Origin of the sequence: Agrococcus sp. KRD186, from assembly GCF_017168255.1 — a bacterium.
Taxonomy (GTDB): Bacteria; Actinomycetota; Actinomycetes; order Actinomycetales; family Microbacteriaceae; genus Agrococcus.
Genome location: NZ_JABFAP010000001.1, coordinates 123,049 through 205,512, shown reverse-complemented (window position 1 = coordinate 205,512; position 82,464 = coordinate 123,049). Strand labels below are relative to the sequence as shown.

The 82,464-nt window shown below is 71.7% G+C and carries 80 protein-coding genes (1 of these 80 only partly in view); 26 read left to right on the top strand and 54 right to left on the bottom strand.

Features of this window, described 5'->3' with window-relative positions:
• Positions 1-29: 29 nt before the first annotated feature.
• Positions 30-2,381: a helicase-related protein gene (locus J1M46_RS01030; protein WP_206446139.1), complete on the bottom strand. Its 2,352-nt coding sequence runs from the start codon at positions 2,379-2,381 to the stop codon at positions 30-32.
• 101 nt (positions 2,382-2,482) lie between these two features.
• On the opposite strand from J1M46_RS01030, the gene rsmD reads away from it, so the two are divergent.
• On the top strand, positions 2,483-3,055 hold the full coding sequence (gene rsmD, locus J1M46_RS01025; RefSeq protein WP_206446138.1) for a 16S rRNA (guanine(966)-N(2))-methyltransferase RsmD: 573 nt from the start codon (positions 2,483-2,485) through the stop codon (positions 3,053-3,055).
• Positions 3,056-3,504: 449 nt separating this feature from the next.
• Here the strand turns inward: rsmD and thiL are convergent, their stop codons facing one another.
• Entirely contained in the window at positions 3,505-4,551 is a 1,047-nt protein-coding gene (gene thiL, locus J1M46_RS01020; protein WP_206446137.1) for a thiamine-phosphate kinase, read from the bottom strand.
• A 71-nt stretch (positions 4,552-4,622) separates the two neighbouring features.
• On the opposite strand from thiL, the gene J1M46_RS01015 reads away from it, so the two are divergent.
• Positions 4,623-5,096, top strand: a complete 474-nt coding sequence (locus J1M46_RS01015; protein WP_206446136.1) for a DUF3515 family protein — start codon at positions 4,623-4,625, stop codon at positions 5,094-5,096.
• Between the two features lie 61 nt (positions 5,097-5,157).
• Here J1M46_RS01015 and J1M46_RS01010 read toward each other — a convergent pair whose 3' ends face one another.
• A complete protein-coding gene (locus tag J1M46_RS01010) occupies positions 5,158-5,520 on the bottom strand; it encodes an SseB family protein (RefSeq protein ID WP_206446135.1) in 363 nt (120 codons plus the stop codon).
• Between the two features lie 101 nt (positions 5,521-5,621).
• Here J1M46_RS01010 and J1M46_RS01005 point away from each other — a divergent pair, with 101 nt between their 5' ends.
• The 4 genes from J1M46_RS01005 to J1M46_RS00990 all read left to right on the top strand — a co-directional run bounded on the left by J1M46_RS01005 (position 5,622) and on the right by J1M46_RS00990 (position 9,847).
• The gene (locus J1M46_RS01005; protein WP_206446134.1) at positions 5,622-6,260 is read left to right on the top strand and encodes an exonuclease domain-containing protein; all 639 of its coding nucleotides are present in this window, start codon (positions 5,622-5,624) and stop codon (positions 6,258-6,260) included.
• 330 nt (positions 6,261-6,590) lie between these two features.
• On the top strand, positions 6,591-7,907 hold the full coding sequence (locus J1M46_RS01000) for a quaternary amine ABC transporter ATP-binding protein (RefSeq protein ID WP_342384214.1): 1,317 nt from the start codon (positions 6,591-6,593) through the stop codon (positions 7,905-7,907).
• Positions 7,897-8,856: an ABC transporter permease gene (locus J1M46_RS00995; protein WP_206446133.1), complete on the top strand. Its 960-nt coding sequence runs from the start codon at positions 7,897-7,899 to the stop codon at positions 8,854-8,856. The genes J1M46_RS01000 and J1M46_RS00995 overlap by 11 nt, the downstream gene beginning before the upstream one ends.
• Before the next feature lie 67 nt (positions 8,857-8,923).
• Positions 8,924-9,847, top strand: a complete 924-nt coding sequence (locus tag J1M46_RS00990; protein ID WP_206446132.1) for a glycine betaine ABC transporter substrate-binding protein — start codon at positions 8,924-8,926, stop codon at positions 9,845-9,847.
• A 474-nt stretch (positions 9,848-10,321) separates the two neighbouring features.
• Here the strand turns inward: J1M46_RS00990 and J1M46_RS00985 are convergent, their stop codons facing one another.
• The 13 genes from J1M46_RS00985 to J1M46_RS00925 form a co-directional block, all read right to left on the bottom strand.
• Positions 10,322-11,377 carry an alpha/beta hydrolase gene (locus J1M46_RS00985; RefSeq protein ID WP_206446131.1) on the bottom strand — a complete coding sequence of 352 codons (1,056 nt, stop codon included), beginning with the start codon at positions 11,375-11,377 and terminating at the stop codon, positions 10,322-10,324.
• Positions 11,374-12,003, bottom strand: a complete 630-nt coding sequence (locus J1M46_RS00980; RefSeq protein WP_206446130.1) for a CoA transferase subunit B — start codon at positions 12,001-12,003, stop codon at positions 11,374-11,376. The genes J1M46_RS00985 and J1M46_RS00980 overlap by 4 nt, the downstream gene beginning before the upstream one ends.
• Position 12,004: 1 nt before the next feature.
• Positions 12,005-12,790, bottom strand: a complete 786-nt coding sequence (locus J1M46_RS00975) for a CoA transferase subunit A (protein WP_206446129.1) — start codon at positions 12,788-12,790, stop codon at positions 12,005-12,007.
• Positions 12,790-13,704: an alpha/beta hydrolase gene (locus tag J1M46_RS00970; RefSeq protein ID WP_241248967.1), complete on the bottom strand. Its 915-nt coding sequence runs from the start codon at positions 13,702-13,704 to the stop codon at positions 12,790-12,792. The genes J1M46_RS00975 and J1M46_RS00970 overlap by 1 nt, the downstream gene beginning before the upstream one ends.
• On the bottom strand, positions 13,701-14,447 hold the full coding sequence (locus J1M46_RS00965) for a 3-hydroxybutyrate dehydrogenase (RefSeq protein WP_206446127.1): 747 nt from the start codon (positions 14,445-14,447) through the stop codon (positions 13,701-13,703). The genes J1M46_RS00970 and J1M46_RS00965 overlap by 4 nt, the downstream gene beginning before the upstream one ends.
• Complete coding sequence (locus J1M46_RS00960) at positions 14,444-15,133, bottom strand: TetR/AcrR family transcriptional regulator (RefSeq protein WP_206446126.1); 690 nt, start codon at positions 15,131-15,133, stop codon at positions 14,444-14,446. Before J1M46_RS00960 ends, J1M46_RS00965 begins: the two co-directional genes overlap by 4 nt.
• Positions 15,130-16,731 (bottom strand): class I adenylate-forming enzyme family protein, encoded by a 1,602-nt coding sequence (locus J1M46_RS00955; RefSeq protein ID WP_206446125.1) that lies wholly within the window; start codon positions 16,729-16,731, stop codon positions 15,130-15,132. Before J1M46_RS00955 ends, J1M46_RS00960 begins: the two co-directional genes overlap by 4 nt.
• Positions 16,732-16,735: 4 nt before the next feature.
• Positions 16,736-17,845: a branched-chain amino acid ABC transporter permease gene (locus J1M46_RS00950; protein ID WP_206446124.1), complete on the bottom strand. Its 1,110-nt coding sequence runs from the start codon at positions 17,843-17,845 to the stop codon at positions 16,736-16,738.
• 9 nt (positions 17,846-17,854) lie between these two features.
• On the bottom strand, positions 17,855-18,730 hold the full coding sequence (locus tag J1M46_RS00945; RefSeq protein WP_206446123.1) for an ABC transporter permease subunit: 876 nt from the start codon (positions 18,728-18,730) through the stop codon (positions 17,855-17,857).
• Positions 18,727-19,434, bottom strand: a complete 708-nt coding sequence (locus tag J1M46_RS00940) for an ABC transporter ATP-binding protein (protein ID WP_206446122.1) — start codon at positions 19,432-19,434, stop codon at positions 18,727-18,729. The genes J1M46_RS00945 and J1M46_RS00940 overlap by 4 nt, the downstream gene beginning before the upstream one ends.
• Positions 19,431-20,186, bottom strand: coding sequence for an ABC transporter ATP-binding protein (locus J1M46_RS00935; protein WP_206446121.1), 756 nt, complete (start codon positions 20,184-20,186; stop codon positions 19,431-19,433). The genes J1M46_RS00940 and J1M46_RS00935 overlap by 4 nt, the downstream gene beginning before the upstream one ends.
• Positions 20,186-21,400: a substrate-binding domain-containing protein gene (locus tag J1M46_RS00930; protein ID WP_206446120.1), complete on the bottom strand. Its 1,215-nt coding sequence runs from the start codon at positions 21,398-21,400 to the stop codon at positions 20,186-20,188. The genes J1M46_RS00935 and J1M46_RS00930 overlap by 1 nt, the downstream gene beginning before the upstream one ends.
• A gap of 206 nt (positions 21,401-21,606) precedes the next feature.
• Complete coding sequence (locus J1M46_RS00925; protein WP_206446119.1) at positions 21,607-22,233, bottom strand: hypothetical protein; 627 nt, start codon at positions 22,231-22,233, stop codon at positions 21,607-21,609.
• Positions 22,234-22,395: 162 nt separating this feature from the next.
• Between J1M46_RS00925 and J1M46_RS00920 the strand changes: the two genes are divergently transcribed.
• The gene (locus J1M46_RS00920; protein WP_206446118.1) at positions 22,396-23,523 is read left to right on the top strand and encodes a DUF1611 domain-containing protein; all 1,128 of its coding nucleotides are present in this window, start codon (positions 22,396-22,398) and stop codon (positions 23,521-23,523) included.
• On the top strand, positions 23,520-25,391 hold the full coding sequence (locus tag J1M46_RS00915) for an ABC transporter ATP-binding protein (RefSeq protein WP_206446117.1): 1,872 nt from the start codon (positions 23,520-23,522) through the stop codon (positions 25,389-25,391). Before J1M46_RS00920 ends, J1M46_RS00915 begins: the two co-directional genes overlap by 4 nt.
• Here J1M46_RS00915 and J1M46_RS00910 read toward each other — a convergent pair.
• From J1M46_RS00910 to J1M46_RS00835, 16 genes are all read right to left on the bottom strand, one after another.
• Positions 25,277-25,666 carry a PIN domain-containing protein gene (locus tag J1M46_RS00910; RefSeq protein WP_206446116.1) on the bottom strand — a complete coding sequence of 130 codons (390 nt, stop codon included), beginning with the start codon at positions 25,664-25,666 and terminating at the stop codon, positions 25,277-25,279. The genes J1M46_RS00915 and J1M46_RS00910 overlap by 115 nt on opposite strands.
• Entirely contained in the window at positions 25,667-25,891 is a 225-nt protein-coding gene (locus J1M46_RS00905; RefSeq protein ID WP_206446115.1) for a type II toxin-antitoxin system Phd/YefM family antitoxin, read from the bottom strand.
• A 44-nt stretch (positions 25,892-25,935) separates the two neighbouring features.
• Complete coding sequence (locus J1M46_RS00900) at positions 25,936-27,144, bottom strand: heparan-alpha-glucosaminide N-acetyltransferase domain-containing protein (RefSeq protein WP_206446114.1); 1,209 nt, start codon at positions 27,142-27,144, stop codon at positions 25,936-25,938.
• 97 nt (positions 27,145-27,241) lie between these two features.
• Positions 27,242-28,195 (bottom strand): class II fructose-bisphosphatase, encoded by a 954-nt coding sequence (gene glpX, locus J1M46_RS00895; protein ID WP_206448505.1) that lies wholly within the window; start codon positions 28,193-28,195, stop codon positions 27,242-27,244.
• 170 nt (positions 28,196-28,365) lie between these two features.
• Positions 28,366-28,974 (bottom strand): DAK2 domain-containing protein, encoded by a 609-nt coding sequence (locus J1M46_RS00890; protein ID WP_206446113.1) that lies wholly within the window; start codon positions 28,972-28,974, stop codon positions 28,366-28,368.
• A 171-nt stretch (positions 28,975-29,145) separates the two neighbouring features.
• On the bottom strand, positions 29,146-30,660 hold the full coding sequence (locus tag J1M46_RS00885; RefSeq protein WP_206446112.1) for a tripartite tricarboxylate transporter permease: 1,515 nt from the start codon (positions 30,658-30,660) through the stop codon (positions 29,146-29,148).
• Entirely contained in the window at positions 30,660-31,211 is a 552-nt protein-coding gene (locus J1M46_RS00880; RefSeq protein WP_206446111.1) for a tripartite tricarboxylate transporter TctB family protein, read from the bottom strand. Before J1M46_RS00880 ends, J1M46_RS00885 begins: the two co-directional genes overlap by 1 nt.
• The gene (locus J1M46_RS00875) at positions 31,208-32,188 is read right to left on the bottom strand and encodes a tripartite tricarboxylate transporter substrate binding protein (protein WP_206446110.1); all 981 of its coding nucleotides are present in this window, start codon (positions 32,186-32,188) and stop codon (positions 31,208-31,210) included. Before J1M46_RS00875 ends, J1M46_RS00880 begins: the two co-directional genes overlap by 4 nt.
• A gap of 43 nt (positions 32,189-32,231) precedes the next feature.
• On the bottom strand, positions 32,232-33,242 hold the full coding sequence (locus tag J1M46_RS00870) for a 4-hydroxythreonine-4-phosphate dehydrogenase PdxA (protein WP_206446109.1): 1,011 nt from the start codon (positions 33,240-33,242) through the stop codon (positions 32,232-32,234).
• Positions 33,243-33,261: 19 nt separating this feature from the next.
• A complete protein-coding gene (locus J1M46_RS00865; protein WP_206446108.1) occupies positions 33,262-34,218 on the bottom strand; it encodes a sugar phosphate isomerase/epimerase family protein in 957 nt (318 codons plus the stop codon).
• Positions 34,219-34,365: 147 nt separating this feature from the next.
• Complete coding sequence (locus tag J1M46_RS00860; RefSeq protein ID WP_206446107.1) at positions 34,366-35,085, bottom strand: GntR family transcriptional regulator; 720 nt, start codon at positions 35,083-35,085, stop codon at positions 34,366-34,368.
• On the bottom strand, positions 35,082-35,855 hold the full coding sequence (locus tag J1M46_RS00855; protein ID WP_206446106.1) for a triose-phosphate isomerase family protein: 774 nt from the start codon (positions 35,853-35,855) through the stop codon (positions 35,082-35,084). The genes J1M46_RS00860 and J1M46_RS00855 overlap by 4 nt, the downstream gene beginning before the upstream one ends.
• Positions 35,856-35,862: 7 nt before the next feature.
• Positions 35,863-36,318 (bottom strand): ribose-5-phosphate isomerase, encoded by a 456-nt coding sequence (locus tag J1M46_RS00850; protein WP_206446101.1) that lies wholly within the window; start codon positions 36,316-36,318, stop codon positions 35,863-35,865.
• Between the two features lie 2 nt (positions 36,319-36,320).
• A complete protein-coding gene (locus J1M46_RS00845) occupies positions 36,321-38,063 on the bottom strand; it encodes a dihydroxyacetone kinase family protein (protein WP_206446099.1) in 1,743 nt (580 codons plus the stop codon).
• A 107-nt stretch (positions 38,064-38,170) separates the two neighbouring features.
• Positions 38,171-38,551, bottom strand: coding sequence for a PIN domain-containing protein (locus tag J1M46_RS00840; protein WP_206446097.1), 381 nt, complete (start codon positions 38,549-38,551; stop codon positions 38,171-38,173).
• Complete coding sequence (locus J1M46_RS00835) at positions 38,548-38,790, bottom strand: FitA-like ribbon-helix-helix domain-containing protein (RefSeq protein WP_206446095.1); 243 nt, start codon at positions 38,788-38,790, stop codon at positions 38,548-38,550. The genes J1M46_RS00840 and J1M46_RS00835 overlap by 4 nt, the downstream gene beginning before the upstream one ends.
• A 165-nt stretch (positions 38,791-38,955) precedes the next feature.
• On the opposite strand from J1M46_RS00835, the gene fbaA reads away from it, so the two are divergent.
• Positions 38,956-39,996 (top strand): class II fructose-bisphosphate aldolase, encoded by a 1,041-nt coding sequence (gene fbaA, locus J1M46_RS00830; RefSeq protein WP_206446093.1) that lies wholly within the window; start codon positions 38,956-38,958, stop codon positions 39,994-39,996.
• A gap of 75 nt (positions 39,997-40,071) precedes the next feature.
• Here the strand turns inward: fbaA and J1M46_RS00825 are convergent, their stop codons facing one another.
• A complete protein-coding gene (locus tag J1M46_RS00825; protein WP_206446091.1) occupies positions 40,072-40,401 on the bottom strand; it encodes a hypothetical protein in 330 nt (109 codons plus the stop codon).
• Positions 40,402-40,538: 137 nt separating this feature from the next.
• On the opposite strand from J1M46_RS00825, the gene J1M46_RS00820 reads away from it, so the two are divergent.
• Both J1M46_RS00820 and J1M46_RS00815 read left to right on the top strand, forming a co-directional pair.
• Positions 40,539-41,132 (top strand): RNA polymerase sigma factor, encoded by a 594-nt coding sequence (locus tag J1M46_RS00820; RefSeq protein WP_342384213.1) that lies wholly within the window; start codon positions 40,539-40,541, stop codon positions 41,130-41,132.
• Positions 41,098-42,120 carry a hypothetical protein gene (locus tag J1M46_RS00815; protein WP_206446089.1) on the top strand — a complete coding sequence of 341 codons (1,023 nt, stop codon included), beginning with the start codon at positions 41,098-41,100 and terminating at the stop codon, positions 42,118-42,120. The genes J1M46_RS00820 and J1M46_RS00815 overlap by 35 nt, the downstream gene beginning before the upstream one ends.
• A gap of 42 nt (positions 42,121-42,162) precedes the next feature.
• Here the strand turns inward: J1M46_RS00815 and J1M46_RS00810 are convergent, their stop codons facing one another.
• Complete coding sequence (locus J1M46_RS00810) at positions 42,163-43,170, bottom strand: 4-hydroxy-3-methylbut-2-enyl diphosphate reductase (RefSeq protein WP_446698585.1); 1,008 nt, start codon at positions 43,168-43,170, stop codon at positions 42,163-42,165.
• Between the two features lie 126 nt (positions 43,171-43,296).
• Here J1M46_RS00810 and xseA point away from each other — a divergent pair, with 126 nt between their 5' ends.
• The 7 genes from xseA (at position 43,297) to J1M46_RS00775 (ending at position 48,090) form a co-directional block, all read left to right on the top strand.
• The gene (xseA, locus tag J1M46_RS00805) at positions 43,297-44,520 is read left to right on the top strand and encodes an exodeoxyribonuclease VII large subunit (protein WP_206446077.1); all 1,224 of its coding nucleotides are present in this window, start codon (positions 43,297-43,299) and stop codon (positions 44,518-44,520) included.
• A gap of 63 nt (positions 44,521-44,583) precedes the next feature.
• A complete protein-coding gene (locus tag J1M46_RS00800) occupies positions 44,584-44,877 on the top strand; it encodes a FitA-like ribbon-helix-helix domain-containing protein (RefSeq protein ID WP_206446075.1) in 294 nt (97 codons plus the stop codon).
• On the top strand, positions 44,867-45,259 hold the full coding sequence (locus J1M46_RS15565; protein ID WP_206446073.1) for a type II toxin-antitoxin system VapC family toxin: 393 nt from the start codon (positions 44,867-44,869) through the stop codon (positions 45,257-45,259). The genes J1M46_RS00800 and J1M46_RS15565 overlap by 11 nt, the downstream gene beginning before the upstream one ends.
• 84 nt (positions 45,260-45,343) lie before the next feature.
• Positions 45,344-45,607, top strand: coding sequence for an exodeoxyribonuclease VII small subunit (locus tag J1M46_RS00790; RefSeq protein ID WP_206446071.1), 264 nt, complete (start codon positions 45,344-45,346; stop codon positions 45,605-45,607).
• Positions 45,604-46,239, top strand: coding sequence for a DUF4245 domain-containing protein (locus J1M46_RS00785; protein ID WP_206446069.1), 636 nt, complete (start codon positions 45,604-45,606; stop codon positions 46,237-46,239). The genes J1M46_RS00790 and J1M46_RS00785 overlap by 4 nt, the downstream gene beginning before the upstream one ends.
• A gap of 33 nt (positions 46,240-46,272) precedes the next feature.
• On the top strand, positions 46,273-47,691 hold the full coding sequence (locus J1M46_RS00780; protein ID WP_206446067.1) for an aspartate ammonia-lyase: 1,419 nt from the start codon (positions 46,273-46,275) through the stop codon (positions 47,689-47,691).
• 123 nt (positions 47,692-47,814) lie between these two features.
• Positions 47,815-48,090, top strand: a complete 276-nt coding sequence (locus tag J1M46_RS00775; protein WP_446698530.1) for a type II toxin-antitoxin system Phd/YefM family antitoxin — start codon at positions 47,815-47,817, stop codon at positions 48,088-48,090.
• A gap of 424 nt (positions 48,091-48,514) precedes the next feature.
• Here the strand turns inward: J1M46_RS00775 and J1M46_RS00770 are convergent, their stop codons facing one another.
• From J1M46_RS00770 to J1M46_RS00750, 5 genes are read right to left on the bottom strand one after another with little or no spacing between them, the layout of a single operon-like run.
• Entirely contained in the window at positions 48,515-50,083 is a 1,569-nt protein-coding gene (locus J1M46_RS00770; protein WP_206446063.1) for an amidohydrolase, read from the bottom strand.
• Between the two features lie 45 nt (positions 50,084-50,128).
• Entirely contained in the window at positions 50,129-51,151 is a 1,023-nt protein-coding gene (locus tag J1M46_RS00765) for a C-terminal binding protein (RefSeq protein ID WP_342384212.1), read from the bottom strand.
• Positions 51,152-51,189: 38 nt separating this feature from the next.
• Positions 51,190-52,803, bottom strand: a complete 1,614-nt coding sequence (locus J1M46_RS00760; RefSeq protein WP_206446054.1) for a thiamine pyrophosphate-binding protein — start codon at positions 52,801-52,803, stop codon at positions 51,190-51,192.
• Positions 52,803-54,488, bottom strand: a complete 1,686-nt coding sequence (locus J1M46_RS00755; protein WP_206446052.1) for an amidohydrolase — start codon at positions 54,486-54,488, stop codon at positions 52,803-52,805. The genes J1M46_RS00760 and J1M46_RS00755 overlap by 1 nt, the downstream gene beginning before the upstream one ends.
• Before the next feature lies 1 nt (position 54,489).
• Positions 54,490-55,839, bottom strand: a complete 1,350-nt coding sequence (locus tag J1M46_RS00750; RefSeq protein WP_206446050.1) for an MFS transporter — start codon at positions 55,837-55,839, stop codon at positions 54,490-54,492.
• Positions 55,840-56,094: 255 nt separating this feature from the next.
• Between J1M46_RS00750 and J1M46_RS00745 the strand changes: the two genes are divergently transcribed.
• The 6 genes from J1M46_RS00745 to J1M46_RS00720 all read left to right on the top strand — a co-directional run bounded on the left by J1M46_RS00745 (position 56,095) and on the right by J1M46_RS00720 (position 62,471).
• Positions 56,095-57,033: an AsnC family transcriptional regulator gene (locus J1M46_RS00745; RefSeq protein ID WP_206446048.1), complete on the top strand. Its 939-nt coding sequence runs from the start codon at positions 56,095-56,097 to the stop codon at positions 57,031-57,033.
• 63 nt (positions 57,034-57,096) lie between these two features.
• Positions 57,097-58,086, top strand: a complete 990-nt coding sequence (speB, locus tag J1M46_RS00740; protein ID WP_206446046.1) for an agmatinase — start codon at positions 57,097-57,099, stop codon at positions 58,084-58,086.
• The gene (locus tag J1M46_RS00735; RefSeq protein WP_206446044.1) at positions 58,083-59,282 is read left to right on the top strand and encodes an aminotransferase class I/II-fold pyridoxal phosphate-dependent enzyme; all 1,200 of its coding nucleotides are present in this window, start codon (positions 58,083-58,085) and stop codon (positions 59,280-59,282) included. Before speB ends, J1M46_RS00735 begins: the two co-directional genes overlap by 4 nt.
• Before the next feature lie 23 nt (positions 59,283-59,305).
• Entirely contained in the window at positions 59,306-61,513 is a 2,208-nt protein-coding gene (locus J1M46_RS00730; protein WP_206446042.1) for a prolyl oligopeptidase family serine peptidase, read from the top strand.
• Positions 61,510-61,989, top strand: coding sequence for a tetratricopeptide repeat protein (locus J1M46_RS00725; protein WP_342384211.1), 480 nt, complete (start codon positions 61,510-61,512; stop codon positions 61,987-61,989). Before J1M46_RS00730 ends, J1M46_RS00725 begins: the two co-directional genes overlap by 4 nt.
• Positions 61,986-62,471: a tetratricopeptide repeat protein gene (locus tag J1M46_RS00720; protein WP_342384210.1), complete on the top strand. Its 486-nt coding sequence runs from the start codon at positions 61,986-61,988 to the stop codon at positions 62,469-62,471. The genes J1M46_RS00725 and J1M46_RS00720 overlap by 4 nt, the downstream gene beginning before the upstream one ends.
• Positions 62,472-62,499: 28 nt before the next feature.
• On the opposite strand, the gene J1M46_RS00715 is transcribed toward J1M46_RS00720, so the two are convergent.
• The 11 genes from J1M46_RS00715 to uppS all read right to left on the bottom strand — a co-directional run bounded on the left by J1M46_RS00715 (position 62,500) and on the right by uppS (position 74,522).
• Positions 62,500-63,561, bottom strand: coding sequence for a hypothetical protein (locus J1M46_RS00715; RefSeq protein WP_206446041.1), 1,062 nt, complete (start codon positions 63,559-63,561; stop codon positions 62,500-62,502).
• A gap of 102 nt (positions 63,562-63,663) precedes the next feature.
• Positions 63,664-64,323, bottom strand: a complete 660-nt coding sequence (locus J1M46_RS00710) for a methionine ABC transporter permease (RefSeq protein WP_206446040.1) — start codon at positions 64,321-64,323, stop codon at positions 63,664-63,666.
• Positions 64,320-65,369 (bottom strand): methionine ABC transporter ATP-binding protein, encoded by a 1,050-nt coding sequence (locus J1M46_RS00705; RefSeq protein ID WP_206446039.1) that lies wholly within the window; start codon positions 65,367-65,369, stop codon positions 64,320-64,322. Before J1M46_RS00705 ends, J1M46_RS00710 begins: the two co-directional genes overlap by 4 nt.
• 75 nt (positions 65,370-65,444) lie before the next feature.
• Complete coding sequence (locus tag J1M46_RS00700; protein ID WP_206446032.1) at positions 65,445-66,350, bottom strand: MetQ/NlpA family ABC transporter substrate-binding protein; 906 nt, start codon at positions 66,348-66,350, stop codon at positions 65,445-65,447.
• Between the two features lie 235 nt (positions 66,351-66,585).
• Positions 66,586-67,155, bottom strand: coding sequence for a prepilin peptidase (locus J1M46_RS00695; protein WP_206446030.1), 570 nt, complete (start codon positions 67,153-67,155; stop codon positions 66,586-66,588).
• 58 nt (positions 67,156-67,213) lie between these two features.
• The gene (locus tag J1M46_RS00690; RefSeq protein WP_206446028.1) at positions 67,214-67,426 is read right to left on the bottom strand and encodes a hypothetical protein; all 213 of its coding nucleotides are present in this window, start codon (positions 67,424-67,426) and stop codon (positions 67,214-67,216) included.
• A 48-nt stretch (positions 67,427-67,474) separates the two neighbouring features.
• Positions 67,475-68,626, bottom strand: coding sequence for a winged helix DNA-binding domain-containing protein (locus J1M46_RS00685; protein WP_206446026.1), 1,152 nt, complete (start codon positions 68,624-68,626; stop codon positions 67,475-67,477).
• Positions 68,627-68,820: 194 nt separating this feature from the next.
• Complete coding sequence (locus tag J1M46_RS00680; RefSeq protein WP_342384209.1) at positions 68,821-70,158, bottom strand: PhoH family protein; 1,338 nt, start codon at positions 70,156-70,158, stop codon at positions 68,821-68,823.
• Between the two features lie 200 nt (positions 70,159-70,358).
• Positions 70,359-71,294: a formate dehydrogenase accessory sulfurtransferase FdhD gene (gene fdhD / locus J1M46_RS00675; protein ID WP_206446024.1), complete on the bottom strand. Its 936-nt coding sequence runs from the start codon at positions 71,292-71,294 to the stop codon at positions 70,359-70,361.
• A 1-nt stretch (position 71,295) separates the two neighbouring features.
• Complete coding sequence (locus J1M46_RS00670) at positions 71,296-73,674, bottom strand: FdhF/YdeP family oxidoreductase (protein WP_206446023.1); 2,379 nt, start codon at positions 73,672-73,674, stop codon at positions 71,296-71,298.
• A 71-nt stretch (positions 73,675-73,745) separates the two neighbouring features.
• Positions 73,746-74,522, bottom strand: a complete 777-nt coding sequence (gene uppS, locus J1M46_RS00665) for a polyprenyl diphosphate synthase (protein ID WP_206446014.1) — start codon at positions 74,520-74,522, stop codon at positions 73,746-73,748.
• Between the two features lie 71 nt (positions 74,523-74,593).
• On the opposite strand from uppS, the gene trhA reads away from it, so the two are divergent.
• Positions 74,594-75,310, top strand: coding sequence for a PAQR family membrane homeostasis protein TrhA (gene trhA, locus J1M46_RS00660; protein ID WP_206446013.1), 717 nt, complete (start codon positions 74,594-74,596; stop codon positions 75,308-75,310).
• 10 nt (positions 75,311-75,320) lie between these two features.
• Here trhA and J1M46_RS00655 read toward each other — a convergent pair whose 3' ends face one another.
• Positions 75,321-77,312 (bottom strand): BCCT family transporter, encoded by a 1,992-nt coding sequence (locus J1M46_RS00655; protein ID WP_206446001.1) that lies wholly within the window; start codon positions 77,310-77,312, stop codon positions 75,321-75,323.
• A gap of 100 nt (positions 77,313-77,412) precedes the next feature.
• On the opposite strand from J1M46_RS00655, the gene J1M46_RS00650 reads away from it, so the two are divergent.
• On the top strand, positions 77,413-78,510 hold the full coding sequence (locus J1M46_RS00650; RefSeq protein WP_206445999.1) for a trypsin-like serine peptidase: 1,098 nt from the start codon (positions 77,413-77,415) through the stop codon (positions 78,508-78,510).
• A gap of 6 nt (positions 78,511-78,516) precedes the next feature.
• Here J1M46_RS00650 and secA read toward each other — a convergent pair whose 3' ends face one another.
• From secA to J1M46_RS00635, 3 genes are all read right to left on the bottom strand, one after another.
• Positions 78,517-81,324 carry a preprotein translocase subunit SecA gene (secA, locus tag J1M46_RS00645; RefSeq protein WP_206445997.1) on the bottom strand — a complete coding sequence of 936 codons (2,808 nt, stop codon included), beginning with the start codon at positions 81,322-81,324 and terminating at the stop codon, positions 78,517-78,519.
• Positions 81,325-81,469: 145 nt separating this feature from the next.
• Complete coding sequence (gene hpf, locus J1M46_RS00640) at positions 81,470-82,147, bottom strand: ribosome hibernation-promoting factor, HPF/YfiA family (RefSeq protein ID WP_206445987.1); 678 nt, start codon at positions 82,145-82,147, stop codon at positions 81,470-81,472.
• Positions 82,148-82,241: 94 nt separating this feature from the next.
• A protein-coding gene (locus J1M46_RS00635; RefSeq protein ID WP_206445979.1) for a ComF family protein crosses the window boundary here: on the bottom strand, positions 82,242-82,464 show its final stretch. It continues 419 nt past the right edge of the window; 223 of the gene's 642 nt are visible here — the last part of the coding sequence; its start codon lies beyond the right edge, outside the window; the stop codon is at positions 82,242-82,244.

The following is an 82,464-nucleotide window of genomic DNA, read 5'->3' as shown; positions in this document are numbered from 1 at the left end:
GGCGGAGGGCGAGGGCGAGAGCGTGGCGGCTACGCGGTGACCAGGGCCGCGCGGGCGTCGGGGTCGAGGCGGCCGTGCACCGCCAGGCGCAGCGCCCGGTGGCGCTCGAGCCTCGGGTCGTCGTCGAGCACCTGGCGCGCGGCCGCGCGGGCGGCGTCGATGATCGCGCCGTCGCGGGCGACCCGCAGCACCTTCAGGCCGCTGCGGCTGCCCGACTGCACGAGGCCGAGCACATCGCCCTCGCCGCGCTGCTCGAGGTCGACCTCCGCCAGCGCGAAGCCGTCGAGCGTGCCGGCGACCGCGTCGAGCCGCGCGCGGGCATCGCTCAGCTCGTCGACGGAGGTGACCAGCATGCACAGCCCCGCGTGCTCGCCGCGGCCGACGCGGCCGCGCAGCTGGTGCAGCTGCGAGACGCCGAAGCGGTCTGCCGAGAGCACCGCCATCATGGTGGCGTTCGGCACGTCCACGCCCACCTCGATGACGGTGGTCGCCACCAGCACGTCGATCTCGCGGTCGCGGAACGCGCGCATCGTGCGGTCCTTGTCGTCGGTCGTCATGCCGCCGTGCAGCGGCGCGATGCGGTGGCCGGCGATCGCCGATTGCCGCCGCAGCTGCTCGAGGGTGGTGGTCACGTCGTCGACCGGCGCCGACGACGCGGCGTCGGCCGACGCATCCGCCCCCGTGCCGCCGGTCGCAGCGGACTCGGCACCGCCGGTCGCGCCCGCACCCGCGCCGCCGGCCGCGCCCGCACCCGCGCCGCCGGCCGCGCCCGCACCCGCACGGCCAGTCGCGCCCGCACCCGCACCGCCGGCCGCGCCCGCACCCGTGGCGCCCGTGGCGTGCACGTCGATGCCCTCGAGCGTGCCGGGCGAGATGGCGGGGCAGACGACGAAGGCCTGGCGGCCGGCCTCGACCTCCTCGTGCATGCGCTGCCAGAGGCGGCCGAAGACCTGCGGCTGCGCGGCGCGGTCGACGACGAAGGTCTGGATGGGGCTGCGGCCGGCCGGCAGCGAGCGGATCGTCGAGACGTCGAGGTCGCCGAAGGCGGTCATCGCGATGGTGCGCGGGATGGGCGTGGCGGTCAGCACCAGCGTGTGCGGGTGGAGGCCCTTCGCGCGCAGCGCCTCGCGCTGGGCGACGCCGAAGCGGTGCTGCTCGTCGATGATCACGAGCGCGAGCTCGGCGAAGGTGGTCTTCTCGCTCAGCAGCGCATGCGTGCCGACGACGATGCGCGCCTGGCCGGCCGCGATGCGCAGCATGGCCCTCTTGCGCTCGCCGGCGGGCATCTGGCCGGTGAGCAGGGTCGGCTGCAGCTCGGCGGCGAGGTCGGGCCCGAGCGAGCGGGTGATGGAGCGCAGGTGCTGCATCGCGAGCACCTCGGTGGGCGCCAGCAGCGCCGCCTGCCCACCCGACTCGGCGACCGTGAGCATGGCGCGGGTGGCGACGACCGTCTTGCCCGAGCCCACCTCGCCCTGCACGAGCCGGTGCATGGCGGTGCCGCTGGCGAGATCGGCGGCGATCGCCTCGCCCGCTGCCTGCTGGTCGTCGGTGAGCTGCCACGGCAGGGCGGCGTCGAAGCGCTGCAGGAGAGGGCCCGGATGCCTCGGCGCGGTCGGGAGGGTGTCGAACCAGTCGCGGGTGGCCAGCAGGTAGGTCTGCAGCAGGAACGCCTCCTGCCAGGCGAGCGTGTGGCGGGCGCGGTAGGCGTCCTGCTCGCTCTGCGGCGCGTGCGCCATGCGCAGCGCCTCGGTGAGCGGCATGAGCTTGTGCTCGAGCCGCGTCTCTGCCGGCACCGGGTCGTCGACCTCGCCGAGCGCATCGAGGCCCTGCGCGACGAGCTTCTGGATCTTCGTGGTGGCGAGGCCGGAGGTGGCGGGATAGATGGGCACGGGCTGGTTCGCCCACTGCTCGGCGTCGACGCCGGCCTCCTCGTCGAAGAGCTCGAAGTCGGGGTGCGCCAGCTGCCGGCGATCCTTGTAGATGCCGACCGTGCCCGAGAACAGCGCCGTCACGCCCTGATGCAGCTGCTCGCCGCGGAACGCCTGGTTGAAGAACGCCAGATCGAGGCTCGAGGCGCCATCGGTGATCGTGATGGTGGTGAGGGTGCGCGGCCGGCCCTTCGCGTCGCGCTGCAGCACCCGCGTCTCGACCGTGCGCACCTTCGCGACCACGGTGACGTGCTCGCCGGGCACCAGGCTCGCCAACTCGGTCAGCTCGCCGCGCTTGGCGTAGCGGCGCGGCAGGTGCCACACCAGGTCGCCGAGGGTGGTCATGCCGAAGGCGCGCTCGAGCTTGCCGGAGGCGGCCTTGCCCAGCACGCGCTCGAGCGGCCGCTCGAAGCCGTCGGGCAGCGCCGTGCCGCTCGCATCCTTCTTCGCCACGCTCTCAGGGTAGGGCGCGCGGCTGACGCGCGTCGCGCATCCACCCCCGTCCTGTGCACGACTGGGAGCCGCGCGTCGGCGGCATGCGCGAAGATGTCGCCATGACGCGCATCATCGGAGGCCTCGCTGGCGGCGCCCGCCTGCACGTGCCCGTGCGGGGCACGCGGCCGACCTCGGAGCGGGTGCGCGAGGCGATCTTCAGCGCGCTCGACGCCCGCAGCCTGTGCGACGGGGCGCGGGTGCTCGACCTGTTCGCCGGATCGGGCGCGCTCGGGCTCGAGGCGGCCAGCCGCGGTGCCGAGTCGGTGGTGCTGGTCGAGCGCGATCGGGCGGCGGCGAAGGTGGCGATCCGCAACGCGGAGACGGTCGCGAAGGCGGGCGCGACGCGGGCGCTGGTCGAGCAGGTGGCCGTGACGCCGTTCCTGCAGCGGTCGGGGCGCAGCTTCGATCTGGTGTTCATCGATCCGCCGTACGACCAGCCCGACGGCGAGCTCACGGCGGTGCTGATCGACCTGGCGCCGCTGCTGTCGCACCCGGCGACCGTCGTCGTCGAGCGGGCGCGGCGGGCGGGGCCGCTCGAGCCGCCGGGCGATCTCGAGGTGGAGCGCACGCGCGACTACGGCGACACGACGCTGCACTACCTGACGACCACGGGCGCCTTCGCCGACCACTGAGTCGCGGGGATGTGGCTCGGGCCGCCGGGGTTGCCTGGTTCCCGGGCCGCGGAGGCCGCCGGGGTTGCCGAGGAGCGGTACTACTTGGTCGCAATTCCCGGACGGAAGCGACCATACCGTACCGGTCGCGGGCGAGCGCGAAGAGCGCGGCGCCGGGTGAGCGCGAAGAGCGCGGCGCCGGGTGTGCGCGCGGCGCGCGGCGAGCGCGAAGAGCGCGGCGCCGGGTGTGCGCGCGGCGCGCGGCGAGCGCGAAGAGCGCGGCGCCGGGTGTGCGCGCGGCGCGCGGCGAGCGCGAAGCGCGCGGCGCCGGGTGTGCGCGGCGCGGCGCAAAGAGAGAGCACGGCGCGGCGCCCGCGGGGGCGCGCCGCGGGCGGCGTCAGGCGGATGTCCGAGGCCCGAGACGGACCTCGGCGCTGGGGTCGCGGCGGAGACCCGGAAGGGTCTCCGCTTCAGCGCTCCACCGCGCGGTACGGGTCCCAGCCGCGCGGCTCCAGCGGCGCGGCATCGAGGGTGACGCCGGGCTGCTCGCCGTCGGCCAGCGCCTCGACGCGGCCGAGCCGGTGCACGGCGTGGCCGGCGAGCTCGACGGGCGGCCGGGCGCCCTGCGGCAGCGTGAACAGCAGCGCGTGATCCTCGCCGCCGTGCAGCGCCGCCTCGAGCGGAGCGCCCATCGCGAGCGCCTCCGCCGCTGCGGCCTCCACGCCGGAGCGCTCGAGCGCGATGCGCACTCCGGATGCGCGGGCCACCCTGGCGGCGTCGAGCGCGAGACCGTCGGAGACGTCGAGCATCGCCGTCGCGCCCAGGTCGGCCAGCAGCGTACCCGCCGCGATCGGCGTGACCGGCGCGAGCTGCGCGGCGACGGCGCGGCCGTGCGCTCCGGCACGGAGCCGCTCGGCGGCAGCGGCGAAGGGCATCGCCGCCTCGTCCTGGGCCTGCGCGAAGAGGTGACGCAACCCCGTCGCGGCCAGGCCGAGACCGCCTGCGCACCACACCGCATCCGTCGTCTTCGCACCCGAGCGCAGCACCGGCGAGCGGCCCTCGAGATCGCCGAAGGCGGTGACGGCGATGGTCGCGTGGGGCGCCGTGCCCAGGTCGCCGCCGACCACGCCGCAGCCGGGGGCCATGGCCGCGATGGCGTCGGCGAGGCCGCGCGCGAAGGCCTCGAGCGCCGACACGCGCGTCGAGGGCGCGACCGCGAGCGCCACCACGAGCGAGGTGGGGCGGGCGCCCATCGCGGCGACGTCGATGAGGTTGGTGGCGACGGCCTTCCAGCCCAGGTCGTGCCAGCTCGACCAGCCGAGCCGGAAGTCGGCGCCCTCGAGCATCGTGTCGGTGGTGACGACGAAGCGGCCGTCCGGTGCGCGCACCACCGCGGCGTCGTCGCCCGGGCCGATGTCGGTGACGTCGCCGGCCGGCAGCAGCGGCAGGAAGCGGCGCAGCGCTTCGAGCTCGCCGGCCTCGTGCAGCGTCGGATCCTGGGGCGCGGCGTCGTCCATGGGGCAACGGTAGCCGCATCGCCGGCCCGCGGTCGGCCGAAGCAGCGCGATCGCGTCGGTAGGCTCGAGGGGTGCGTCTGCTCCCCCTCGCCGCCGCGGCCATCGCGCTGCTGGCCCTCAGCGGCTGCGCCCGCCCCATCTCGCTGCCGCCCGCCGAGGAGGCGAGCGACCCCGGCTGCGCCGAGGTGATGGTGAGGCTGCCCCCGCAGATCGGCGACGACAGCCTGCCGGTGCCGCTCGAGCAGCGCGACACGACCAGCCAGGGCTCCTCCGCGTGGGGCGATCCGAGTGCGATCGCGCTGCGCTGCGGCGTGCCCGTGCCCGCGCCCTCGACCGAGCGCTGCATCAGCATCGAGCTGACCTCCGATGGCACCGTCGACTGGCTCGAGGTCGCGCAGGAGGAGAACGTCTGGACCTTCGTCTCCTACGGCCGCTCCCCCGCGACCGAGGTGGTCGTCGACACCAGCGTCGTCACCGCTGCGACCGCGCTCGAGGCCGTCTCGAAGGCGGTCGACCGCACCGAGCTCGTCGGCGCCTGCACCTGAGATCACCCGCGCGCCGCGGCTGAGCTGCCTCTCGACCTTGGCGCCGCACGAGTCGAGCGCCCTACGCCTCCGGCTGCGCCGCGTCGCCGGCGATGACCTCCGGCAGGAACACCCGGCCGTCGTCGTGACCGGGGTCGAGCACGATCGCGTGCCCCGCCGGGATGCCCGCCGCGAGCTCGGCACCGGTGAGCTTCAGGTGGCTGCGCGTGCGCGTCGCGAAGCCGCCGATGCGCGTGGCGGCCGTGAACGCGACCACCAGCTGCATGTCCTTGTGCGGCAGCACCAGGAACTTGCCCGAGCCCGGGTCGCGCGGGTTCTCGACCACCGCCGGCACCACCAGCTCTGCCTCGCGCACGATCGCCCACGCCGCGGCGTGGTCGGCGGGGTCGATCTCGTGCAGGGCCTCGAGTGTGGGGTTTGCCATGCCCCCAATGCTGGCAGACGCGGCGCTGGGCTCGCAGACGACGGCGAGCGGATGCCCGGGGCCGGTCAGCCGTGTGGGCGGGCTCTGTGAAGATGGTCACCATGGCACTCGACTTCACCGCGATCGATTTCGAGACCGCCAACGGCAACGCCGCCTCCGCGTGCGCGGTGGGGATGGTGAAGGTGCGCGACGGGATGGTCGTCGACCGCTTCTCGACACTCATCCGGCCGACCGCGCCGTACGACGAGTTCTGGGAGTGGAACGTCAAGATCCACGGCATCCAGGCGCACCAGGTGCTCGGCGCCCCGGACTGGGCCGAGACCCAGCAGCGCATCCTCGACTTCGGCGGCGACGATGTCTACGTCGCGCACAACGCCGGCTTCGACAAGGGCGTCATGCGCGCGGCGGCCAAGGCGGCGCGCCTGCCGGTGCCCGACATGCGCTGGACGGATTCGCTGCGCATCGCACGCAAGACCTTCGTGCTCGAGTCGTACCGGCTGCCGGTGGCGGCGCTGGCGGCGGGCTTCGACGACTTCCAGCACCATGATGCGGCCGGCGATGCGGAGGCGTGCGCGGCCATCATCATCGGTGCCGCGAGGCGCCACGAGTGCGACGATCTCGACGCGCTCGTGCAGCGCTGCCTCTCGGCCGTGCACGAGATCGGCGAGCGCCACGAGCAGATGCAGGAGCTCGAGTCGCGCCGCCGGGCGGCGCAGCGCGAACGGCCCTGGTGGCAGTGATCCCGGCGCGATTGTGCCCCAGGCCATAACGAAAGCGTTACAATCGCAGCGTTCACCACGCGCAGTATCCGCGTGATTCCGCGGATGCTCGGGGATCTCGGTCGCGGCAATCCAAATCGCAGGTTGTGGCTATGGGTACCCTTGACGAGGCGTTCAGCAGATACGGCTGGCCGTCCCCACTAGGACGCGACCGTCGACGGACCCGTCGGCGAGCGTATGGTGCCGCTTCGCGAGCGAGGTGACTCGTGCGAGAACGGTAGACGAACGACCGCATGCGCGGCTGCACCCGTCCACGACTGAGAGCCCCTGACCGGGGCGACAGGAGCGAACGTGAGCGAACCCAGCGCGAACGGCGATCAGCCCATCGGCGATGACATCGTCGTACGGGTCGAGCACCTCACCAAGGTGTTCGGCCGGCGCGGACGAGAGGCGGCCGAGCGGCTGGCGCAGGGCGCCACCCGCGATGAGGTGGCCAAGCTCGGCACCGCCGCGGTGATCGACGCCTCCTTCGAGGTCAAGCGCGGCGAGATCTTCGTCGTCATGGGCCTCTCCGGCTCGGGCAAGTCGACGCTCATCCGCATGCTGAACGGCCTGCTCGACGCCACGGCCGGCTCGGTCGACATCCAGGGCGAGCAGGTCACCGGCATCGAGCCGAAGCGGCTGCGCGCGGTGCGACGCTCGCAGGTGTCGATGGTGTTCCAGCACTTCGCCCTGCTCCCCCACCGCACGGTGCTCGACAACGTCGCGTACGGCCTCGAGATCCAGGGGGTCGAGCGCTCGAAGCGCCTCGAGCTCGCGCGCACCGTGGTCGAGCGCGTCGGCCTCTCCGGCTGGGAGCACCGACTGCCGAGCGAGCTCTCCGGCGGCATGCAGCAGCGCGTCGGCATCGCCCGCGCGCTCTGCGCCGACACCCCCGTGCTGCTCATGGATGAAGCCTTCAGCGCACTCGACCCGCTCATCCGCCGTGAGATGCAGGAGCAGCTGGTCGAGCTGCAGGCCGAGCTCGGCAAGACCATCGTCTTCATCACGCACGACCTCAACGAGGCGATGTTCCTCGGCGACCGCATCGCGGTCATGCGCGACGGTCGCATCGTGCAGATCGGCACACCCGAGGACATCCTCACCGACCCGGCCAACGACTACGTGGCCCAGTTCGTGCAGGACGTCGACCGCACCCGCGTGCTCACCGCGGCGAGCGTGATGGAGCCTCCCGCCGCAGCCGTGCCGGTCACGATGGGCCCGCGAGGTGCGCTGAAGACCATGCGCGACATGCAGATCTCCGGCCTGCTCGTCACCGGGCCTGGCCGCATCGTGCTCGGCGCCGTCAAGGATCGCGAGGTGCTCCGCGCGATCCAGAAGGGCGAGCACGACCTCGGCAAGCTCGTCGACGCGAGCGTGCCGACGGTCAGCCCCGGCACGAGCCTCGCGGATCTGCCGGAGCTCGCGATCTCGAGCGGTCTGCCGATCGCGGTGGTCGGCGACGACGACCGGCTGCTCGGCATCGTGCCGCGCGTGCTGCTGCTCGCCGCGCTCGGCAACGTCTCCACCGACACGGCCGAGTTCAGCATCGTCGACATCCCGCCCGCGATGGATCCCCAGCTCGTGACGCAGACCCTCGACGACACGGAGGTGTCCGATGTTCGATGACCTCCGACTTCCCCTCGGCGACTGGGTCGAGGCCGGTGTCGACTGGATCACGGCCAACCTGGCCATCCTGTTCGACCTCGTCAAATCGATCATCACCGGCATCTACGACGCCATCGAGTACGTCCTGGTCGAGCCGCCCGAGCTGGTGCTCATCCTCGTGCTCGCGGCGATCGCCTTCGTCGTGCGCGGCTGGAAGATGGCGGTCGGCACGATCGTCGGGCTGTTCGTGATCGTGCTCGTGAACCAGTGGGACAACGCGATGGCGACGCTCGCGCTGACGATCGTGGCCGCGTTCTTCGCGCTGCTGCTGGCGATCCCGCTCGGCATCTGGGCCGCGCGCAACGACACGGTCTCGACGATCGTGCGGCCGGTGCTCGACTTCTTGCAGACGATGCCCGCGTTCGTCTACCTGATCCCCGCGATCATCCTGTTCAACGTCGGCGTGGTGCCCGGCATCATCGCCACCATCGCCTTCGCGATGGCCCCTGGCGTGCGGCTGACAGAGCTCGGCATCCGCGGCGTGAACCGCGAGATCGTCGAGGCGGGCACCGCGTTCGGCGCCTCGCCCGGACGCATCCTGCGGCAGATCCAGCTGCCGCTCGCGCTGCCGACGATCATGACCGGCGTCAACCAGATCATCATGCTGTCGCTGTCGATGGTCGTCATCGCCGCCATGGTAGGGGCGGGTGGCCTCGGCCAGCCGATCGTGCAGTCGCTGCAGCGCATCGACATCGGGCTGGGCTCCGAGGCTGGCCTGTCGGTCGTGATCCTGGCGATCTTCCTCGACCGCGTCACGAACGCCCTCGGCAGCCTGCAGGACCACAGCCCCGTCGCGAAGCTGCGAGCCCGCCGATCCAGCGCTGACGCGCCGCGGCCGGCCGGAGCCGAACGCGGCATGGTCGCCCCGGCGCCCGCAGAGACCGAAGCAGCCGCCACCGGGGGCCGCTGAGACTGACGCGCCTGCCCCAGCGGTCGCGTCTGAGACACACGATACGAAACGAGAGAGGACACACACCATGAACAAGCGAATCATCCGCGGTACGGCGATCGCCGCCGTCGGCGCGCTGGCGCTCGCCGGCTGCTCGGCAGCCGGTGACGACCCGGAGGCCCCCGAGGGCGGCGCGGCCGAGCAGCAGACCGAGGTCACGATCGGCGTCTTCAACGGCTGGCCCGAGGGCGAGGCCGCCTCCTTCCTGTGGGAGGCCATCCTCGAGGAGAAGGGCTATGACGTCGAGCTCGAGTACGCCGACGCGGGCCCCGTCTTCGCCGGTGTCGCCAGCGGCGACTACGACCTCGCGCTCGACGGCTGGCTGCCGACCACGCACGCCTCGTACATGGAGGAGTTCGGCGACGACCTGGTCGACCTCGGCTCCTGGAACGACGACGCCGTGCTCACGTTCGCGGTCAACGAGGACGCCCCGATCACCTCGATCGACGAGCTCGCCGAGAACGCTGACGCATTCGGCAACCGCATCGTCGGTATCGAGCCGGGCGCGGGCCTCACCGCTGCCACGCAGGACGCGGTCATCCCGACCTACGGCCTCGACGGCATGGAGTACATCACCTCCTCGACGCCCGCGATGCTCGCTGAGCTCAGCTCGGCGATCGACGCCGGCGAGAACATCGTCGTGACGCTGTGGCGCCCGCACTGGGCCTATGACGAGTTCCCCATCCGCGACCTCGAGGACCCCGAGGGCACGCTCGGCACCGCCGAGGAGATCCACACGATCGCCCGCACCGGCATCGAGGAGGACTTCCCGCAGGTCTCCGAGGCGCTGAGGAACTTCCGGATGGACTCGGAGCTGCTCTTCTCGCTCGAGAACGCGATGTTCAACAGCGACGCCGAGGCCAGCGACTACCCCGAGGTCGTCGCCACCTGGATCGGCGAGAACCAGGAGTACGTCGACGGCCTGGCCGAGGGCATCGACCCCGTCGAGTAGGCACGACGCATCGCTCTGGGCCCCGTACGCAGCAATGCGTGCGGGGCCCTTTCGCGCGACATCCCCGGCGCTGCGCTGGACCCCGTCGAGATCCGAGGACCCGTTGCGGCGGATGCGGAAGCAGCGCTGGACCCGTTGCGGACTGCAGGTCCCGTTCGGACGGGTCCTGCGATCCGCAAGAGGTCCGGGAGAGATGAGTGCTCCCGCTGTCGCGCGGTCCAGCGGGATCGTGCCCGCGGTCGGCCTTGTTGGCCCGCCGCCCAGCGGCGCGGGGCGTCCCAGCGGCGCGGGGCGTCCCAGCGGCGCGGGCCGCCCAGCGGCGCGGGCCGCCCAGCGGCGCGGGGCGTGCCAGCGGCGCGGGCCGCCCAGCGGCGCGGGGCGTCCCAGCGGCGCGGGGCGTGCCAGCGGCGCGGGGCGTGCCAGCGGCGCGGGGCGTGCCGGCGGCGCGGGGCGACCGGCCCGGGATGGCGGTGCCTACGACCGCTCAGCGGCCTCTGCGTGCGCGAGCAGCAGCTGCTGGAAGCGAGCCGGGTCCTCCAGGTGCGGCGAGTGGCCGGCGTGCTCGAAGACGACCTCCTCGTAGGCGCCGCCGTTCGCCGCGTACTGCTCGAGCACCGCGCGCGTCTGCGCGATCATCTGCTGCGGCGGCGCGGCCTCCTCCCCCGGCCAGCCGGGCACGATGCCGTGCTTGCCGAGCGTGTGGAAGTCGAAGAACGACTCGTCGCCGACGATCGCGTCGTGCGCGCCGCGCACCCAGAGGATCGCCGGCTTCTCCGCCGCGTCGACGATGCCCGTCAGGTCGAGGTGCTTCGCCGACATCGTGTTGAGGATGCCGCGGTCGCCGGCGGCGAAGCCGGGCCACGAATCGGAGGCGACCCCGTCGCCGGGGTGGTTGTCCTCGCCGGTCTTCGTCGACAGCATCGACTCGACCCAGAGGTCCTCGTGCTCGTCGCTGAACCCCGGCGCGACGTAGCTCGCGCGGTAGACCGAGCGCGGGCTGGTCTGCTCGCCCGCCGAGGTGTCGCCGGCGGCGAGCCGCGCGACGAAGTCGGCGTTGGCTCCCCCGCCGCCCGTGCCCGCCGCATCCGGCGTGCAGAGCGAGCCGTCGAGCCGGGTGCCGAAGCCCTGCGGTGGCACCGGCGCCTGCAGGGTCAGCGAGCGCACCAGGTCGGGCCGGTCGAGCAGCAGCTGCATCACGACGCCGCCGCCCATCGACCAGCCGACCACGTGCGCACCCGCGACACCCAAGGCATCCAGCACCGCCGCGACGTCGTCCGAGAAGTCGCGCAGCCCTCGCGTGGCGTCGACCGGCAGCGTCTCGCTGTCGCCGAAGCCGCGCAGGTCGATCGCGATCGTCGGCCGCGGCAGCGCCAGCATCAGCGGCTGCCAGAACAGCGACGACGACACGTTGCCGTGGATCAGCACGACCGGGGCGCCGGTGGCGCCCTCGGGCGTGCGTCGCAGGACGGATGCGGTGAGGCGGTCGGTCTGGACGACCTGCGCCTCGATGCCGTCCAGGATCGTCGTCATGCCAGGATCTCTGGCTCGGTCTTCTCGCGCACTTCCTCGAGCGTGACGCCCGGCGCGAGCTCGACGAGCTTCAGGCCCTCGGGCGTGACGTCGAGCACGGCCAGGTCGGTGACGATGCGGTCGACGACAGCCTTGCCGGTCAGCGGCAGCGAGCAGGCGTTCACGATCTTCGCCGAGCCGTCCTTCGCGACGTGCTCCATCAGCACGATCACGTGGCGGGCGCCGTGCACGAGGTCCATCGCGCCGCCGGGGCCCTTCACCATCTTGCCGGGGATCATCCAGTTGGCGATGTCGCCGCCGGCCGAGACCTGCATGGCGCCCAGGATGGCGGCATCGATCTTGCCGCCGCGGATCATCGCGAACGACGTGGCCGAGTCGAAGAACGACGTGCCCGGCAGCGTCGTGACGGTCTCCTTGCCGGCGTTGATGAGATCCGGGTCGACGTTCGCCTCGGTCGGGTAGGGACCGACACCGAGGATGCCGTTCTCACTCTGCAGCACGACGGTCACGTCTGCAGGCACGTAGTTCGGCACCAGCGTGGGCAGCCCGATGCCGAGGTTGACGTACATGCCGTCCTCGAGCTCCAGCGCTGCGCGGGCGGCCATCTCATTGCGGGTCAGTGCCATCTCAGCTCTCCTCGCTCGTGGATTCCTCAGACACCGTGCGGCGCTCGATGCGCTTCTCGATGTCGCTGCCGACCTCGATGATCCGGTGCACGAACACGCCCGGCAGGTGCACCGCATCCGGGTCGATCTCGCCCGGCTCGACGAGCTCCTCCACCTGCGCGATGCAGATGCGGCCGGCCATCGCCGCGGGCGGCGAGAACTGCCGGGCGGCCTTGTTGAAGACCAGGTTGCCGTGGCGGTCGCCGCGCAGCGCGTGCACGAGCGAGAAGTCGGTGGTGATGGCCTCCTCGAGCACGAACTCCTTCGGCTCGCCGTCGACGTCGAAGGTCGCGGTGGGCTTCGGGGCCGAGCCCTTCGCGACGGTGCCGTCGGCGTTGTAGCGCTGGGGCAGGCCTCCCTCCTGCACCTGCGTGCCGACGCCGGCGCGGGTGTAGAAGGCGCCGATGCCCGAGCCGCCGGCGCGCAGCTTCTCGGCCAGCGTGCCCTGCGGCGTCAGTTCGAGCTCGAGCTCGCCCGTCAGGTAGCGGCGCTCGAACTCCTTGTTCTCGCCCACGTAGGAGGAGGTCATCTTGTCGATCTGGCCGCCGCGCAGCAGCAGGCCGAGGCCCCAGTCGTCGACGCCGCAGTTGTTCGAGACCACCTTGAGGCCGGTCACGCCGAGCGCCTCGATCGCCTTGATGAGCGCCATCGGGTTGCCAGAGAGGCCGAAGCCTCCGACGGCGATGGTCGCGCCGTCCGGGATGTCTGCGACCGCCTCCGCTGCGGACGCATACGTCTTGTCGATCATCAGCGTGTCTCCTTCTGCACTGCGTGGGCCCGTGGGGCGTCGGTGGCGCGCGCGACCGCTTCGGCCACCGCATCCACCCCCGCACCCATCAGGATCGTGTAGTGGTTCGTGTGCTCGACGTCGGTGACGGAGAGCGCAGGCAGCTGGGACGTCCACGTCGCCAGCCACTGATCATCGTAGAGGCCCGGGGTCTCGTCGAAGAGGCCGCGCGGGCTGCGCAGCAGCTCCGCCGGCTGCTCGAGCGCCAGCAGCGCCTCGGCGTAGCCGTCGCGGCCGTCGAGCTCGACGAGGTTCGCGATCACCGCTTCCGGGTTCGCGGAGGGTCGCAGCACGCCGTCGACGAGCGTCAGGTCGTAGTCGACGTACTCCTCGATCGCCGAGCCCCAGTAGGGGCCGAAGGCCGGGTGCCGGCACCAGAAGTCGCGGTAGGCGGCCGGCGACTCGAAGGTCATCCGCAGCCGCTCGATGGCCGGGCCCAGCACGTCCTCCGGCGCCAGCTCGCTGCCGGCGGGCGCGGGCCGCAGCGGCAGGCCGCCGTCGACCAGCACGAGCGATTCGACCAGCTGGGGGTGCGCGCGGGCGAGGCGCACCGCCACGTAGGCGCCCATCGAGTGGCCGACGACGACCGCCCGCGCGATGCCGGCGGCGCGCATGGCCGCCGCGACGTCCTCCGCGTGCTGCGCGAGGCCGTAGGGGCCGGGCAGCGCCCGGGAGCCGCCGCGGCCGCGCAGGTCGAGCCCGAGCACGGGCGAGTCCAGGCGAGCCGCAAGCGGCGCGAACGACCGGTGGTTGGCCGTGATCCCGTGGATGGCGACGACGGGCGTGCCCGACGCATCCGCTCGCCACAGGGTGCCGACGAGCTCGCCGCCGTCGACGGGCAGTCGCAGCGGCGTCTCGTTCGCTGAGCTGGTCATCGGGCGCTCCATCCGCCGTCCATGACGTACGAGGTGCCGGTGACCATGCCGGCGTGCGGGCCGGCGAGCCAGGTCGCGAGCGAGGCGACCTCCTCGGGCTCGACCAGGCGCTTGATGGCCGCCTCGGTGAGCATGACCTTCTCGAGCACCTCGCTCTCGGGGATGCCGTGGGTGGCCGCCTGGTCGGCGATCTGCGCCTCCACCAGCGCGGTCTTCACATAGCCGGGGTTGATGCAGTTGGAGGTGACGCCATGCTCGGCGCCCTCGAGCGCCGTCACCTTCGAGAGGCCCTCGAGGCCGTGCTTGGCGGCGACGTAGGCGGACTTGAAGGCGGATGCGCGCAGGCCGTGCACGCTCGAGAGGTTGATGACGCGCCCGAAGCCGCGCTCGTACATGCCCGGCAGCGCCGCGCGGATGAGCAGGAACGGCGCCTCGAGCATGAGTGTGTGGATGCGGCGCCACATCTCGGGCTCGTACTGGTCGATGGGCGCGACGCGCTGGATGCCGGCATTGTTCACCAGGATGTCGGCGCGCAGCTCGAGCGACTCGAGCGCCGCGGTGTCGAGGAAGTCGACCTCCCACGCCTCGCCGCCGAGCTCGCTCGCGAGCGCCTGCGCGGCGGCACCGTCGCGGTCGGCGATGACCACCTCGGCGCCCTCCGCGGCGAACGAGCGGGCGATCGCCGCGCCGATGCCGGCGGCGCCGCCGGTGATGACAGCCCTGCGTCCTGCGAGCGTGCTCATGCGTCCTCCTTGGTCAGTGTCGCGGTGGCGACGTCGTCGGTCGCCGGGTCGGCGACGGTGTGGTGCGGGGGGACGGTGCCGAGCGCGCGCTGCACGAAGGCGACCATCTCGTCGAACACGGGCTCTGGCACGGTGGTGGCGCCGGTGCCGTAGGGCCCGTCCTCCCCCGTCGGCCAGAGCACGTAGCGCATGCCGATCATCTCGCCGACGCCCATCAGCGCCCAGGCCGCGACCTCGGGGTCGATGTCGGCGATCTCGCCGGCGGCCTTCGCGCGGGTGAGGCCCTCGATGTAGCCCTCGACGATGCGCTCGTAGTGGTTGCGCATGGCGCCCGGCGCCACGTGCTCGGCCTCGCGCACGACGCGGTAGAGCGCCGGGTGCTCGGCGGTGAAGGCGAAGAAGCCGCGGAAGCCCTCGCGCTCGGCCTCCGCGCGGTTGGAGCCGCGCGCCGCGCCGTCGCTCATGGCCGCGCGCACGCGCCGGTTGAGATCCTCGACGAGCTGCTCGAACAGGTCGAGCTTCGACGCGAAGTACAGGTAGAAGGTGCCCTGGGCGACCCGCGCGCGCTCGGTGATGCGCGAGATCGACGCGGCCTGGTAGCCCTGCTCGGCGAAGACCTCCTCGGCGGCCGCCAGCAGCTTCGCCTTGGTCAGCTCGCCGCGCTTCGTCCTCGGCTCGGCAGTCATGCGTCGGCCCTCTCCTGCGTGTAGGCGGCCGTCAGCGCACGGCGCAACGGCTTGCCGCTGGTCGTGCGCGGGATGGCGTCGACCACGATGTACTGCTTGGGGTGCTTGAAGTCGGCGAGGCGGCCGTCGAGGTGCTCGGCCAGCGCCGCCTCGTCGACGGGCTCGGCCAGCACCAGCCAGGCGACCAGCTCCTCGCCCCAGCGCTCGCTCGGCACGCCCGCGACGGCGACGTCGGCCACGCCCGGGTGCTCGAGCAGCGCCAGCTCGACCTCGATCGGCGCGATCGATTCGCTGCCCGATCGCACGATGTCCTTCACGCGGTCGACGATGCGGATGCGTCCGGCCGCGTCGCGCGCGACCAGGTCACCGGTGCGCAGCCACGGCCCGTGATGCGTGGCGGCGGTCGCCTCGGGGTCGCGGAAGTACCCCTGGAAGACCGCCGGCCCGCGCACCAGCAGCTCGCCGGTGCCGGGCCCGTGCTCGACCCCGCCGTCGATGAGCAGCGCGAGGTCGACGTGCGGGTAGGCGCGGCCGACGGTGCCGGCGTCCGACTCGTCGCGGCAGAGGGTGACGTTGGGCGCGGCCTCGGTGAGGCCGTAGCCCTGCTGCACGCGCACGCCCTGCTGCGCCAGCTGCTCGGCCGCGCGCGGGTCGAGCATGCCGCCGCCGACGATGGCGGTGCGGATGCTGGTGAGGTCGCGCGCGACGAAGTCGGGGTGCTGGATGAGCGCCCGGTAGGTGGTGGGCACGCCCATGGTGGCGGTCACGCGGTGCCGCTCGACCAGCGCGAGCGCACGGCCGGCGTCGAAGGTGCGCTCGAGCACGACGCGCGCCCCCACCCACCAGGCCAGCAGCGGCTGGATGTTCCAGCCCGCCACGTGGTGCTGCGGCAGCACCTGCAGCACGACGTCGTCGGGCGTGAGCGGCGTGGCGCGCGAGAGCGCCAGGTTGTTCCAGGCGCAGTTCGCGTGGCTGAGCACGACCGCCTTCGGCGCGCTCGTGGTGCCGGAGGTGAAGAGCATGAGCAGGCCATCGTCGTCGGCCGGCACGCCGTGACCGAGGTGGGCCGACGCATCCGGCACCTGTGCCTCGACGCCCGCGGCACCGAGGGTGGTGGTGCGGATGCGGTGCTCGCCCAGGCGCGTCAGCGCGGCCTCGGCGACGGGCAGGTGGTCGTCCTCGACCAGCAGCAGCGAGGGGTCGGCGATGGCCAGCTGGGCGGCGAGCTCGCCTGCCGTGAGCCGCCACGACAGCGGCACGAGCATCGCGCCGGCCTTCGCGCAGGCGAACAGCAGCACGACCTGGTCGGCGGTCGAGCCGGTGATGGTCGCGATGCGGGCGCCGCGGCCGTGACCGGCCTCGCCGAGCGCGTGCGCGAGCGCGCTGGCGCGCGCCTCGAGCTCGCCGTAGGAGACGGTGACGCCGCGGTCGACGATCGCTGGCCGAGCCGGGTCGATCGCGGCGCGGTCGGCGCTCCAGCGGCCCAGGGTGAGCGCGCCCGGGGTCAGCACGCCCGGTGTCAGCGCACCGGGGGTGAGCGCACCGGGGTTCTGCCCGCCGGGGGTGGGCCCGCCCGGCGTCGTCGCTTCGGCTGCCATCGCCCTAGGCTTCCACGTCCTGCAGCGCCTCGGGCTGTGCGGCGTCCTGCTTGCCGCCGCGCCGCCTCGTGATGCGGTGGCTGAGGCCGACGATGCCGCCGGGGGCGAACATCACCACGAGCACGAAGAGCATGCCGAGGATGAACAGCGGCTCGGAGAGCGGGATGCGCAGCACGTCGGGCAGGTCGTGGATCCAGGCGGCGGAGGCCAGGTCGGCCAGCCGCTGGTCGAGGATCGTGTAGACGATGCCGCCGACGATCGCCCCCCAGCGGTAGCCGACGCCGCCGAGCACGACGATCACGAGCAGCGTGAGCGTGAAGTCGGCCGTCGAGATGCGGGGCGTGGCGCCCGACTGCAGCAGCATGAAGCCCATGCCGGCGACGGAGCCGAGCACCGCTGCGGCGACGAACACGAACAGGCGCACCTGGTAGGGCCGCAGGCCCAGCACCGTCACGCGCAGCTCGTTCTCGCGCGAGGCGGCGACCACGTGGCCGAGCCGCGAGCGCTCGACCCACAGGCAGGCGAGGTAGACGAGCACCAGGATGCCCAGCGCCAGCCAGTACAGGTTGCGGGTGTTCACGACGCCGACGAAGAACTCGGGCACCACCTCGGTGGTGATGCGCACGCCCTCCTCACCGCCGGTGAGGCCGCCGGTGTTGCGGCGGATCAGCACGTTCGCGGCCTGCGCGAAGGCGAGCGTCACCATGGCGAACGAGATGCCGGTCACCCGCAGCGCGAGCGCGCCGACCAGGCCGCCGAGCACGAGCGCCAGCACGAGCGTGAGCACGATCGCGATGAGGAAGACCACCGTCGGCGGCATGCCGCTGGGCGCCAGCAGCCCCAGCAGGATGGCCAGCCCGTACGCGCCGGCGGCGAAGAACATCGCGTGGCCGAACGAGAGCATCCCCGCGACGCCGAAGATGAGGTGGTAGCTGAGCGCGAGCGCCGCGATGAGGAACGCGTAGGCGAGCATCGACATCGCGCCGGCCGTGTAGGTCGGGCCGGGCAGCACGCCCGGGATGTGGATGTTGAGCAGCGGCAGGATCGCGGCGACGACGACGATGACGCCGCCGATGGCGAGCTTGCCCCAGAGGGACGTGAAGAAGGTGCGCATCGTCATCTCCTAGTGCTTGACCTTGCCCATGAGGCCGGTCGGTCGGAACAGCAGCACGAGCGCGAGGGCGAGCACGACCGCGAAGTCGCCCCAGCCGCCGTAGAAGTTCGCGAACTGCTGGATGACGGCCACGAGCACGGATGCGATGGCCGCACCGGTGAGGGAGCCGAGGCCGCCGATGACGGTGACGATGAAGGCGAAGATGAGCAGCGAGGTGCCCTGGTGCGCCGACACCTGGCCGTAGTAGACGGAGGCGAGGACGCCGCCGAGGCCGGCTGCGGCACCGCCGATGGCGAAGACGATCGTGAAGGCCCGGCGCACGTCGATGCCGAGCGCGGTCACCATGGTGCGGTTCTCGACGCCTGCGCGGATGACGAGGCCGTAGCTGGTGCGCTGCAGGAACAGCACGATCAGCAGCAGCACGGCGATGGCGGCGCCGATGAGCAGCCAGCGGTCGTTCGGGATGTTGGCGCCCAGCACGTTCGTGGTCTCACCGAGCCACCCCGGCAGCCGGATCTGGATCGGGTCGGTGCCCCAGATGCCCTCGAACAGGGCAACCGATGCCAGGCCGAGGCCGACGGTGACGAGCACCTGCTCGATGTGGCGGTTGTAGAGCGGCCGGATGAAGACCAGCTCGGTGAGGGCCGCCACCACGGCGCCCACGACGACGCCCACGAGCATGCCGATCAGCAGGCCGGCCCAGGTGCCGTCGCCGACCCTGCGGCCGACCTCCCAGCCGATGAAGCCCGCGATGGTCAGGAACGAGCCGTGCGCGAAGTTCAGCACGCCCATCAGGCCGTAGATGAGCGAGAGCCCGCTCGCCACCAGGAAGTAGAGGGCGCCGAGGCCCACGCCGGTGATGAGCAGCAGGATGATGATGCTCACGCCGCCTCCTCGTCGGTCGAGACGCCGAGGTGCCGGTGCACGAGGTCGGAGTCGAGGAACTCGGCGGCGGGGCCCGTGTGGACCACCCGGCCGCCGGAGAGGACGATGACGGTGTGCGCGAGGTCGCGCACCACCTGCAGGTTCTGCTCGACGAGCAGCATCGGGGTGCGCTCGGCGGCGGCCTCGAGGGCCTTGGTCACGGTGCCGACGATCAGCGGCGCGAGTCCCTTGGTCGGCTCGTCGACGAGCAGCAGCCGATTCTGATTCATGAGTGCGCGCGAGAGCGAGACCATCTGCTGCTGGCCGCCCGAGAGCGTGCCGGCCTGCTGCTTGGCGCGCTCGATGAGCTCGGGGAAGAGCTCGGCGACGATGGCCCGGTTGGGGGCGCCGTCGCGCTCGGCGAGGCGGAGGTTCTCCTCGACGGTGAGCTGGCTGAAGACCTCGCGATCCTCCGGCACGTAGGCGATGCCCTGCTGCACGATGCGGTGGGTCATGAGCTTGTCGATGCGGGTGCCGTCGAAGGTCACTTCGCCCGTTCGCTCGTACAGGCCCAGCAGCGCCTTGATGGTCGACGACTTGCCGACGCCGTTGCGGCCCAGCAACGCGGTGACGCCGTGCTCGGCGACGTCGAAGGAGGCGTCCTCGACGACCTGCTGGCCGGCGATCCGCGCGCTGAGGCCGCGCACGGTGAGGATGGCGGTCATACGGTCTCTCCGAGGTAGGCCTTCTGCACTGCGGGGTTGGCCATGACGGCCTTGGGGGTGTCGATCGCGAGCATCTCGCCGTGGTGCATGACCGCGACGCGGTCGACGAGGCCGAGCAGCACCTCCATATGGTGCTCGACCATCAGCACGGTGCGCCCGGAGGCGTGCAGGCGGCGGATCACCTCGACCAGGCCCGGCACGTCGCCCGAGCCGACGCCCGCCATGGGCTCGTCGAGCAGCACCACCTCGGGTTCGGTGGCCAGCAGCATGGCGATCTCGAGCTTGCGCTTGTCGCCGTGCGAGAGCACGCCCGCCTCGCTGTCGATGTGGTGGGCGAGGCCCACCTCGTCGAGGCAGCGCTGGGCGATGCCGGCGGCCTCGTCGTCGGCCCGGGGGAACTTCCAGGGGCTGGTCGCTCCCCCGAGCTTCGACTGCGCCGCGAGGCGCGCGTTCTCGCCGGCGGTGAGGCCGGCGAAGACGCTGGAGGTCTGGAACGTGCGGCCGAGACCGACCCGTGCCCGCTGGTGCACCTTGCGCCGGGTGACGTCCTCGCCCGCGAGCGACACGGTGCCGCTCGTGGGGATGAGGACGCCGGAGATGATGTTGAACAGCGTCGTCTTCCCGGCGCCGTTGGGGCCGATGACCCCGATCATCTCTCCGGTCGCGACCTCGATCGAGACGTCGTGCAGGATGCGCGCGCCGCCGATCTGGAGGCCGACGCTGTGCAGCGCGAGCGCGGGTCGGTCTGCCATCACTCGGCCGCGACCGGGGGTGCGACGGCCTCGGCGTCGGCGATCTCGACGAGCTCCGGCACCCACTCGCCGTCCTGGTCGACGAGCGAGACCTGGAACATGGGCTGGATGACCGCGTGGTCCTCGGCGCGGATGGTGAGCTCGCCCTTGACCGACTCGAAGGTCCAGCCCTCGAGCGCCGCGATCATCGCGTCGATGTCGCCGGTGCCCTCGGTGATGGCGCGCACGAGCATCTGCGCGCCGACGAAGCCGTCCGGCGTGAAGAGGTCGGCCTCGTAGCCGTTCTCCTCGAGGTAGGCGTCCATCGCCTGCGCGGCCTCATTGTCAGTCGCGCCCGGGAAGTAGTGGTTCAGGAACTGGATGTCGCCCGAGCCCGGTCCGTACGCCTGGTACGACGCGCGGTCGGCGAGGCCAGTGACGACGGTCGTCGACTCGAGCACCTGCTGCTGCGCGAGCGCCTCCCACATCGCGCCGGTGGTGGCGCCAGCCCAGGCGACGAACACCATGTCGGGGCTCTCGGCGGCGATCTGCTGCGCGAACGGCGTGAACTCGGTGGCGTCCTCAGGGACGAGGATGGGCGTGACGGTCGCGCCCTCGGCGCCGAGCACTGCCTCGACCGAGGCGACGTTGCCCTGGCCGAACGCGTTGTCCTGGCCGAAGACGACGATGTTCGAGCCCTCGACGCTCTCGAGGAAGGTCGCGGCGGTCGCGACATCCTGCAGCGTCTGGCGGCCCGAGCGGAAGGTCTGCTCGTTGATGCCGGTGATGGCGTCGGCGGCGGCGGGGCCGGAGAGGAACAGCACGTTGTTCTGCGCTGCCTGCTCGGCGACGGCCAGCGAGACGCCGGAGGCCGCGGAGCCGCCGATGATCTGGAAGCCCTGGCCGATGACGTCCTTGGCGAGGTTGACGGCCGTGTCGGGGTTGCCCTGGTCGTCGAGCCACTCGATGTTGAGCTCGATGCCGTCGATCTCTCCGGTGCCGTCGGTGGCGTAGTCGAGGCCTGCCTCGAAGCCCTGCTGGTAGGTGGCGCCGTAGGCGGCGAGCGGGCCGGTGATCGAGGTGATCATGCCGACGTCGACGGTGACCGTCTCGGCCGCACCCTCGGAGCCGGCCGGCTCGGAGGCGTCGGGGCCCGCGGTGGTGGGAGCGCACGCCGTGAGGGCGAGCGCCGCGATGGCGATGCCGACCCCGGCGAACTTCGTTGTCCTGCGCATGAGTTGCCTTTCAGCTGTGCGAGCCCCGTCAGGGGCGGCTCGGCTGGGCGAGCACTCCCTCGTGCGGCTTCACGGTGTCAAGAACCTGACAGGTGGTTCAGGTTTCAGGTTCAAGCATGTGCCGCGGGCACATGCGTGTCAAACCCGCCGCTCGAACGTGACCGGATCGTGACCATCGCGGCCGCCGATCCGGCCGCGCGCCCCGCTCAGGAGAAGGTGCTGAGCGCCGCCGTGTAGGCCTCGGGCTCGGCGCGCGTCTGCTCCGTCACGAGCAGCGCCGAGCCGCTGAGCACGCGCGTGTGCTCACCGCGGCACGGGATCGTGACGATCCTCGTGAGCCCGGCCTCCCACGCTGCGATGAGGGCGGGCAGCGAGCGGTGCTCGGGCGTGTCCGGCAGCCGTTGCCGCATCGCTCGGCTCAGCGTGTCGAAGCGCCGCCCGCTCCACTCCAGGTAGCCGCGCTCGAGCGCCGCCTCGCCGAAGCGGTCGCGCCAGCTCGGCCCGTGCAGCGCGAGCAGCGCCGCGAACCGCTCGTCCGAGGCGTCCTCGGTGTGCATCAGCGCATCGATCTGCGCGCCCGTGATGACGCCTGCGGCATGCTGCATCGCCGCGGGCCAGAGCTCCGACCAGGCCGACTCCCACGCGATCGCGTCCTCGGGCTCCCCCGCGGGCTCCGGCTTCTGCACCAGCAGCGGCGGCACGTCGCCCTCCGGCTGCAGCGCGTAGGCCTCGCGGATCCAGAGCAGCTCCTCGACGGGCGAGCTGTGGTTCTCGATCGAGATGGCCATGTCGTGCGGCCACGGGTTGCCGGGCATCGGCATCATCGAGCGCATCCGGGCCTCCTCGTGCGGACGACCGCGTCCGCGGCACCAGTCTCGCGGGCGATCGCGGCGCCGTCCAGCGGCACGTGAGAGCCGTCTCATCCCCCGTCCATCGCAGGCTCATCCCCGACCGTTCGAATGGATCCCGTTCCGACGACGACACGAGGAGAGATCATGAGCATCACGAGCGCCACCCGGCCCGGCACCCACCACACGGCCGACGACGCTGCGCGCCGCAGCGCATCCGCCCCCTTCGTCCGCCCGATCGAGCCGGCCGACCTGGTCGGCGTCAAGCGCGCGTACTCCACGCGGCGGGTCGACCTGCAGCGCGCCGCGCAGGTGCGGCTCGACCTCGCGCCCCGGAACGGCGACCTGGTGCTCGCCCAGGTGGGCGAGATCGGCCAGCACCAGCGCATCGAGCTGCCCGAGGGGCGCCGCGCGCCGATGCGCGAGGGCGAGCAGGTCATCGTCGCGATCTCGAACCGCTACGCCCCCGACCAGTTCGAGGCGGTCGTGCCCGAGACGCTCGCCGAGCCGCTCAGCCTCGTCGCCGGCGGCGGCATCGCCGGTCGCGTCGTCGCGCAGCACGCCCGCATGGAGGACGCCACCGAGCTGCTGCCCATCGGCCTGCTGGCCGACGCCGACGGCCGCGTGCTGAACGTCGCCGACGGCGCGATCGGCGAGGCGCCGCGCGCGCCCCGCCCGCCCGTCGTCGCCGTCGTGGGCGCGGCGATGAACTCGGGCAAGACCACCACGGTGGCGAAGCTCGTGCAGGGCCTCGCCGCCGCCGGCGAGCGGGTCGGCGCCATCAAGGTCACCGGCACCGGCTCGGGCGGCGACATCTGGTCGTTCAAGGACCACGGCGCGCACGTCGCATACGACTTCACCGACTTCGGGTGGGCCACCACCGCCGAGATCGGCGTCGAGGCCGTCGCCGAGATCCTGCGCCGCGGCATCGCGCGACTGAGCGCCGATGGCTGCACCGCGATCGCCGTCGAGGTCGCCGACGGCGTCTTCCAGCGAGAGACGGGCGAGCTCGTCGAGCACCCGGCCTTCGCCGAGCAGGTCGACGCCGTGCTGTTCGCGGCGACGGATGCGCTGTGCGGCATCGCGGGCATCGGCTGGCTCGAGGCGCGCGGCCACGCACCGCTGGCGGTCTCCGGCGTGCTGACGGCCTCGCCGCTCGCCACCCGCGAGCTCGCCGGCCAGACGACGACGCCCATCTGGGACATCGAGACGCTCGCCGACGCCGCCCACGCCAAGGGCGTGCTCGTCACCGCCCGCGAGCAGCGCGACCGATGAGCGGCGGCGCCCGGCTGCCGCTGCCGATCGCGCGCGGCAGGATCGGATCCTTCGCGCTGCTCGTCGCCATCGGGGTCGGGCAGGCGCTCGGCGCGATCGGGCTCGCGCTGCTCGTGCAGCTCGCGTTCGAGCTGATCGTCACCGCATGGGCCTCACCCGATGCGGCCGACGACCCCGACTGGCGGCGCATCGCCGGCATCGTGGCGCTGCTGGGCGGCGCCGTGGCGGTCACGGCCCTGTGCCGCGCTGCAGAGCGCACGGTCGCCGAGAAGATGGGGCAGCACTACGTGCAGGAGGTGCGGCAGCAGCTGTTCGCCCACCTCACCCGCGTGCCCGCTTGCGTGCTGGGCCGCAAGGCCAGCGGCTCGCTGCTGCTGCGCTTCGCCGGCGACCTCTCGGCGCTGCGCAGCTGGGTGAGCCTGGGCCTGTCGCGATTGACCGTCAGCGGCGTCGCGGTCGCGCTCGTGCTGGCGGTGCTCGCGACCATCGCCCCGCGGCTCACCGTGGCGGTGGCGCTGGCGCTGCTGACCGGCACCCTGTTCACGATCGCGGTCGGCGTCAGCCTCGCGGATGCGTCGCGCACGGCGCGCAACCGCCGGGCGCAGCTCACCGGCGAGGTCTCCGAGCGACTCTCGAACGTCGGCGTGCTGCAGGCATCCGGCCAGGAGCGCCGCGAGCACCGGCGCATCGGCCGCAAGGGTGCGCGCGTCGCCGACGCCATGGTCGCGCAGGCGCGTGCGGCCGGCACCGCGCGCGGCGTCGCCGAGGCGACCGGCGGCGCGGCGACCATCGCCGTGCTGATCGCCGGCGCGCTCGACGTGCGGCTCGGCGACACCTCCCCCGCCGCGATCGTCGGCGCGCTCACGGTCGTCGGCATGCTCGCGACCCACCTGCGCGATCTGGGTCGGGTCGCCGAGTACCACGCGCGCGCCGGCGTCGCCCGCGCCGCGGCCATCCGCTTCCTGCAGCTCGAGCCGCTGCCCGACCCCGGCGGGCTGCCGGAGCTGCCCGAGGGCCCCGGCGTGCTCGAGCTGCGCGGCGTCGCGCTCACGCCCGGGCTCGCGGGCGTCTCCGCCCGCGCAGAGGCCGGCCAGACCGTCGCCGTGGTGGGCGGCAACGGCGCGGGCAAGTCGACGCTCGGCAGCGTCGCCGCCCGGCTGGTCGACCCCGAGGCGGGTGCGGTCATGCTCGACGGCGCCGACCTGCGCGAGGTGCGGCTGCGCTCCACCCGCCGCGCGATCGGCGTGGTGGGCCCGGATCTGCCGCTCATGCGCGGCACGCTCGAGCGCAACGTGCGCTACCGCCACCCCCGCATCAGCGACAGCGAGGTGGGCCGCATCGCCGCCATCACCGGCGTCGACGCGCTCGCCGAGCGGCTGGAGCAGGGCTGGAGCACCGACGTCGGCGAGTCGGGCAGGCAGCTCTCCGCCGGCCAGCGCACCCGCGTGGCCCTCGCCCGCGCGATGCTGGGCGACCCGCGCATCCTCGTGCTCGACGAGGCCGATGCGCACCTCGACGCGCAGACCCGCGAGACGCTGCGCGCGGTGGTGCGGGGCCGAGCCGGCACGACACTCGTGATCACCCACGACGCCGAGATGGTCGCATCCGCCGACGTCGTCTGGCATCTGGACGCGGGCCGTCTCGTGGAGGCCGGACCGCCGCACGCGCTGCTGCACGGCGACGGCCCGACCGCGCGCCTGTTCGGGCGGCAGGTCGATCGCACCCAGCGGAACGAGCCGCAGACACCCAGCGCTCACCAGAGGCTGCGCACAGCCTCCAGCTCGCCGAATGCCGAGTCGAGGGTGACGAGTCGCGCGTTCTCGAGCACAGCTTGCGCTGCGAGCATTCGATCGAACGGATCCCGGTGACTCCAGTCGAGCGCGCCGGCGAAGAGCGCGTGGTGCTCCTCGACCGGCAGCGCGGTCGCGCCGAGCCGAGCCACCAGTCGACTGTAGTTGTCGACGAGCGGCTGGACGTTCGGCAGCTTGCCGATGCGCACCTTCGTGCTGATCTCCCATGCGGAGACGGCCGACACGAGGAGCTCGTTCGCGCGGTCAGCGATGCCTTCGCGTGCGGTCGGGCTCAGCCGCTCAGGCTCGGTCAACGCCCACAGCAGCGCGTGCGTGTCGAGGATGAGCCGCACTCAACGCTCCCAGACCGCGAGCTCATCCTCGGGAAGCTCGTCGAAGAACGAGTCGGGGATCGACATCGACAGGATGCCGAGCTCGCGCGGGGCAGGCGGCGCTATGGGCTCGAGACGCGCGATCGGGCGACCGTTGCGGGCGATCACCACCTCTTCGCCGCGCTCGACCGAAGCGAGCAGCTTCGAGAGCTGCGCCTTCGCGTCCTGCACGTTGACCTGCATCATGACGTCATGCTAGCGGCAACCAGACCAGGCTGGCCAGACCAGGCTCAAGGACGTGCGGGCGTGCCGTCGGCCGGCCGCGCGGGCACCGGTCCCGCGGCCCGCGCGGCGAACCACCCGACCAGTCGCTCGAAGGGGCCGCGGCTGCCGCTCGACGCGAGCAGGGCACCGATGCCGACGCCGATCGCCACCTGCACGGCCCAGCCGCCCCATCCGCGCGCGAGCCCAGGCGCATCCTCGAACAGCAGCGCGCCCAGGAGCGTGACGAGGATGGTGTGCACGATGTAGATCGTCAGCGGGGCGGCGCCTGCGGCGCGCAGCGGCTCGATGATCTGCAGCACCCGCGTCGGCAGGAACGAGGCGACGAGGCTCAGCCCGGCGATCACCATGAGCGCGATGCCGACGGTGCGGGCGATGTCTGCAGGCGTGCCCGTGTGCGGCGCCGCGAGCAGTTGCCATGCGAGCCCGCTGCCCTGCGCCACGCCGTAGCCGCTCGCGAGCGCGACATCGCGAGCCGTCTCGAGCGATCCGCCGAACTCCGCGGCGGCGACGCGCCGCAGCCCGATGTCGCTCACGACGAGCGCGGCCGCGGTCAGCACCGCGCCGATGCCGCCGATGCCACCGAATGCTGCGCGCTCGCGGCCTGCAGCCCGCGCCGCGAGGATGCCGCGCGCGAGGAGCATGCCGATGAGCAGGTACGCGATCCAGATGAGCGCCGGATACACGCCGGTCAGCGCCACATCGGCAACGGTCGCGAGCGGGTCGCTCCAGAGCGTGCCGAGCGTGTGCGTGCCATCGAGCAGCGGCAGCCGCTCGTGCGCGGCCACCACGAGCGAGCCGCCCGCCGCGGCGAGCGCCGCCGCGAGCACCGCGAGCAGCCAGCTCGGCAGCAGCACGAGCACCGACGCGGCCATGATCGCGACGCCGAAGGGCACGAGCACGATGTACACGGCCGCCGCGAACGGGATCACGAGGAACCCAAGCACGGCGACCACGAGGCCGCGCACGAGGATCGAGCGCATGGCGCCGCCGCGGTCGCCTGCGGCGAGCCGAGCGCGCGCGGCGAGCACGACGCTCACCCCGCCGAGCACGGCGAACAGCGTCGACGGCGGGCCGTCGATGAGCGCGACGACTGCCGCCGGCGGGCCCTCGCCCCCGCCGAGCGTGTGCGCGGCCATCATGCCGACGACCGCGAGCAGCCGCGCGAGATCGATGCCGACGAATCGGGCGCCGTCCGGTCGCCGGGTGCTGCTCACGGAACCATCGTGCCGTACGCGCCCGAGCGAGCCCGCGCATCCGCCCGACACGGCACGATCCCGCAGCCCTGAGGCCACGGGGTCGCGAAGAGGCGCGTCAGCTGCGCGCCCACTCCTTCTCGAGCCACTTCTCGGCGCGGTGCTCGGCGATCACGCGGCGCGCCGTGCCGGTCTTCGAGCGCAGCACGAGCGACTCGGTGCGAATGAGCGGCCCCTTGCGGCGCACGCCGTCGAGCAGCTGCCCGTCGGTGACGCCGGTGGCGACGAAGTAGGTGTTGTCGCTCGCGACCAGGTCGTTGAGCCCCAGCACGCGGTCGAGGTCGTGGCCGGCGGCGATCACCTTGCGGTGCTCCTCGTCGCTCTGCGGCGAGAGGCGGCCCTCCATGAAGCCGCCGAGCGCCTTGATCGCGCATGCGGTGATGACGCCCTCGGGGGTGCCGCCGGCGCCGGCGCACATGTCGATGCGGCTCTCCCAGCGCGAGGCGTTGATGCCGCCGGCGACGTCGCCGTCGCGCATCAGGCGCGTGCCGGCGCCGGCCGCGCGGATCTCCTCGATCAGCTCCGCGTGGCGCGGGCGGTCGAGCACGGCGACCACGATCTCCTCGACGTCCTTGCCGGTCGCCTTCGCGTACTCGCGGATGTTGTCGGTCATCGACTGCTCGAGCGAGATGATGCCGATCGCCTCGGGGCCGGCGACCAGCTTGTCCATGTAGAAGGCGTCGACCGGGTCGTACATGGTGCCGCGGTCGGCGACCGCGATGACGCTGAGCGCGTTCTGGCGGCCGGCGGCGGTGAGCGAGGTGCCGTCGATCGGGTCGACCGCGATGTCGGCGCTGGGGCCGCGGCCGTTGCCGACGTGCTCGCCGTTGAAGAGCATCGGCGCCTCGTCCTTCTCGCCCTCGCCGATGACGATCACGCCGTCGAAGGCGACGGTGGCGAGGAAGGTGCGCATGGCGTCGACCGCGGCGCCGTCGGCGGCGTTCTTGTCGCCGCGGCCGATGTACGGCACGGCGCGGATGGCGGCGGCCTCGGTGGCTCGCACGAGCTCCATCGCGAGGTTGCGGTCGGGGTTGTCGAAGACGGGGGCCTTCTGCGAGTCGCTCTGCGGCACGGGGTGTCCTCCAACGGATCAGGGCTTGTTCCGAGCCTAGTGAGCGGATGCGTCGTGGCCGCCATGCGGTGCGGCGAAAGTCCCGCGGTTCCTTCGCGGGAGCGAGGGTCTCACTCCTGCTCGGCGATGACGTCCGCGACGGCGGCCAGGATGACCGCCGACGAGGCGGCCCCGGGGTCGGGGTAGCCCAGGTCGGGGCTGGAGGCGTCGAAGCGATCCTCGATCGCGGCGGTCTGCATGGCGGCCTCCTCGGCGACGCCGGCCGCGTGGGCGGCGGCGTCGGCGCCGGTCTCGCCCCGCTGCAGGTGCACGTGGGCGTCGCCGAGCGCCGGCAGCATGGTGTCGACGAGCGACTTCTGGCCCAGGTGGGCGTCGGTGGCGGCTTCGAGCGCTCGGAGGGCGGCGTCGACCATGGCCGTCGGCCCGTCGGCGATCGCCCCGGCCGCCGCGCGGCCCATCGCGCCCCAGAGGGAGTTGGCGTTGCCGACCTCGCCCGCCCAGGCATCGCTGGCGGCGAGGAGCGCTGTGCCCTCGGGTGCCGTGGCGGCTGCCGCGCGCGCCGCCGTGGCCCCGGCCAGCATGTGCGTGCCGTGGTTGCCGTCGTCGCCGACGGCGTCGAGCTCGTCCAGCTCCTCGCGAGCCTCATCGAGTGCGGCCACGATCCGCTCGAGTGCCGTGCGGACGATGGCGTCGCGCAGCTGCCCATCGGTCGTGTGCATGTCGTGCCTCCTGGGCGCACCCGGCGTCGGCGGGGCGCGTGCCAGAAGCGTAGACCGTCCACCCGAACGGCGGGTGCACGCCTGGCTGGGCAAGGAGCAGGCCGGATCGGGTGTCGCGGTTCCCGATCCGGCCTGGGGTGCACCCTCGTGGACGCACGTCTGGTGACGACGTCAGACGCCGGTGGTCTCCTCCGACCGATCGCGCATCCGTCCCAGCAGTGCACGGCCAGGCTTGATGAGCTTCGGCAGCACGATCATCGCGACGGCGGCGAGCAGCACGCCGACGGCGATCGGGCTCTGCAGCACCACGCCCAGGTCTCCCCGGCCGATGGCGCTCGTCTGCACGAGCGCCTTCTCGAACAGCGGGCCGAGCACGAGGCCCAGCACGAACGGTGCCATCGGCAGGTCGAGCTCCTTCATCAGGTAGCCGAGGATGCCGAAGATCAGCACCAGCCAGACGCTGAACATGTTGTTGCTCACCGAGTAGGCGCCGATGAGCGACGTCAGCAGGATGATCGGGTACAGGTAGCCGTACGGGATGCGGAGCATCTGCGCGAACACCGGTGCGAGCGGCAGGTTCAGGATCAGGAGCAGCACGTTGCCGATGAAGAACGACACCAGCAGGCCCCACACGAGCGCCGGCTGCGTCTCGAACAGCAGGGGTCCTGGCTGCAGGCCGAAGATCGTGAACGCTCCCAGCAGCACCGCAGTGGTGGCGCCGCCCGGGATCCCCAGCGCGAGGGTCGGCACGAAGTTCGCGTTCGCGGCCGCGTTGTTCGCGCTCTCCGGGGCTGCGACGCCCTCGATGGCGCCCTTGCCGAAGTTGGCCTTGTTCTTGCTCACGCGGCGTTCGATGCCGTAGGACATGAACGATGCGAGGGTCGAGCCGGCACCCGGCAGGATGCCGAAGGCGAAGCCGACACCCGAGCCACGCAGGATCGCCGGCATGGAGTCGGTGATGTCCTTGCGCTTGATGACCATGTCCTTGAAGCGCGCCTTGATCGGCTCGGCTGCCCCCATGCGGATCTGGTAGAACACCTCGCCGAGCGCGAAGATGCCGATCATCACCTCCACGAAGGGGATGCCGGAGAGCAGGTTGACGTTGCCGAAGGTGAACCGCTCGGTGCTGGTGCCCGGCGAGATGCCGACGGTGGCGACCAGCAGGCCGGCGACGGCCATGAGCGCACCCCGGATGAGCGCGCCGCCCTGGAAGGTGACGACGATCACGAGGCCGAAGATCATGACGGCGAACATCTCGACCGGCGTGAACTTCAGCGCCACATCGGCCAGCGGCGGAGCGACGGCGATCAGCAGCGCGAGCGAGATGATCGCGGCGATGAACGAGCCGATCGCGCTGATGGCCAGTGCCGCGCCAGCTCTGCCCCGTTTGGCCATCTGGTAGCCGTCGATCGTGGTGACGACGCTCGCCGCCTCACCGGGGGTGGAGATCAGCACGGACGTGATGGTGCCGCCGTACTGCGCGCCGTAGTAGATGCCGGCGAGCATGATGAGCGCCGTGACGGGCTCGAGCGCGAAGGTCAGCGGCAGCAGCACCGCGACACCGGTGGTGGAGCCGAGACCGGGCAGCAGGCCGATGACCGTGCCCAGGAAGACGCCGATGAAGCACCAGATCACATTCTCGACGGTGAGCGCGGTCTGGAAGCCGAGCAGGAGGTTCTCGAGCATCAGATGAGTCCGATCATGCCGGTCGGCATCGGCAGCCGCAGCAGCACGGCGAAGACGAGATGGAAGACCCCGATGGTGACTGCGCTGACGATGATCGAGGGGATGAGGTTGCGGCGCTCGACGACCGTCGCGATGACCACCATCAGCAGGCCGAGGGAGATGAGGAGCCCCAGCACGGGGATGAGCAGCAGCGCCACCAGCAGCAGGGCGACCACGGCCACGAGCATCCGGTTGCGCTGGCGCTGCGTGCGGCCGAGCGCGTCGATGTCGGGCGACTCCTCGACGGTGTCGATGACCGCCTCCACCTCCTCTGCCAGCGTGCCGAGCTCGTCGAGGGAGCTGCTCGGCTCTCGGCGCATCAGCGTCATCACGACGTCAGCGCCTGCGAGCAGGATCATGAGCACGCCGAGGGCGAGTGGTAGGAAGCCTGCACCGACCTGACCGTTGTCCTGGGTGACGCCGTAGCCCCATCCACCGATGGCAGCCGCGACACCCAGGAGGGCCAGGGCCGCGCTGAACGCGGCCCTGGCAATCCGGGGCGAAAGGGTCACTGCGAGACGACCGCTTCGAGGTCAGCCGAGTTCTGCGCGAGGTACTCCACGAACTCGTCGCCGTAGAGCGCGTTGGCCTGCATCAGGTTGTCCTCGATGTAGGCGGTGTACTCCTCCGAGGCCACGTAGTCCTCGGCCGCGTCGATCCAGTACTGCCGCGCCTCGTCCGAGATGCCGCCCGGGGCGATGAAGCCGCGCCACTGCGCGAACGCCACATCGATGCCCTGCTCGACGGCCGTGGGCACGTCGGCGAGCTCTTCGTACTCGTAGCGGTCTGCCGAGAGCGCGCAGACGGCGCGCAGGTCACCGGACTCGAGCTGGCCGAGCACCTCGCTCGGGTTGAGCGAGCCGACCTCGACGGTCCCGCCGAGCAGGCCCGCGATGACCTCGCTGCCGCCCTCGAAGGGCACGCGATCGAACTCGATGTCCTGGTCCTGCTCGATCAGCGTGAAGACGACCTCATCGAGGCTGACCGCGCCCGACACCGCCACCACGACGCCGTCGTCGCCGCGCGCGGCGTCGACCACATCGGTACAGGTCTGGAACTCGCTGTCGCCGGGCACGACGACGAGCGTGTAGTCGTCGCCGAGCTTCATGATCGGCGTGAACGACTCGTAGTTGAACTCCACGTCCGTCGTGAGCGGCAGCGCGAGCAGCGCCGTCTCGGCGGCGAGCAGGTAGTTGCCGTTGCCCTCCTGCGCGAGGAAGTGCGAGTAGCCCACAGCGCCCGAGCCGCCTTCGCGGTTCTCGGTCGTGATGGTCGCGCCCGTGGCGTCCTCGAGTCCGCTCGCGATGGCGCGGCCCGAGACGTCGGAGCCGCCGCCGGCGGCGAAGGGCACGATCATGCGCACGTCGGTGGGCGCGAATGCGCCCTCGGCACCTTCGGAGCCGGCCGGCGTCGCGCCGGTGCTGGAGCAGGCCGCGAGGGCTGCGATGGCGACGGCGCTGATCGCGACCGTGGTGATGCGTGACTTCATTGTCTTGTTCCTTGCTGTGTTGGGGTGGTGAAGGGTCAGAAGGTCAGTTGCTGCCGCGCGCAGCGCGCGCCTGCGTGCCGACGCCGACGGCGGTCGAGAAGGCGTGCTCGTAGGCACCGGTGGAGGCGACGCGCTTGCCAACCACGTCGAACGCGGTGCCGTGCGCGGGCGTGCAGACACCGATGCTGAGGCCACCGGCCATGGTGACGCCGCGGTCGAAGCCGAGCAGCTTCACCGCGATCTGGCCCTGGTCGTGGTACATCGTGAGCACGCCGTCGAACTCGCCGTCGCGCGCCTTGAGGAAGATCGTGTCGCTCGGGAACGGGCCGGATGCGTCGACGCCGCGAGCGCGCAGCTCCTCGATCGCGGGCGCGATGATGTCGATCTCGTGGCGGCCGAACTTGCCCGACTCCCCCGCGTGCGGGTTGAGGGCGCAGACGCCGATGCGGGGCTGCTCGATGCCGCGTGCCTTGAGCACGCCCTCGAGCAGCTCGCCCCGCTCGACCACCAGGTCGAAGGTGATGAGGTCGGCGACCTCGGCGATCGAGCAGTGGCTCGTGACGCGGCCGGTGACCAGCTCGGGCAGGATGTTGAGCTCGGTCGCGCTCGTGCCGTCGGCGAGCACGGTCTCGAACCAGGCCATCTCGTCGTTCTCGGTCATGCCGGCCAGGTGCAGCGACGACTTGTTGAGCGGGGCGAAGACGATCGCGTCGACCTCGCCCGCCTTCGACAGCTCGAGGGCGCGACGCAGGCTCGCCATCGCCCACAGGCCGCCCTCGCGGGTCGCCTGCCGGCGCACGAAGCCACCCTCGGGGCGCTCGCCGCCGTTGTCGATCAGCTGCGGCACCCCGGTGCCCGCCTCGCGCGTCCAGGCGAACTCGACGCCGGCATCCGTCATCGCGTCGACGAGCTCCTGCTCGTCGCCGATCAGCAGGATCTCGGCGGCCTCGGTCGTCGCGGCAGCGGCGAGCTGGCGCGCGACGAGCTCGGGGCCCACGCCGGCCGGATCGCCGAACGTGAGCGCGATGCGGGGGCGGAGTGCGGTGGTGGTCATGGTGTCGATTCCCTTCGACTCAGAGCGCGGGAGCAAGGCTGGTGGCGCGCTCGTCCGCGGCGAGCACGTCGCGGATGTAGCGCTCGTTGGTGGCGCAGACGCCGAGGCTGTCGCCGCCGTAGTGCTCGGTGAGGATGATGCCGTCGAAGCCGAGCCCGACAGCATCCTGCAGCACCTGGCGGTAGTTGATCAGGCCCGTCTCCATTGTCGACGGGGTGCTCGAGAACCACGAGCCGTCGCCGGCCTCGTCCCTTGCGTAGTTCTTCACGTGCCAGTAGTTCGCGTGCGGCAGCGTCTTGGCATACACCTCCCGCCAGTCCTCGATGGGGCGGTGCAGGCGGATGAGGTTGCCGACGTCGGGGTTGAGGCCGACAGCGTCGACGCCGATCTCCTCGACCAGTCGCACCGCCGAGTCGGCGGTGCCGAGGTAGGTGTCCTCATACATCTCCAGCGACATGCGGAGGCCGACCTGCTGGGCGTGCATGCCGAGCTCGCGCAAGCGCGTCACCGCCGCGTTCCAGATCTCGCGGTCATCCGGGTCCTGCGTGCCCTGCGCGGTCCAGAACCAGAGTGCGCGTCGCTGCGCTTCGGTGAAGGGCTGGTGGAGACCGGTCGAGAACACGCTCATGCCCATCTCGGCGATGGCGTCGATGGTGCGGTGCGCGTAGTCGAGGTTCCGCTCCCAGTTGCCGGGTTCGATGACGCTCTGCCGCTGCACGTGCACCGACGGCAGGGCGACGCCGCGGCCGGCCGCGATCGAGACGAGCTCTGCTCGGGCGGATGCGTCGAGGTCAGCCGGGCGGATGTGGCTGTCGGCGAGCTCGGCCATCGAGAACCCGACCGACGCGACGCGTGCCAGCGCCTCGTTCCAGGCTGCAGGCCCGGCGTCATGCAATGCCGTGCCGTCGGGCAGCACACTCGGCACGCCGTGCAGGCAGGCCGCGATCGGCCACTCGGCTGCAGTGTGCGCTCGCATGTTCCACTCCGTCGTGTTCGTGGCCCCGCGGTGATCGCGTGGTGGCCGGTCTAGAAGATCCTATAGGAAATAGCCCAAGGCGCAAGCGCGTCGTTCCGCAGGGCCCCCCGCACGCTGGTGGCGGCTGCGGTGCAGCCGCAACGTCGCTCAGGCCTGGTCGGTCTCGTCGCGCACCGAGCGGGTGCGCACGCCCTCGATGTGGGCCCGCATCGCGTCGACGGCCGCGGCCGTGTCGCCCCGTTCGATCGCCTCGAGCACGGCGGAGTGCTCGACGTGCGCCTCCTCGACGTCGGTCGCGCCGCGGATGACGGCCTGCCGCAGGCGGTGCGTGAGCGCCCCCAGGTCGTCGTGCATCGCGAGCAGGTAGCGATTCCCGGCGCTCTCGACGATCGCGTGGTGGAACGCGGCATCCGCGGCGAAGTATTCCTGCGTGACCCGCACGTCGCTCTCCCCCGCAGCGAGCTCCTGCGCGACCTGCTCGGCCCACGCGTGGTGCAGCTGGTGCGCTTCGCGCAGCCGCGGCAGCAGCGCATCCGCGTGCGGCACGGCCAGCCGGGTGGATTCCACCTCGATCATCAGGCGTGCATCGAACAATTCCGACAGCTCTTCCGGCCCCAGCGGCGGGGCGACGCGGTAGCCCTTGAGCGCCTCGCGCGTCACCAGCCCCGTGCGCTCCAGCTGCACCATCGCCTCGCGCACAGGGGTGGGCGAGACGTCGAGCTGCTTGGCGAGCGTGTCGATCGAGAGCCGCGACCCCGGCTCGACCTGTCCTTCCAGCAGCAGCTCCAGGATGCGGTCGTACACCCGGTCGCGCAGGCCGCGCCGCTCAAGCTCGCTGACGCTGCGCAGCGGCATGGGTGCGGTCATCGCTCCTCCTCGAGAGCCAGTGCTTCGTCCAGGATCGCCCGGAACGCCTCCGGGTCGTGCGCGAACCGGCCGAGGAACATCCCGTCGACAGAGTCGGCGATGCGCGGCAGCAGGCCGGGGCCCGCGCTGCCGCCGTAGATGACCTGCGCGTCGAACGGCAGCCCCGCGAGGTGCGTGCGCAGCGCGGTGCCGATCGCGCGGATGTGCTCGTCGCCGGCGGGCTCCGGCGCGCCGATGGCCCAGACCGGCTCGTACGCGACGACCAGCCGGCTGGTGAGCCCCTGCTCGATCGCAAGGCCGACGGATGCGTCCAGCTGCGCGACGCAGGCGGCCGCGGCGGCGTCGTGGTCGCCCCGCGCTTCCTCGCCGATGCACAGCACCGGCGCGATGCCGTGGCGCAGCGCCGCGGCGACCTTCAGCGCGACCGTCGCATCGGTCTCGCCGAACATCCGGCGGCGCTCCGCGTGGCCGATCTCGGCGAGCGTCACGCCGTGCTCGGCGAGCTCGGGCGCCGAGACCTCGCCCGTGAACGCGCCGGCATCCTCCCAGTGCAGGTCCTGCGCGCCGACCAGCATCCCCGCATCCGTCGCCCCTGCATCGTCGATCGCGGCGACCACGTCGGCGATGGAGGGGAACGACGGGATCACGAACGGCTCCACCAGCCCCTGCCGCACGGCGGGGTGCTCGGCGCAGATCGAGGCGACCGCCCGCGTCCACTCGAGCGTGCGGGCGCGCCCGAAGTACATCTTCAGGCTCGAGCCGATCAGCATCCGGGTCTCAGCCCTCGTAGGCGCAGATGTCGTCGACGTTCGCCTGCGAGTGGCTCGCCGGGTCGAACGTGTAGGTCAGCCACTCCTTGGCCAGACGGCGCGCCAGCTCGATGCCGACCACGCGCTGGCCCATGCAGAGCACCTGCGCGTCGTTCGAGAGCACCGAGCGCTCGACCGAGAACGAGTCGTGCGCGGTGACCGCGCGGATGCCGGCGACCTTGTTGGCCGCGATCGCCACGCCCAGCCCGGTGCCGCAGAACAGCAGCGCGCGGTCGGCCTCGCCGCGGGCGATGCGCTCGGCCGCCTCGATGGCGACCTTCGGGTAGCTGGTGGAGCCCTCGGCGTCGTCGACGCCGATGTCGGTCACGGATGCGACCAGGTCGTTCGCCTCCATGTCGCGCCCCAGGATCTCCTTGTAGTCAAAGCCGGCCTTGTCGCTGCCGATGATGAGGCGGATCGCCATGGTCACTGCTCCTTCGTCTGCGTCTGCTCGCCCTGCGTCAGGACGGCGTGGACGGTCTTGGTGATGAGCGCGAACGAGATCGCGCCGGGGTCGGGGGTGCCGATCGACTTGTCGCCGTGCGAGCGGGCACGGCCGAGCGTCGCGGCGAGCGCGGAGGTCGACTGCGCGGCGCGCTCGCAGTAGCCGGCGGCCGCGCCCCAGGCGGCCCGCAGGCCCTCGCCTGCGACCACGCGGCGCGCGAGGTCGTCGGCGAAGGGCGCGATGGCGTCGACCATCGTCTTGTCGCCGACCTTGGCCTTGCCGAAGGCCATCACGGCGTCCTTCGCCTGCTCGACGCCCTCGGCGACCGCCTCGGCGCTGACGGCGTCGGTGTCGCCCAGGCGCGCGCCGAGCGTGCGGAGCATCTCGCCCCACAGCGCACCGCTGGTGCCGCCCGCCTTGTCGCTCCACGCATCCGCCGCCCGTGTCAGGGTCGTCTGCGCGCCGGCGCCGGCCTCGACGGCGGCCCGTGCGGCGTCGCTGCCGGCGCTCGAGCCGCGCTGCATGCCGATGCCGTGGTCGCCGTCTCCGGCGATGGAGTCCAGGCGGCCGAGCTCGTCGGCGGCCTCGTCGATCGTGTCAGCGATCGAGGCGAGCACGGCGCCGATCACGTGCGCCGCCTCGCGCGAGGCGTCGCTCGCGTCGGGCACGGATGCGTCGACCTCGTCGGCGACGACGGCCGCGGCCGCGCGCTGCGGTGCGACCGAGCCCTTCTTGAAGCCGGGGGTGTCGGCCGGCGCGGTCCAGAGGGTCTCGAGCTCGTCGTCGAGCCACAGCAGCGTGAGCGAGACGCCCGACATGTCGAAGCTCGTGCAGAGCTCGCCCACCTCGGGCTCGACCGCCGTCAGCCCGTGCTCGCCGAGCAGCTGCGCGACGCGGCGGTAGACGACGAACATCTCCTCGTACTTGAGGTTGCCGAGGCCGTTCAGCAGCGGCACGACGCGCGCGCCCTCGAGCTCGACGCCCTGCGGGATCTCCTCGAGCAGCTTGTCGACGAACATCTCAGCGAGCTCGTCGGCTGTGGGCACGTCGACCTCGTCGATGCCCGGCTCGCCGTGGATGCCCAGGCCCACCGCCATCTTGCCCGCTGGCACGGTGAACAGGGGCTCGCTCGCGCCCGGCAGCGTGCAGCCGGTGAAGGCGACGCCGAACGAGCGGGTGCGGGCGTTGGCGTGCTTGGCGATGCGCTCGACGCCGTCGAGGTCGTAGCCGGCCGCGGCCGCGGCGCCCGCGGTCTTGAACACGGCGAGGTCGCCGGCGATGCCGCGGCGCTTGTGCAGCTCGTCGACCGGCGCGCTCCAGATGTCATCGGTGACCGTGACGGTGCGCACGTCGTGGCCCTCGGCGCGCAGCTGCTCCTGCGCCTGGTCGAAGTGCAGCACGTCGCCCGCGTAGTTGCCGTAGCTCAGCAGCACGCCCCTGCCCCGGTCGGCGGCCTTGGCGATCGCGTACACCTGCTGCGAAGAGGGCGAGGCGAAGAGGTTGCCCATCGCGGCGCCGTGCGCGATGCCGGGTCCGACCAGGCCGCCGAACGCCGGGTAGTGACCGCTGCCGCCGCCGATCACGAGTGCCACGGTGGGCTCGTCCGCCTGGGTGGAACGGACGACACCACCGGGGGCGGACTGCACCCAGCGCCCGGCAGCAGCGACGAAGCCTTCGATCATCTCGTCGGCGAACGCCCTCGGGTCGTTGAACAGTCGCGTCATCGCGGTCTCCTCGCATCGGATTCCCGCGGCAGCGGGCAGCCCTTAAATCCTATAGGAAGTTGGGTTGCTTGTCACTCGCTGTCGCGAGCACGCGCTCGCGACAGCGGTCAGCGCAGCAGCTCGATCCGACAGGTGGGGCCTGGCGCGCTCGCGAGCCGTGCGTCGGTGGTCAGTAGGGCGGTCGCCTCTGTGAGCTCTGCCAGTGCGACATAGGTGGCGTCATAGGCGCTCAGGTTGCGACGCAAGGCCCACATGCGATCACGCAATCCCTCCGCGGGATAGCGCGTCAGATCGAGGCGTCCGAAGTCTGCCATCGCGGCCGCGCCTTCCTCCTCCGTGAGACCTCCCCGTAGCACCAGCCCGCGCAGCGCGTGGGTGACCTCGCTGTCAAGCAGGTGCGGCGCTGCGAGATCCTCGTCGCCGAGCTGCAGGGGATCGACGGCGCCGATCAGTAGCTCGACCACGGCTCCGGCGTCGAGGATCTTCACTCTCCGCGGCCTTCATGGAGCACCGCGAGGATCGTCTGGCGATCCACCTTGCTCGAGATTCGGGCCTGCGCCTCTCGAATGACTTCGAGATTGTGCTGCACGACGAAGTCGGCCCGGGCGATCTGCGCGAGCTCGCGCTGCACGTACTTGGTCAGCGACAGGCCGCGCGCCTCGGCGGCGGCAGTCAGCGCTGCGTGCACTTCGTCCGGTACATCACGGACGTGAATCACCTTTGCCATGCACAACAGGTTACCAGGAGTGGGTGCAGTCTGCACCCACTCCTCACAGGCCGTGTCCGCCCACCGCGACCCGACCCATCCGCACCCCTGCCGACCTAGACTGAGCGTGATCCCGCGCGGCCTGCGTCAGCGGCCCGCGCCACCAGACGAGTCAGGAGCTGAGCCATGCCCGTCGCAACGCCAGAAGAGTACGCAGAGATGCTCGACAAGGCGAAGAAGAACGCCTTCGCCTACCCCGCCATCAACGTCTCGTCGTCGTCGACGATCAACGCGGTGCTGCAGGGCCTGACCGAGGCCGGCTCCGACGGCATCATCCAGGTCACCACCGGCGGCGCCGACTTCTTCGCCGGCCAGAGCGTGAAGGCTCGCGCGAGCGGCGCCATCGCCTTCGCGCGCTTCGTCACCGAGGTCGCCAAGGCCTACCCGATCAAGGTCGCCCTGCACACCGACCACTGCCCGAAGGATGCCCTCGACGGCTTCGTCTTCCCGCTCATCGAGGCGAGCGAGGAGGAGGTCAAGGCCGGCCGCGCGCCGCTCTTCCAGTCGCACATGTGGGACGGCTCGTCGGTGCCGCTCGAGGAGAACCTCGAGATCGCGAAGCAGATCCTGCCCCGCACGCACGCCCTGAACCAGGTGCTCGAGGTCGAGATCGGCGTGGTCGGCGGCGAAGAGGATGGCGTCAGCCACGAGATCAACGACCAGCTCTACACGACCCTCGACGACGCGGTCGCGATGGTCGAGGCGCTGGGCCTGGGCGAGCAGGGTCGCTACATGGCGGCGCTCACCTTCGGCAACGTGCACGGCGTCTACAAGCCCGGCAACGTCAAGCTGCGGCCGGAGCTGCTGGGGCAGATCCAGGCGGGCATCGCCGAGAAGTTCGGTGCCGGCCGCCCCGAGAGCGGCCCCAAGCCGCTCGATCTCGTCTTCCACGGCGGCTCGGGCTCGTCGGATGAGGAGATCGCCACCGCGGTCGCCAGCGGCGTCATCAAGATGAACATCGACACCGACACGCAGTACGCCTACACGCGCTCGGTCGCATCGAGCATGTTCTCGAACTACGACGGCGTGCTGAAGGTCGACGGCGAGGTCGGCAACAAGAAGGTCTACGACCCGCGCTCCTGGGGCAAGGCCGCCGAGACGGCGATGGCCGCGCGCGTCGCCTCCTCGACCCAGCAGCTCGGCTCGGCAGGCTGGTCGAGCAAGTAGCTCGGCACGACCAGCACGGGCGCCTCTTCGCGAGGCGCCCGTGCTTCGTTCAGCGGATGTGTCGGGTGACGCTGGTCACTCCCAGTCGCCGGCGTCGATGATGCTGTCGGTGCCCTCGGGCATCACGGTGTCGTCGACGCCGTTGTCGTCGGTGTCGATGCCCGCCTGGGTGCCGCCGTGCTCGTCCGGGATGTCGGCAGGGTCGTCGCCCTCGAACTCCTCGTCGTGCCCCTCGGAGCCCTCCGGCGCGTCGTCGGCGTCGATCTCGTCGAGCTCGTCGGTCGCGAGCACGCGGTCGTCGTCGGCGGGCTCCCCCATCGACTCGTCGTAGTCCTCGCCGTCGGCCATCTGATCGGCCCACTGGTCGTCCTGCGGCTGCTCGCCCTGCGGCTGTGCGTCAGTCATGGCCCGATCGTATCGAGGGGTGCTGTGCCCCGCCAGGCGCGGCGCAATCCTGTCGGCACCAGCGTGTACGACCTGGTGCTTCTGCACCGCGCGCAGAATTGGTGTGAACCCGATTGAAGGAATCGAGCAATACGGATGTGAGCCCAGACAACGAAGTGATCGAGCGGTCGGTGCGAGAGCCGTTCGCGTTCGCCGCTGTCTACGACCGGCACGCCAAGACGGTGTTCCGGTACGTGGCGCAGCGACTCGGCGACCACGTTGCCGATGACGTCATGGCCGAGACGTTCCTCGTGGCGTTCGAACGGCGAACGTCCTATGACCTGTCCGTGCACGACGCTCGGCCGTGGCTGCTGGGCATCGCAACCAGGCTGATGCGCAAGCACGCCCGCTTGGAAGCAGTCGCTTGGAAGGGGATGTCGGCTGACCTCGCCGCGCAGATAGCGCCCGACTTCATCGACCGCGCTGGAGCTCGCATCGACGCCGAACGCCTCACACGACGGCTGACGAAGGCGCTGCGACGACTTTCCGATACCGATCGGGAGACGCTGCTGCTGTACGCGTGGGGCGATCTTGACTACGCGGCCATCGCCGCGGCGATGCAGGTACCGATCGGCACGGTGCGCTCACGACTCAACAGGGCACGGCGCCAACTGCGCCGCGCGGCAGGAACGACAGCGCTCGAACTGGAGATGGATCATGGACGAACTGACACTGTTTCGCAGTACTCGTGACGACTCGCGCGAGCCCAGCGCTGCATCGCTCGCCTCTGGGCGCACGGCACTCATGGCGCGCGTGCAAGGGACGATCGCGGCGAGCGCCAACCTTGGCACGGCCGCGATTGGTCCGGCCGATCGGGCGAACTCGACCCGCGACGTCCGGCCGCGCCACCGCATCCGCCGTGGACTCACCTGGTCGGCGATCGGACTGGCCGCCGCGATGACGGCGGTGCTGGTGGCGGGGAACCTGAGCCTGAGCGCCCAGTCCGCACACGCGTCCGAGGTGCTGCGTGGTGCCGCTGCGCAGACGACGGGTCTCGACAATTTGGTGCCCGGGCCGGGCCAGTACCTGCGCTCCTCCATGCACGCGAACTGGATGGGCTGCGGCAGCGCCGATGGTTCGCCGGAGGGCATCACCTGCGCGATGAACGAGCAGTTCATCGACGTGTACATGCCGGCCGACCCGGACGACGAGTGGGTGATGGTACGCGACTGGGGCAACATGCAGGGCGTCACTACCGACGCGTCAGTTGAGACCATCCGCGTGCGAGACGCCCGCTTCTACGGACCCGGGTCGCAGTGGGCGCAGGCGGTCGCGGACGAAGTCCCGACTGAGGGTGCGGCCGCCTACGCCTGGAGCGACGCGCAGTACAACGGCGGCTCAGCCTCCCGCGCGGAGGACAACTTCCAACGCATCGCGGCGCTGCTGCAGACGGGGCTGGTCCCCGCCGCGCAGCGGGCGGCGCTACTCGACGCCCTTGCGCTCATCCCCGGCGTCACCGCCACGGACGGCGTCGCCAACCTGGACGGCGTGGAGGGGGTCGCGATCGGCCGTGCCGAGCCGCTGCGCGCGGGCGAGCGGCAGGAGATCATCATCGACCCCGGCACCGGGCTCGTCATCGGCGACCGCACCGTGAACGGTCTGGCCGTCTTCGGCTTCGGTCCGCACGAGGTCGTTGAGCACACCGCGATCGAGACGACGGTAGTCGACTCCGCACCATGAGCCACCCGTGGAGAGCCGGTGGCGGTCGAGCCGCAGGCGCGCTCAGCGATTGCGGCTGGGGCGCAGTTCCTTGGGCAGAGAGAAGATGAGGTCCTCCTCGGCGGTGCGCACCTCGGCGACGTCGGCGTAGCCGGCATCCTCGAGCTCCTGCAGCACCTCGCGCACGAGGCCCTCGGGCACGCTCGCGCCGCTCGAGACGCCGACCGTGCGGGCGCCCTCGAGCCACTCCTGCTGGATCTCGCTCGAGTAGTCGACCCGGTAGGCGGCCTTCGCGCCGTACTCCAGCGCCACCTCGACCAGCCGCACGGAGTTCGACGAGTTCGCGCTGCCGACGACGATCACGACATCGGCATCCGCCGCGACCTTCTTGATGGCCACCTGGCGGTTCTGGGTGGCATAGCAGATGTCGTCGCTGGGCGGATCCTGCAGGTTCGGGAAGCGCGTGCGCAGGCGCCGCACCGTCTCCATGGTCTCGTCGACCGAGAGCGTGGTCTGGCTCAGCCACACCAGCCGGTCGGGGTTCTTGACCTGCACCGTGTCGGCCTCGTCGGGGTTGTTCACGATCGTGACGCGGTCGGGCGCGTGGCCTGCGGTGCCCTCGACCTCCTCGTGGCCCTCGTGGCCGACCAGCAGGATCTCGTAGTCGTCGCGCGAGAAGCGCATGGCCTCGCGGTGCACCTTCGTCACGAGCGGGCAGGTGGCGTCGATGGCGTCGAGGCCGCGGTCGGCGGCGGCCTGCACGACGGCGGGGCTGACACCGTGGGCGCTGAAGATGACGCGTTCGCCCTCTGGGATCTCGTCGACCTCGTTGACGAAGATGGCGCCCTGCTCGGTCAGCTGCGAGACGACGTGCTTGTTGTGCACGATCTCCTTGCGCACGTAGATCGGGCCCTCGTACTGCCCGAGCGCCTTCTCGACCGCCAGCACCGCTCGGTCGACGCCGGCGCAGTAGCCGCGCGGCGAAGCGAGCAGGATGCGCTTGCCGCCCGCGACCGGGCGATCCTGCAGGCGACCCCGGCGAAGCGCGGGACGGGGATCGTCCAGGGGCACTCGTCCGTTCGTGATCGTCACCCGCCCAGTCTACCGTTGGAGGCGCACGACGACCCCGGTGGTCGCCACTGGCGAACATCCGTGGGCAAACAGCGCCGCACGGCGAGGCAGACACCGAGGAGCACGATGGCCGAGCGCATCACCGGTACCCCCGACGAGCCGTGGAGCGTCGAGCGCCTCGGCGCCGAGCTGAAGGGCTACATCGGCAGGCTCGGGCACCTCTGGGTGGAGGGCGAGATCACGCAGTGGTCTGCCTCGCGCGGCAACGTCTTCGGCAAGCTCAAGGACGTCACGGCCGACGCGACGGTGTCGTTCAACGTCTGGAGCTCGACGCTGACCCGCATCGAGGGCGACTTCAAGCAGGGCGACCGCGCGGTGATGCTCGTGAAGCCCGACTACTGGCCGCGCGCCGGCACGCTCTCGATGGTGACGCAGCAGATGCGCCACGTCGGGCTCGGCGACCTGCTCGCCCGGCTCGAGGCGCTGCGCCGCTCGCTCGCCGAGGAGGGGCTGTTCGACGCCGACCGCAAGCGCCCGATCCCCTTCCTGCCGAACCGCATCGGGCTCATCACCGGGCGCGACTCCGATGCCGAGAAGGATGTGCTGCGCAACGCGCAGCTGCGCTGGCCGGGCGTCGAGTTCCGCGTCGAGCACGCCGCGGTGCAGGGCGACCAGACGGTGCCGACCGTGCTCGCCGCGCTCGCCCGGCTGGAGGCCGACCCGGAGGTCGACGTGATCGTGATCGCCCGCGGCGGGGGCGACTTCCAGAACCTGCTGGGCTTCAGCGACGAGCGGCTGCTGCGCGCGGTCGCCGCCGTGACCACGCCGATCATCTCGGCGATCGGCCACGAGAACGACCGCCCGCTGCTCGACGAGGTCGCCGACCTGCGCGCGTCGACGCCGACGGATGCGGCCAAGCGCGTGGTGCCGGATGTCGCGGAGGAGCTCAACAGCATCGCGCAGGCACGCGCGCAGCTGCGCGCTCGGGTGACGCAACACGTGGCACGGGAGGCGGAGCGGCTCGAGGCCTTCCGCACGCGCCCCTCGCTCGCGCGCCCGGAGACGATCATCGAGTCGCTCGGCGACGACCTCGCGCGCCTGACCGCTCGGGCCGACGAGCTCACCGGCCGCGTCGTCGACCTGGGCGGGCAGCGCCTCGACCACCTGCGGCAGACGCTGCGGGCGCTGAGCCCGCAGGCGACCCTCGACCGCGGCTACGCCGTCGTGCAGACCGCAGCCGGCTCGGTCGCCCGCGACGCCGCGGCACTGGCCGCAGGCGACGCCCTGCTCGTCACCCTCGCAGCCGGAACCCTGGATGCTGAGGTGCGCGCCGCGCATCCGCAACCCTGAATCCTGTCCACAGGCGGACGCTGGTCGAGCACGGCGACCTGCGGGCCGTGCTGTGATGGTGGCATGAACGTCCTGCATGCATTTCGCAGGCATCGGTGGGGTCATCGCGCCATGCCTGTCAACGTGACGATCCGCGCCGTTCCTGATGACGTGCACAAGGCGCTGCTCGAGAAGGCGCGCGCGAAGGGGATGTCGCTCCAGCAGTATGCGCTCGAGAGGCTGAGCGAGGCCGCACACGAGCAGGACTCCTGGGAGACCCTGGTTGCCATCAGCCAGCGGTTGCATGCGGAGGGCGTGCGCTTCCCCGAGCGCGAGACGGTGGTTGCGGATATCCGAGCCGATCGCGATGCCAGCTAGGGAACGCGTCGTCCTCGACGCCGCCGCCCTGATCGACCTGCTGCAAGACCAGAGCGGTGTCGGCGCGCGACTGCAGGGTCTCCGCTTCACGGCTCCGGCGCTGATCTTCCCCGAGACCGCGAGCGCCTTCCGCAAGGGCGAACTGCGCGGGACGCTCGATGCGCGTGAGTCGCGGGCGCTGTTCGAGGCGATGCTCGAGGTGCCGATGGACATCGTCGATTGGCGGCCGACTGCCACCCGCGTCTGGGAGCTCCGGCACACGGTCACGCCCTACGAGGCGAGCTACATCGCGCTGGCAGAACTGCTCGACGTGCCGCTCGTGACGGCAGACCGGCGGCTCGCGAACGCACCCGGGATTCGCTGCGAAGTCATCGTGGTGTGAATCGCGCACGCTGTGACGGACGGCTCCTGCAACGCAGTGCACTGCGACAGGCGGCCATGCTGGCCCTCGCGGTAGGCTGGAGACGTGACCGACGCAGCCGACAGCCCCGTGAACAGCGACGTGCCAGAGCTCTCGTACGAGCAGGCTCGCGACGAGCTGGTGCGCGTGGTGACGGCGCTCGAGTCGGGCGGCGCGACGCTGGAGGATTCGCTCGCGCTCTGGGAGCGCGGCAACGCCCTCGCCGATCGCTGCGAGGAGTGGCTGCAGGGCGCCAAGGCGCGCCTGGACGCCGCACGCGCATCGGCCTCGAGCGCGTCGGAGACCGCTGAAGGCTCCGATCGGGCATGAGCGGCAAGAACCCCCGCGTCGTCGCCGAGCTTGGCCGGCCGGAGACCCCCGACGAGGCTGCCGCCCGGAAGGCCGCGTCGTCGCGACGGCACCGTGAGAACCGCACCTTCACCAACCTGCTCGCCGCGATCGTGGTGTGCCTCGGCGTCGTGGTGGTGATGGTGCTCGTGGTGGTGCGGCCGCCGATGCCCGAGCGCGAGCCGATCGACGTCGCCGCCGCGGCCGAGTCCTCGCAGATCGTCTCGCAGGAGCCGCTCGTCGTGCCGGAGCTGCCGGCGGGCTGGGGTTCGAACGCGGCCGAAATCCGCACCGGCGCCGACGAGATCGTCACCTGGCACGTCGGCTACATCACGCCCGCCGAGCAGTACGCGTTCGTGCAGCAGGCGATCGATGCGAACCCGACCTGGCTCGTCACCGCCATCGACGGCGCGACGCCCACCGGCGAGCGGACCATCGCGGGGCTCACCTGGATCGAGTACGACCAGCGTGCGACGGAGGACCCCGGCAACCTGGCGTACGTGCTCACGACCGAGCACGACGCATCCACCGTGGTCATCGGCGGCACCGCCGACGACACGGAGCTGCAGCTCTTCGCCGAAGCCGTGAGCGCACAGCTCACGGCCGGCGAGTAGACACCGACACCCCACAACGAGAGGCACAGTGCAGTGAACGACGTCGACTACCGGATCGAGCACGACACGATGGGCGAGGTGCGCGTGCCCAAGGACGCGCTCTACGCCGCCCAGACGCAGCGCGCGGTCGAGAACTTCCCGATCTCGGGCTCTGGACTGGAGCCCGCCCAGATCGTGGCGCTCGCCCGCATCAAGCGCGCCGCCGCCCTGGCGAACAAGGAGCTCGGCACGGTCGACGGCCCGATCGCCGACGCGATCGTCGCGGCAGCCGACGAGGTCATCGGTGGCGCCCACCACGACCAGTTCCCGATCGACACGTACCAGACCGGCTCCGGCACCTCGTCGAACATGAACATGAACGAGGTGCTCGCCACGCTCGCGACGAAGCACCTCGCCGCCGCTGGTGGTGACGGCGCCGTGCACCCCAACGACCACGTGAACGCCTCGCAGTCCTCGAACGACGTCTTCCCCACCTCGGTGCACATCGCCGTCACCGGCGCGCTCATCGAGCAGGCGATCCCGGCGCTCGAGCACCTGGCCGGCGCGCTCGAGGAGAAGGCGACGCTCTGGGCCGACGCCGTCAAGCCCGGCCGCACGCACCTGATGGACGCGACGCCGGTCACGCTCGGCCAGGAGTTCGGCGGCTACGCAGCGCAGGTGCGCTACGGCATCGAGCGCATCCAGGCCGCGCTCCCCCGCGTGGCGGAGGTGCCGCAGGGCGGCACCGCCGTCGGCACCGGCATCAACACGCCGCTCGGCTTCCCCGAGAAGGTGATCGCCGAGATCGCCGCCTCCAGCGGGCTGCCGATCACCGAGGCTCGCAACCACTTCGAGGCGCAGGCCAACCGCGACGGCCTGGTGGAGGCATCCGGCGCCCTGCGCACGATCGCCGTCTCGCTGACGAAGATCAACAACGACCTGCGCTGGATGGGCTCCGGCCCCAACACCGGCCTGGGCGAGCTGCACATCCCCGACCTGCAGCCGGGCTCGTCGATCATGCCGGGCAAGGTCAACCCCGTCGTGCCGGAAGCCGTGCTGATGGTCTGCGCGCGCATCATCGGCAACGACGCCACCATCGCGTGGGCTGGCGCCTCTGGCTCGTTCGAGCTCAACGTGCAGATCCCGGTGATGGGCACGGCGCTGCTCGAGTCGATCCGGCTGCTCTCGAACGCCTCGCGCGTGCTCGCCGACAAGACGGTCGCGGGCCTGGAGGCCAACGTCGAGCGCGCCGCGGCGCTGGCGGGCATGAGCCCCTCGATCGTGACGCCGCTCAACCGCCTGATCGGCTACGAGGCGGCCGCCAAGATCGCCAAGCACTCGGTCAAGCAGGGCATCACCGTGCGCGAGGCGGTCATCGACCTCGGCTACGTGGAGCGCGGCGAGCTGACCGAGGCCGACATGGACAAGGCGCTCGACCTGCTCTCGATGACGCACCCGGGCGTCGCGAAGTAACGCACCGCATCAGCGCGTGAGGGGCATCCGCTGCGGCGGGTGCCCCTCACGCGCGACACCGTGCCCGCATGACGATATTGTGTACGCAAGGGTTACACAACGGAGGGAGTCAGTCTGATGGCTGTGACGGTTGGCGTGCGCGAGTTCCGCCAGGACCTCGCTGACTACATCGACGGTGACGAACCGGTGACCGTGACGCGCCACGGCCGTCGCGTCGGCGTGTTCATCCCGACCCATGGCGACCGTGCGGAGGCGATTGCGGCGTACCAATCGGCGACGGAGAAGCTCCATGCACTGATGGCCGAGCACGGCATCGACGAGGATGAGGTCGTAGCCGAGTTCGACGCGGCACGGAAGGCGCGCCGGCAGGCACAACGGGAAGCCGCCGCGGCGTCGTGACCTCGCGGCGGATCGTTCTCGAACCTGCCCGCCATCATGGCCAAACGCGGAATCGGACCAGCCGAACTGTCGCTGGGGATAGACGCGGCTCGCATCCTCGTGGAGGAGATACCAGACGAGGTCACCGAGCCGATGCAGGCAAAGGCGTTGCAGCGGATCGGTCGCCGCGGGCGTAGCGACTTGGACCAGTGACCTCGTGGAAATCTACCTCCGAGATCACTCGCCCGGCGCGGTCACAGAATAGGGCCGGAGGCGTCGCTCTCAGGTTGCCTGAGGAGCATCCGCTGCGGCGAACGCCCCTTCGCCTCCCCGGCCGTGCACAACGCAAGCCCTCAGGGCTGAACGAGCGGCTGACGAGGCTACTCCCCGCCTGGCCCGCGGGTCGTGCCGCGCGAGCTTGCGTTGTGCCGGCGCGTGGCGGCCGCTACCAGCGGCGAGCGTCGTCGGCGCCCGCGTAGTCGGGCCAGGGCAGCTCGATCGGCGCTTCGAAGTCGGCCGGCAGCAGCGCCGGCATCGGCTCGGCCGCGACGCGCTCGTCGAACTCCGCCTTCGCCGCCGCGAGCACCTCGGGCTTCGTCAACAGGTCGAGGAAGGTGCCGGCGACGGTCTTGCCGGCGGTGAGGATCGTCGGTGCGATGGTGGCGGGGATGCCGCCGAGGGCGTTCATCACCCACGCCGGGTACGGCCCCTGCCCCTCGACCGGCTGCAGCGCCGGGCGGGAGACGTAGAAGCGCACGAGCGGCGCGTAGTGACTCATCTCGACGTAGTCGTCGCTGGTCCAGTTGCGCTGCCAGGCGGGCATGTGCTCGCGCAGGCCGCGCTCGGCCTCCTGCGGCGTGATGAGCTGCTCGGTCTCTGCCAGGAACGGCTTCTCGGCCGGCTCGAGGCCGAGCGAGCGCTGGATCTCCTGCGCGACATCGATCGCCTCGTCGCCGTAGGTCGGCGCCCCCACCTGCTCGAGGTTGCCGTAGAGCGTCTCGGCCATCACGTGGTTCGTGCGGCCCGGGCGGCTGCGCGCCACCCACCGCTCCTCGAGCTCGCAGTGACCCATCATCGACGCGGCCTGCGCGTTGCGGTCGAGCACCGCGAGCACGTGCTCGGCCATCTCGATGTCAGGCGTGCGCCACGAGAACTGGATGCGCGCGACGCGCTGCGGCAGGTTGTCGGCTGTCGCCTGCCCGTCGGTGAGGATCGCGTCCGAGAAGCTCCAGCCGCCGGTGGCCGGCAGCATCGAGTCGAGCATCGTGCGCGAAGCGGTGTACATCTGCATCAGCGAGACGTTCGCGCCCGGTGCGCGGGCGGCCGAGTGCGACGCGGGGATGGGCGAGTTCGGGTCGGCGCTCGAGACCTGCCACGTCTCGGGGTGGTCGCAGATGAACGAGTACACCTTCGAGTAGTAGGCGCCGCACTGCGTGTCCCAGCGGGCCGTGTTGCACAGCGGCAGCATGTAGAAGGGGTGGAACGAGACGATCGCATCGGCGTCGTCGTAGTAGCCGCGCAGCCCGTGCACAACCTTCGAGCCGTGCATCTTCTCGGCCGGCTCGCCGGTGTAGTGCAGGCTGCCGGCGATGCCGTGCTCGGTCATCGCGTGCTTGGTCGCGAGCACGCCCGCGAGCGTCGAGATGCCGAGCACCGAGTGTGGGTCGGTGTGGCCGGGCGCGAAGCGGCTGAGCCCCTCGCGCGGCGTCTCGCTCGTGGTCGCTGCCTGGCTGTTGCCGGGCACCGCGTCGTACTCGGCGTAGGTCAGCAGCGTGGGGCCGTCGCCGTTCGACCAGCGGGCGCTGAAGGCGGTGGGCATGCCGGCCGAGCCGTCCTCGACCTCGAAGCCCTCCTCGCGCAGCCGCTCGACGTACCAGCGCTGCGAGCGGTACTCGCGCCAGGCGGGCTCGGCGAGCTCCCAGATGTGCGTGTGCCACTCGGTGAGCTGCTCCAGGTGCTCGTCGATCCAGGCCTGGGCGGTGGCCTTCGCGTCGTCGGTGAGCTGCATCGTCATCACTTCTCTCTTGCTGGTGTTTCGGGGGCGGATGCGCGGGGCGCGTCAGGCGGTCAAGGGTCGGGCGGGCAGCGTTCCGGCTGACACCGGTGAGCCGGGCACCGGCGAGTCCGCCCTGCCGGTCTCGATGAGCGAGATGGCGTTCTGCGCCTGGATGCGCACATACTCGCGCTCGGTGCGGCCGGAGAAGTAGGCGATGTGCGGCGTGAGCACGACGTCGTCGCGGCCCAGCAGCGGGTGGTCGGCGGGCGGCGGCTCGACCGCGAGCACATCGAGCGCGGCGGCAGAGAGCTGGCCGCCGTCGAGCGCGGCGGCGAGGGCGGTCTCGTCGACGAGCGCACCGCGCGAGACGTTCACGAGCACGGCGCCGGTCGGCATGGCCGCGAGGAAGGCGGCGTCGACCATCCGCTCGGTCTCGGGCGTGAGCGGCAGATGCAGCGAGAGCACGTGCGAGCCGTCACGCACCTCGGCGAGCCCGGTTCGCGTCACGCCGACCCGCTCGAGCCGTGCGCGAGTTTCGTCGGTGTCGGCCAGCAACGGGTCGTAGCCGAGCACCTCGCCGAACAGCGGGCCGGCCAGGCGGGCGAACTCGCGCCCGATCTTGCCGAGCCCGACGATGCCGAGCGTCACCTCGCTGAGCCGCTGCGGCGTCTGCGGCGCCCGGCTGTTCCAATCGTCCGGTGTCGCCGAGCCGGTGTAGAAGCGCAGCTGTCGCACAGCGTGCAGCATGAGCGCGAGCGCATGGGTGGCGACCTCCTCGGTCGCCGCGCCCGGCACGTTCGTCACGACGACGCCGAGCTCGGCGGCCGCCTCGAGGTCGATCATGTCGAAGCCCATCGACATGGTGGCAACGAGCCGCAGCCGCGGCATCGCCGCGAGCATCGAGCGCGTGATCTGTGCGTAGCCGTTCAGCAGCACATCGGCCTCCCGCGCGCCCTCCACGATCGCCGCCGCATCGCGTGTGCCCAGGGTGCGCACGGTGAAGCCGGCGCGCTCGAGCATGTCGACGCCGAGCGACACGTCGGTGTCATCGATGTCGGTGTAGACAGCGATGGGTGCAGAGGTCACGGTGCGTCCTTCGGCTCGGGTGGGGCTGGAGCGGCGGCTCAGGCGGCGAAGCGCGACTGCTCGATGTGGATCAGCTGCAGGCCGCCGGCGGCGAGGGCCGCATCGACGGCCTCGGTCAGGCCCGCGGCATCCGCGACCCGACGGCCGGTGCCGCCGAACGCATCTGCCAGTGCCGCCCAGTCGGGCTGGGCGAGGTCGACGCCGACGGGCGCGATGCCCGCGTCGAGCTCGTTCTGCTTGATCTCGGCATAGCCGCCGTTGTCGACCACGATCACCGTGACGTCGAGACGCTGCTCGACGACCGTCATGAGCTCGTTCACCGAGAACATCAGCGCGCCGTCGCCGACGACCGCGACGACGGGCCGCTCGGGCGCGCCGATGCGGGCACCGATCGCGGCCGGCAGGCCGTAGCCGAGCGTCGCGTAGGTGCCCATGTACACGGTGGAGTTCGGCACGGAGGTGCGCAGCACGTTGAGCAGGCCCCAGTAGGCGATCTGCGAGGAGTCGGTCGTGACGATCACGTCGTCCGGCAGCGCCTGCACGATGGCTTCGGCGAGCGCGGTGTTGCCGGCGGAGAGCTCGGCGCACTCGGCGCGCACCCGCTCGAGCGTGGCTGCGACGTCGGCGGCTGCGCCCGCGCGCGGCTCGCCCTCGCCCAGCTGCTCGACGATCGCCGCCAGGGCTACTCGCGCGTCGGCGGCGATGCCGACCTCGGCCTCCTGGTTGCGCTGCAGCTGGCTCTCGAGCAGGTCGATGCGGATGACGCTGCCGCGCGCCTCGAGCCGGTCGACCCACAGCTCGGCGTCGCCGAGCTTCGAGCCCACCACGAGCAGCACGTCGGCGTCGCGGGCGCGCTCGCGCGCGGCCGCGAGCCGCAGGTTGGAGCCGAGCGACAGCGGGTGGCGCTCGTCGAGCACGCCCTTGGCATTGAGCGTCGTCACGACGGGCGCGCCGAGGCGCTCGGCGAGCGCGCGCAGCTCGTCACCCGCCCGGCGCGAGCCGCCGCCAACCAGGATGACCGGGTCGTGCGCGCGTTGCAGCAGCGCCGCCGCCTGCACGATCAGCGCGGCGTCGGGCGCGGCGGCTGCCGGGTGCTCGCGCGGGGCGAGCGCGTCGCCAGTGAGTTCGGTCTCCTCCTCGAGCAGATCGAGCGGGATCTCGAGGTACACCGGACGCGGGCGGCCGGTGGCGAACAGCGCGAAGGCGTCGTGCACCGCGCTGACCGCTTCCTCGGCGGTCTGCACGCGGCGACCCCACTCGACGATCGCGCTTGCGGCGCTCAGCTGGTCCTTCGTCTCGTGCAGCGTGCCGGCATCGGCGAACTCCTGCCCGCGAGCGGGACCGGGCGCGATGAGGATCATGGGGCGCGACTCGGCGAAGGCGGTGCCGGCGGCCGAGAGGGCGTTGAGCAGGCCGGGGCCGCTGGTGGTGATGACGACGCCCGGCTTGCCGGTCTGCAGCGACCAGCCGTCGGCGCCGTAGCCGGCGCCCTGCTCGTGGCGCGTCGTCACGGGCCGGATGCCGAGCGCGCCCAGCGGCCGGTAGAGCTCGAGGTTGTGGGTGCCTGGGATGCCGAAGACCGTGTTGATGCCGTAGCCGTGCAGGGTCTCCATCACGACCCATCCGGTCGTGCGCTTCATCTCGGTCTCCATCAGTCCCCCTGCATCGAATCGTGCTGCGCCGCCTGATAGCGCCGCGTGCCGTCGACCCAGGTCTCGAGCACGCGGACAGCGGCGATCTCATCGCCCGGCACCGTCAGCGGGTCGGCGGCCAGCACGGCGAAGTCGGCGCGCTTGCCGACGGTGAGCGAGCCGAGCTCCGCCTCGCGGCCGAGCGAGATCGCGCCCTCGAGCGTGTGCGCGCGCAACGCCGTCGCCGCGTCGATGCGCAGGCTGTCGGGGCCGAGCTTCGTACCGCGCCGGGTGATGCGGGTCACCGCGGCCTGGATGGCCTCGAGCGGTCGCGGCTCCGCGACCGGGGCGTCGGAGGAGATCGTCACGGGCACCCCGGCGGCGACGAACTCGCCCAGCGGGTTGAAGCGCTCCCCCGACGTGCCGATGGCCTGCTCGACGCCCTCTCCCCAGTTGTAGTGGTGCTGCGGCTGATTCACCGGGCGGATGCCCAGCTCGGCCATGCGGGCGATGTCGCCCTCGGCAGGCAGGCCGCAGTGCTCGATGCGGTGGCGCGCGTCGGCGTCGGGCCGCTCGGCGAGGGCCGCCTCGAGCGCATCCACGACCATCGTGATGGCGGTCGGCGACTGCGCGTGGGTTGCCGTCTGCAGCCCGGCCGCATGCGCCTTGGCCACGAGCCCGGCGTACTCGGCGGGCTCGTGGTACAGCTGCCCGGTGCGGCACGGGTCGCCCACGTAGCCCTCCGGGAAGTAGGCCGTCCAGCCGCCGAGCGTGCCGTCGGCGTAGAGCTTGATGCCGGTCGCCGAGAGGAACGCGTTGCCGAACGGGCCCGTGAGCCCCAGCTCGATCGCCTGGTCGAGCAGGTGCGAGAGGAAGTACATCGACACCCGCATCGAGAGCGCACCGCGATCGGCCATCTCGAGCCAGGCGGCCATCTCGCGCTTGGAGACCTGCGCGTCGCCGATCGCGGTGACGCCGCCGGCCAGGAATTCGCGCTGCACGAGGTCGAGCTGCCGCTGATGCTCCGCCGGCTCGTCGCCGAGGTGGAAGTTGGGCCCGTGGTGACCGATCTTCACCCCGTGCAGGCCCGTGAGCACGTTGCACGCCGCATCCGACAATTCACCCGTGAGCTCGCCGTCGGCATCCCGAAAGAACTCGCCGCCTTCGGGGTTCGGGGTCTCGCGCGTGACGCCGAAGTGCTCGAAGGTGTAGCTGTTCACCACGCCGCCGTGGCCGGAGGCGTTCATGATGTACACCTCGCGGTCGTCGGCGACGCGGTCGAGCTCCTGCCGCGTGGGGTGCCGGCGCTCGGCGAGGTTGCGCTGCTCGTACCCGTAGCCGCGCACCGGCACGCCCGGCGGCAGCCGCTTCGCGCCCTCTCGCAGCAGCTCGACGATCTCGTCGATCGTGCCGGCCTTCGCGGGGCTCACGTCGATCCAGGTCAGCAGCTGCCCGTACATGAGCGGATGCGCGTGGGCGTCGACGAAGCCCGGCACGATGGTCGCGCCAGGGTGGTCGATGCGCACGGCGTCGAGCCCGGCCGCGGCCTGCTGCACCTCGTCCACCGTGCCGACCGCGAGGATCCTGCCGCCGGCAACGAGCATGGTCTGCGCCTCGGGCCGCTCGTCGTCGACGGTGAGGATGCGATCGGCGGTGACGATCGTGGGTGCCGAGTCGCGGTCGTCGTAGGTGGCGAGGTGCCGCATGTCACTCCTTGTCGGTGCGGATGGCGGTGGTGTCCAGCCGCGGCTCGAACGACTGCGTCACGGGTGCCGCGTCGGAGTGCTGTGGGGCGAGCCAGGTCGACACCCAGGCGACGAGGCCGAGGAAGGCGAACAGGCCGACGACCATCCAGATGTTGCCCGTGAGGACGAACAGGCCGGTGGCGGCGATGGGCGTGAGCCCGCCGAAGACCGCCGCACCCGTGCCGTAGGAGAGCGACATCGAGGTGTAGCGCGACTGCGGCCGGAACATCTGCGCCATCAGCGCCGACAGTGGCGCCCAGGTGGCGCTCATGGTGAGGCGGATGGCCGCGACCAGCACGTAGATCAGCGCGACGTTGTGGTTGTCGATGGCCAGGATGAGCGGCAGAACGATCAGCACCGACAGCCCGATGCCCAGGTACATCATGAGCTTTCGGCCCCATTTGTCGCCCAGTGCTGCCAGCGGCAGGGTGACGAGCGCTTCGATGAAGGACGCGACCGTCATCGCGCCGAGGATGATCGAGGCGTCGAGACCGACCTGGTCGGAGACGGCGTAGCTCTGCACGTAGGTGGTGGCGAAGTAGTAGCCGCCCGAGGGGATGGCGACCATGCCGAAGCCGAGCAGCATCGGGTACCAGTTGTTCTTGAGCGCGAACACGAGCGGCGTCGACTGCTTGCGCTCCTGCACCTTCGCCTCGAACACCGGCGTCTCCTCGACCCGGTAGCGCACCCAGAATCCGACGGCGATGAGCACGACGCTGGCCAGGAATGGCACCCGCCAGCCCCAAGTCAACAGCACGTCGTCGCCCATGGCGGAGAGGATCCAGAAGGAGCCGGTCGCCAGCAGCGCACCGAGCGGGTTGCCCAGCTGCGTGAAGCCGCCGTAGAAGGTCTTCCACTTCTCGGGCGCGCTCTCGACGGCCATCAGGCTCGCGCCGCCCCACTCGCCGCCGACGGCGAGCCCCTGGCAGATGCGCAGCACGATCAGCAGGATCGCGGCGGTGATGCCGATGGTGTTGTAGTCGGGAACGAGGCCGACCAGCACGGTCGCGACGCCCATCAGCAGCAGCGTGATGGTGAGCGCCGGCTTGCGGCCGATGCGGTCGCCGATGTGGCCGAAGATGATGCCGCCCAGCGGCCGCACGAAGAAGGCGACCGCGAAGGTCGCGAACGAGGCGAGCGTGCCGATGGCGGGTTCTGCCTCGGGGAAGAACACGTGCGGGAAGACGATCGCGGCGGCGGTCGCGTAGACGTAGAAGTCGTACCACTCGATGGTGGTGCCGACGAGGGCAGCGGTGCCGGCTTTCAGCGCGCGGCGGTGCGGGCTGGGCGCAGGTGCTGTGGTGGCGGACATGGAGAGCTCCCTTGCTCGGTGGGATCTCGAGGCGCTGCATGCCCCGGATCCGTCGACGATAGACCAGCGGCATCCCCGCCGCGACCCCAGAAGCACGGTCGAGAGCCCCTCTCGCCGATCATCTGCGGGGCAGAGGGGGCATCTTGTCCGGCAGAGGATCGCGTATCCTCTCCCGTACCGAGGATCTGCTCGCTCCGGCGTGCAGATCCGCGAACTTCCGGCCCACCTGGGACGGACCGCATCGAGGAGTCGAACATGGCAGCACCCGCGACGCATGGCTCGCTCGAGCGCGACCACGCCGCGCTCGACGCTGCGATCACGCGAGCGCTGCAGCGCGATGGCCGTGCGAGCATCAGCGATCTCGCGGCCGAGGTGGGCGGCTCCCGCGACCTCGTGTCGCAGCGGTTGCGACTGCTGCTGGAGCGCGGCGGCCTGCGCATCGTCGCCGCGCTCGACCCCGGTGTCGCCGGCCACCACGTGCTCGTGCACACGATGATCGCCGTGGACGGCCGGGCGCTTCCGGTCGCGCAGCAGGTCGCCGCACGGCCCGAATCGGTGTTCGTCTCCATGACCAGCGGCGCCCTGCCGGTCGTCGTCGAGTCGCGCCACGGCAGCGTCGGCGAGCTGCACGCATCCCTCGACGCCGTGCGGCGCATCCCGAGCGTGCGGCTGCTGCGGGTCTCGACCTACGCCGAGGTGCTCAAGGGCTTCTTCGTGTCCGACCGCCGCGAATCGGTCTCCCTCGACGCGCTCGACCGCGCGCTCATCGCCGAGCTGCAGCGCGATGGCCGGGCGAGCTATCGCGCACTCGGCGACGCGGTGCATCTCGCACCGTCGTCGGCCCGCGCGCGCGTGCACCGGCTGATCGACAGCGGCGTCATCCGCATCTCGGCGCTGCAGTCCGGCGGGCCTTCCCGCACGCGCTTCGCGATCGGGCTCGGCATCACGGGCATCGGCGACACGGATGCCATCGCCGACTACCTGCTCGAATCGCCGGCGATCGACTTCGCTGCTCGTGCGCATGGGGTGTTCGACTTCATCGCCACCGTCTCGGGCTCAGCGCCCGGCCCGTTGCTCGCCGTCATCGAGGAGCTGCGCGCGATCGAGCAGGTGAGCGCGCTCGAATCGTGGACGCACTACGACGTCATCAAGGAGGACTACGCGCGCACGGTCGGGCGGATGCTCACCGTGTGACGATCGGCCACCGCCGCCGCTGGAGTAGCGTGCTCGCAGACCAACGAGACCCGGGAGGCGACCATGGCAGAGCACGGCGGAGCAGAGGCGACCCAAGCAGCGGCGACCGGCACGACGCCGATCGGACCGGTCGATGCGAGCCGGGTGCCGCGGTTCGCCGGCATCGCCACGTTCGCGAAGCTGCCACGCATCGACGAGGTCGACCACGCCGACATCGCCGTCATCGGGGTGCCGTTCGACTCGGGCGTGAGCTTCCGCCCCGGGGCGCGCTTCGGCCCCTCGCACGTGCGCGAGATCAGCCGGCTGCTGCGCCCCTACAACCCCGCGCAGCAGGTGGCGCCCTTCCACGCGCAGCAGGTCGTCGATGCCGGCGACATGGCCGTCAACCCGTTCTCCATCGACGAGGCCGTCGCCGACATCGAGCGCCAGGCTCGCGAGCTCACGCAGGGCGGCACGCGCCTGGTCACGATCGGCGGCGATCACACGATCGCCCTGCCGCTGCTGCGCGCCGTCCACGCCGTCCACGGGCCCGTCGCCGTCGTGCACTTCGACGCGCACCTCGACACCTGGGACACCTACTTCGGCGCTCCCGTCACGCACGGCACCCCGTTCCGCCGCGCGAGCGAAGAGGGCCTCATCGACCTCACCGCGAGCGTCCACGTCGGCATCCGCGGCCCCCTCTACGCCCAGGCCGACCTCGACGACGACGCGCGGCTCGGGTTCGTGCCCATCACCGCATCCGCCATCGAGGAGGACGGCGTCGATCGCGCGATCGAACGGCTGCTCGAGCGCATCGGCGACGCCAAGGTCTACATCTCGATCGACATCGACGTGCTCGACCCCGCGCACGCGCCCGGCACCGGTACCCCCGAGGCGGGCGGGCTCACGAGCCGCGAGCTGCTGCGCATCCTGCGGGCGATGGCGCACCTCGAGATCGTCGGCGCCGACGTCGTCGAGGTGGCGCCCGCCTACGACCACGCGCAGATGACGGCGGTCGCCGCGAGCCACGCGCTGTACGAGCTGATCTCGGCGATGGCACCGCGCGAGCCGTGACGCAGCACCCCTTCCTCACCCGGCGCTCGCGCGGCCTCCTGCCGTCGCCGGTGCGCGACGTGTGGGAGGCGTCGATGCAACCGGGCGTGATCTCGCTCGCCGGCGGCAACCCCGACCTGTCGCTCGGCGACCTCGACTGGGTCGCCGAGCACGCGGCACGGCTCCTGCGCGAGCAGGGCGCGACCGTGCTGCAGTACGGCTCGGGCACGGGCACGACCGCGCTGCGTGAGGCTGTCGTGCAGCTGATGGCGGCGGAGGACATCGTCGCGGAGCCCGGCGCCATCCAAGTGACGGCCGGCTCGCAGATGGCCCTCGACCTCGTCACGAAGGTGCTGTGCGAGCAGGGCGACACGGTACTCGTGGAGGATCCGACCTACGTCGGCGCGCTCGGCACCTTCGGAGGCGCGGGGCTACGCGTCGAGCACGTGGCGACGGACGCCGATGGCATCGTGCCTGCGGCCCTCGAGGAGCGCATCCGGCTCCTCGTCGCCGAGGCGCGTCCGCCCCGCATGCTCTACACGATCCCCAACTTCCAGAACCCGAGCGGCGCCACGCTCACCGAGCGGCGGCGGCCGCAGGTCGTCGAACTTTGCCGCGCCGCCGGCATCCCGATCGTCGAGGACAACCCCTACGGCATGCTGACGACGACGCCGCACGAGCACGTGGCGCTGCACGAGCTCGACCCCGAGCATGTGATCTACCTCGGCACCTTCTCAAAGGTGCTCTCCCCCGGGCTGCGCGTCGGCTGGGCGGCAGCGCCGAGCTGGCTTCGGCGGCCGCTGCAGCTGGCCGCCGAGGCGACCGTCATCTGCGCCTCGCCGCTCGCCCAGGAGCTCGCGGCGCACTTCGTGCTCGAGCGGCCCTTCGAGGCCGAGATCGCCCGTGCTGCGGCGGTGTACGCCGAGCGCGCCGAGGCGATGCGCGCTGCCCTCGCGCCGGTGCTGCCCGCCGGTGCGACGCTCTCGCGGCCGGCGGGCGGCTTCTTCGCGTGGCTCGCGCTGCCGGAGGGCTGGAGCACGAATGCTCTGCTCGACGCCGCGATCGACGAGCAGGTGGTGTTCGTGCCGGGCGCGGCCTTCCGCGCGCCGGGCGCGGGCGGCAGTGAGCTGCGCCTGGCCTACTCGTTCGAGTCGCCCGAGCGGCTCGCCGAGGGCGCTCGCAGACTCGGCCGCGCGCTCGCCCGCGTCGGCGCATAGCCGGCCCGGCTTAGGGTGGGCGGATGCGCTATCCCGAGGTGAGCAGAGACGACACGGTCGAGACGATCCACGGGGAGGCGATCGCCGACCCGTACCGCTGGCTCGAGGACGGCGACTCAGCCGAGACCCGGGCGTTCATCGAGGCGCAGAACGCGTTCGCCGAGCCGTTCCTGGCGGCGCTGCCCGCGCGCGAGGCCTTCCGCGAACGCGTCACCGCGCTGCTCGAGGCGCCGACCCGCGGCTGCCCCTGGGTGCGCGGCGGCCGAGTATTCGCCTGGCACTCCGACGGCCAGAACCAGCCGGTGCTGGTGGTCGCCGATGCGATCGATGATCTTGAGGGCGCCGGAGAGGACGCGCCCCGCGTGCTGCTCGACCCGAACGCGCTCTCGAGCGATGGCACCGTCGCCGTCACGATGGCGAGCGTCTCCCCGGACGGCGCGCTGCTGGCCTACGGCGCGGCCGACGGCGGCTCCGACTGGCGCACCATCCGTGTGCGCGATGTCGCCACCGGGGAGGACCTCAGCGACGAGATCCCGTGGACCAAGTGGAACAGTGCGGTCTGGCTCCCCGGCGGCCGCGCTTTCAGTTACTGGGCCTACGACGAGCCCACCGACGACGCGCTCACCGATGAGATGGGCGCCGGCCGCCTGATGCGGCACGAGGTCGGCACAGACCCGGCAGACGACACCGTGCTCTTCTCCCGCCCTGACGAGCCGCGGCTGTTCGCCCGCCACTGGCCGCGCGACGACGAGTGGTTCGTACTCTCGACCGACACCGGCTCCTCCAGCGGCAACGACCTGGCGGTGCGACGCCACGACGAGGTCGAACTCCGGCAGCTGGTCAGCGGCCACGAGCAGGAGTGGAACGCGATCGGCATCCGCGACGGGCTGCTCTACGCCGTCACCGACGCGGACGCGCCCCGGTACCGGCTGGCGGCCTTCGACCTGGCGACCGGTGACGAGCGCACCATCGTGCCCCAGCACCCGGAGGACGTGCTGCTCGATGCCGGCCTCACCGCATCCGGTCTCGTGCTCGAGTACTCGCACGACGCCAGCCACCGCATGCAGCTGGCGAGCTTCGACGGCTCGATCGGCGACGACGTGCCGCTCGGCGAGGGCGTCAGCATCGTCGGCTCCGAGACCAGCGCGCACTCCGGCACCGTCACCGCGCTGACGCAGAGCTTCGTCGACCGCGGCACCCGCCACGTCATCGAGGTGGACGGCGCGCGCCTGCTCTCTCACCGCACCCTCGCCGCCCCGGGACCGGCCGCGCCCGCGGCGACTACGCAGCGCATCCGCGTCGTCTCCACCGACGGCGAGACGGTGCCCGCATTCGTGGTGCGGCCCGCAGCAGAGGAGCCCGAGCCGCAGAGCGATGCGGCGCTGGCCGACGCAGCGGTGGTCGACACTGCGCTGGCCGACAGCGTGCTGGTCGACGACCCGAAGCCGACGCTCATCTGGGGCTACGGCGGCTTCAACATCCCGATGAACCCCGGCTTCCGCACGGTGCTGGCGGCATGGGTCGCGGCGGGCGGCGTGCTCGTGGTGCCGAACCTGCGCGGCGGCGGCGAGTTCGGCTCCGAGTGGCACAAGGGCGGCACGAAGGAGCGCAAGCAGCAGGTCTTCGACGACCTGTTCGCGGTCGCCGAGCGGCTCATCGACTCGGGCGTCACGACGGCCGGCCAGCTGGCGCTGCACGGCCGCTCGAACGGCGGGCTGCTCGCCGGCGCGGCGCTCACGCAGCGGCCGGAGCTGTGGGCAGCGGTGCTGCCGGGCGTCGGCGTGCTCGACATGCTGCGCTACCACCGCTTCACGATCGGCTGGGCGTGGGCGAGCGACTACGGCGACCCTGATGAGGCGGATGCGTTCGGGTACCTGCGCGCGTACTCGCCGCTGCACAACGTGCGGGCAGGCGTCGCCTATCCCCCGACGCTCATCACCACCGGCGACCACGACGACCGGGTCGTGCCGGCGCACTCGTTCAAGTTCGCCGCCGAGCTGCAGCGGGCGCAGGCCGACGCCGGCGCGGTTCCGGCCGGCGCCGCGACCGGGGCCGATGGCGGTGTCGACCCGATGAAGGATGCGCCCGTACTGCTCTCGGTCGACACCCGCGCCGGGCACGGCATGGGGAAGCCGAAGGATGCCGCGGCGCTCGAGTTCGCCGACCAGCTGGCCTTCGCCGCGCACCACACCGGGCTGCAGGTGCCTCTTGCGGACGGGAGCCCCGAGTGAGCTGGCAGAAGGACCTCGCCGCCATCTGGGACGACGAGTCGATCGACGACCTCGAGCGGGTCGAGCGCATGGCCCTGCTCGCGCCGACCGCACCGCACCCCGCGCTCGGGCTGTTCGAGCTCGCGAGCGCGCACGACGGCGCGGGGCTCGAGGGCGAGGCTGCGACGCTCTACGAGGAGGCGGCGGCCGCCGGGCTGGCTGCGGTCGATGCGGATCTCGATGCGCACCGGCGGATCCAGCACGCCTCGACCCTGCGCAACCTCGGCCGGCTCGAGGAGGCGCTCGCCATGCTCCGTGACGCGCCCGACCACCCGGAGGTCGGCGCTGCCCGCGACGCCTTCCTCGCGCTGACGCTGCACGACGCGGGCCGCCACGACGAGGCGCTGCGCGTCACGATCGAGGCGCTGGTGCCGACGCTGCCGATGTACCGGCGAGCGCTCACCGACTACGCCGCCATGCTCACCGAGAACGCGTGAGCGGCGACTGGCAGGCGCGCGTCGACGCGCTCTGGGAGCGCTTCGACCGGACGCCGCGGGACGCGACGGTGGCCGAGATGCAGGAGCTGGCGGATGCGTACCCGGGGTCCGACGGGCGCGCCGCGTTCGAGCTCGCCGGCATGTACGACTCACACGGCTTCGAGCGCGAGGCCGAGCGCGAGTACGAGCGGGCGCTCGCCATGGGGCTCGAGCCCGAGCAGCACGCGCAGCTGGCCGTGCAGTACGGCTCGACGCTGCGCAACACCGGCCGTCTCGATGACGCGATCGCGGTGCTGGAGGCGGCCCCGACGCATCCGTCGACCGGCGCCGCCCCGCGCGTCTTCCTCGCGCTCGCGCTGCACACCGCCGGGCGCCACGACGAGGCGATGCGCGTGGTCGTCGAGGCGATCGAACCGACGCTGCCGCGCTACAACCGCTCGGTGCGCGCGTATGCCGCCGCACTCACCGAGCCAGCGGACTGAGCTGCCGCCTCGCAGGAGACGGCGCTACTCAGCCGGCGAGCGCCCCGAGCAGTCGCTCGGCGACGTCACGGTGGATGTCGAGCAGCGGCGCGGTGCGCTCGGCGGGGCCGCGGCCGAAGCCGCACTCGGTGGCGATGCCGAACGCTCCGGGCGCCGCGAGCGCCGGCACTGCCGCCTGAGCGGCACGGGCGCGGCGCAGGGCCCCGTCGACGCCGTCCTCGTGGTGCACGAGGCCGAGGAACGGCTGCGTCTGGCCCCAATCGATGCCCGCGAGCGGCGCGAAGTAGGCCTCGTCGTCGCGCTCGATCGGCACCGGCAGGTGGATCCAGTCGATCCGGCGCGGCGCCTCGCCGAGCACGCGCCGCACGACTGCGGCGAGGGTGTCGGCGTCCTCGGGCTGCACGAAGTGCGCCTCTTCGACGTCGCCGTAGCAGAGGTGGAAACCCTGCTGCACCTCGGCCGGCACCCACAATGCGAGATCGACGAGCCTCGCGACGACCCCGTCGAGCGCATCGCCGTCCCACCATGGCTCGATGATGAAGCCGGGCTTGCGGTCTCGCTCGAGGATGGCGAACTCGACGGCCGCATCGAACTGGATCGCGAGCCGCTCGTGCGGGATCGCGGCCAGGATCGCGTGGAGCTCGGCGTGGAGCGCATCCCGGTAGACCGGCTCGAACGCGGCCCGGCTGCCCGGCTCGATGAAGGCGCCGACGATCGCGATGGGCGTCGGCAGCGACACCTGGAAGCGCGTGCCGGCGGCGATCACGCCCTGCTCCTGCAGCGCGGCGAAGCGCGCGAAGGAGTCGATCGCGGCGGCCGCGTAGCCGAGCTCCGGCAGCTGCACCTCGCCCCTGATCCGGAACTGCCGCACATCGAATTGATCACGGATGCGGTACCCCGGCTCGCCGACGCGCTCGAGACCCGGGGTCAGGTCGAAGCGCAGCGTCTGGAACTGGATCCAGTAGTAGCGCTCCCCCACCTCGCCGTCGGGGATGCGCGGGGCGTTGTCGAGCCGATCGGCGACGACGCGGAAGACGGACTCGGCGTCGGGCTGGTTGATGCTGCCGACGAGGTGGGTGGGAACGCTCATGCGATCATCATGCGCGCCGATGCCCCCGCGCCGCTCGACTGTGACGGACTATGACGAATCGCACGGCCCGCGAGGGCCGGGCGATGGTCGCTCGAGGCGGCTTCAGCGGCGCATGATGCGGCGCGCGAGCCAGTTGCCGAGCGCCTGGATCAGCTGCACGACGATCACCACCATGATCAGCGCCGACCACGTCACGACCTCGTCGAACTGCCGGTAGCCGTACATGACCGCCCAGTTGCCGAGGCCCTCGCCGCCGACGAGCCCGGCGACGGCCGACATGTCGACGATCGCGATCACGGCGAAGGTGAAGCCGAGCACGAGCGGCCCGAGCGTCTCCGGGATGATCACCGTGCGGATGATGCGCCACGGGCTCGCACCGGTCGCCCGCGCCGCTTCGACGACACCGGCGGGCAGCGCCACCAGGTTCTGCTCGACGATGCGCGCGATGCCGAAGGTCGCGGCGATGGCGATGGCGAAGACGGCGTACTCGGTGCCGATGCCCTTGCCGACCACCAGCCGCCCCACGGGCTGCAGCGCCGCCAGCAGGATGATGAACGGGATGGGCCGGAAGGTGTTGACGAGCACGTTCAGCACCCACCAGACCACCGGCTGCTGCAGGATGCCGCCGCGCCGGGTGACGTACAGCCCCGTACCGATCGCCAGCCCGCCGACGCCGCCGAAGGCGAGCGAGAGCGCGACCATCCACAGCATGATCCCGGTCTGCTCGAGCAGGTCGGGCAGCACCTCCACGATCTCGCTCATCGCTGCTCCTCCACCGTGACGCCCGAGCCGATGCCCTGCAGCGCCCAGGCGACCGACTCCGCGTCGCCGCGCACCGCGATCGTCAGCAGCCCGTAGACGCGCCCCTGGATGTCGTCGACGCCGCCGTGCACGAGGTTGAAGTCGACGCCGGCCTTCGCGAGCGCCGAGAAGACGCGCGCTTCGCTCACGCCCTCGTCGGTGGACGAGCCGCTCTCGGTGAACGACACGGTGAAGAACCGGCCCTCGTGCCGCGCGCGCAGCCGGGCGAGCTCGTCGCCCTCCGGCAGCGCGCGCACGACCGTCTGCACGAAGCGCTTCGCGGTGTCGGTCTGCGGCCGTGTGAACACGTCGTAGGTGAGGCCCGTCTCGACCACACGCCCCGCATCCATCACCGCCACCCGGTCGGCGATGCGCGTGATCACCTCCATCTCGTGGGTGATCACGACGATGGTGACGCCCAGCTCGCGGTTGACGCGGGCCAGCAGGTCGAGCACCTCGGCGGTGGTCTCTGGGTCGAGGGCGGATGTGGCTTCGTCGGCGAGCAGGATCTGCGGGTTCGCGGCCAGCGCACGTGCGATGCCGACGCGCTGCTGCTGCCCGCCGGAGAGCTGCTCGGGGTATGCGTCGGCGCGGCCGGCGAGGCCGACGAACTCGAGGAGCTCCTCGACGCGGCGCCTGCGCTCTGCCTTGCCGACGCCGATCACCTCGAGCGGGTAGGCGACATTGCCGGCGACGGTGCGCGAGGTGAGCAGGTTGAAGCGCTGGAAGATCATGCCGATACCGGTCTGCTGCTCGCGCAGACGCTTGCCGCGCAGCTCGCTGATCGTCACGTCGCCGACGGTGATCGCGCCGCTCGTGACCGGCTCGAGCTGATTGATGAGCCGCACGAGCGTCGACTTGCCGGCGCCCGAGTAGCCGATGATGCCGAAGATCTCGCCCTGCTCGATCGAGAGCGAGACGTCGTCGACGGCCACGATCTCGTCGCCGCCGCGCTTCGCGGGCGGGAACCGCTTGCTGACCCGGTCGAGCACGATGTGCTGCGCCATGGATCCTCCTCCATCCGTGTCCGTCGGTCGACACGCTGATGGGCACGGGCGAACCCGTGCCCACCGCGCTGAGAGCTACTGCGCCTGCAGCGCCTCCTGCACGGCTGCCAGCGAGGCCTGCAACTCGTCCTTCGGCGTCTGCACGAACAGGCCGGTGCCGCCGGAGGACTCGAGGGCGCCCGCCTGCACCTCCTCGTTCGTCTGGTAGATCTCCACCAGGCGGTTCAGCACCTCGTCGTCGACGTTCTCGGCGGCGGTCGCGAAGACGTTGATGTACGGCTGCGCTGCCGGGTCGGCGGGGTCGTCGACGGCGATCGCGTCAGCCGGGTCGATGCCGGCGTCGGTGAGGAAGTCGTTGTTGATGATCGCGGCCGCGACATCGGGCAGCGAGGTGGCGGTGATGGCGGCGTCGACGGCGCTGACCGTCACGCGCGACTCGGCCTCGATGACGTCGTCGACGGTCGAGTAGGGGCTGCCGCCGTCCTCGAGCGCGATCAGGCCGGCCGACTGCAGCACGAGCAGGCCGCGGGCCTGGTTGGTGTCGTCGTTCGGCACGATCACCTCGGCGCCGTCGGGGATCGCCTCGGCGGAGTCGTACTGCGACGAGTAGAGCCCGATCGGGTAGGTCGCCGTCGAGCCGATCGGCTGCAGGTCGTCGCCGGACTGCACGTTGTAGTTGGCGAGGTAGATGATGTGCTGGAACTGGTTGATGTCGAGCTCGCCCTCGCTGGTGGCGGGGTTGGGCTGGTTGTAGTCGCCGAAGTCGACGATGTCGAGCTGGATGCCCTCGGCCTCGACGGCCTGCTCGTAGGCCTCCCAGTACGGCTCGGCGGCGCCGACGACGCCCAGCTGCACGGGGTTCTCGGCGGAGCCGAGCGCCGGCTCGCCGGAGCCTGATGCAGCGGCGCTGCAGCCGACGAGGGCGACGGAGATGCCGAGCGCTCCGAGGAGGGCGAGGGGACGTGCGGTGCGGATGGACATGGTGGCTCCTTCAAGTGCTGCCGGGATACGCACCACGTTAGGAATCAGATACCGTCCGCGCGCAATCGCGCTGTCACGGAATGTCACATGACGCCCCGTGACGCGGTGGCGCGGCTACGCGGTGGCGCGACTGCGCGGTGGCGCGACTGCGCGGTGGCGCGGCTGCGCGGTGGCGCGACTGCGTCGTGGCGCGGCTGCGCGGTGGCGCTCAGGCGCGGCTGCGCGGTGGCGCGACTCAGCCGACCTGCAGGGCCGCGCCGGCCACCGCGAGCGCGTGCCCGACCAGCAGCCAGGGGCCGAACGCCACCGTGCGCCGCCCCACCGTCAGCGCCACGAGGCCTGCGATGCCGCCGACGATGACGGATGCGGCCAGTCCGGCCAGCGGCACGGCCCACCCGAGCGTCGCGGACGCGAGCGCCAGAGCTGTGCCCAGCTTCACGTCTCCCATGCCCATGCCGCCCATCACCGCCATGAGCAGCAGGATGGCGCCACAGCCGATCGCGACGAACAGCGCGAAGTCCCCGCCGAGCAGCCGGACCAGGCACGCGATGGTGCCGACGACCAGCAGCGGCAGCGTGATCGTGTTCGGCAGCCGGCGCTCGGTCATGTCGATGCGCGCGAGCACAGGCGCAGCGGCTGCGACAGCGGCGATCGGCACGATCGCGATCGCATCCCACCCCAGCATGACCAGCAGTGCGGCAGCAGCCGCCGCGAGCGGGATGCCGAGCGCATCGACGGCTCGCAGCCGCACGGGCGGACGCGGCCCGGCGAGCTCGCTCGCCGTCGCCTCCGCCAATGTCGTCACGCGGGCCAAGGTAGCGGGGCGGTCGGCTGGCTCGCTTCCGCTCTCCACAGGTGCCGGACTACTGCGGCGGCAGTCTCGGGTCTCTCGTCGCCAGGTCCTCGAGTGCGCTGAGGCTATGTGCGTCGTGACGATCGTCGAGGTCGGCCCGCGCGGCCTCGTCAACACGGCGCTGCCGGTCGTCTGCGGCATACCGCTCGGCGGTCGGCCCCTCGGCGGTCGGCCGCTCGGCCTCGAGCGCCGACACCGTGCCTGCGTTCGGCGTGAGGCCCATGTTCTCGGCATTCGCGTTCGAGCGGGCGATGACCAGCTCGCCTTGGGCTCAGCGGTGCGGCCAGCGCGCGAGCGCGCGCTCGATGCGAGCCCGGGTCGACGCCGTGACATCCTCGACGATCTGCAGCACCGGTTCGACCGGTCGCGTGCCGCGCTGCGGCGGCCAGCGCCAGGTGCCGACGGTGCGGCCGTCAATGAGCACCGCGGGCTTGAAGACGCCGTTGTTGCCGGGCACGAGCGCCTGCGTCATCGCTGGGCCAGCGGTGATCGAGCGGTCGCGGTAGCCGAGGATCCACTCGTCGAAGCCCGGCACCAGGTGCACGCCCGAGCTGCTGCCGCTGGCGTCCTCGCCGATGAGCATCTCGGTGCCGCCCACGAGCACCCGGTTCAGTCCGCGAGCGCGCGCGAGCGATGCGCGCACGAGCGTCTTCGGCAGCCCCAGCCACCAGGCGGCGTCATCGGCCGAGACCGGCCCGCGGGCGAGGACGAAGCGACGCAGGGCGTCGTCGAAGGCAGCCTCCGCGTCGACGAGCTCGGCATCGACGAGCTCGTCGACGAGGCGCTCGGCGCCGCTCACCGCGGCCGGCGGCCCACCGACGAGCAGCTGCGCCTCACCGTCGAACGGGCCGAAGCGCACGAGTTCGTCGTACGCGAGCAGCGCCAGCAGGTGGTAGCCCCGGCCGCCCCCGGTCTCGACGCCCGCCGACTCCCATACGGCGAGCAGCGAGGGCCGGGACCGCGGTCTGTCGGCCAGATGCTCGACGAGCACCTGCGCCGCGCGTGCCGCGATCGCCTCGTCGATGTCGCGGTCGGTGCACATGCGCCACTCCTGCCGGCGCATCCTCGGCGCGACGGCCGCGTGCAGCACGGCCAGATCCTGCGGCGTCGAGACGAACAGCGTGCCGCGCATGGCCCACGACCGCACGAGCTCTCCGCGGTCGAACGCAGCTCGCACGTCGGCGAGCGTCGTGCCGGGCGCCGAGCGGATGGCGATCGCGCGCAGCACCTGCGGCAGGTCCTGCCCCTGCATGGCGACCATGCGGTGCACGACCTCCACCGGCGTGCATCCAGCTGCGCCAGCTGCGTCTCCGGCGATCACTCCCGCCGCGGCGCTCGCGTCACCGCTCGTCCTGCTGGCGCGATCGAGCCCGTGCGCGACCAGTCGCATCCGCCGTGCCTCCGACCGAGTCAACTCGAGCATGGGCTCACGCTAGCCGCGCCCGCCCACGCGCCGCCGAAGTCTGCGGCCCCAGACGATGGACCCGTTGCGGATTGCCGGACCCGTTCGGCGGGGTCCACGAATCCCGAACGGGTCCGCGATTCGGCTACCACCCGTTCGGCGGGGTCCACGAATCCGCAACGGGTCCACAGTCGCTGCAACGGCCGCGCGGCGCCTCAGCCCTCCAGCAGGCTCGTCACCAGCGCGGCGATGCGCGAACGCTCCGAGCGCATCAGCGTGATGTGGCCGAAGAGATCCTCGCCCTTCAGCGTCTCGATCACGCTCGCGACACCGTCGTGCCGGCCGACCCGCAGGTTGTCGCGCTGCGCCACGTCGTGGGTGAGCACCACGCGCGAGTTCTGGCCGATGCGCGAAAGCACCGTCAGCAAGACGTTCCGCTCGAGTGACTGCGCCTCGTCGACGATCACGAAGGCGTCGTGCAGCGAGCGGCCGCGGATGTGCGTGAGCGGCAGCACCTCGAGCAGCCCGCGGTCGGCGACCTCGTCGAGCACGTTGTCGCCCACCAGCGCACCGAGGGTGTCGTAGATCGCCTGCCCCCAGGGGTTCATCTTCTCGTCCTTGTCGCCGGGCAGGTAGCCGAGCTCCTGGCCGCCGACCGCGTAGAGCGGGCGGAAGACGATGACCTTCTTGTGCAGGCGCCGCTCGAGCACGGCCTCCAGGCCCGCCGCCAGCGCGAGCGCCGACTTGCCGGTGCCCGCCGAGCCGCCGAGCGAGACGATGCCCACCTCGTTGTCGAGCAGTAGGTCGATCGCGAGCCGCTGCTCGGCCGAGCGGCCGTGCACGCCGAAGACCTCGCGGTCGCCGCGCACGAGCGAGATCTCGCCGGCCCGCGTCACGCGGCCGAGCGCCGAGCCGCGCTCGGAGGAGATCACCAGCCCGGTGTTGAGCGCCATGTCCTTGACGGCAGCCGTCTCGATGCGCTCGTCCTCGTAGAGCGCGTTGATCTGCTCCCCAGAGAGCGCGATCTCGGCCATGCCCGTCCAGCCCGAGTCGACCGCCTGCTCGGCCAGGTACTCCTCGGCGGCGAGGCCGATGGAGGCGGCCTTCACGCGCATCGGCATGTCCTTCGACACGACGCACACGTCGAGGCCGTCGCCGGCCAGGTTCGAGGCGACCGCGAGGATGCGCGAGTCGTTGTCGCCCAGCTGCAGGCCGCTGGGCAGCACCTGCTGGTTCGAGTGGTTCAGCTCGACCCGCAGCGATCCGCCGCCCTCGGTCGGCACTGGGAAGTCGAGCCGCTCGTGCGCGACGCGCAGGTCGTCGAGGTTGCGCAGCGCCTTGCGCGCGAAGTACCCGATCTCGGGATCGTGCCGCTTCTTCTCGAGCTCGGCGATGACGATCACGGGGATCACCACCTGGTGCTCGGCGAAGCGGTGGATCGCCCCCGGGTCCGACAGCAGCACGCTGGTGTCGAGCACGTACGTGCGCTGGCGGGTCTCGACGTCGGTGACCTCGAAGACTTCGGCTGCGGGGGTGGTGGCGAGTTCAGGCACGAGGCGCTCCCTTCCGACCTTGGGTCGGATCACGCGGCCGTCGCCTCCCGTGGTGCTCGCAGACACGATGGCCGCTCGCTCGCCGGGCTGATCTGCCCGACTAGGGCCGAATCTACGCGCGCAACCCGCGCCCGCCGAGCACCGACACACGGATGCGCGAGGACCGTTCACCTGCACGCAACGTCAGCGTCTCCCCGGGTTCACATCGCGGCGGCGGCCGCGCGGTCGACGGGTCGGCCTCCGCGCTCAGCATCGCCGCGCGCTGCACCCTCGAGCTCGACACCCTCGACATCGACACGGTGCGGATGCGTGTACACGACCATCGACGGATCGCGCACGAAGCCGATGAGGGTCAGGCCCGCCTCGCCGGCGAGCTCGACCGCCAGGGACGACGGCGCCGAGACCGCGGCGAGCACCGGGATGCCGGCCATGACCGCCTTCTGCACGAGCTCGAAGCTGGCCCGTCCGGAGACCTGCAGCGCGGTGCCCCGCAGCGGCAGCGGGCCCTGCTGGGCGGCCCAGCCGATCACCTTGTCGACGGCGTTGTGCCTGCCGACGTCCTCCCGCACGACGAGCATCTCGCCGCTGGCGACATCGACCAGGGCGGCTGCATGCAGCCCGCCGGTCTTGTCGAACGCCGCCTGCTGCTGCCGCAGCCGATCGGGCAGCCGCGCGATCGTCTCGGCGTCGATCACGGTCTCGTCGGCGTGCAGGTCGAAGCGCGAGATGGTCTCGATCGCCTCGATGCTCGCCTTGCCGCACACGCCGCACGAGCTGGTCGTATAGAAGTTGCGCGCGATGTCGGGCGATGGCAGCGCGACGCCGGGCGCGAGGGTGAGATCGAGCACGTTGTAGGTGTTGGGCTCGCCGCCCGCACCGATGCCCGGGCCGGTGCCGGGACCGCCGCAGTGGATCGCGCTCAGCACGTCGCCGCCGCCGGCGATCACCCCCTCCGAGACCAGGAAGCCGGTCGCCAGCTCGACGTCGTTGCCGGGGGTGCGCATGGTCACGGCCAGCGGGGTGCCCTGCACCCTGATCTCGAGCGGCTCCTCGACCGCGAGCATGTCCGCGCGCCGCACGGGTTCGCTGCCCAGCCGCACGCGGGTGACCGGGTGCCGCGTCACGATGCGGCCCATCTCAGCCCTCCGCGGCGCCGTCGGCCGCGCCCGCCGCCGCACCGGATGCGCCCGCCGCGCCGGCCGCGCGCGCCTCGAGCCGCACGACCACCGCCTTCGAGGTGGGCGTGCCGCTGACGTCGGCGACCGAGTCGAGCGGCACGAGCACGTTCGTCTCCGGGTAGTAGGCGGCGGCGTTGCCGTGCGGCGTCGGGTAGGGCACCAGCCGGAATGCCTCGGCCCGCCGCTCCTGCAGGGCACCGTCGGCGCCGGTCCACTCCGAGACCAGGTCGACGATCTCGCCGTCGGCGAAGCCGAGCTCGCGGATGTCGTCGGCGTTCACGAGCACCACCCGGCGGCCGCCCGTGATGCCCCGGTAGCGGTCGTCCTTGCCGTAGATGGTGGTGTTGTACTGGTCGTGCGAGCGCAGCGTCTGCAGCAGCAGGCGCCCGGCCGGGATCCGCGGGTACTCGAGCGGGTTGACGGTGAAGCGCGCCCTGCCGTCGACGGTCGCGAAGCTGCGCGCGTCCCGCGGACCGTTCGGCAGCATCAGGGTGCGGCCCTTCTCGATGCGCTCCTCGAAGCGCTCGAAGCCCGGCACCGCGCGCGAGATGTGGTGGCGGATGCGTGCATAGTCGTGCTCGAGCGCGTCCCAGTCGGCCTGTGGTGCGTTGCCCACCGCATCCGCGCCCTCGAACAGCAGGGCGCACAGCCGGGCGACGATGGCGACCTCGCTCAGCATGCCCTCACTCGGCGGGGCGAGCCGGCCGCGCGAGGCGTGCACGGCGCCCATCGAGTCCTCGACGGTGACGCGCTGCTCGCCGCCGCGGCGGCGGTCGCGGTCGGTGCGGCCCAGCGTCGGCAGGATGATCGCCCGGCCGCCCGTGACCACGTGCGAGCGGTTGAGCTTGGTGGAGACCTGCACGGTCAGCTCCATGCGCTCGAGCCCCGCCTCCGTGACGGCGGTGTCGGGCGTGGCGCTGGCGAAGTTGCCGCCCAGCGCCATGAACACCTTCGCGCGGCCGTCGCGCATCGCGCGGATCGCCTCGACGGTGTCGTAGCCCCACTCGCGCGGCGCGGCGAAGCCGAACTCGGCGTCGAGCGCGTCGAGGAACTCGGCCGGCGGCTTCTCGTAGATGCCCATCGTGCGGTCGCCCTGCACGTTCGAGTGGCCGCGCACGGGGCAGACGCCGGCGCCGGGGCGGCCGATGCTGCCCTGCAGCAGCAGCATGTTGACCACCTCGCGCAGCATGGGCACCGAGTGCTTGTGCTGCGTCAGCCCCATCGCCCAGCAGACGATGGTCGCGCTCGAGGCGCGCACCTGCTCGGCGACCTCGCGCAGGCGCGCCTCGTCGAAGCCGGTGGCGGCCTCGAGCTCGTCCCAGCCCTGGGCCGCGAGCGCGGCGCGGTAGGCCGCGAAGCCGCTGGTGTGCTCCTCGATGAACGTGGTGTCGAACACGCCGCCGTCGGCCTCGTGCATCTCGAGCAGGTGCTTGCCGATCGCCTGGAACAGCGCCTGGTCGCCGCCCAGTCGGATCTGCAGGAACGCATCCGCCATCTTCGTGCCGCCGAGCATCACCCCGCGCGGCGTCTGCGGGTTCTCGAAGCGCACCAGGCCAGCCTCCGGCAGCGGGTTGACGGCGATGATGCGCGCGCCGTTCCGCTTCGCCTTCTCGAGCGCGCTGAGCATGCGCGGGTGGTTCGTGCCGGGGTTCTGGCCGGCGACGATCAGCAGCTCGGCGCGGTGGATGTCGTCGAGCGAGACGGTGCCCTTGCCGATGCCGATGGTCTCGGTGAGCGCCGAGCCGCTCGACTCGTGGCACATGTTCGAGCAGTCGGGCAGGTTGTTGGTGCCCAGGCCGCGCACGAGCAGCTGGTACAGGAACGCCGCCTCGTTGGAGGCGCGGCCCGAGGTGTAGAAGATCGCCTCCTGCGGGTCGTCGAGCGCGCGCAGCGCGTCGGCGATGGTGGCGAGCGCGTCGTCCCAGGAGATCGGCCGGTAGTGGCTCGCGCCGGCGTCCTTGATCATCGGCACGGTCAGCCGGCCCTGCTGGCCCAGCCACCAGTCGTCGTGCGCGCGCAGCTCGGCGAGCGAGTGCTGCGCGAAGAACGCCGGCCCCACGCGGCGCACGGTCGCCTCCTCAGCCACCGCCTTCGCGCCGTTCTCGCAGAACTCGGCGACGTGCCGCTTCTCCTCCTCCGGCCACGCGCAGCCGGGGCAGTCGAAGCCGTCCTTCTGGTTGACGCGCAGCAGCGTCTGCGCCGAGCGCACGATGCCCATCTGGTCGTTCGCGATCTGCAGCGCGTGCAGCACGGCGGGCACGCCGACCGCCGTGGTCTTCGGCTCGCTCACCCGCACGCGGGCCTCGTCGATGTCGTGGTCGGGGGCGGGCTTGACCATGATCGAGACCTCTTCAGTGAGCGGACGGCGCGGGGATCACCGTCTCACGAGGGTATCGCGGCACCCGCGGCTCACTTCCCGTAGCGGCGCTCCCGCAGCCCGTACGCGCGCACCGCGCGCAGGAAGTCGACCTCGCGCAGGTCGGGCCCGAGCGCCTCGACGAAGTAGAACTCGCTGTGCGCGCTCTGCCACAGCATGAAGTCGCTCAGCCGCTGCTCGCCCGAGGTGCGGATCACGAGATCCGGGTCGGGCTGGCCGGCGGTCGAGAGGTGCTCGGCGATCAGCTCGGGCGTGAGCCGCTCGGCGAGCTCCTCGTGGCTGACGTCGCCCGCGCTGGCGACGATGCGCCGCACCGCCTCGACCAGCTCGTGCCGGCCGCCGTAGCCGACGGCGAGGTTCACGTGGATGCCGTCCTGCCGCGCGGTGCGGTCGACGGCGGCCTGCAGCGCACCGACGAGCGGCTCCGGCAGCCCCTTCGTGTCACCGACGTGACGGATGCGTCGTCCCGGCTGCCGAGACAGGTCGTCGGCGAGCTCGGCGATGATCTCGCACAGCTCTCCCAGCTCCTCCGTCGCGCGGCCGCTGAGGTTGTCGCGCGAGAGCAGGTAGAGGGTGACGACCTCGACGCCGATCGAGGCGCACCAGTCGACGAACTCGCGCAGCTTCGCGGCGCCCGCACGGTGGCCGTGCCCAGCCGTGGCCAGCTTCTGCTCGCGCGCCCAGCGGCGGTTGCCGTCGATGATCATGGCGATGTGGCGCGGCACGGGCGCCCGCTCGAGGTCGCGCCGGAGTCTCCGCTCGTAGTAGCGGTAGACGAGCGGTGAGCCCGGGGCGCTGCGCAGTCGCATCCGCTGAATCTATCGGCCCGCACGACGGAAGCATGCGCATCCGGTCACTGCGTACGCCGTACGCTGTAGCCATGCGAGCCCTGAACGACCCGGCAGACGCCCACCTGCCCTTCATCGAGGCCGCCGGCGACGCGATCGCCGAGGCGGCCATCGAGCAGAAGCCCACCTGGCGCGGCTGGATCCACGCCGCCACCGCGCCGCTCGCCCTCGTGCTCGGCATCCTCCTGGTGGTGCTGGCCGACGGCCCCGTCGCCACCTGGTCGACCGCGGTGTTCGCGCTCTCGGGCGTGCTGCTGTTCGGCATCTCCGCCGTCTACCACCGCTTCGCCTGGCAGGAGCGCACGCGTGTCGTGCTCAAGCGGCTCGACCACGCCAACATCTTCCTGCTGATCGCCGGCAGCTACACGCCGATCGCGATGCTGACGCTGCCCTCCCCCACCGACTGGATCCTGCTGGCCGTGATCTGGGGCGGCGCGCTGCTGGGCATCGCCTTCCGGGTCTTCTGGCTGGGCGCGCCGCGCTGGCTCTACGTGCCCATCTACCTGGCGCTGGGCTGGGCCGCGGTCGCCTTCATGGGCCAGATCTGGGCGGCGAACGCGGCCACCGCGATCCTGACGATCGCCGGCGGCCTGGCCTACACGGTCGGCGCCGTCTTCTACGGGCTGAAGAAGCCCAACCCCTTCCCCGGCCACTTCGGCTTCCACGAGATCTTCCACGTCTGCACCGTGATCGCGTTCGGCTGCCACTGGACGGGCATCCTGCTCGTCGCGCTCGATCCGCCGGCGTAGCCGCCGCGCATCAGCCGTCGCGGCGCGCCTCGTCCGCCGTGGGTTCCGGGGGCTCCTCGGCCGCCGCGGCCAGATCGACGCCGGCCTGGGATGCCGCGAACTCGGGCGTGTCGAAGACCTCGCCCGCGATCGGGTCCTGCACCACGCGGGCCTCATCGAGCGTCGCGACACCCTCGGCGTCGAGCTCGACCGCCGCGGTCGGCACCTCGTGCATGGCGACGATGAACTCGCCGCCCTCGGCGGGTGTCGGCGTATCGGGCTCCCCCAGCGGCAGGCCGGCGAAGGTGGTCGACACCTCGCGGCGCCCATGCGGCTCGGCACCGTGCGACTCGGCACCGTGCGGCTCGGCAGCGAGCGGCTCGGCGCCCGGCGGCTCGGCACCGCTCTGCTCGTCGACTTCCGCGACCCCGGCACCCGCTCCCGCCGATGCGATCCTGGCGCGCATGTAGCGGGGCGCCGTGGCGACCTCGAAGTGAAACGCGCGCAGCAGGGAGACGCACGCCAGCACCATGATGATCGAGAACGGCAGCGCGGTGGCGATCGATGCGGTCTGCAGCGCCGTGAGCGAGGCGGTGCCGCCGACCAGCAGCAGCACCGCCGCCACCGCGCCCTCGAGCACCGACCACATCACGCGCGTGAGCCGCGGCGTCTCGGTGGCACCTCCTGAGGCGAGGATGTCGATCACCAGCGAGCCCGAGTCGGAAGAGGTGACGAAGAAGAACACGATGATGATGATCGCCAGCACGCTCGTCACGGTCGCGAAGGGGAAGCCTTCGAGCAGCTGGAACAGCGAGGTGTTCACGTTCACCTCGCCGTCGACCAGCAGATCGCCTTCGGTGAGCTGCCGGATGATCGCGGAGTCGCCGAAGATGGTGAACCAGGCGGCACCGATCAGGGTCGGCGTCAGCAGCACGCCGAAGACGAACTGCCTGATCGTGCGGCCCCGCGAGATGCGCGCGATGAACATGCCGACGAACGGCGCCCAGCTCATCCACCAGCCCCAGTAGAAGATCGTCCAGTCGCCCGCCCAGGTGTCGGTCGAGAGCGGCCAGGTCTCGAGCATGAGCGAGGGCAGGGCAGCGACGTAGCTGCCGGTGTTCGCGACCATCGCCTGCAGCAGCACGAGCGTCGGGCCGAGCGCCAGCACGAACAGCGCCAGCAGGGCCGCGAGCGACATGTTGATGTTCGAGAGCCACTTGAGGCCCTTGTCGAGACCGGAGACGACCGAGAGCGTCGCCAGCCCGGTGACGGCCGCGACGAGCACGATGGTGAAGGTCGGCGAGCCCTCGACCCAGCCGAGGAACTCGAGGCCGGCGGTGATCTGCTGCACGCCGAAGCCCAGCGAGGTGGCGACGCCGAACAGCGTGCCGACGATCGCCACGACGTCGACGGCGTGGCCGATCCAGCCCTCCACGCGCTTGCGCCCGAGCATCGGCTCGAGCAGCCAGCGGATCGAGAGGGGACGACCGCGGCGGAAGGTCATGTAGGCCAGTCCGAGGCCGACGACGACGTAGATCGCCCACGCGTGCAGGCCCCAGTGGAACAGCGTGAGATCCATCGCCAGCCGGCCCGCCTCATCCGTGCCCGCCTCGACGCCCCCGTTGGCGGGCGGCGTGATCAAGTGCGAGAGCGGCTCCGCGACGCCGTAGAAGACGAGGCCGATGCCCATGCCCGCGCTGAAGAGCATCGTGAACCAGGACATGGTCGAGAACTCGGGCTGCTCGTCGTCGCGCCCGAGACGGATGTTGCCGATGCGGGACAGCCCGCAGTAGAGCGCGAAGATGACGAAGCCGGTCGCGGCGAGCACGTACCACCAGCCCACGCCCGCGGTGATCGCGGTGTTGAGCACTTCGAAGGCGTTGCCGCCGGTGAGGCTGTAGACGATGGCGACCACCACCAGGGCGATGATGATGAGCACGGCGGGGATGAAGACGGGCTTGCGCACCTGTCGCCAGACCTGCGCCGGCGCCCAGTCGGCCTGCAGCGCGGATCGATCGACCATGAGAGAACCCCTTCCGGATCGCGCGGATGGTCGAGGGTACCGAACCGAGGCGGTGCCGCTCCCAGCCCGCGCCCGGCCGCTCGGCCTAGCGTGTGGCCTCATGCGCCTCGATCGAACCGCAGCCGTCGCCGTCGCCGCTGCCGCCGTGCTGACGATGACCGGCTGCATCCTGCCGCCGCCGCTGCAGCAGCCGACGTCGCAGCAGCCGCCCAGCACGCCCGTGCCGCAGCCGGCGAGATCGTGGCAGCCGACGCCTGCGCCCCAGGATGATCCGGCCGGCTCGGCCGCAGAGCGGGTCGAGCCGGACGAGCCGATCACCGCGAACGACCAGACCGCGGCCGACACAGGCGAGCTCTACGCGGGCGAGCCCGGCGAGACCCGTGACGGCTACTTCCCCGACGCCGCGTTCGACATGGTGCTGGCGCCGACCCGCGGCACGCCCGCGGTCGCCCCGGGCATCGCGCTGCCGGCCAGCGAGGTCGGAGACGAGCTCTACGCGGGCGTGCCGCATCGCGCGGGGGGCGACCTGCTGCTGACCACCGTCGGGCGCCTGGTGCTCGAGAGCGAGGAGGCGGAGTACACCTGCAGCGGCACGGTCATCAACAGCGCGACGGGCCTGGTCGTGCTCACGGCGGCGCACTGCGTCTGGGATGACGACACGCGCGACTACTACGACCGCATCACCTTCAGTCCCGGCTACGAGCGCGGCGACGCGCCCTTCGGCACCTGGGAGGCGGAGGAGCTGTGGGTGCCGCAGCAGTACCTCGACGCGAACACGCGCTGGCTCGACGGCGCCGACGACAACGGCTGGATGGGCTTCGACTTCGGGCTGATCCGCTTCGCGCCGCAGCAGGGCCAGACGCTCGAGGATGCGGTGGGCGGTCAGGGTGTGAGCTTCACGGCCGAGACGAACGGCGTGGTGATCGCCGGCTACCCCGGCAACGACGACTTCGACGCCGAGGTGCTGCGGTACTGCGCCGAGGACGACGTCGGCTACGGCGCCGGTGGCGACCCGAACTACGGCGCCGACTGCGAGATGGGCGACGGCGCCTCCGGCTCGGGCTGGGTCTCCAACCTCGATGCGGCCACCGGTGCCGGCACGATCACCGCGGTCTACTCGAACGGCGGCTCCAGCGGCGCCTACGGGCCGCCGCTGGGCGTCACCGCCTGGAACGGCCTGCAGTCGCTCGGCGGTTGAGCGGCGTCAGTCCTCCGGGTCGTCCTTCGCCTGGCCGAACGCGCCGACCTGCTTCGGCTTGGCGGCCGCCTGCTTGGTCGCCGCCCGGCGCTGCTGCCGGTTGCCGCCGGCCGCACCCGCCTGGGCCTTCGCGGCCACGGCGGGGTTGCCGCTCTTGGCGCGCGCCTTGCCGGTCGCGGTGCCGAGCTCCTTGCCCTTGGCGTCGTGCACCGAGGCCTCGCCGTCCTCGTCCGGGGCCGAGTAGGTGAGCGTCGAGGTGTCGGCCTCGGTCTCCTCGAGACCGCCGCCCTCGATGGCGGGCGCAGCGGCGGTCGTGCCCTGCTGCACCTTGACGTCGAGGTTGAACAGGAACGTCACCGACTCCTCGCGGATCGCCGACATCATCTGCTGGTAGAGCGCGAAGCCCTCGTTCTGGTACTCCACCACCGGGTCGCGCTGGGCCATGCTGCGCAGGCCGATGCCCTCGCGCAGGTAGTCCATCTCGTACAGGTGGTCGCGCCACTTGCGGTCGATGACCGACAGCACGACGCGTCGCTCGAGCAGCCGCATGGCGGGCGAGCCGAGGTCCTCCTCGCGCTTCGTGTAGGCGATGCGGGCATCCGAGAGCAGCTGCTCGTAGACGAAGTCGGCGGTCAGGCGCGGCTGCGCCTCGGCGACCACCTCGTCGATGGTGATGCTGACCGGGTAGATCTGCTTGGCGTCGTTCCAGAGCGACTCGAGGTTCCAGTCGTCGCTGTCGCCTCCGACCGCGTGCTCGTCGACGACGGCACGGATCGTGCCCTCGAGGAAGCCCTGCACGCGGGTGTCGAGGTCGTCGCCGTCGAGGATGTGGCGGCGGTCGGAGTAGATCGCCTCGCGCTGGCGGTTCATCACGTCGTCGTACTTGAGCACGTTCTTGCGCATCTCGGCGTTGCGGCCCTCGATCTGCGCCTGCGCGGAGCGGATGGTGCGGGAGAAGATCTTCGACTCCAGCGGGATCTCGTCCTCATCCGCATCCGCTGCCAGGAACCGCTGGGCGACGGAGCCGCCGAACAGCCGCAGCAGGTCGTCCTGCATCGACAGGTAGAAGCGGCTCTCGCCCGGGTCGCCCTGGCGGCCGGAGCGGCCGCGCAGCTGGTTGTCGATGCGGCGCGACTCGTGGCGCTCGGTGCCGAGCACGTAGAGGCCGCCGGCCTCGAGCACCTTCGCGGCCTCGGCGGCGACGGCCTCCTTGACCTGGGCGAAGACCTCGTCCCAGCGCTCCTCGTACTCCTCGGGAGTCTCGGAGGGGCTCAGGCCCAGCTCCTGCATCTTGGTGACGGCGAGGTGCTCGGCGTTGCCGCCCAGCATGATGTCGGTGCCGCGTCCCGCCATGTTGGTGGCGACGGTGACGGCGCCGAGCCCACCGGCCTGGGCGATGATCGCGGCCTCGCGGGCGTGGTTCTTGGCGTTCAGCACCTCGTGCGTGATGCCGAGCTTCGACAGCTGCGTCGAGAGGTACTCGCTCTTCTCGACGCTCGTGGTGCCCACCAGCACCGGCTGGCCCTTCTCGTGCCGCTCGGCGATGTCCTCGACCACGTGCTTGAACTTGCCCTCGACCGTCGCGTAGACGAGGTCGGACTGGTCGATGCGCACGAGCGGCTTGTTCGTCGGGATGGGCACGACGCCGAGCTTGTAGGTCGACATGAACTCTGCCGCCTCGGTGTCGGCGGTGCCGGTCATGCCGGCGAGCTTCTCGTAGAGGCGGAAGTAGTTCTGCAGGGTGACCGTCGCGACCGTCTGGTTCTCGGCCTTGATCTGCACCCCCTCCTTCGCCTCGATCGCCTGGTGGATGCCCTCGTTGAAGCGGCGGCCCTGCATGATGCGGCCGGTGTGCTCGTCGACGATCAGCACCTCGCCGTTCATGACGACGTAGTCGGAGTCGCGCTTGAACAGCGCCTTCGCCTTGAGCGCGGTGTTGAGGAAGGAGATCAGCGGGGTGTTCGCCGACTCGTAGAGGCTGTCGATGCCCAGCAGATCCTCGACCCGCTCGATGCCGGGCTCGAGCACGCCGACGGTGCGCTTCTTCTCGTCGACCTCATAGTCGACCTCGGGGCGCAGCTTCTTCGCGATGCGGGCGAACTCGCCGAACCAGCGGTTGGCCTCGCCGGCGGCGGGGCCGGAGATGATGAGCGGCGTGCGGGCCTCGTCGATGAGGATCGAGTCGACCTCGTCGACGATGGCGAAGCCGTGGCCGCGCTGCACCATCGCCTCGCGCGAGTGCGCCATGTTGTCGCGCAGGTAGTCGAAGCCGAACTCGTTGTTCGTGCCGTAGGTGACGTCGGCGGCGTACTGCTCGCGCCGCACCTCCGGGGTCTGGCCGGCGATGATGCAGCCGGTGGTCATGCCGAGCGCGCGGAAGACGCGGCCCATGAGCTCCGACTGGTAGCTCGCCAGGTAGTCGTTGACGGTGACCACGTGCACGCCGTTGCCGGGGATGGCGTTGAGGTATGCGGCGATCGGCGCCACCAGCGTCTTGCCTTCACCGGTCTTCATCTCGGCGATGTTGCCGAGGTGGAGGGCGGCGGCGCCCATCACCTGCACCTCGTACGGGCGCATGCCGAGCGTGCGCTTGGCCGCCTCCCGCACGGCCGCGAAGGCCTCGGGCAGCAGCGCGTCGAGCGGCTCGCCGTCGGCGAAGCGCTTGCGGAACTCGTCGGTCTCGCCCGCCAGCTCCTCGTCGGTCAGCTCTTCGAAGGCATCCTCGAGCGCGGTGACGTCCTTGGCGATGCGCTCCAGCCGACGGCGCAGCCTGCCCTCGCCGGCGCGCAGCATGTTCTCGAAGATATTGGCCACGGTGGGATGCCTTCCGTGTTCTGGGGTCAGAGCGCCGGGGTGGGGGCGCCGGGGAGAAGCGAACGGTTCGGTAACCGACTGCCCATCCTACCAACGCACAGGCCGGAGGCGCCCCGGAGTGCTCCGGGGCGCCTCCGGGTGCCGGTCAGGATGCAGCGCGCTCGCTGTCGGCGGCGGCTGCCTCGGAGGCCTGGTCGTCGAGCGTGATCACGCCGTAGGACCAGCCCTTGCGGCGGTAGACGACGGCGCACTCGCCGCTGGCGTCGTCGACGAAGAGGTAGAAGGGGTGACCGACGAGCTCCATCTGGTCGACCGCATCCCGCACGCTCATGCGCTTCGAGGGGAAGCGCTTCTGGCGGATGACCACCGGCGACCAGTCGGTCTCCTGCTGCTCGCCCTCGATGGTGGGGATGGATCCGGTGCGCACCGCCTCGACGACGGCGGGGTCGGCGGGCGTGATGTCGACCTGCTGGAAGCCGGTCGCGACCGCCTCGTGCAGCGGGGTGCGCTTGCGGCCGCCGTGATCGGTGCGCTTGTCGTGCACGCGACGGGCGCGCTCCATGACTCGGTGGTAGGCGGAGTCGAACGCCATGTACTTGTCGGGCCCATCGGATTCGGCGCGGATGATGGAGCCCGGGCCGTGCACGGTGATCTCCACGCGGCCGCCTGCGACCGATGTGTGAGGCACGGCGTGCCGGGTGAGCTTGACATCGAGAGCGGTGGCGCGGGGAAGCAGCTGCGTGACCTTCGCCAGCTTCTCCTCTGCGTACGCACGGAACCGGTCTGTGATGTCAGCGCCCTTTGCGCCGAATGTGATCTCCATCGTGGCCTCCCGTAAGGTTCGGCGTCGGCGCCAGCGGCTGCTGTGCCGACTTGCGTGCGGACACTCTACCCCCGGCGGCCATGCGTTTCGCCAGTCATCGCGGGACTCGCCGCGGAGTCCTCGCGACGGCCGCGATCCCCACCGGTTCGCAGCCCGCGAAACGCAGCGCCCGCACCGCTTCGCGCACCGTCGCGCCGCTCGTGACGACGTCGTCCACCACCACGACCGGCCGCCCCGCGAGCGCCCGCGCCGCCCGCCCGGGCAGCACGAGCGAGCCCTGCGCGGCGCGCTCCCGCTCCTCGATCGTGCGCTCCTTC

What these genes read in the sequence shown, in the direction of transcription:
- rsmD (WP_206446138.1), top strand. Translation starts at nt 2,483, where the DNA reads ATGACGCGCATCATCGGAGGCCTCGCTGGCGGCGCCCGCCTGCACGTG.
- thiL (WP_206446137.1), bottom strand. Translation starts at nt 4,551, where the DNA reads ATGGACGACGCCGCGCCCCAGGATCCGACGCTGCACGAGGCCGGCGAG.
- J1M46_RS01010 (WP_206446135.1), bottom strand. Translation starts at nt 5,520, where the DNA reads ATGGCAAACCCCACACTCGAGGCCCTGCACGAGATCGACCCCGCCGAC.
- J1M46_RS01005 (WP_206446134.1), top strand. Translation starts at nt 5,622, where the DNA reads ATGGCACTCGACTTCACCGCGATCGATTTCGAGACCGCCAACGGCAAC.
- J1M46_RS00995 (WP_206446133.1), top strand. Translation starts at nt 7,897, where the DNA reads ATGTTCGATGACCTCCGACTTCCCCTCGGCGACTGGGTCGAGGCCGGT.
- J1M46_RS00990 (WP_206446132.1), top strand. Translation starts at nt 8,924, where the DNA reads ATGAACAAGCGAATCATCCGCGGTACGGCGATCGCCGCCGTCGGCGCG.
- J1M46_RS00985 (WP_206446131.1), bottom strand. Translation starts at nt 11,377, where the DNA reads ATGACGACGATCCTGGACGGCATCGAGGCGCAGGTCGTCCAGACCGAC.
- J1M46_RS00980 (WP_206446130.1), bottom strand. Translation starts at nt 12,003, where the DNA reads ATGGCACTGACCCGCAATGAGATGGCCGCCCGCGCAGCGCTGGAGCTC.
- J1M46_RS00975 (WP_206446129.1), bottom strand. Translation starts at nt 12,790, where the DNA reads ATGATCGACAAGACGTATGCGTCCGCAGCGGAGGCGGTCGCAGACATC.
- J1M46_RS00970 (WP_241248967.1), bottom strand. Translation starts at nt 13,704, where the DNA reads ATGACCAGCTCAGCGAACGAGACGCCGCTGCGACTGCCCGTCGACGGC.
- J1M46_RS00965 (WP_206446127.1), bottom strand. Translation starts at nt 14,447, where the DNA reads ATGAGCACGCTCGCAGGACGCAGGGCTGTCATCACCGGCGGCGCCGCC.
- J1M46_RS00960 (WP_206446126.1), bottom strand. Translation starts at nt 15,133, where the DNA reads ATGACTGCCGAGCCGAGGACGAAGCGCGGCGAGCTGACCAAGGCGAAG.
- J1M46_RS00955 (WP_206446125.1), bottom strand. Translation starts at nt 16,731, where the DNA reads ATGGCAGCCGAAGCGACGACGCCGGGCGGGCCCACCCCCGGCGGGCAG.
- J1M46_RS00950 (WP_206446124.1), bottom strand. Translation starts at nt 17,845, where the DNA reads ATGCGCACCTTCTTCACGTCCCTCTGGGGCAAGCTCGCCATCGGCGGC.
- J1M46_RS00940 (WP_206446122.1), bottom strand. Translation starts at nt 19,434, where the DNA reads ATGACCGCCATCCTCACCGTGCGCGGCCTCAGCGCGCGGATCGCCGGC.
- J1M46_RS00935 (WP_206446121.1), bottom strand. Translation starts at nt 20,186, where the DNA reads ATGGCAGACCGACCCGCGCTCGCGCTGCACAGCGTCGGCCTCCAGATC.
- J1M46_RS00930 (WP_206446120.1), bottom strand. Translation starts at nt 21,400, where the DNA reads ATGCGCAGGACAACGAAGTTCGCCGGGGTCGGCATCGCCATCGCGGCG.
- J1M46_RS00925 (WP_206446119.1), bottom strand. Translation starts at nt 22,233, where the DNA reads ATGCGCTCGATGATGCCGATGCCCGGCAACCCGTGGCCGCACGACATG.
- J1M46_RS00920 (WP_206446118.1), top strand. Translation starts at nt 22,396, where the DNA reads ATGAGCATCACGAGCGCCACCCGGCCCGGCACCCACCACACGGCCGAC.
- J1M46_RS00915 (WP_206446117.1), top strand. Translation starts at nt 23,520, where the DNA reads ATGAGCGGCGGCGCCCGGCTGCCGCTGCCGATCGCGCGCGGCAGGATC.
- J1M46_RS00905 (WP_206446115.1), bottom strand. Translation starts at nt 25,891, where the DNA reads ATGATGCAGGTCAACGTGCAGGACGCGAAGGCGCAGCTCTCGAAGCTG.
- glpX (WP_206448505.1), bottom strand. Translation starts at nt 28,195, where the DNA reads ATGGAGCTCGTGCGAGCCACCGAGGCCGCCGCCATCCGCGCCGTGCCG.
- J1M46_RS00890 (WP_206446113.1), bottom strand. Translation starts at nt 28,974, where the DNA reads ATGCACACGACCGATGGGCAGCTGCGCGACGCCATCGTCCGCACGGCA.
- J1M46_RS00885 (WP_206446112.1), bottom strand. Translation starts at nt 30,660, where the DNA reads ATGCTCGAGAACCTCCTGCTCGGCTTCCAGACCGCGCTCACCGTCGAG.
- J1M46_RS00875 (WP_206446110.1), bottom strand. Translation starts at nt 32,188, where the DNA reads ATGAAGTCACGCATCACCACGGTCGCGATCAGCGCCGTCGCCATCGCA.
- J1M46_RS00870 (WP_206446109.1), bottom strand. Translation starts at nt 33,242, where the DNA reads ATGACCACCACCGCACTCCGCCCCCGCATCGCGCTCACGTTCGGCGAT.
- J1M46_RS00865 (WP_206446108.1), bottom strand. Translation starts at nt 34,218, where the DNA reads ATGCGAGCGCACACTGCAGCCGAGTGGCCGATCGCGGCCTGCCTGCAC.
- J1M46_RS00860 (WP_206446107.1), bottom strand. Translation starts at nt 35,085, where the DNA reads ATGACCGCACCCATGCCGCTGCGCAGCGTCAGCGAGCTTGAGCGGCGC.
- J1M46_RS00855 (WP_206446106.1), bottom strand. Translation starts at nt 35,855, where the DNA reads ATGCTGATCGGCTCGAGCCTGAAGATGTACTTCGGGCGCGCCCGCACG.
- J1M46_RS00850 (WP_206446101.1), bottom strand. Translation starts at nt 36,318, where the DNA reads ATGGCGATCCGCCTCATCATCGGCAGCGACAAGGCCGGCTTTGACTAC.
- J1M46_RS00845 (WP_206446099.1), bottom strand. Translation starts at nt 38,063, where the DNA reads ATGACGCGACTGTTCAACGACCCGAGGGCGTTCGCCGACGAGATGATC.
- J1M46_RS00835 (WP_206446095.1), bottom strand. Translation starts at nt 38,790, where the DNA reads ATGGCAAAGGTGATTCACGTCCGTGATGTACCGGACGAAGTGCACGCA.
- fbaA (WP_206446093.1), top strand. Translation starts at nt 38,956, where the DNA reads ATGCCCGTCGCAACGCCAGAAGAGTACGCAGAGATGCTCGACAAGGCG.
- J1M46_RS00825 (WP_206446091.1), bottom strand. Translation starts at nt 40,401, where the DNA reads ATGACTGACGCACAGCCGCAGGGCGAGCAGCCGCAGGACGACCAGTGG.
- J1M46_RS00815 (WP_206446089.1), top strand. Translation starts at nt 41,098, where the DNA reads ATGGACGAACTGACACTGTTTCGCAGTACTCGTGACGACTCGCGCGAG.
- xseA (WP_206446077.1), top strand. Translation starts at nt 43,297, where the DNA reads ATGGCCGAGCGCATCACCGGTACCCCCGACGAGCCGTGGAGCGTCGAG.
- J1M46_RS00800 (WP_206446075.1), top strand. Translation starts at nt 44,584, where the DNA reads ATGAACGTCCTGCATGCATTTCGCAGGCATCGGTGGGGTCATCGCGCC.
- J1M46_RS15565 (WP_206446073.1), top strand. Translation starts at nt 44,867, where the DNA reads ATGCCAGCTAGGGAACGCGTCGTCCTCGACGCCGCCGCCCTGATCGAC.
- J1M46_RS00785 (WP_206446069.1), top strand. Translation starts at nt 45,604, where the DNA reads ATGAGCGGCAAGAACCCCCGCGTCGTCGCCGAGCTTGGCCGGCCGGAG.
- J1M46_RS00770 (WP_206446063.1), bottom strand. Translation starts at nt 50,083, where the DNA reads ATGACGATGCAGCTCACCGACGACGCGAAGGCCACCGCCCAGGCCTGG.
- J1M46_RS00760 (WP_206446054.1), bottom strand. Translation starts at nt 52,803, where the DNA reads ATGGAGACCGAGATGAAGCGCACGACCGGATGGGTCGTGATGGAGACC.
- J1M46_RS00755 (WP_206446052.1), bottom strand. Translation starts at nt 54,488, where the DNA reads ATGCGGCACCTCGCCACCTACGACGACCGCGACTCGGCACCCACGATC.
- J1M46_RS00750 (WP_206446050.1), bottom strand. Translation starts at nt 55,839, where the DNA reads ATGTCCGCCACCACAGCACCTGCGCCCAGCCCGCACCGCCGCGCGCTG.
- J1M46_RS00745 (WP_206446048.1), top strand. Translation starts at nt 56,095, where the DNA reads ATGGCAGCACCCGCGACGCATGGCTCGCTCGAGCGCGACCACGCCGCG.
- speB (WP_206446046.1), top strand. Translation starts at nt 57,097, where the DNA reads ATGGCAGAGCACGGCGGAGCAGAGGCGACCCAAGCAGCGGCGACCGGC.
- J1M46_RS00730 (WP_206446042.1), top strand. Translation starts at nt 59,306, where the DNA reads ATGCGCTATCCCGAGGTGAGCAGAGACGACACGGTCGAGACGATCCAC.
- J1M46_RS00715 (WP_206446041.1), bottom strand. Translation starts at nt 63,561, where the DNA reads ATGAGCGTTCCCACCCACCTCGTCGGCAGCATCAACCAGCCCGACGCC.
- J1M46_RS00710 (WP_206446040.1), bottom strand. Translation starts at nt 64,323, where the DNA reads ATGAGCGAGATCGTGGAGGTGCTGCCCGACCTGCTCGAGCAGACCGGG.
- J1M46_RS00705 (WP_206446039.1), bottom strand. Translation starts at nt 65,369, where the DNA reads ATGGCGCAGCACATCGTGCTCGACCGGGTCAGCAAGCGGTTCCCGCCC.
- J1M46_RS00700 (WP_206446032.1), bottom strand. Translation starts at nt 66,350, where the DNA reads ATGTCCATCCGCACCGCACGTCCCCTCGCCCTCCTCGGAGCGCTCGGC.
- J1M46_RS00690 (WP_206446028.1), bottom strand. Translation starts at nt 67,426, where the DNA reads ATGGGCCTCACGCCGAACGCAGGCACGGTGTCGGCGCTCGAGGCCGAG.
- J1M46_RS00685 (WP_206446026.1), bottom strand. Translation starts at nt 68,626, where the DNA reads ATGCTCGAGTTGACTCGGTCGGAGGCACGGCGGATGCGACTGGTCGCG.
- fdhD (WP_206446024.1), bottom strand. Translation starts at nt 71,294, where the DNA reads ATGGGCCGCATCGTGACGCGGCACCCGGTCACCCGCGTGCGGCTGGGC.
- J1M46_RS00670 (WP_206446023.1), bottom strand. Translation starts at nt 73,674, where the DNA reads ATGGTCAAGCCCGCCCCCGACCACGACATCGACGAGGCCCGCGTGCGG.
- uppS (WP_206446014.1), bottom strand. Translation starts at nt 74,522, where the DNA reads ATGCGACTGCGCAGCGCCCCGGGCTCACCGCTCGTCTACCGCTACTAC.
- trhA (WP_206446013.1), top strand. Translation starts at nt 74,594, where the DNA reads ATGCGAGCCCTGAACGACCCGGCAGACGCCCACCTGCCCTTCATCGAG.
- J1M46_RS00655 (WP_206446001.1), bottom strand. Translation starts at nt 77,312, where the DNA reads ATGGTCGATCGATCCGCGCTGCAGGCCGACTGGGCGCCGGCGCAGGTC.
- J1M46_RS00650 (WP_206445999.1), top strand. Translation starts at nt 77,413, where the DNA reads ATGCGCCTCGATCGAACCGCAGCCGTCGCCGTCGCCGCTGCCGCCGTG.
- hpf (WP_206445987.1), bottom strand. Translation starts at nt 82,147, where the DNA reads ATGGAGATCACATTCGGCGCAAAGGGCGCTGACATCACAGACCGGTTC.